Raw genomic sequence first — 114,431 nt, 5'->3', positions numbered from 1 at the left:
AAGGATCAGCCCGCGCTTTTCGGGCGGGAACTTCCGGCGCAACCTGGCCCTCGCCGACGAGGCAGGCACTACGCCGGCTCAGGTAGCCCTGGCCTGGCTGCCGGCCAAGGGCGAGCACATCGTCCCCATCCCGGGCACCAAGCGGGTCGCCCGCGTGGAGGAGAACGCCGCTGCTGACACCGTCGAACTGGCCCCCCGAGCAGCTGGCCCAGCTCGACAGCCTGCCTCCGACCGCCGGTCGGGACCAAAACGACGAGCAGGTGCGGATGATCGAACGCTGACACGACCGGCCACCCGCAGGACCATCCTTCGATACGGACAACCGTGCCAGACCGTGTTCCCGGCCGGACCAGCGGGCATCGCCTGGGCCGACTACGTCGGCCCAGGCACCGGCTCACAACACCGGCAGCGTCGACTTCGGAGCGTTCGTCCGGCCAGCCCTCGGTCGGCAGGCACAGCGCCTGGCTGAGTTGGCGGGGCGTTGCCGGAAGGCGGCAGAGTTCAGCCGAGTCTCGATGCCGGAAGCTGCCGTTCACGTTGGCCAACTAGGTGAGTACGGTTGGTCGGGCGGCTCTCCGTGAGCGAAGCAGAGTCCGCCGATCGTGATCAGGGTCTGAGGCCATTGCGGGGGACGATGAGTTACATGGTGGCTGCGCTGGCGGCCGTTGCGTCAATTCTGGCCGCCTCCATGACCGTGCTCGTACGCCGGGAGCGACGGCGGATGCCGCTCAATCCCGAAGCACATCGGATCGAAGCGGCGCACACCCGGGGGCTTCGCGTTGCGCGCCGCCACGCTCATGCCCGTAGACATTTCGCCGATCTCAACGGCGTCAGCGCCCTGCGGGACCGTGACTCCCGGCCATAGCGGTCCAGTCAACCGTTGCGAGCTTTCGGCGAGCGTCTTCCACTGGGCTCGGGCCCGGCGGTGCACCTTGTTCTCCGCTTCCTGCTGACGGCTCAGATGTGCTGGCCACGCCGTTTGCGGTGGGGGACCCGTGCCCACGACAAGCCCGGTCCATGCCTGATTCGCTGAACGCCTGACAGTCGTTACGGCTGCCAGGCAGCGATGCCGATCGCCACTACGAGCCGACTGTTCGCGTCGATGACGACGTGCGCGTTCGTTGACGGCGGCAGTACTTGCGGGACGCGGCGGCGATGCCGTCGCCTCGGGTGGGTACCAAAGTGCCGTCAACGATGTAGACGGTGTCCTTGCGCGGCCGGAGCAATTGTCAAGGCCTGTGGATCGGGTCGAAAAGCCCGCACCCAGGCTGACTGGGTCTCCTGAAGGACGGACTTGAGTCTCCCGTAAGGGGAGACACGAGGGTGGGGGCATGGACGGCGACACGCTTTACACGATCGGGGCGTTGGCCCGGCGGACCGGGCTGACGGTGAAGGCCATACGGTTCTACTCCGACACCGGAATCGTGCCGTCGACTGACCGCAGCCCGGCTGGCTACCGGCTCTACGACCTCGATGCGCTCGCGCGACTGGATCTGGTGCGGACATTGCGTGATCTGGGACTCGATCTTGCCGTCATCCGGCAGGTGCTGGACCGGGAGATCTCGGTGCCCGAGGTCGCGGCCGCGCATGCTGACGCTCTGGACGCGCAGATCCGCACCCTGCGCCTGCGGCGCGCGGTGCTACGAGCGGTGGCCAAGCGGGGCTCCAGCCGGAGGAAATTGGTCCGGTGTGGCCTACCGACATTCGGAGACCTGAGGCGAGGCACTGGGCAGCCCTGCCGCCCGAGTCACTGGGACGGCCGTGCCGCGCAGTGCGCCACGGCAAGCCGGGACGGCACCGGCCGTGACACCCTCCCCGAGTGATCCACTGGGTACCCCTCCGCAAAGGCAACGGCGTGAATCGCTCGCCGCACCCGCAGCGGGGCCGCCACCCGCCGTCCACGGCCGGGCGGCAGTACGTGTACGGGGCCGACCTACCAGACCGGCCCCGCATTGCTTTCACTCAGCCATTTCACTGGCGGCTGTGCGCCAGATCTGGACCAGGCAGTATTGATCTGCGCCATTCAGTTTCTCTTCGTGCCCAGGCGGCATGGGCAAGGGTTCCCGGAGTCCCCCCAACGGAGAGGTGAAAGGCCCGCCCTCACGATTGAATATCCACTGCCAGCGCATCCCGTACAAGCCGGACGAGGGCAGGATCAAGGGGACTTCTTTCCGTCCCCCGTCGATGGTTTCCAGCGCGAGGTCGCCGCCGGGAAGCTCCACCTCCACGTTCTCGGCACCGGACCACTGAGCATCGCCTGCCGGAGGCACGGTTGACCAACTTTCCAACCGCACAGACGCCCGGATTACTTGTGGCGGCACCTGTAGATAGACCATGCCGGGGGCGGAAAGCAGCCAATTCGTGCGATCGGCAGGTGGTGAATACGTATCGACACTGGTGTCAACCAGCCCAAAGATGCGATAACTTGGAGAAATCACGGTTTCGAAAACATCCAGCATCCTGCTCAAGGGCACCTCGCACGTCATCGGTTGAGTCGCGGGCAGCGTAGGCGGCCGACGCGGTGGTCGGACGCGTCGGACCGCTGGTTCCGTGCCGAAGATAAGGTCGTCGAAACGGCAGAATCCCTCCTCCACCTTGCACTGCGTTGCCGACATCCTGACCCGCTGCTGGAATGTCGAGGTGTTGGGCAGCACTTAGCGACGCACGGGACTGGCCGATTGCGCGCCGGACAGGTAGGGAAAGCCCCACCACGAAGCCTCGGGTGCCCCGTATCGACCCGATTGATCACTTCGACCTAGCGTTCAGGTATGGGAAAACTGTCGCAGATGCGTGACCCCTTGTCGGTAAACACCCGTATGCATGGCACGGCCCGAACGCGCGGCCGGATGGCGTGGCGTCGTACCGCGACGGCCGCCGCCGCACTGGCTGCTGTCCTTGCCGCAGCCACCTCCCAGAGCGTGTCGGCCGAGCCCGACTGGAAGAGTGACGGCCAGGCTCGGTTACAGCGCGATGCCGACGCAATCCGCGCTCTGGGAGTCGTCGGCGTCCAGGCTCGTGCGGTCACCGCCGACGGCCGGCACCTGGTCGCCACCAGCGGTGTCGCCGATCTTCGGACCCAACGGCCCCTCGTACCCGATAGCTACTTCCGCATGGCGAGTACGTCCAAAGCCTTCGTGGCCACCGTGATCCTGCAACTGGAGGAGGAAGGCAGGCTGTCCCTGGACGACACCGTGGAACGCCGGCTGCCCGGTGTGGTGCAGGGCAACGGCAATGACGGCTCCAAGATCACCATCCGGCAGTTGCTCCAGCACACCAGCGGCATCCACGACGACTACCCGGACTTCTCCTCGCCCCGGGACTACTACAAACACCGCTACGACGTGTACCAGCCCCAGCAACTGGTGGCGCGCGCGATGCGGCACCGGCCGGACTTCCAACCCGGCCAGGGGTGGGCGTACTCCAACACCGGCTATCTCCTGCTCGACATGATCATCGAGCGGATCACCGGGAACCCGGTCCACCAGGAGATCACCAACCGTGTCATCCGTCCGCTCGGCCTCACGCACACCCGGTGGACTGGAACATCGCCCACGTTGCCGCGCCCGCACGCAGACGCCTACCAACTCTTCAGCAAGGGCGCTCTCGTGAACGTCACCGAGCAGGTCCTGAATGACTCCGGGACCTCCTTCGTCTCCACCACCGCGGACATCAACCGCTTCTTTCGTTCGCTGCTCGGAGGCCGACTGCTGCGCCCCGGGCAACTGGAGCAGATGAAACAGACCGTTGCTGTCAGCAAGGACGCGGAGAGGTTGTGGCCGGGTGGGCGGTACGGACTCGGGCTGGTCCAGCGTCCGCTGTCGTGCGGCGGAAGTTACTGGAGCCACGAGGGCGGTGATGGAGGGTACGTGGCCTTGAACGGTGTCACCGACGACGGTACGCGCAGCGCCGTGGTCTCCATGTCCACGGCACGCTCAGACCGCGAGGAGAACATACTTGAGCAGGAAAACGCCGCCAGCGCGCTGATCGACCATGCGTTGTGCCCGGCACAGTAGACCGGCACCCGCGGACATCGGCGTCCCGTCCTGACCATGCTCTCGGTAAAGCCCCTGCGTGCGCCTGGAGGTAGAGAGCTACAGCGGACCGCAGCCCCCGTTCGGTGGGCCCAGAGAAGGTGGCGGTGGACCCGATCGCGGCCCGCGCCGCGGTCGGCGCAGGCGTCCGGCCTGCTCAGTGCCCATCTGCATCTCGAACGCGGCGACTTGGAGGGTACGGGCGGGGACCCTGCCCTCCGAGTAAATGCAGGTAATGCGCTGCCGCATCCCGCCTTACGTTCTCCGGTCACGAGATCGACCGCTGATCGCGTGCGTCGTCAACAACCACAGGGAGCAGCTTGCTGCCTTTCGTCTACCGGATCACCAAGTAACGACCCCGCCGATCGCGACGAGCACGGTCACTACATCGGTGTTGAGGAGTCGACCAGCGACCACGAGCCAGCAGAGACGGCCTACTTGCGGGCTCATCTGCTACCGGCGTCTGAGCTGGTGAGCTGGTGAGCCGGTTCAAGGCGACTGCGAGGAAGCCCGGGGTCGGTGCCATCGAGCTCACGGCACGAGTCGTGTCGGCAACGGCTCAAGCCCAGGAGTTCCACCATGAGCACCGTACGGAGGCTGATCGTCAAGAGATCCTGGCGGGGCTCGGGCTGACCACAACTGCGGGAAGAGTGACAGTCCCTGTCGGCCGTTCAGGCTGTGGGGCCTTGTCAGTGGCCGGTGACAAGATTGCCAGTATGGTCTTCGCACGTACTACTCCGCCGCGGCCTGTCGACGTCACCGCGGTCTTTCCCGAGCTGGCTCCGTTGGCCCGTGCGGCGATTCGGCTGCATCCACGTGCCGGGTCGCCCTCGGTACGGGACAGCTCTGTGGGTGGCTCGTTGCTGTGGCCCGCTGAGGAGCCTTGGCCACACTGCGAAGCCGTGCACCGCGGCACCGGACGGAGTAAGTCGCCGGCAGACATACGCCTTGAGAGGCGCCGACGAGCCCGACTCCACCGTGATCCCCATGGTCCTCACTCCACGCCGGAGGAGACGGCGATCCAGCACCGCAACGACGCAACGTTCATGGAGCGACTCGAAGCCGGCCCTCCCTGGCCCGCGGAGAGTCCAGTCCCCATGCTGCCTGTCGCCCAGCTGTACGTGCGCGATGTCCCTCTCCTGCGGCCGCCCGGGAAAGCCGACGTGCTCCAAGTTCTGTGGTGTCCCTACGACCACGAACCGTATGCCAAGCCCGCCACTGCGCTGTTCTGGCGATCCGCGGCCGATGTCGACGATGTCCTGGCTCTGCCGCCGGACCCGTACGAGGCGGACTGGGACGGCTACGTGCCGGAGCCCTGTCGACTGGCGCCAGAAGCGATCACCGAGTATCCCCACAGCCTCGATCTCAGCCCGGAGGTGCGGCTGATGGTGGGGGACTGGAGCAGATGGCAGGCCGCCGGCGCCGGCGTGGACAGCTCGTACGCGAGCTGTCCGGCGGAGTTCTACGACGGCAATCTGGCAATCGCTCCCGGCTGGAAGGTCGGCGGCTGGCCCCCGTGGGGCCGCACTGATCCCAGTCCCCGATACTGCAGTGTCTGCGAGGTGCAGATGGTCCCGCTGCTGGCCATTGCCTCCTTCGAATGGGACTACGGCAAGCGCGGCTGGGCGCCATACGAGGACGAAGCTGCCGCCTACGCCGCCAGTCATCGCGCCGGCCAGAACCCTGCGCAGCCGACCAAGGTGGAAGTCGGCAGCACCGACAATATGCAGCTCTACGTCTGCCCGACTTCCCCCGAGCATCCGCACACCGACCTGATCCAATGAACTGCCACTGACCCTCGCGGAGCCGGTGACAGAGCCTCGCTGGTGCCGGCCAGGCCGCTTCGTTCGATCTCATTCACCACGTCATCCGGCGAAACGGCGGTGTGCAGGCCGTCGCCGCGTTCGAGAAGAGTTACGGCGCGAAGTTCCCCAAGGCCGTCAAGAAGATCACCGACGACACGGACGAACTGCCGGCGTTTTACGACTTCCCCGCCGAGCACTGGATCCACTTGCGCACCACGAATCCGATTGAGTCGACCTTCGCCACCGTCCGCTTGCGGACCAAGGTCACCAGGGCTCTGGCAGCGCGGCCGCCGCCCTGGCCATGGTCTTCAAGCTCGTCGAGTCCGCCCAGTCCCGCTGGCGGGCCGTGAACGGACCCCCACCTCGTTGCCCTCGTCCGCGCCGGAGCCCGCTTCGAACGCGGCCAGCTCGTTGAACGTCCCGAGGCCATCGCCGCTTGACCTACCTCAACTCATCCCGTACGGACTTTTCGAGGAGCGTGAACGACTTGGGCGTACCGCCCGGCTGCGGCTTACCCTCCTTGCGTCCCACAATCCGATAGCCGGCGTTGAGGTAGTACGCACTCAGGCGTGCGTTGGTGGCCAAGCAGTCCAGACGAACCAACGGCCGGCCCGCCTCGGTCACGCGTCGCTCCGCGACTCGCAGAAGCTGCCTCCCTGTCCCGGGCGGGACACTTCTGCGGTCCACCATCAGCCGGTGCACATAGCCAGCCGTCGGCGGCTGCGGCCCCCAGGCGTCCTCGTCCTCCCACCAGAGCTCCCAAGCCCCGACCACACGATCGGCAACCTCCGCGAGCCATACCTCCCCGCTCTCCATGATCCGGCGGAAGTGGTCCCCGCCCAGCTCACCAGGCTGCCACTGACCAGTAACGCCTTGAGCAAGCATCCAGCGGGCCGCGTCGTCGCGCAGACGCACGACGGCGGCAAGGTCGGCGTCGGCAGCGAGACGGAAGCGTAGATCGTTCACGCCGCGATCTTCGCACAGGCGTCCGCCCCCGCATCGACCGGCCGAAAGCGGGGCTTCCCTGGAAGATGGACAGGCCATTATCGCCGCCTGAGCGAACTCAACTGATCCACACGTATTGACAACTACTCCGCCGAAGGCCGTGCGCCCGTTCCTGGAGAAGCGTTGGCTGTGGGCGTCCAGGAGTGAGGTGCCCGTTTCACAGGCGTCCGCCGGATCGGTGAAGAACTCCACCCGGCGCTGGCGACACTGCCGGAGGTGCGAAACGTGTCGCTCTGGCAGACAACCTGCCGGGGGCGCTGCCGCGCCCGCCCCCCCCAGCCAAGCATCCGCCCACCTACGCCCGGCTCCGGGACGAAGTCGTGGTGGAGGCGGTCGCCGAGGACCTCACCGTGCGGGCCACGGGCCCGGTCACCCTAAGGCGTTGTCTCACGTGGCAAGTTCCTCGGCTTCTTGTGGCAGCTCAGGGCACTGGCCATGGCCAGACTGGCTTTGTTCACGGGTTGTGAAGCCCGTTGTTCACGGGTTTGGGAGGCGCCCAGATCCACGGTCGGGTGATGTTCACGAGTTTTGAAGTCGCCGGGGTGCTTGCCACGGGAGCATCGGGATGCTTCTGGTGAAAGGGCCTGGTCATGCCGCAGATGTCGAAGGTCGAGCTGTACGCGGCGATCCGTCGCGACCACCGCGGCGGTATGAAGATTCGAGAGATCGAGCGCAAGTACAACGTGTCGTGGCGGACGGTCCGCAAGGCCGTCGACTCGGTCTGGCCGGAGCCGAGGAAGCAGTTGCCACCGCGGCCGACTGCCCTGGATCCGTACAAGTCGTTGATCGACGGGATGCTCCTGGCGGATCTGGACGCGCCGCGCAAGCAGCGGCACACGATCACGCGGATCTTCCACCGCTTGGTCGAGGAACATGCTGCGGACGTCTCCTACCAGATGGTCCGGCGCTACGTCGCTGACCGGAAGCCGCAGATCCTCGTCGAGTCGGGGAAGGCGCCGGTCGAGGCGTTCGTGCCGCAGACCCACCAGCCTGGCATGGAGGCCGAGGTTGATTTCGGCGACGTGACCGTCCGGCTCGCTGGCGAGCTTGTGACCTGCTATTTGTTCTCTTTCCGTCTGTCCTACTCGGGTAAGGCCGTCCACCGGGTCTTCGCGTCCTGCGGCCAGGAGGCGTTCTTCGAAGGGCACGTGCACGCGCTTCGAACGCTGGGCGGAGTCCCGCGGAGCAAGGTCCGCTACGACAACCTGAAGGCCGCCGTCGCCCAGGTGCTGGGGCTGAGCCGGGCGAGGGTCGAGGCCGACCGGTGGATCGCGTTCAGGTCGCACTTCGGGATCGAGAGCTTCTACTGCCGGCCCGGCATCGAGGGCGCCCACGAGAAAGGCGGAGTCGAAGGGCAGATCGGCTACTTCCGCCGCAACCACTTCACGCCGGTGCCCGAGGTCGACTCGCTGGCCGAGCTGAACGAGCTCGTCGATCAGTGGGACCTGCGGGACGGACGGCGCCGGATCGGTTCGCGGCCGCGGACGATCGACGAGTACTTCCAGGTCGAGCGGCCGCTGCTGATGCCGCTGCCCGAGGAGCCGTTCGAGACAGGCCGGCTCTTCACTCCGAGGGTCGACCGCTACAGCCAGATCGCGGTCCGCACAAACCGTTACTCGGTGCCGGTCCGGCTGATCGGCAAGCGGGTCCGGGTCGTGCTGCACGCGTCTCACCTGGTGGTTTACGACCGGAACGTGGAAGTGGCCCGGCACGAGCGTCTGATCGCGAAGGGCGGCTGCCGCCTGGATCTGGACCACTACCTGGAGGCCCTGATCCGCAAGCCGGGAGCCTTCCCCGGCGCGACGGCGCTCGAACAGGCCCGCTCGGCGGGCAAGTTCACCCCGGTCCACGACGCCTGGTGGGCCGCAGCGGTCAAGGCTCACGGAGACACCGCTGGCACCAGGGCCTTGATCGAGGTGTTGCTGCTGGCCCGCCACGTCTCGCACGAGCACTTGGTCGCCGGCCTCGCGATGGCTCTGCGGGCCGGGGCCCTGACTGCGGACGCGGTCGCGCTGGAGGCCCGCAAGGTCGCCCAGGCCGAGGACGAGCCCGCCAGGCATCCTTCGCCGGCGGACGCCGGCGGCGCGGCCACCGTGACGTTTCTGCACGAGTGGCGGCTCGCGCATCTCCCCCCGGACACCAGGCCGCTGCCCTCGGTGACCCACTACGACCAACTGCTCCGCCGCCGCCGCGCCAGCGGCGGTGAACACCGCGAGGGAGAAGCACAGTGACCCTGCCCCGCCAGCGAGGATTGACCGAGCAGGCCGCCAACACGGCCATCGACACCGCCTGCCGCCTGCTGCGGCTCCCCTCGATCAGAAACGAGTTCTCCGACATCGCCGACCGGGCGTTGAAGGACCAGATGACCTACCGCGGCTTCCTGGCCGAGCTGCTGATGGCCGAGTGCGACGACCGGTCCCGGCGCCGTTCGGAACGGCGGATCAAGGCGGCCGGGTTCCCCCGGGACAAGTCGTTGCGGACCTTCGACTTCGACGCGAACCCGAACATCGACGCGGCCACCATCCACACACTCGCCAGCTGCGAATGGATCAAGAAGAGCCAGCCGCTCTGCCTGATCGGCGACTCCGGGACCGGCAAGTCCCACATGCTGATCGCGCTCGGCACCGAGGCCGCGATGGCCGGCTACCGGGTCAAGTACGTGCTGGCCACGAAGCTGGTCAACGAGCTCGTCGAGGCCGCCGACGAGAAGCAGCTCTCCAAGACGATCGCCCGCTACGGCCGCGTCGACCTGCTCTGCATCGACGAACTCGGTTACATGGAACTGGACCGCCGCGGCGCCGAACTCCTCTTTCAGGTGCTGACTGAACGCGAAGAGAAGAACAGCGTCGCCATCGCCTCCAACGAGTCCTTCGGCGGCTGGACCAAGACGTTCACCGACCCCCGCCTCTGCGCGGCCATCGTCGACCGCCTCACCTTCAACGGCACCATCATCGAGACCGGCACCGACTCCTACCGCCTCGCCAGCACCCGAGCCCGCGCCGAGGAGTCGGCCAAGGCCGGCTGATCCCTGCCGCTACCTACCTCGACGGCCCGCCGCCCTCCGGGCGCCGGGCCTTCCTCGCCGAACCCAGTCGTTCCGCCCGGCAGGTTCACTCAATCCGCCGTCCGTGAAGCGGCCGCTTCGATGCCTGATGCCCGCAGCTTCCGCGCCAGGAGCTCCATCTCGGGCAGGGTCCCGGAGTACTGCCCGGTCAAGACCTGCTCCAGCACAGCCCGGACGCCGTCGAGGCCGATGCCGAATTCCGCCCGCAGCACCCGCATGATGGCGGCGTTCTTCGTCGGCGGGGCTACCCGCAACCTTGCCCGCCCGTGCTCGGAGAGCAGTCGGCCACGCAGTTCCTCCGACAGGTCATCGCCACACACAGCCAGGGCAAACCCGCAGGCCGGACACGTCGACTCAACATCCCACCTCAGCACCTCGCCCACCAGCGCCTGAACACCGCACGACTCTGCCTCGGCGCCGCACTCCTGGCACACAGCGGAGTACCTGATCGACTCAACCAAGATCGACTTTTCCATAATCCCACCCCCAAGAGGAGAGGTTAGGCGGCAGGCGGCGAACGTCTCTCCGGGGCTCCAACATCTCCCCCTGCCACCCGAGCCAGCGGTCCAGGCCACGCTGGTCCATGCGCTGACGCTATCTCTCGTGAACATTCCGAGGCGCAGTGATCACCAACTGACGCCCAAACCGGCAGACAATCGCTGCTGCTGAACATGAACAAAGCCAGCCAGACTGCGGCTCTGCCGGTTGTTGCAGTCCACGCACGGGATCTTGAGGCCGCGACTACCCCATGGCAGGCTCATGCTGCGTGATCGATGAATTCGCGAAGGACAACCTGCACGGGAGACTGCGGCGGGACCGCGAGGCGCTGCTCTGGAAGCTCGACGGTTTGTCCGAATACGACGCCCGCCGACCGTTGACAGTGACCGGGAGCAACCTCCTCGGCCTGGTCAAACACGTGGCCAGCGTCGAGGCCAGGTACTTTGGCGAGGTCTTCGACCGCCCTTTCCCGGAACCGCTGCCCCGGTGGCAGGACTACGACGGCAGCGATCTGTGGGCGACTGAGGGCGAGACCCGCGATCAGATCATCGAGTTCTACCGGCGGACGTGGGAACACTCGGACGCGACGATCAACGAGTTTCCCCTCGATGCCCCCGGCCACGTGCCCTGGTGGCCGGATCCCCATTCCAACACGAACCTGTTCGCCGTCATGGTCCACGTCCTCGGCGAGACCAACCGGCATGCCGGGCACGCCGACATCCTGCGCGAAGGCGTCGACGGCCGAACCGGGATGCGCCCCGAACATGAGATGCAGATCGATGAGGAAGCCCGCGCCGCCTACTACGCGAAGATCGAGCAGGCCGCCAGATCGGCCGCATCGGCCAGAGCATAGAGGTCTGTGCCACGTGACTTGAGGTTCGAGCGGCATGATGGCGGCCGTGAGGGCTGATCTGTCGAAGCGTCTGGTTCCTGATGAGCTCTGGGAGCTGGTCGCCCCGCTACTGCCGTCGTTCGCGGCTCGACCACAAGGTGGCGGGACCGCTCCGCGTGACGAGCGGGCGGTGTTCACGGCTGTGGCGTACATACTGACGAGTGGGTGTGCGTGGCGGTATCTGCCCGAGTCGTTCGGTGTATCGCCGACCACCGCGCACTGTCGGTTCAGCGTGTGGACCGAGGCCGGGCTGTGGCGCAGACTGCACCGGGCGGTGCTGGACGAACTCGGCGCCAGGGGTGAGTTGGACTGGTCGTCCGTGATCGTCGATGCCGCGTCGGTGCGGGCAAAAAAGGGGGGCTCGCTGACCGGGCCGAATCCGGTCGATCGCGGTAAGAAGGGCAGCAAATTACACGTGCTGTCCGAGGGGCAGGGCCTGCCGCTGGTCGTGGCGGTGTCGGGTGCGAACCTGCACGACAGCCAGGCGTTCACGCCGCTCATCCTGGGGATACCGGCCGTCCGCTCCCGGCGCGGACCCAGCCGCAGCCGACCGGTGAAGGTCCGCGCGGATAAGGCGTACTACTCCGCGAAACACCTGCGCTGGCTCCGCGATCGCCGCCTCGTTCCTCGGATCGCCCGGCCCGGCATCGAGTCCGGTGAGCGACTTGGCCGGCACCGCTGGAAGATCGAGCGGTCGATCGCCTGGCTCCTTGGCTACCGCCGCCTCACTGTCCGGTACGAGCGAAAAGGCAGCCACTTCCTCGCTTTCCTCGGCCTCGCCGCAGCCCTCACCTGCTACAAGAGACTCGCCAAACTCACCACGTGAGACATCCTCTAAGAACTCCTAACGGAATGCTCCACGCGGACTTGAGGGCTACGCCGGGGGTCGTGAACGAGCGCGGTTGCTACTGTCCGGACGTGGCCTTGACCGACCTCAACAACGGCTTTCGTGATGATGAGCAGCGGCGGCGCGTCCAGAGGGTCATTCATGATCGCCTCGCAGACGACCGTGACCCGCAGGAATGCCGCTGCCTCATGCGGTTCTGGTGGCAGCTGGTCATGTCGTACCAGGAGGTGTCGATGGACGAGCTCAGCCTGAACGTCGGCAAGCCGAAGCTGGACGTGATCGAGGCGCTGATCAGCGCCATCAGGTCGTCCCATGCCGACATCGATGCCTGGATCACCACCACACAGCAAGTCTTCCCGGTGATCCAAGATCGCGGCTTCAGGGCCGCCAAGGACAACGACAGTTAAGTCGGCTGGAGCTTCTTCAGCCGTCGCCAGCAGATGATGCTGCAAGCGAGGCTGAGGAAGGCTTCGTGGATGTCATCGCGTATCTCCCAGCGGATGCGCAGGCGGCGGAACCAGTGCAGGTGGGCGAACGCTCGCTCGACGACCCAGCGTTGGGTGCCCAGGCCGGAGCCGTGCTCGGTGCCGCGGCCGGCGATCTGCGGCTTCACGCCGAGGTCCCAGACCAGGCGGCGGTACTTGTCGTGGTCGTAGCCGCGGTCGGCCAGCACCACATCCGGGCGGCGCCGGGGGCCGGCCGCGCTTGCCCCGCACGGGCGGTACGGCCTGCAGGAGCGGGATCAGCTGGGTGACATCGTTGCGGTTGCCGCCGGTCAGGGGCGCGGCGAGCGGAATGCCCGTGGCGTCGGTGATCAGGTGGTGCTTGCTGCCCGTCCTGCCCCGGTCGACAGGGCTTCGTCCGGTCTTGGCTCCCCTTTAACGCCCGGATGTGGGAGCCGTCGACCGCCGCCCGGGAGAGGTCCAGGGCGTTCGCGGCGCGGAGGTCGGCGAGGAGGACCTCGTGCAGTCGGGGCCACACGCCGTCCTCGGTCCACTCGGCCAGGCGGCGCCAGCAGGTCATGCCCGAGCCGAAGCCGAGTTCCTGCGGCAGGTGTTCCCAGGTGATTCCGGTGTGCAGCACGAACAGGATGCCCTGGAACACCAGCCGGTCCGGATGCCGCTTGCGACCCGGATGCCGTATCCGGCGCTCAACCTTCGGCAACAGCGGCTCGATCACCGCCCACAGCTCGTCGTCGACTTCCCACGGCTTCGGCCGAGCCACCCGCACCCCCAGATCACCAGTCTCGGAGTGATCCAACCACCTCGAAGATCATTTCGTTAGGAGTTCTAAGCCTGGACCTGCGTTGACCCAGCTCTTCGAGGAGTCGCTGGGCACGTTTCTCACAACGGAGGTCTGCGCGCGATACCGAGCCGCGACCGACGGGATCAGATTTGTGGAAGTGAGCTGTACTGAGATTTGTGGAGTCCCTGATGCCAGGGTTACGGTCCTGGCGAAGGAGATCCACCAGCACCATGGCAGCACCCCGTAAATATCCGGACGAACTGCGCGAGCGCGCGATTCGCGAGGTCCGCACCACCGGCCGCCCGATCGCGCACGTCGCGAAGGACCTCGGCATCCACAAGGAAGCCCTGCGAGGCTGGGTCCGCCAGGCCGAGGCCGACCGCGGCGAGCGGGACGACCGGCTCACCACCGCCGAGCTGGACGAGTTGAAGCAACTCCGGAAAGAGGTAGCGGAGTTGCGGCGGGCGAACGAGATCTTGAAAGCCGCCTCGGTGTTTTTTGCCCAGGAGATCGACCGTCCCCGGACGAGGCCGAGCAGGTGATCGACCACCTGCGCGAGAGGGGCCTTGGGGTCGATCCCGTCTGCCGGGTGCTGGAGCTGTCGCCGTCGACGTACTTCGCCCGCAAGAAGCGGCCGAAGTCGGCCCGCCGGCTCCGGGACGAGCAGCTCATGCCGCTGATCGAGGAGGTCCACGCGGAGTCGGGCGGCACCTATGGCGCCCGCCGGATCACCCGCGCGCTTCGGCGCAAGGGCCACGGGGTGGCCCGCTGCACCGTCGAGAGGCTGATGGCCGAGCTGGGCCTGGAGGGCGTCATCCGTGGCCGGCGGCGTCGGACCACGATTCCGGAACCGTCGGCGCCGCGTCCGCCGGACCTGGTCGACCGCGACTTCACCGCCTCCCGGCCCGATCAGCTGTGGGTCGCGGACATGACGTATGTCCGCACCTGGTCGGGATGGGCGTATGTGGCGTTCGTCCTGGATGTGTACTCGCGGATGATCGTCGGCTGGCAGGTCGCGAACCACATGCGGACCGAACTCCCTCTGGACGCCCTGGAGATGGCGCTCTGGCGGCGTCGGATCAAGAAGGACTCCGGACTGATACACCACAGCGATCGCGGGTCGCAATACGTATCAATTCGGTATACCGACCGGCTCGCCGACATCGGCGCCTCAGCCTCCGTCGGCTCCGTCGCGGACTCGTATGACAACGCGATGGCCGAGGCGCTGAACGGCACCTTCAAGGCCGAGCTGATCGAGATGCAGGGACCCTGGAAGGACGTCGACCAGGTCGAGCGGGCGATCTTCCAGTGGATCACCTGGTACAACGAAGAGCGTCTTCACTCCGCGCTCGACTACGTGCCGCCGGCCGAGTACGAGGAAGCCTTCTGGCGCAGCCAGGAGCAAACCCCGCAGTCCGCCTGAACCAATCAAGATCGGACTCTACGAAACTCGGGGCAGCTCAAAGGCCTCGGGCAGGGCGACTATTTCGAGGCGGTGGCGCCTACCTGGCAGGGCTGCTGGAACTCATGCCCAAGTACGCGGAGGACTCAGGACGAGGGAAACGACGTGACCCGGTCACCGTCTACAACAGGCTTGGACGAGCCGGATCGTGTGGAACTGGAGCGCGTGACTGAGGAACTGCACGAGGAAGCCACCTCGGGCAATCCCGAGGAGAGTGAGCTGCGTCGGCTAGCTGGTCGGATCAAGGACCGGTTGCTGGAAGCGCGGCGACCATGGCTGCGACGGTCGGTATCCAGATGGCCGAGCAGGCGATCGGAACACTGACGCAGTAGCCCACACCCACCAGTTCCGCGTTCGCGCCATGATCTGCCGTCTGCGGTCGCCGATATCCGGATGAGCCGTTCGACGGGTTCGCAAGGGGATCGGTGCTGCAGTCGCTTTGGTCGCTGTCGGTGGGGTCCGCGGCATCTCCGGCGCAACCGCGCGCCGCGGGTGCGGCGCCGCTGGTCCGGTACGTCGGCCATGCTCGGGGCTAGTGTGGAGGTTCGTCATGCCACCACACGATCTGGTCCGGCGCCATCTCGTTTGGCCTGGTCACTTCTCTGAACCGGCGCCTCGTCGAGCTCTGTTGGCTCTGAGGACTGGTCTGCGACATGTGCTTCGTCTGTGGCTGGACCACCCGCCCGCCGGACCGTCATCGGCCCCAAGGGCCCCGAACATCCCGTCACCTACGCCGAAACCCTCACCCTGAATACCGCCAACCCCGCCCGCCTGTGCTGCGAGGAGAACCTGCGTGCCACCTTCACCCCGGCGGCGACGCGTGGCGCGAGGTCGTGCAGGCGTGAGTGTGCGGTGGCCACTGCCGACGACTTGTCCTGGACCACCACGGGTCTACGACCCATCCTCAGCTCAGGGCCCGGCCAATCAATCCACTTTGTTGTGGCTGGCCCTGTCCTGGCCGCGCGGGCGCCCGTTGTGATGGACCTGCTTCCGCCGACGGGTGGGACGTACAGATTCCGTTGCAGCCGCTTGAAAGGCGCCCCTGATGACCATGCCGCGTACCCGCTCGTTCGTGCAGGTCGACGTGTTTTCCACGAGCCCCTATTCCGGCAACCCGGTCGCGGTCGTTCTGGACGGGACGGACCTGACCGATGAGGAGATGCAGCGCCTGGCGCGTTGGACGAATCTGTCCGAGACGACGTTTGTGCTGCCCCCCACCGCCCCTGAGGCGGACTACCGGTTGCGGATCTTCACTCCCCAGGGTGAACTCCCGTTCGCCGGGCACCCCACCCTCGGCTCCGCGCGCGCCTGGCTGGACGGTGGTGGCGTACCGCAGCATGCCGACCGCATCGTGCAGGAGTGCGCCGCCGGCCTGGTCACCGTGCGCCGCGGCGAGGACACTCTGTCCTTCGCCGCCCCGCCTCGCGTTCGTGAGGGCGCGCTTGACGACGACTATCTGCACCGGATCGTGGCCGCATTCGGCATCACGCGTGACCGAGTCGTGGCCCACCAGTGGGTCGACAACGGTCCCGGCTGGGCCGTGATCCACCTACCCACTGCCGAGGAGGTCCTCGCCCTCGAACCCGACCTGGCCCTCATCCCGACAGCCATGGTCGGCGCGATCGGGGCCTATCCCGACGGATCCCCGCACCAGTTCGAGATGCGCACCTTCGCCCCTGGCGCCGGCGTGCCCGAGGACCCCGCGTGCGGCAGCATGAACGCCGCCGTCGGTCAGTGGCTCACCTCCACCGGCGCCGCACCCTCCACCTACCGGGTCTCCCAGGGCACGAGACTGGGACGGGCCGCGAGTATCGAGATCACCGCCGATACGGACGGCACCATCTGGGTCAGCGGCACCGCAACCATCTGCATCCGCGGCACCATCACTCTCTGACCGCTCCACCGCTCCACCGCTCCACCGCTCCACCGCTCCACCGACTCACCCGTCCCGCCGCCCGCGCTTCCGCAGCAGTCGCCGGAGCGCGGGCGGCTACGCGGCGATCCATGCGCGGGACCACCGGCATCGCGACGGGACGTCACGTGGCGTCGGGGGAGAGCGTCTTCATGCTGACGTAGCTGGTCACCGTGGCCACGCCGGGCAGGGTGGCCAACTGGTTGGCGTGGAAGTCCTCGTAGGCGGGCAGGTCGGCGACCTCGACCTGGAGCAGGTAGTCGAAGTTGCCGGTGATGTGGTGGCAGGCGACCACCTCGGGCAGCCGGGTGACCTCACGCTCGAACGCGACCACGTCCGGGCGGGTGTGCCGCATCAGCCGGACACCCGCGAACACGCGCAGACCGCGGCCGACCGCGGCGGGATCGATCAGTGCCCGGTAACCGCGGATGACCCCGGCCTCCTCCAGCTGACGCACGCGCCGCAGGCAGGGTGACGGCGACAGGCCGACCCGGGCGGCGAGCTCGCTGTTGCTGATACGGCCGTGCTGTTCGAGCACGGCCAGAATCGACCGGTCCACCTCATCCATGAGGCAGATTATTGCGCCGGTAGCCCGCCTATCACAATCGTGCGCCTGCTCTGAGCGCAATTTGCTGCCAAAGTTGCCGAGATCCGGTCACATCAGAGTGCCGATCGACCACGCTTCAAGGAGTCACATTTACGGTCCACGGAAGGGCAGCCATGCCGGGCAAGAGCACCATCACCGTTCACGCCGATCGCGACGTCCATCCCAGCCGTGCCGTGGCACCGCCCATCTACCAGACGGCGACGTTCTCGGCCGAGGATGCGGAGACGTTCGCGCAGGTCGCCGTCGACCCGCGGGGCAAGGACTTCTACACCCGCTTCGGCAACCCGAACCACGCACAGGTCGCCGCCGTCGTCGCCGAACTGGAGAACACCGAGGCGGCCATGGTCACCGCGTCCGGGATGGCCGCGGTCACCACCGCCGTGCTGGCCCTGGTGTCCGCGGGAGACCACGTCATCGGGCAGAAGTCCACCTACGGGGGCACGGCGTCGGTGCTGCTCAACCTGCTGCCGCGCCTCGGCGTGTCGACCACCCTGGTGGACCAGACCGACCCGGAGGCGTTCGCGAAGGCACTGACCCCGCAGACCCGCCTGATCCTGGTGGAATCCCCGAGCAATCCGCTGCTGCAGATCACCGACCTGCGCGCCGTAGCGGATCTGGCCCGCGCGCACAACGTGCTGACCATGGCGGACAACACCTTCGCCACTCCGCTGAACCAGCGACCGGCGGACTTCGGCATCGATCTGGTCTGGCACAGTGCGACGAAGTACCTCAACGGCCATTCGGACGTCTCCGCCGGAGTGCTGGCCGGGTCGGCGGAGATCCTGGACCGCGTCTGGGACGTCGGCCTGCTCACCGGTGCCACGCTCGGCCCGATCGACGCGTGGCTGCTGCTGCGCGGCATGCGCACCCTGCCGCTGCGGGTGCCGCGGCACAACGCCAACGGCCTGGCGCTCGCGGAGGCGCTGAACGAGCATCCAGCAGTGGCGAAGGTGCACTATCCCGGTCTGGCGACCCACCCGCAGCACACGCTGGCCGCCGACCAGATGAGCGGCTTCGGCGGGGTGCTCGGCATCGAGTTCGCCGGTGGTTTTGGGATGGCCGACGCCTTCCTCGGTCGGCTCCGCTACCCCCGCCGGTCGGCCAGCCTCGGCGGCGTGGAATCGCTGGCCGTGCATCCGGCGTCCATGTGGCGCGGGATGCTCAGCGAGGAACAGCTCGCGGAGTCGGTTCCGCTGGGCCTGGTCCGGCTGGCCGCGGGCACGGAGGACACGGCCGACCTGGTCGCCGACGCGCTCGCCGCGGCCGACGCGGTGCTCGCCGAGGCCGCGGCCACCTGAGCGATGGTTCGCGCCGAGGCCGCGGCCACCTGAGTGACGGTTTGCGCCGAGGCCGCGACCACCTGAGTGACGGTTTACGCCGAGGCCGCGGCCACCTGAGCCACGGTTTGCGCCGAGGCCGCGGCCACCTGAGTGACGGTTTGCGCCGAGGCCGCGACCACCGAGCCACGGTTTGCGCCGAAGCCGCGACCACCTGAGCGACCGTTCGCGCCGCAGCGGCGACGCCGTTGCACGCCTGCCGAGACGTCTTCGTCTGGCTGCTCAACATGGTCGGTTCGGCCGTGCTCGAGGTGGGGGCTCCATCGCCGCCGCCCGGCTGCGGATGCGCCGGCGGCTGGAGCGGGGGCGCCCGAGAAGCTGGTCGTGAAGATGTCGGCTTTCCCGGCCCCGACCTGGATTGCGCCGGCCGGACTGGATTCCGCCGGCCGCAGTCCTGGCGATCCTGGCCTCATGGCGCGCCGGCCCGGCACCCGCGTGCAGCTGTACTTCACCGGCGGCCTGGCGATGGCGCTCTCCCTCATCGGCCGCCTGCGGCAGAAGGCCCTGAGCGCCCGCGGCTGGTCTGCGCGGCCGCGAGAAGAACCGCGTCGTTCGCCAGCAGAGCCGCGGCGGCCACCACAACATGATCTCGAACAATCCGAAAGCGCATGTGAAGGAGTTCATCCCATGAAGACGCTGCTCACTGGCGGCACCGTGGTCACCATGGACCCGGCTGTCGGCGATCTCCCCCGCGGTGACGTGCTGATCGAGGACGGCGTGATCGTCGAGGTGGCCGAGCGCATCGACGCGCCGGACGCCGAGGTGATCGACGCGACCGACCGGATCGTCATGCCCGGCTTCGTCGACAACCACCGCCACACCTGGCAGACCGCGTTCCGAGGCGTCGGCGCGGACTGGACGTTCCCCGAGTGGGCGGTGGCCATGCACGGCACCGTCAAACCCCACTACCAGCCCGAGGACGTCTACGCGGGCACCCTGCTCGGCCGCCTGGAGGCCCTGCACACTGGCGTGACCACGATGCTGGACTGGTACCACGTCGCGCAGGGCCCCGAGCACGAGGACGCAGCCATCGCCGCGCTGCGGGACGCGCCGGGACGGTCGATCTTCTGCCTCGGCGCCGGGTGGGGCACCCCCGACCCCGTCGACGCCGACATCCGCCGTGTCCGCTCCGAGCTGGCCGGGGACGGCCTGGTCACCATGGCGTTCGGCCTGCGCGGAGCCGACGACACCGGCATGGACACCGTCGCCCGGGAGCTGAAGCTGGCGGCCGAACTCGGCCTGCGCACCAGCCTGCACATCGCCTCCGACGGGACGCAGCGCCCGGTCGCCGATCTGCGCGAGCACGGTCTGCTGCGGGTCACCACCACGTTCGTGCACGCCAACGGGATCAGCGACGAAGAGCTGCGGATGCTCGCCGACGCGGGCAGTTCGGTGTCGATCAGCCCGGACGTCGAGTTGAAGATGGGGTTCGGATCGCCGATGACCGGCCGGGTGTTGGCCGCCGGCCTGCGCCCGACGCTGTCCATCGACGACGTCCCGTCGGTCGGCGGCGACATGTTCTCCACGATGCGTACGGCCTTCGCCGCGCAGCGCGGCCTGGACGGCGGCCTGCGCTCCCGGGACCTGCTGGAGTTCGCCACCGTCGATGCCGCCCAGTCGTGCGGACTCGACGCCCGAACGGGCAGCATCACGCCCGGTAAGGACGCCGACGTCATCCTCCTGCGCACCGACGACCTGACCGTGTTCCCGGTCACCGACCCGGCCGGCACCATCGTCAGCGCCGGCCATCCCGGCCTGGTGGACACCGTCCTCGTCGCCGGCCGCGTCGTCAAACGCGACGGCGCACTGGTGGACGTGGACTTGCCGGCGCTGCGGACCCGCCTGCTCGAGTCCCGCAACCGGATCGCTGCGGCCGCCGGCGTTCCGCTCGACGGCACGTGGCGCCCGCGACCGGAATCGGAGTAGGAGCACCTGGCTGCGCACGTCAGAACGGCGACCGGAGAGGCTTGACGCCCGTGCCGGACGGATGCGGCTCGGAGACGGCTCGGCCCCAGGCGCGGTGCTGTTCGTCCTCGGCGCGGACGCCGATTCTTCGGGCCTGGCGGCATGCCGTCGAGTGCGGGATCAACCGCCCCAAGTGCCACCGGGCCGTGTCACGAGATCTGACAAGCTCGCCGTCCGCTACGAGGCGACCGTGCTGGTCGCAGTCCTCAACGACTGGATATGAGTGGATGCATCGCGTCCACCGTCGCTAGCCTCGCGGACCATGAAACACCGACGGCAAAAGAAGCTCTCCCGTCATCTCTTCGAGGCAATTCTGGCAGCCGACCCCGCACGCGTGAAGGCGCTTCTGCGGGTGGGAGCGAACCCAGAGCGAGGGAACAGCGACGGCACCACCCCTCTATATCTGGCGTGTGTGCAGGGAGAAGCCGAGGTTGCACGCTTGCTCATGAAGGCGGGTGCCTCTCCCGATACTGAGAGCAAGGGAGTCGGCTCGGAAGGCACCCCGTTGTGCGCAGCCGCTTGCTGGGGACACACCGAGACAGTGCGGGAACTGTTGACGCACGGAGCCGACCCGAACCTTCGTGAAGATTACGGAACGGGCTGGTCACCGTTGGACTGGGCGAACAACGGCCCCCACCCTGAGACCGCGGAACTCCTCATCACAGCAGGAGCAAAAGCCACCCGGGGGCCCAGTTCGACGTCGTAGCAATGGAAGGCCAACGCGTGGAGGAGCGGAGTTGGTGCCGCATACCCTCGACTGCATGGCTGACGAGTGCTTCGGGCATCCACGGCTCGCCGCGATCTATGACCCGCTCGATCCTGATCGCAGCGATCTCGATGCGTACGTGCGCATGGCGGAAGAGTTCGGAGCACGTCGAGTGCTGGACATCGGCTGTGGGACAGGGGTGTTCGCCCTTCTCTTGGCTGATCGCGGGATCGAGGTTGTCGGGGTCGACCCCGCCGAGGCGTCGATTGAAGTAGCCGAGGGCAAGCCGGGCAGTGAACGGGTGCGGTGGATCTGCGGTGACGTGTCGGCACTCCCGCCGCTGCGGGTCGATCTGGCGACCATGACGGCGAACGTCGCTCAGGCCATCGTGGATCCGAAAATCTGGCAGGAGACTCTGCGGAGGGCGTACGAATCACTCCGACCAGGCGGGCGCCTTGTGTTCGAGACGCGGGATCCGGCCAGGCGAGCCTGGGAGGAGTGGAACCGGAAGGATTCGTACCGCGTGAAGGAGATCCCGGGTGTTGGCGCCGTCGAGAGCTGGGTCGAGGTGACCGACGTAAGTTGGCCGCTGGTGACGTTCCGTTGGACCTATGTCTTCGCTGCGGACGGGCAAGTGCTGACGTCGGATTCGACGTTGCGCTTCCGTGAGCGCAACGAGGTCGAGTCGCAGCTGCTCGCGCAGGGGTATGTGGTCGACGGTGTGCGTGACGCTCCTGACCGGCCGGGCCGGGAGTTCGTTTTTGTCGCACAGCGCCCGGAAGCGGGCTGAGCCTGGTGCTGACGCTGAGCCTTCGCCAGGTCTGAGGGGGAGCCCGCCCTCCGGCGTCACCTGGTCGGGCCCGCGCCCGCCCGCCGATGGGCGAGGCAGGGCGCGGGAATCGACCTGCCTGCAACGGTGCCCGTCCGCGCGGCGGCAGGCGACCTCGCCACCCGAGATCACCATCAGGTAGTCGCGATGGTGGACTTCCGCCTGAGGCCACGCCTTCGCGCGCACGGCGGGTCAGTGGTTGCGGTGGCTGGCGAAGCTCAGGAGGGCGGCGAGATCGGCTGCGGGCTGTGGAGCGCCAGGAACCAACCAGCCCGTAACGAGTCGGGGAGGCGTCGGCCTCCCCGCGCGGCCGATCTTCAGTACATGCTCGCCGGTTCCCTGGCCGACCGGGACGCCGCCGCGGGCTTCGCCGCCTACGAACACAGCACCCGTGAGTTTGTGACCATGAACCAGCGGCAGATCGGCGAGGGCGGCGCCACCCTCTTCCCCACCACGGCTCGGGCCCTGCGGCGGCGCAACGACATGCTGCGCAATCTCAGCACGATGCCCTCCACGGAGGGACGACCGGCCCATTCGGCCCTCACCCTGCTCGACTTCGCGCCCATGGGGTGACTCCAGGTACCCGGACGGGTTGACCTGAAGTGCGATTGAGCTTCTAGCGTCTCCTTGAGTTGATCATCTGACGGCAGGAGAACGCGCTCGTGATCCTTGTGACCGGAGCCACCGGAAACATAGGAAGTGCACTGCTGAGAGAGGTGCACGCGGGTGTTGCGGGGCCGTTGAGAGCGCTCACCCGTGACGCCACACGGGCCACGTTCCCCGAGGGGGTCGAGGTCGTTGAGGGTGACTTCGCCGAGCCGGAGTCATTGAAGCCCGCTCTGGAGGGGGTGCGCTCACTGTTCCTCGTGTCGCGGCTGGGGCCCGATGCCGACATCCTCGAAGCCGCCCGGTCGGCGGGTGTGGAGCACGTTGTGCTGGTGTCGTCCATTACCGTCCAGACCCACCCGCACCTGGGCCCCGCCGGCGAGAACCTGGCTGTCGAGCGGCTGCTCAAGGAAAGCGGCATGGCCTGGACGATCCTGCGGCCGACGCAGTTCGCCTCGAACACTGTGATGTGGGCGGCGTCGATCCGCGCCCGTGAGGCGGTCCGTGCGCCGTATGCGGACACCGGGCTGCCCACGATCCACCCTGCGGACATCGCGTCGGTGGCGCGGGTGGCGCTGACCGAGCCCGGCCACCAGGGGCGGACGTATGCCCTGACCGGTCCAGAGCCGATGACGGCCCGACAGCAGGTCGAGGCCATCGCGGCAGCACTCGGGCGGGATGTGCCCTTCGTCGAGATCAGCCGGCAGGAGGCCCACGCTCAGATGGCCGCGGTCTTCGGGGACGAGGCCGCGGACGCGGTGCTCGACGTCACGGGCGGAGACGTCAATGACGAGCTGCTGGCGGTGCGCGAGACGGTTTCACGGGTCACCGGCTCCCCGGCCAGACCGTTCCGGCAGTGGGCTGCGGAGAATGCCGACGTCTTCCGTTGAGGCACCGGCCCGTCAGAGTGGGTCGCCCGACGGCGCTCGATCGCGGGGCGGGGTGTGGCGGCCTGCTCGGCGGCGGGCTTTGGTCCGGCGCAGCGTCCGTAGCGGCTCCGGGAGGCCGGGATCCGCCGCCACACCTCCGGGCAGTCCCGTCGGCACCGCTCCCGGCAGCACCGCATCGGCAACGTGACGCGAGCGCCCAGTCCCGGATGCGGCACTCCAACGCGCGGCTGTGGTGGACGCGCCGCACCACGACGGTGGCGCCGGTTCGCCGCGGTCCGGTGGTGACCGGGCCGCGGCGAGGGTCGGTCGACGGCTGGGGATCAGGATCCGGTGAGGGAGATGGCCAGGTCCGTGATGTTCAGCGGGAACTGGCCGATGGAGGTCGCCTGGCCGGTGAAGACGTTGATGCTGTACAGCGAGGGGGTGCCGGCGCCGTACGGGGTGAGGGTCGCGAAGGCGGCGTTGTCGACCGTCTTTCCGCCGGACAGGGTGCTGTAGATGTCCATGCCGGCGTTGATCCCGGCGTCGATGCCGAGGCTGCCGGTCGGGGCGAGCGTGCCGTTGTTCGCCGGGGACTGGAGAACGACCTGATCGGTGGTCGTGTTGATGTCGACCAGCGTGGTCGCGGTGGCCGCGTTGAGGTCGTTGTTCGTGTAGGCGGCGGCCGAGACACCCTTCGTCGTGCCCTCGATCGGCGGAGTGGAGAGGTTCAGGTCCTGGATGGTGCTGTGGTCGTTGAGGTTGTGCCGCAGGTTCTGGCCGTTGTCGCTGATCACGCGCAAGCGGTCGGCCGCCGGGTTGAAGTCGACGCCGAAGTTCGTGCCGTGCAGCGCGTACTGGAGCTGGGACACCTTGGTGACCACGACGTCCGTGGTGGCCGGCGGGGTCTTGATCGTGTAGATGCCGCCCTTGTTGCCGACGCCGTACATCAGGCCGTCCTGCGGTCGGAAGTCGATGCCGACCAGGCCCGCGTCGCCGCTGAGGCCGGCGATGACCCTGACCCAGCCGAGGACCTGCGGCTGGTCGGTCCAGAAGGTGGCCATCAGGGTGCCGTCGCCGCTGATCCCGAACGCGCGCAGGCTGGGCGTGGCGGCAGGGGCGGCCGAGCCGGTGCCCGGCGTGCCGATCATGAGCGCCGTCGACGTGACCACGACCGCGACCGCCGCCATGATTCTCTTTCTCGTGCCTGCTTTCATCTGAGTTTCCCTCCCGTTTGAGCGAGCGCCATTCGAGGCGCGTGGCTGAGAATTCCGCTGTTCCCGCCCGCACTGATTACCGCAGTCATGCCGGAGTCGCGCCGGAATGTTTCCGGCGATGTTCCCCCTGCGGGCGCGTGTGCGGTTCTCATTAAGGCCGTTTCACAGCTCCTTCACAAGCAGAAGGGTTGACGAGAACGCCCCGATCCGGGAATTTTGCGCACTGTGACAAAAGCCCTGTCGATATACTTGCCGCCGTTTTGTGCGGAGTGATGAACGCCGTCCGGATCTCCTCTGTCGGCCGTTCGTCCTGAATGCCATGCTCGCGTTCATGGGGAGCCTCTTCGCCGAGCTGGCCCGGCAGGCGTCGACCAACGCCCGCCGTGAGGTCGAGACATACGCACGTGAGATCCCGGAGTTCGGGTTCCTGGACAAGGACGCCCGGGCGCGGGCCGAGACGCTGGAATACTCGATGTGGTTCCGGCGTCGTACCGTCGAACTGTCCCCGGACAACAGCGAGTTGAGCGGAGACGATCTCGGCTACATCGCGTCGATGGGGGAGCTGCGGGCTGGTGCCGGGATGTCGCTCGACGCGCGGCAGCGGGTGCTGCGCGTGCACACCGCGCTCATGCTGCGTGAGATCAACGAGGCGACCGAGGTCCAGCGCGGGGGCGGTGTCGACGAACTCATGCGCATGATGACCTGGTTCGCACCGCAGGGCGAACGCGGCATCGGCGCCTACCGCCAGGGATTCGTGCGCGTACTGCGCCGCCGAATTCCGTATACCGAGCAGGTCGCACTGCTGGCCCGGTCATTACTGAGCGGAGATCCGATTTCGGTGGAACTCGCCGCGGCCGTCGACATGGAACTGCCGGATCACTGCGCGGTGACGGTGTTCCGGCTCCCGGACCGGCCCACCGTCGATCGTTTCCTGGAAAACGAGATCGCGGCGCTGGTGAAGAGCCACCAGGTGCCGGTCATGTGGGGACCGGAGGGCGGCGACGGAAGCGGTGAGCTGATCGCCCTGATTCCCCCGTTCTCCGACGCCGCGGCGGCGGATAGTGCACCGCCGCACGCTGTTCCCGACCTCATCCCCGACCACCTGCCGGATCTCGTACGAGATTTCGCGCGCGCCCTCGACCGCCCCTGCGCCGTCGGCACGGCCACCGCACCGCTGCCGGAGCTGGCCGACGCTCTCGACCGCGCCCGGCGGATCAGTCGGGCAGCCCCGCTGCGCCGGCCGTCCGCCCGGCTGCGGCCGCACACCCTGGCAGACGTGTTCGTCGAACTCGCCGTGGCGGACGTGCCGTTCGTCGACGACTGGCTCCGCACGGTGGCCCGGCGCCTGGAGGCCGGCCCCGACCTCCTCGCCACCCTCGACGCGTACTACCGCCACGACATGCACCGCGGCGCCACGGCGACCGCGCTCAACGTCCACACCCGCACCCTGGACTACCGCCTGCGCCGGGTCCGCGAGCTCACGGGTATCGACCCTGGCTCGACACGGGGCGTGCGCACGCTCAGTGCCGTCGTCACCCGGCGCCTGTCGGGAACGTGGCGCTGAACGCGCCGGACCGGTGACCGCCGTTCCCTCACCGCCGGCGATGCGGAACCCGTCAAGGTGCACCGCGCACCAAAATCACCTGAATCCGGTGACGACCTTTCACCTGCCCGGCCGCGACCCTGAACCCGGTCGGGCAGCCCGCGTATCCCGGCCCTGCGCGGCTGGGTCCTGGCCGGCACCTCCGGAGTCAACAAGTGTGGGCCCGCCTCGGCACCGCCCCGCAGTTCCTCCATCGAGACAACGGAGTGGGCCATGAGATGCTCGAACACCGTACGTGCGGTACCGGTTCCGTTGGGTGATGTCCGATGAGCGATCTGAAATTCACCGACCGCATCGATCTTCGTCTTCGCATCAATGACATCGACACGCACCTGGAGGCGATTGACGCGCGGACCTCGCTGCTCGATCTGCTGCGCGAGCACGTCGGGCTGACCGGCGCGAAGAAGGGCTGCAACCACGGCGAGTGCGGCGCGTGCACGGTGCTGCTCGACGGCCGCCGCGTGAACGGGTGCCTCGTGCTTGCGGCGGCCGTGGATGGGCGCGAGGTCGTGACGGTAGAGGGTCTTTCCGACGGTGAGCAGTTGCACCCGGTCCAGCGCGCGTTCATCGACTGCGACGCGTTCCAGTGCGGGTTCTGCACACCCGGCCAGGTGATCTCCGCTGTCGCCTGCATCGCGGAGGGCCACACGACCGACGAGCACGAGATCCGCGAGTGGATGAGCGGGAACATCTGCCGGTGCAGCTCGTACCCGCAGATCGTGGAAGCGGTCCAGGCCGCCGCGGCGTCCGAGAACGAGAGGATTCCGAGCTGATGATCCCGCTCACCTACGCCCGCGCCACGACCCTCGACGAGGCCCTGGACGCGGCGCACGACCCGGGGACCGCCGTACTCGCCGGCGGGACCGAGCTGCTCAACTGGTTGCGCCTCGGCATCACCGACGCTGACCGCGTGGTCGACATCTCCCGCGTTCCCGGCCTCGACCGGATCGAGCCGCTGCCCGGCGGCGGACTGCGCATCGGTACCCTCGTCCGCCTCAACGACGTCGCGGCCCACCCGAGCGTCGCCCGGGACTGGCCGGTGCTCAGGATGGCGATCCACAAGTCGGCCTCGGCCCAGCTGCGCAACCTCGCGACGATCGGCGCCAACCTGCTCCAGAAGACGAGGTGCGCGTACTTCCGCTCGGAAGAGCCGGTGCCGTGCAACCGGCGCGTACCGGGCTCGGGATGTGCGGCCCGGGAGGGCCACGACGACCGTCACGCGCTGTTCGGCTGGACGGACGACTGCATCGCCACTCAGCCCTCCGACCCGGCTGTGGCACTCGCCGCGCTGGACGCACACGTGGTGACGCGCACCGCCACCGGCGGGCGGCGCATCGCGGTGACGGAGTTCCACGTGCTGCCGGCCGACGGTGTCGACCGCGACACGGTGCTCGAACCTGGTGAGCTGGTCGAGGCGATCGAGCTGGACGCTCCCGCACCGTGTTCGGCCTACGTCAAGGTGCGCGAGCGCGAGTCGTACGAGTACGCGATCGTGTCGGCGGCGGTGGCGTTGCGGCTCCGCGACGACGGCGTGATCGACAGCGCGAGGATCGCGTTGGGGTCGGTCGCGATGCGCCCCTGGCGCCTGGCTGAGGCCGAGCGCCGGGTCGTGGGCCTCGCGCCCGATGACGACGCTGTGACCAGCGCGATCGAAGCGGCGCTCGCTCAGGCCCGACCTGTCGCGGGCAGCGCCTACAAACTGGCGATCGCCCGCGGCGCCGCGCGGCGTGCGCTGATGACGGCGGCGGGAGTGCGGCCATGAACAGCGTGGGATCAGGGGCCGGGCTGCTGCGGCAGGACGGTTTCGCCAAGGTGACCGGTGCTGCGCTGTATGCGGCGGACCACGTGGCCGAAGGCATGCTCTACGGCGTTCTGGTCGGCGCGCCGGTCCCGGCGGGACGGGTACGCGGGATCGACGCCGATGACGCGCTGGCGGTGCCCGGCGTGACGTACGTACTCACGCATGCCGAGATGCCGAAGCTCGGCGTTCCTCCGGTGCCGCCGGCGTCCTCGGCACGCGTGCCGATGCTCGATGACGAGATCCACTACGAGGGTGAGCCGATCGCGGTCGTGCTGGCGCAGTCGCTCGAAGCCGCCGAGTACGCTGCGTCACTGGTGCGCCCGGACATCGAGTCGGCGCCGTTCGCGGCCCACCCGAGCGGGGAACGCGCCGGCGCCGTGATACCGCGCGAGAGCGGATACCTGTTCGACGCGCCGGATGCCGAGCGCGGCGATGTCGAGGGGGCGGTCGCCGGAGCGCAGGCGCGTCACACGGGGACCTACGTATCGCCTTCGCGTCACCACAACCCGATGGAGACCTCGGCAACGCTCGCCGAATGGCGCGACGACACGCTGACCCTGGTCGACGCGACCCAGTGGTCCTACGGCGTACGCGTGGTGATGTGCGCGCTGTTCGACCTCGCGCCGGAGCAGGTGCGTGTGCGCTCGCCGCACACCGGAGGCGCCTTCGGTTGCAAGGGGACTGTCTGGCCCCACCAGATCATCGCCGCGGTGGCGGCACGGGTCAGCGGTCGCCCCGTGCGGATCGCCCTGTCGCGGGCGCAGATGTACAGCATCATCCCCTACCAGCCGCAGATGGTGCAGACCGTGACTCTGGCAGCCGCGGACAGCGGGCGCCTTGCGGCGATCGAGCACGAGTCGGTCAACGTGACATCGGTGGACGACGACTTCGTCGAGTACGCCACCCAGGCGTCCCGGACGACGTATGCGGCACCGGCGATCCGGGTGAGCCAGCGCGTCCAGCGCGCCAACATCAACCTGGGTACGGCGATGCGGGCACCGGTCGAAGGGGCCGGGCTGTGGGCGCTGGGAAGCGCCATGAACGAGCTCGCGGCGCAGTTGCGGATCGACCCGATCGACCTGCGCCTGGCCAACTACGCCGACGTGCATCCGTTCACCGGGCAGCCGTGGTCGTCGAAGAAGCTGCGCGAGTGTTACGAGCAGGGCGCACGCGCGTTCGGCTGGCGCCGACGTCCGAACGAGCCCGAGCGCGACGGACCGTGGGTTGTGGGCCAGGGCATGGCCGACTGCGCCATGGGCACGTATCGGTTCGCCTCCAGCGCGCACGTGCGCCTGCTGGCGGACGGCCGGGCGGTGGTCCAGTCCGGCACGCAGGACATCGGCACCGGCATCGTGACGATCATGACTCAGGTCGCGTGTGACGTGCTGGGGCTCAAGCCCGACCAGGTGCGGTGCGAGATCGGCGACACCGAGCTTCCGGAAGCCGGCCCGACCTTCGGGTCGTCGTCGACCATGGGTGTCGGCGCCGCCGTGATGAACGCCGCCAAGGACGTTCTGGCAAAACTGCGCGAGCGCTCCGGGCAGGAACTGCGAGAGGCGCCGGGAGCCGATGCCCTGGCGGTGGCGATGCGAGCAGTCGGCGCTCAGGAGCTGGTAGGTGCCGGCTCGTTCACGCCGCAGGACAGCGAGTACGCGCTGCACACCTTCGGCGCGATCTTCGTGGAGGTCGGGTTCGACCCCGACCTGGGGATCCTGCGGCTGCGCCGCGCCGTCGGCCGCTACAGCGTCGGACGGATCGTCAACCCGCGCACTGCGCGCGCGCAGATCGTCGGCGGCATCGTGTGGGGCTGGGGCAAGGCGACGATGGAAGCCAGTCGCCACGAAGAGCGTCTGGGCCGCTGGCTGTCCAAGAACCTCGCCGGGGTCGCGCTGCCCGTCAACGCCGACATCCCGTCCGACATCGACGTCGGGTTCATCGACGAGGTCGACGAGCACGCCGGCCCGATCGGCGGCAAGGGCATCGGCGAGATCGCCGCCACCGGCGTAGACGCGGCTGTCGCCGATGCCGTCTTCCACGCGACCGGCAGACGAATCCGCGAACTCCCGATCACCCCCGACAAACTCGTCTAGGGCCTGTTGCGAAAGTGGCCTCGTCGCCCGGAGGGCGGCCGCGCGGCGTCCGGTGCGTGCTCTCGGCGTGCCGCCCGGAAGCCCTCGTACTGGGGTACTCGGGCTTTCGGGCGGTGCGCCGAGAGTGCGTGCCGGGCGTCGCGCGGCAGAGGCCACTTTCGCAACAGGCCCTAGGGCCCGCGACAGCCCGGTGCGGCCATGGCCGTCGCCCAGGACGGCGAGGCGGTGGGCAGTGTGTCGGGCGGCTGCGTCGAGGGCGCGGTGTACGAGTTGTGCCACGAGGTCATGGAGACCGGCGTGGCGGTGCGCGAGAGCTTCGGCTACTGCGGCGACACCGCATTCGCCGTGGGCCTGACCTGCGGCGGCACCATCGAGGTGTTCGTGCAGCCCGCACCCTCACCGCAGGTCGTCGAGGCGGCCTTCGACGCGTCTCCGGTAGCCGTGGCACGTCTTCTCGACGGCGCGGGCGCGACCCTCGCCGTCTGGCCCGAGCGCGTCCACGGCACCACTGGCCTGGCCGATCTCGACGCCGAGGTGGTCGGACACGCGAGAGCCATGCCGGACCTCGGCACGACCGGCATCCGGTCGGCCCGCTGCCGTCCCGGCAAGCACGTCTTCATCCAGTCGTGCGCGACCAAGCCGAGGCTCCTCATCTGCGGCGCGATCGACTACGTGGCCGCGGTGGCGACGCTCGGCAAGCTCCTGGGCTTCCAGGTGACGATCTGCGACGCACGCCCGCTGTTCGCCACCCGTGCCCGGTTCCCCGACGCCGACGAGATCGTCGTCGACTGGCCGCCCCGCTACCTTTCGCCAAGTCGGCCTGACCGAAAGGGAACTGGCGCGCCTGCGCTCGCCCATCGGTCTCGACCTCGGTGCCCACACCCCGAGGAGACGGCCGTGGCCATCGCAGCGGAACTCGTCGCCGAACACCGCGGAGGCACCGCCCTACCCCTCACGCAGACCAACGGACCGATCCACCACGGCCACACCGCGTCGGTTGCTGTGGCCTGATTCGTAGGGCGGCTGGTGTCCGAGACGAATCCGGTCGGTGGATAGCCCTCAGCCACCAAGCAAGGCCGGCCGGGTCACGTCCGAGCATCCGTGACGAGGGCGGTCAGGTGAATCACCGGAATCCGGTGACGACCAATCACCTGTCCGGCGGCCAGTGTGAACACGGGCACGGCTCGCGATGTTGCATGGGCTGTCCGGGCCCGCACGTCAAGTGGTGTTTGAACGCCGTTGTGTGCCGATGGCACTGCGGCCTGAAGAGAGAGTGCCGCCATGAGTATCCACGCGCCCATCACCGGAGCGGAGGCCGCCGACCGCCTCGCCATCCGCGAGCTGATCGACGCTTACGCGCGCTGCGCCGACCAGCGCGACGCCAAGGGTCAGATGGCCCTGTTCACCGAGGACACCCACTTCGTGGTGTACATGGACGCCCGGGACCGCGAGCCCACTCAGGAACTGCATGACCGTGAGGCGCTGGCACCCGTCTTCGACGCACTCAACGCCTACGCCGCGACCATGCACTTCAACGGCCAGAGCACGATCGAGCTGGAAGGCGACCGCGCGACCGGGGAGACCTACTGCCTCGCCCACCACCTCACGGAGGCCGAGGACGGGTCACGAACGATGATGATCGCCTCGATCCGCTACCTCGACACCATGGTCAAGCAGGACGGGGAGTGGCTGTTCGCCGAGCGCCGCCTGATGGTCAACTGGACCGACACCCGGCCGACCCAACCCTGAACCGTGCCCTCGCCCGCCGGGCCCGATTCCCAGGGCCCTGGACGCGGCTGAGCCGGCGGCTGTGGCAGCCGCCGCGCCCGCACGGTGAGCAGCCGCTCGAACGCACCGTCAGCCCCTTGAGCTGTTCTACGACCTGGTCGTGGTCGTGCTGGTGCAACAGGCCGCCCATCACCTGTCCGAACACGTGACATGGCGTGGACTCGTGGAGTTCGGCGCCGTTTTCACGCTGATCTGGATCGCCTGGCTCAACGGCAGCCTGTACCACGATCTGCACGGCCGCGAGGACGCCCGCGGCCGGACGGTCCTGCTCGTGCAGATTCTCGCTCTGGTCCCGTTGGGCGCGTTCATCCCCGAAGCCGGTGGTTCGGACGGCTTCGCCTTCTCGGTCAGCGCCGCCGTGCTCTTCGCGGTCCTTGCCCTGGTCTGGCGTCTCGCCGGGCGGGGCACCGCAGCGGAGTATCGCCGCTCCAGCCTCGTGTTCGTGTTCCAGTAAGGACACCACCGCCGGTGACGTGCCTCACCCTGCATGGCATCAAAAATAGGCAGCCAGCCTGCTAATCTTTTCGTCAGGTAGCCTGCTTAAATATCTGGTTGGCCCGAGGAGGCCGCGCAGACCCGGCAGGGCGCCACGAGCCGGTTGATCCGGGCAGGCTGCCCGCGTGACTCAGCTGCGTCCGCGAGCCGATCACGCTCGGTCGGGGGCATCGGATTCCGTACGAAATGCACACCGCCGACTTCCAACGATCTGACTCCGAAAGGTTGTGGCATGTCTCTGACCGCCCTCGACGCGCGGACCGCGCTCCTGGTTGTCGACCTTCAGGAAGGCACTGTGGGGCTGCCGACCGTGCACCCCGCCCATGAAATCGTCGACCGCGCGGCTGAGCTGGTCGCCGCCTTCCGCTCGCAGGGACTGCCGGTCGTACTGATCAACGTCGCAGGCGGCGCCCCGGGACGCAATGAGCTTCCCCCGTCCTCGCGGGCGCTGGCGCCCAACTGGACCGAACTGGTTCCGCAGATGAAGGCCGAGGCCGGCGATCACGTCGTCACCAAGACGACATGGGATGCCTTCCCCGGCACCGACCTGTACAGCTACTTGCAGTCGCGGAAGGTGACTCAGGTCGTTCTGGCCGGAATCGCGACGAGCATCGGAGTCGAGTCCACCGCACGCTCCGCATACGCGCTTGGCTACAACGTGGCCCTGGCCACCGACGCCATGACCGACCTCAACGCCGAGGCGCACCACAACGCTGTCGAGCGGATCTTCCCGATGCTGGGCGAGACGGGCACCACCGAGGAGATCATCAAGCTCGTGCGGGGCTCGCGCTGATTCTGCGCGCCTGCGGTTTCCCCACAACACCCTTCGTCCAGGGCTCCGGCGTGTACTGCAACACACGCCGGAGCCCTGGAGGTTCTTCCGGCCCGCCGACGAGGACACTCAGCAGCGAGAATGGCAGGCAGCCTGCCCACCAGCTACTCTTGCCGCGTGGGCAGTACACCGACACCGGAAGCAGAGATCGCCGTCGAGTTGATGAAGGCGATGGTTCGCCTGCGTGCCCGGTTGCGTACCGAATCGGCACCCGAGGACATGCGGTGGACCTGGTCACAGATCAGTACCTTGGCGCGTGTGGTCGACGAAGGTCCGACGACGACAAGTGCACTCGCGGCCGCAGAACATGTACGTCGCCAGTCAATGGCGGAGACACTCGCGGTCCTACGCGCGGGCGGACTGGTAACGGCCGGCGAGGATCCCAGCGACCGACGTAAGACGCTCATCGACGCCACTGCCAAGGGGCGGGCGTTGGTTGCCACAATGCCTGCGGCCCGGGAAGCGTGGCTTGAGGAAACGCTGCGGACGCGGCTTCGGGCAGATGAACGCAAGACGCTGCTCAAGGCCGCCGCTCTCATGAACCGGATCGCTGACAGCCCCTCATGAGGGCCTGATGCCGCCGGCCCGATGGCCGGCCGTCCGCTCCGTTCGGTGAGGTTGTCTCGTACGAGTAGGTCTCTGTCCAACACGCTGCGGCTCAGGCGACTTCGTCGGTGGCACCTTGGGAAGCATCGGCAGACGCCGTCGGCCGTCGCCGGCGACCAGCGGATCCTTTACCTGCGGCGTCGGCCAGGTGACGGTCGATCACCGTCATCAGAAGGGCGAGGGAACCAATGACGACGAGGGCCCACGAGATGTGGTGCAAGCCTGCGTCGTCGACACGGTCGCGGAATGCGATGCCGGTGACGGCTGCCGAGGCGATGGAGCCGACGTATCCGAAGGTACGGAGTAGCCCTGACGCGGTCCCGATGGTCGAGGCCGGCGCCTTTCGGTACAGGACGGTCTGGTTTGCGACGGTGCTCGCACCCGAGGTGAGGCCGAACAGGGCCGTGACGGCGACCAAGGCGACAATCGGACTTCCGGTGGTCAGTGGCAAGGTGGCAACGGCTCCCACCAGCAACAAAGCAGCGGAAGCGATGAGCCAGCCTCTGACTGCGCTACTGCGGGAGGCAATCCGTGCCGTGACGGCGGACAGGGCTCCCATCGGAATGAGGATCAGACCCGCCTGAAAGCTCGTCAGGCCACGTGCGGCCTGGAGCCACTGGGTCAGCCCGTAGAGGATCACGTATGTGCCCAGCAGGGTCAGGCCGTTGCGCAGGTAGGTTCTGGTCAACGCGGGGTTCGAGGCCAGTAGGCGAACGTCGAGGAACGGATTGACCGCCTTGAGCTCCCAGCCGACAAGCACGCCCGCCAGGACAACGGTCACGCCCAGGAGGATCCAGTTCGGCTGCGGCAAGCCATCAAGAAAGATCAGCAGCGTGGTCAAGGCGCCGGCGAAGGTGACCATGCCCGGCAGGTCGAGACGCTGGGCAGTGGTACGCAGGGAGCGCCCTTGTGTGCGGTCCGGGTCCTTGGCGATCCACCTCAGAGCCATGGCCAGAGCGATGAGTGCGGCGGGAACGTTGATCAGGAACGCGGTTCTCCAGCCGAGCCAGCCAATGAGGAGGCCACCCACTGCTGGACCGACCGCCACGGTCGCGGCACCGGCGACCGCCAGGCCGCCGAGAACGCTGCTGGGTGGCTCCTTCATCCCGGCTGCCGCCGCGTGCTGCCGGATCAGCAGCATCGCGGAGGGGTAGCAGGCGGAAGTGCCGGCGCCAATCAGTACACGGGCGATGATCAAAGGGGTCATGCCCCATGCGAAGCCGCCAAGAATTCCCGCTACGAGCACGACGGTGGTGCCGGCCACGAACACCCGCCGGGCGCCGAACTCCTCAGCGAGGCGTCCTGCGGCAGGCTGCGCTATCGCGCTGGTCAAGTACAGGCTCGAGATCAAAACCGCCGTCTGGCCCACGCCTGTGCCCATCGCGGCCGCGATGGGCACCAGCGCTGTGGCGATCATGGAACTGTTCACCGGGTTGAGTGCGGCACCCGCATACAGCGGCGTGACGAAGCGAGGGTCGAACGGTCTCCGGCCCGTGCCGACTGACCCGCGGTTCCGTGCCGGCCCCGTACTGCCTATGTCATCCATGCGACTCCCCGTCAACTTGCGGAAGACTCGGCCCCGCGTGGCGAAAATTTAAGCAGGCTGCCTGACGTAAATATTAGCAGGCTGCCTGCCTATCGTGGTCGGGCAGTCGCGTGGGCGGGACACGGGTGCGGTGATGCCGGAGCCGGGGCGCCCGGCTCGGGGCTCAGACCCTGCCGGCCGACAGGAGGCGCAGGGCACGGCCGCGCTGCACGGCGGCGGAGCGGTCGGTGACACCGAGCTTGGTGTAGATCTTGCGCATGTGGGTGCTGACGGTGTTCAGCGAGACCGACAGTTCGTCGGCGATCTCCTGCCGTGTGAGGTTGGTCGGCAGGTAGCGCAGCACGCGCAGTTCACTCGGGCTGAGCGGCGCGGCCTGGGCCTGGACCGTGTCGACGGAGACGGCGGCGCCGTGGACGGCTTCGAGGATGCGGGTGATCAGCGCCTGGTGCGCGCTCCCTCCCAGCGGCAGCGTTTCCAGCAGCTCCCACGCACCGGTCATGGCGAAGGGGAGGACCAGTGCGTCCGGCTCGGCGAGTTCGAGTGCCCGCTCGACGGACGCTCCTGCCGCGCGTTCCCCGCCCAACTCACGGTGGGCGAGGGCGTCCAGGAGGTGAGCTTCGATCAGTGTGAGATGAGGGTTTACAGGCGCGGTTCCATCCAGCACGGGTGCGAGCGCGCTCCGGGCACCGGCGGGATCATGCTCAGCCAGACGGAGCGTCGCGAGCGCGTTGCGGATCTCGCCCCTGGCCCGCTGCCGGTCGGTGAGCGCCGCGAGCCCCGCCAGGGCCCGGTCGGACCTCCCGAGTCGGGCCTGCGTCGCGATGGTCCAGGACGCCACCCGGGCCGACAGCGCGTGCTCCCCGACCATCCGGGCGTTGACCTGCGTGGCCGCTTCGAACTCCGCCAACGCCCGGTCGAGGTGACCGCGCGCCGCGTGCATCACGCCGGTGACCAGATGCACCACCAGTCGGATACCTGGTTCGACGCCCGACCGGCCTGCCTGCGTGGCGCGGTCCAACCAGTGTTCGCCGTCGTCGAACTCACCCATCCAGATCTTGGCCCCGGCGAGTGTCGCCAGCGCGGGCGCGATGACGAGCTGGTCGTCCCAGCCATGCCGCGCGGCCACTGCGATCGCCTCCTCGCAGCGTTGCCGGGCCAGGGAGAAGGAGTGGATCGTGGCCGCGAAACCGAGATGGGCAAGGCAGGCGACCTCCAGATAGGGCCGCTCGATGGCACGGGCGAGAGCGGCGCCCTCCTCAAGATGACGCTCGCTGTCGGACAACCGCAGCAACCACGCTTCGGTGACGCCGCGATTGAGCAGCGCGATGGCACGCAGATCGCTCCCGAGGGCGATGTCGGCGTTGGTCCAGCCCGTCGCGGGCGTCGGTAGCGCCTCCAGCTGCTCGAACACGCCGTCGAAATGACCGCGCAGTCGGGCCAGCAGCAACTCAAGGGAGGCGATCGCCACGGTCAGGCGGCCGCAGCGCTCCGGCGGCATGGTCTTGGCATAGTTCCGCGCGATCTCCAGATGGGCGGACGCCTCCTCCAGACGGAGCCGGTCGAGATCGGCGATCGCCTGCGCCAGTGCCAGCTCGCTCTCGTTCGTCCTGGTGGGGAAGGAACGCAGCAGCGCCTGGATGGTGTCCGCCTGGCCGTCGAGTGTCAGGCTCAGGGCATGGTCGGTGAGCAGCTGGGCGGCCTCGGACCAGTCACCCGCGGCCTGCAGATGCCGGACGGCATCGGTGATGCGGGCTCGCTCCGCCAACCAATGAGCGGCGAGTCTGTGCAGGTCAGGTACTTCCTCGGGTTGCGACCGGCGCAGTTCCAGCCTCAGGAGCCCGCCGAACAGGTGGTGGTAGCGGAACCAGCTCCGTTGCGGGTCGAGGGACATGACGAAGGCGTTCGCGTCCTCCAGTTCCAGCAGGATCCGCTCCGAGCCGGTGGAGTCGGTCAACAGATCCGCGAGGTCGCCGTTGACGCGGTCCAGCACTGAAGTGCGCAGCAGCATTCGCTGGACGTCCTTGGGCTGCCGCTCCAGCATTTCGGCCATGAGGTACTCGGCGACCGTGCGCTCGCTGCCCGAGAATTCGGCGACGAAGCGCTCAGGATCCGGGTGGCCGGCAAGGGAGAGTGCCGCGAGCCGCAGGCCGGCGGCCCAGCCCTCGGTCCGTTCATGCAGTGTCGCGGTGAGGTGGTCGGGGAGGTCCAAGCCGGACGCCACGAGCAACGCACGAGTCTCGGCCTCGGTGAAGCGCAGTCGTGGGCCGCGGATCTCGACGAGCTCTCCCGTGAGACGTAGCCGGTGCAGCCCGAGGGGAAGATCGCGGCGGGTGGCGAGGATCGCGTGAGCACGGCGGGGCAGGTGGGTCAGGAGCGACCCAAGTTGTTCCAGGGTGTCCGGCGAACTGAGCCAATGAAGATCGTCGATGATCAGCGTTACGGGATCGTCGGTCGCGGCGAGCTCTGAGAGCACCCGGTCCACCATGGCAGTGCCGTCGAAGTCCGGCGACGCAGCCGGCGGCTCCGCCCCCTCGTCCAGAGCACCACGGATCGCGCCGATCAGATCGAGCCAGAACAACTGCGCGTCGTTCTGGCCGCCCCGGACCGAGACGAACGCGATGCGGCGCTGCTGACCCGACTGAGCGGCCCAGGCACGCAACACAGACGTTTTCCCGCTGCCCGCGGGCGCCGAGATGATCGTCACTCGCTGCCGTGCGGCGAGATCCAGGGTCGCGACCAAGTCGTGCCGATCGATCAGCCCGACTCCACCCGGCACATCGGCCATGGCGCTCTCTCCTCCAGGCGAGCACTACCGTAATTCACGGAGATCACTCGAATCCAGCGACGACACCTCACCCGCGAGGCCAGACCCGGCAGGCCCGACGGCGGCCGCCAGGCCCTGCCCGCCGGCAGAACCAAGGACGCGTCAGCCGCGCAGGTGCTCGGCACCTTCGGCGCCGTTGGCAGAGACCTCGGTCCAGATCGTCTTGCCTGGTGGCGAGTAGCGAGTCCCCCAGCGCTGGGTCAGCTGCGCGACCAGGAACAGGCCCCGGCCTCCCTCGTCTTCGGCCGCTGCCTGCCGTAGGTGGGGGGAGGTGAGGCCGCCGTCCGAGACCTCGATGATGAGGCTGTGCATGCGGATGAGTCGAAGTCGGACCGGGGCACCGCCATACCGGATGGCATTGGTGACCAGTTCGCTGACGACGAGCTCGGCGACGAAGCGGGCGGCCTCGTCGATACCCCACTCGAGCAATTGGTCGCCGGCCAGTGATCGGGCCCGGGCGACTTCCCCGGCTTCTGTGTCAAGGTCCCATGTCGCCACCAGGTCTTCGGCAAGAGCATCGGCGCGGATCAGCATGAGGGCCGCGTCGTCCTCGGGCGCCTGGGGCAGCAGTGTGCGGACGACGGCGTCGCAGGTCTCGTCCAGCGGGCCGTCCACGGGCCGCGAAAGCGCGCCGCAGAGGGCGTGTATCCCGGCGTCGATATCCTCTGTGCGGTTCTCGACGAGTCCGTCGGTGAACAAGGCGAGCACGCTCCTCTCGGGCAATTCGATGTCGGTGCTTTCGAAGGGCAGACCACCCACGCCCAGCGGTGGTCCCGCGGGAAGATCGACCAGTTCGGCGTTTCCGTCGGCAGTGGCCAGCACCGGAGGCACGTGGCCTGCGCGAGCCATGACGCAGTGCCGGGAGATCGGATCGTAGATCGCGTACAGACAGGTCACGCCCAGTGCCTGGTCTTCGTCCTCGAAGTCCGTCGGCTGTGGGTTACCGACGCGGGTGACCACGTTGTCCAGGCGGGCGAGCAGTTCGTCCGGCGCGAGGTCGAGGGCTGCGAGCGCGGCGACCGTTGTGCGGAGGCGCCCCATGGTTGCGGCCGCCCGCATACCGTGCCCCACGACATCTCCCACTACCAGTCCTACGCGTGTTCCCGAGAGCGGGATCAGGTCGTACCAGTCCCCTCCGACGCCGACGGGGCCCGCTGCGGGCAGGTACCGGTACCCGACTTCAATACCGTGCGGCGGGAGGAGAGCGCGGGGAAGAAGATCATGTTGCAACGTCAGGGCAGTCGCGCGCTCGAGGACGTAACGGCGGACGTTGTCCACGCAGATCGCAGTACGGGAGACAAGTTCATCGGCGAGAGCGATCTCCTCACGGTCGAAAGGGGTGCGGGATTCGTCCCGCACAAAGGTGGCCACGCCCAGGACAACCCCGCGGGCCTGCAAGGGAACGATGAGTGTGCCGGCGGCCGGATCGGCGACCGCTGCCGCGTCCCTCAGGCAGCTCAGGCGCTCGGCGGCAAGGCCATCGGCTTCCACGTTGCCCAGGGCCGTCGGGTCGGAAGGAGGCGCTACCCGGCGCAGTACGGGGGGCACGTTACGGCCGGGAACCGGCTCGGGCTCATGTCCGTTCAGTACCGGTTCCAGCAGGTCCACGGTAGCGACGTCCGCGAATTCGGGGACCACGAGCTCTACCAAGTAACCCGCGGTGTGCCGGATGTCGAGGCTCCTGACGATGCTTCCGCTCGCGCGGCTCAGTAGCGCCAGGCGCTGCTGAGCCAGATGTCTGTCGGTGACGTTGACGCTGGTCTCGCACACCCCGACCGGCTCTCCGCTGTCGTCTTGCAGCCTGAAGAACGAGCAGGACCACGCCTCCTGACGAGACGGGACGAGGCGCGTACGAGCCTCATAGCGGAGATCGACTGCGGGTTCTCCGGTCCGTACGACCTGTTGAACGATCTCTTCCACGGCCATCGGGAGCAGGCCGTCTTCGTTGAACAGTCGGCCCTCAGGAACGAGGTCGCTTGCGTATCTTCCGCAGCACTCCGCGAGCGTCATCCCGAACTGCTTCTCCGTGGCGCTGTTGAACCAGCGGACCCTGCCGGAGGTGTCGTAGAGGATCAGTAGAAGGGGTGACTGGCTTTTGATCCCGGTGAGCATGGCGTGCTCGACGGATTGTCGGTGCAACAGCTCCGCGTCCGTCACCGTGACACACCATGCTGCCCCGTCCTTGCTGTGGGACAGCGGGCTGGCGGACAGGGCCACGGACACCTGATCGCCGCTACGGTGGCGCACCGAGCACACCACGGGCTTCTGCGGCAGGCTGTCGCCGGTGATGCGGGGACGGGTGCCGGTCGGGGCTCCCAAGATCAGGCCGGCAGGTTGACCCAGAACCTCGGCTGGGCGGTAGCCCAGCATTTTCTCGGCCTCCGGGCTCCATCCGATGAACCGCATGTCGGTGTCCAGCACCATGGTCGCGTTACCGGCCGGTGGCGGCGGCTGGAGGAACGCCCTGGCCTGAGCCTGTGATCCCGGGTCTTGGGAGCTGAAGCGACTCATGGTCGTTCCGGTGTAATGGTCGTTCCGGTGGAGGTGAGATACGCACTTTCGCCCGCTGGCCGGGAGGACCGCGGTGTCGTGGCCGGCGACGAGGACGCCGGGACGCCGGACCGGCTGACCGCCGCAGCCCACAGCCATCACGCGCTACAGCGCCAATATACACCTGTCAATTAGATTCGGGTCGCGTGACTGTCCACCCCGTTGCGTGGAGCTCCGGACCTGCCCACGAGCGGTGCCCATGGGAGTGTGACGCCAGCCCGTGCCGGCCGTGACCGCCCAAGGCCGTCGCCCGGGTCAGGCTGACTTTGTCGCGGAGGCCCCGCTCTCACCGCCCAGGCGGTTGATGTCCCGGCTGTACAGGATCCGCTGCTCGACCACTCCGGGTCGGGTGACGGCGAGCATGGCACGGCCGATGTGCTCGGTGGTCGTCGTGTGCCCGGGGGAGAGACGGTGCAGCAGTGGGTAGAGCCATGAGGTGAGGGTGTAGAGGACGCGGTACGACGGTGTCCTGGAAACCGCTCCGTTGCGGGGGTGGATGTAGCCGGGACGGAACATGTACGCGTTCATCGGCATGGCCAGCAGGGCGTTCTCGGTGCGGCCCTTGACGCGGGCCCACATGACCCGGCCCTGTTCGCTGCTGTCGGTGCCCTCTCCCGAGACGTACGTGAAGGTCACTGCCGGGTTGGACGCGGCGACGGCACGTGCGGCGGCGAGCGTGTAGTCGTAGGTGATGCGGGTGTACTCGGCCTCGCCGCGGCCGGCGGAGGAGACGCCGAGACAGTAGAAGCAGGCGTCCTGACCGGCCAGTTGCCCGGTGATGGGGGACAGGTCAGTGAAGTCCTGGTGGATGACTTCCTGCAGCTTGGGATGGCTGATGCCGAGCGGGCTGCGGGCGACCACCTGGACCCGCGTGACAGCTGGGTCGAGGAGACAGGCGCGCAGTACGCCGTGTCCGATCATGCCGGACGCGCCGAAGACAGTGACGTTCACAGACGGGCTCCAGGTAGAGGTAGTGGGAGGGTGCTGGGTTCTGTAGCTGAGCAGGCGGTCATGCCGCGGCCGATTCCGCCTGAGTGAGACGGTGTGCTATGGCGAACATCCATGGGATTCCGAGAAGAAGGACGAGCGCGAGCCCCAATATCAGAGGCGCCGGACGCGCGGCGCCGAGAGCCAGGGCCACGAGGGACGAGGCGACGCTGAGGTAGGCAAGCGGCCGGTAGAGCCCGCGGTCGCGTTCCCAGACTTTCAGGCTTGTCGCCAGGAGCATCGTCGTGCACAGCACCACGCCGACGCCCACGCAGAGGACCCAGGCCGTCGCGGGGGGCGTCCGGTCGTCGTGCGCGTGCTCGACGAGCGTGACCATCGCGGCCCCCATCGCGGTCACGGCTGCCGTGAGGGGCAGATGCAGGATCATCCACTGCACGGTGGCCACGCGAGTTCGCCTGGGCTGACGGTGACCGGCGAAGTCGAAGTACGTCCACCATGCGCCGAAACCGACCACGACGGCGACAAGCCCGACCGCGATCCCCATGACGCTGGTCGGCACCTCGGCCAGTCCGTCGACCACGCCCAGGACGGTTTCGCCCAGCACGATGATGAGGAGCAGCCCGAATCGCTCGGTCAGGGCGTCCGTGACGGTGAGGGCAGCCGCCTGGGCCGGAGGAACTTTGGCTATGACGGCCGCGAACCCGAGAAGGTAGGCGACGGCCAGCAGCGCCCACGCCAGCACACGATCTTCCGCAGGGAGGAAGGCGCTCCCCGCGAGGACGACCGCGCAGGCGGCCGTCGCGGTTACGTACATCCGGCTGGACGTGCGAAATTCGACCGGGCCTCCGCGTCCGGCAAGGAACCAGACCAATGCCAGTACGGCGAAAAGAACTCCCGCACTGACGGCGAAGGCGCCTCCTCGTTCGCCGCCGGCCTCGGGGATGAACGCTCCGAGAGGGACGAGAACAAGGATCTGCAGCAGGAACATGATCCGGCCCCGGGCGTCGTCGTAACCATGCAGGTCATGGTGCAGCGTGCCGTTGAGCCAGGCGATCCACACCAGGGCGAACACCGTGGCGAACTCGCCCAGCCCGTGCCAGGTGAGGTGTCCGGCGAAGTGGTGAGCGGCCTGGCCGACCAGCACGACCACGATCAGGTCGTAGAACAACTCCAAGGGCCCGACCACCCGGTGCTGCGGCTGTTGTCCGTGGGCGCGTGGAGGCTGCCACAGCTGTCGGCGCAGCCGGGCCCAGGCTTCATGCTGTGAGGACATGCCGGCGGCTACCGGACGAGGGCGTCGGACACGGCCCACAGCCGGGCCGCGTTGTCCGGGTCGAGTGCGTAGCGTGCGACTCCGCTGACAGCGCCGGCGCGTTGGGCGACCGGCGCGGCCTGCGCGCAGTCCTCGAAGTAGCGGCCGGTTACGCCGTCCACTGTCGGTGAGGCCGCCAGCAGCACCGAGGTGGCTGCTCCCTGCTGGACGGTCTTCTGCGGTGGCAGTGCCAGCCCGGTGGTGTCGGCGAAAGCGGAGAGCTGTTCGCCGGTCATGTGCCGGGCCAGGGAAGTACCTGCCACGTTGCCCGGCATCAGCGCGTTGGCGGTGATGCCGTCGTCGGCCCATCGCTGGGCGGCCTCGACGGCGAACAGGACGTTGGCGGTCTTCGACTGCCCGTAGGAGGTCCATGGGTCGTAGGGGCGGAACCGGTAGGCGAGGTCGTCGAAGACGACCGGTGAGAAGAGGTGTCCGATGGAACTCACCGACACCAGCCGGGCGCCCTCTGCGGCCGCGAGTGTCGCGTGCAGCCCTACGGCGAGGGCGAAATGGCCGAGGTGGTTGACGGCGAACTGGGTTTCCTGGCCGTCCGGGGTGCGGGTGAGGTCCGGAAGGGCCATCACCCCGGCATTGCAGACCAGGATGTGCAGCGGGCCCGTCCAGTCGGCCACGAACGCCGAGACTGTCGACCGGTCGGCCAGGTCGAGCTGCGCCACCGTGAACTTTCCCGAGGTCGGCGGCAGTTCTGCCTCAAGGCGCGCGGCCGCGCGTGCGCCCGCTGTAGTGTCCCGCACGGCCAGGGTGACGTCGGCGCCCGCCGATGCCAGCGCCCGGGCCGTCTCCACTCCGATTCCGGAACTGGCTCCGGTCACCACGGCCCGGCGGCCGTGCAGGTCGACACCGTCGACGACTTCGGCGGCGGTTGTGTTTGCCCCGAACATACGAGGCGTCTGCGGCACGGACATGACGTGGGGACTCCTGACTTGGTCACGCCGGGGCTTCGACCCGCGCTCGTGTGCTGATCGCGGTCGGCGCCGCCGGCTCTGAAGAATGGGGGCGGCCCTGGGCCGAGTTACCGCGAGGGCGGCACGTCGCCGACAGGCGTCCACACGTGCGCGTCGCCCACCGACGTGACACGCCCGAACACACCGCCGGTGAAGTGCCCGGCTGCGATGACGGTGTCCGGCCGCTTGAGCACACGGTCGCGTACCGCTCGGGCCTGGTCCGGAGCGACATCGGAGGAGAACACCAGGGCAGGGTCGGGGATCTGCGCCGGAGAGTGAAGGATGTCTCCCGCGATGTAGACCGATTCGCTGCTGACGCCCGACGGGTCCGAGACGACGATCGCCAGGTGCCCGGGGGTGTGCCCCGGCGTGGCCTCGACGGTGACGCCGGGCGCGATCGCGTCGCCGCTCTTGACGAACTCCACGACGCCGTCGAGTGGTTTGAGCACAGCCTCGGCATCCGGGCCGCCCATTTCACCGGTCCGCGTCGACCAGTACTGCCACTCGTCCTCCGACATGAGATGGCGGGCACGGCCGAAGGTGAGGCCGGTGGGCGACTTTGCCGCGGGCGCGTTCGGGAGCGGCGCGACGTCGCTGGTCCAGCCGACGTGATCGAGGTGCAGGTGGGTGTAGACCACCGTATCGATGTCGCCGGCTGACAGCCCTTCCGCGGCGAGGCTCCGCAGAAGGGCACCGCTCTTGAGCTGAGCGACGCCGGGCACGTCCACGTCGATCTTGCCCGCGGCGAGATCCACAAGGATCTTCCGGTCTCCCGCGCGTATCAGGAAGGACCCGAACGACAGGACGAGGCGGCCGTCTTCGAGGTGGCCGGGCCGCGTCGTCCAGTCCACTCCCGGGAACAGGACGTCGGGATTGTGGGCGCCGTATCCATCGGGAACATAGGTGATCGTCGTTGCGCCGACAGTGATTCGGGATCGGTTGGCCAGGTGGGGCATGGCCCGTCCTTTCGTACGACAGCCTGAGCCGCGATATTTCGAGAGCTTTGGGCCCGCGGTGAACGTGGGGCCGAGGTGCGGGCCGGTTCTCAGCCGTTGAGCGTGCCCATGAACTCGGGCGCGTAGCGGTCACCGGAGACCACGCCATGCGGCGCGACCGCCTCGATCGCGGCGATGTCCTCGGCGGTGAGGGTCACCGCGGTCGCGGCGACGTTCTCCTCCAGATAGGGGCGGCGCTTGGTGCCAGGAATCCCGACGGCGCCTTGCTGCTGAACCCAGGCGAGCGCCAGCTGAGAGGGAGTGATGTCCTTGGCGGACGCGAGACGGCGGACTTCGCGGACGACGTCCAGGTTGCGGCCGAAGTTCTCGCCCTGGAACCGGGGGTCGGTCCGGCGCCAGTCGTCTGCGGCGAAGTCGTCCGGGCTGGTGATCGCGCCCGACAGGAATCCGCGGCCCAGCGGGGAGTAGGCAACCAGGCCGATCCCCAACTCCTTCAGGGTGGAAAGGACTTGGTCCTGCTCGATGCCGCGCTCGAAGAGCGAGTACTCGGTCTGCACCGCGGTCAGAGGGTGCACGGCATGCGCACGCCGGATCGTGCTCGCGGACGCCTCGCACACACCGATGTGGCGCACCTTGCCCTCGGTGACCAACTCGGCCAGCGCGCCGACGGTCTCCTCGACGGGCACCTTCGGATCGATCCGGTGCAGGTAGTACAGGTCGACATACTCCATGCCCAGATGCCGCAGCGAACGCTCCAGCGCCCGGCGCACATACTCCGGCCGGCCGTTGAGATCGCCCATCTGACCGTCGTCGCTGATCTCGACGCCCGTCTTGGTGGCCACGACTGCGGCCTCCCGGCGGCCTGCCAGCGCCTTGCCGAGCAGTTGCTCGTTGACGAAGGGGCCGTAACTCTCAGCTGTGTCCAGCAGGGTGACACCCAGCTCCAGCGCACGGTCGATGGTGGCGAGCGACTCGGCCTCGTCCGCGGTGCCGTAGAAGACGCTCATTCCCATGCAGCCAAGACCCTGCACGCCGACGGTCAGGCCCTGGCTGCCCAGTGCTCGTTGTTCCATGACTGCTCCTGCTAATGGCTAAACCATCTATTTGACATCTGTATATTAGCATTGCATTGGCGTGGTGACCGTTCGGTCGGTGGGTGTTCGTTCAGGTCCTGAAACATCCATTTCCGGATGTCGCGCGGGGGGAGTCGGGACGCCGCTTCGCGCCCATCCGCCATGAGCCCCAGAATCCGATTGCGCCTTGCGCGAAGGGTGGCGTGCGTCCTGTTTGGTCGCCGACCGTGATGTCGCCCAGGCGCGAGCTGCCGAGCCCCCTGGTCGCGCGGTAGGTGAGCGGACGGTGGGTCACCTATGGCTTGCCGCGCGACGGCCGAGGCAGTATACACCTGTCAAATAGTTGTCGCTCGAAGACGAGGGACATGAGGAGGCATGCGCGTGCCGGAACCAGGCCACGGCGATCCAGCCACCGATCGGCTGCGGTCAGTGGAGACTCTCCCCGACGCCGATCTTGTCGAGCGCATGCGTGGACGGGTTGCGGTCGCGATGCCGGCGGCCCAGGAGTTCCGCCGCCGTCACTTTCCCGCCGTACTGGCCTACGCCCGACTGTGCAGTCGGAGTTCCGGCGCGGCCGCCGAACTGGCCGCCCGGGCCTTCACGTTGGCAATCCGCGGGATACGCCGCGGTATCAACGCACCGGGAGCCTGGCGCCACCGACTGCTTGTCCTGGTCCAGCAGAGCGCCGTGAGCTGGTCCTCGGACAGCAGACGCGGCCAGCTCGCTCCCGGCCTCGTCGCCTGCATCGAGGCAGCCGGCAGCCCGCTCCGCATCCGACCGCTGCGGCGGCCCATCGGCACGCGACCGCAGGACGCTGCCATGCTCGAGGCCTTCCACAGCCTGCCCGAGCGGACCCGGGGCGTTTTGTGGCATGCCCTGATCGAGGACGAGTCCGACGCCGAGGTCGCTGTCCTGCTGGGTGTGGAGGCGAGCGCGGTGGACATGCTGCGGGCATCGGCTCACAAGGCGATTCGCAGGGCCTACCTGAACGCCCACCTGAAACGGAACGGCAGCCAGACGTGCGGGCGCTTCCAACGTCTCATCGAAGCCGCCACAGAACCAGGTGACCTGCGCCGCAGTCTGGATCTGGAACAGCACATGAGTGTCTGTTCCTGCTGCACCCTGGCAGTGGCCCAGTTGTTTCGGGTGAATCAGGATCCGCGCGGCGCCCTGGCCGACGCCCTTCTCGGGTGGGGCAGCGCGGCCTACCTCGCCACCGCTCCCACCCACGTACGGCCCGAGTGTCAGACGCCTCGTTCCGATGCCGTGACAGCGCCTGCGGCGATGACCGCCGCTCTTCCCGCTGCCGCACACTCGCCGAGACTTGAGCGTCGGACAGCGGCCCCGGTACGGCGTGGCCGGCGGGTGGTGAGCGCCGTCGCGGTCGTTGCGGCTGTCGTCGCAGCCGGGGTCGCCGTGCTGCCGGACGACAACCGCCAACCCGATCAGATCGCCCAGCCCGTTCAGCCGCCCCGCATGACGGTGGCGATCACGTCGTTGCCGACCACGCGCGCCACCAGTACCCCCTCCTCCCACCCCAGTACCACCGCATCCAGCACACCCATACCCACACCCACATCCACACCGACGTCGCAGCACCCGTCCCCGTCCTTCAGCCCGCGCCCTCGGAGCGACGTGAACCTGGCGATCCACAAGACGGCGACGGGCAGCAGCCACACGCAGACCTACGTCCCTTCCAACGCGGTGGACGGAGACGTGAGGACCTACTGGGAGAGCGCCAACCACTCATTTCCACAGTGGTTCGAGATAGACCTCGGCTCTGCCGCCGACGTCCGCCGACTGGTGATGGCTCTGCCGCCGCTGGCGGACTGGAACGCACGCCGGCAGACCGTCGCCGTTGAAGGGAGCGCGAACGGTCACGAGTGGCGGACTGTCGCCCCGGCGACCCCGCACTTCTTCGACGCTGCGCAGGGGAACACGGTGACCGTTCCCTTGGCTCCACAGACCCGCCTGCGCTACCTGAGGCTGACCTTCACGGCCAATACTGGCTGGCCGGCGGCGCAGCTTTCCGAACTGCAACTCTTCACTTCCTGACATGCCCACCCCTCGGGTCAACCGTCCGAGGCCGTGGGCAGCGGCCGAGACTGTGATCAGGGCGTTTGTTCTGTATGGCTACGGCCCACAGGGCGGTGGGCGGAGGCGTTTTCCCGTAGCGGGCCGAGCGGTTCGTCCGGCCGCCGAGGGTGGAGCTGAGCTCCTTGCCCACTGCCGTCCGGGCCGGAAGGCCGGGGGATCAGGTGGCCGTCCTCGTAGCTGACGCCGCACCCTGAGCCACGCCACCGACCGTCCGCCGTGACGAGACAGGCGTTGCAGAGCTCGGCCGCGCTCATGGGGTGAAACCATCCGGCCGCGATGAACCACCCGCGTACCGCGTAGGTGCCGCTACCGCTGGGGCCGTAGGTGCTGGCGATGACTTCCCCTGGCACGCCCCAGATGGCCTCGGCCAGCACATCGCCGAACTCGCCTGACGGCACAGCGGGCGTGACCCCGGCCGGGACTTCGACCACGGCCCTCGCGCTGAGTGCGTTCGGGCTGTCGTCCGGCTGGGCCGTGATGACGATGTGGTGGATTCCGGGGCCAAGGGCGGCGGTGAGTGCGCGGTAGGCGCCGGTGACTTGCCAGCGTCTGCTGGGCATGAGGGGGTCCCTTGGTACCGCGTCCGGTGCAGCTATGGCACACAGCGCGCGCCTGTCGAGCAGCTCACGCTACTATTTGACAGGTGTATAAAATCATTGGTCTCCGTCTGGCGCAACAATGGATGTGGTGTACAACAACGAGATGCTTCTCGAGCTGGGGCACAGTGCCCGCCGTACTCGACAGGAGGGCAGCACCCTGAACGACCGGATCGACCCCCGCATCACCCGGACGACCCAGGCCCTGGAACGGGCCATCGTGGAACTTGCTTCTGAGCGGCCGGTTTCCCAAATCACCGTCGCGGAACTGGCCGACCGCGCCGGCATCACCCGAGCGACCTTCTACAACCGATACAGCACCCCGCTGGACCTCCTGGTCAGCGTTCTCTACGCCGACCTGGACCGCGGTCACCGCCTGGAGGCCGAGAGGGCACAGGAAGGGCGCTCGGCTGTGGAACTGCTGCGCTTGACCACTGCGGAGGTGGGCGACCACGTCGAGCGGTTCGGGCCGGTCTACCGGCGCTCCCTCGGCGATCCGTCCGACAGCGGCGTCTACGAGGCGCTCGTACGCCACTTCCGCAACTACGCCCTGACGTTCATGACGCACAGCAACCTCCCGGAGCTTCCCGACGCCAGCCGCAACGTCATCGCTCAGTTCATGGCTCACGGCTTCGCCGGAGTCATCAAGGCATGGCTCAACGACACGTCGTTCACGAAGGACGACATGGTCGATGCGGCCGTAGCATGCGCTCCTGCGTGGTGGGCGCCCGGCTACCTGCCCGGCACACCATGATTTCCCCGGATCAGGGGAGGGCGCGGGGTGCGGTTCGAGGTTCGGGTCGGGTCGAAGCAGTTACCGGCCGTCTCGAACATTCTGCAGGCCCTCGCCGAGCTCCTGCGCGGCCCGCTGTCTTTGCAGTTGCGGGCCCGGCATGTGACCCTCGTCGAGGATGAGGGCGTCGGGGCGGACGCATTCGCGGATCCGTTTCTCCCGGGTGCGATCCGCGTGGCCGCCGACGAGGTCAGCGAGGACGCGGCTGGCTTGGCGAAGCGTACGCGGCCGCCCTGGCGGACGGGAGGTGGCCGAGGGTTTGGGCGATGTGGTGTGGATCTTGCCGACACCGACGGGGCCGAAGAGGATGACCGACTCGCCGACGGTGAAGTCGAACTCCTCCAGGGTGACCTGCTTCTCGAACTTCGCCCGCTGCAACGCGCCGTAATGGGTGGCTGGTTCGGCGCAGGCTTTGTTGATGTTCGGGTCGTAGAGGTCGGGATTGTCGACGCCGGTCCTGAGGTTGTCCGGGACGAGCGGGCGCGGGACGCCGCCGAAGTAGCGGAAGGCCGCGATGTGAGCTTCCGTCCACGCGGGTGGTCCAGGTGAAGCACCGGGCGGACGGACATGTGCCGCGAGCACGGCAAGCCCATTACGAAAGCCCAGACCCGATGGCGTTCCCGGTTCGAGGGTCGATCCACCGCCGAGGAAGCCGTAGTCGATCTGGGCCGTGACCTGCGACCTTGCAATTTCGTCTGGAAGCGTCGCGTGTACCCAGCGGCGAGACGAGGAGATCGGCAAACCTTCGGAAAAGCTTGAATCCGCCTAGAACCACAGGTCCGTGGCGCCCAGAGTGTGGCGTAGAGATGACCAGGTGACGCAGGGGGTGTGATGGCCACGCGCTTCGGGCTCCTCGGGACGATCGAGGTACGGCGGAACGGTGTCCCGATCGACGTGGGACACGCGATGCAGCGGCGAGTGCTGGCCGCGTTGCTCGTCGACGTGGACCGGGCGGTGTCCCCCGACGCGCTGGTGGACCGGGTATGGGGGGAGGCCGAGCCGACGTACGGCCGCCGGACACTGTACGGATACGTCTCCCGGCTGCGGGGCGCACTGGCGGCCTGCGGCGCGGCCATCACACGGGAGCGGGGCGGCAGCTATCGGCTGACGGTCGAGCCCTCGATGGTGGACGTACACCGCTTCCGCGATCTGTCGGCCCGGGCCCGGAAGGCGGGCAGTGACGGGCAGGCGGAGGCACTGTGGCGAGAGGCCTTGGCGCTGTGGCGGGGCAGCGCCTTCGCCGGGATGGACACCCCGTGGTTCAACGCGCAGCGCCATCTCCTCGACGGCGAGCGACTGGCCGCCCAGCTGGAGCTGGTCGATGTGCGGCTGCGCCTGGCGCAGCACGATGGGATGGTGAGCGAACTGGCCGCCCGGGCCGAGGCGTATCCGCTCGACGAACGGGTGATCGGGCAGCTGGTCCTGGCCCTGTACCGGTGCGGAAGGCAAGCCGAAGCGCTGGAGGTGTACGAGCGCGCTCGGCGGCGACTCGCCGACGAGCTGGGTGTCGACCCCGGCGCGGCGTTACGACGGCTGTACGAACGGATCCTCGCCGGCCATCCGGAGCTGGCCGCGCCCCTCTCCGCTGCACCGCCCGCCACCACGAAACCGGCCGGCAAGAGCGGCACGGTGGCGAACCCGCCAATGGCACGCCAGCTCGTACCCCGGCTCCTCCCGGCGGACCCGTCACTCTTCGTCGGCCGCAAGGACGAGGTGGACGAGGCTCTCCGGCTGCTCGGCGAAGAACGGCCCGGGCCGGTGACTCTGCTGATCACCGGCCCCGCCGGAGTGGGCAAAACCGCCTTTGCCGTACGTACGGGGCACCTGCTCGCCTCCCGCTTCCCGGACGGCCAGCTCCATGCGGACCTACGAGGCTTCGGCGACGAGCCGGCCGAGCCGTTCACGGTCCTCGGCACCTTCCTCCGCGCACTCGGCATCCCCGGCGGTACCGTGCCCACAGAGCTGACCGGCCGCATCCATCTCTACCGCACCCTGCTGGCAGGGCGGCAGATGCTCGTCGTCCTGGACAACGCCGCCGGCGCCCAGCAGGTGAGCGACCTCCTGCCCAGCGGCGTGCGCTGTGCCACCATCATCACCAGCCGGACGACCATGGCGGAACTGAGCGGCCGCCGGCTCCCTCTGGGCGTACTGGACCCTGCGACGGGGCTCGCCCTGCTGCGCGAGATGCTGGGCCGGGATCGGACCGACGCGGAGTGCGGGTCGGCCCGCTCCATCGTGGACACCTGCGGTGGCCTTCCTCTGGCGGTATGGGTCGCCGGTGCACGGCTGGCCGCTCGACCGCGCTGGCCCCTGGCCAAGGTGGCGCGCGCCCTCGCCGACGAGCAGCGCAAGCTCGACGAGTTGGCCGTCGGCCACATCGCCGTGCGGGCCAGCCTCGAACTGACATACCACCAGATGACCGCGGCGACGCAGCACGCTCTGCGGATGATCGCCCTGCTGCCTGGACCGAGCTTCGCCGCCTGGGCACTGGCCGCGCTGCTGGACGTGGGCGCCTCCGAGGCGGAGGCCCTCCTCGACGACCTGGTCGAGGTACACCTCGTGCAGATCGGGTCGGCGAACGCCACCGGAATCCGCTATCAACTGCACGACCTGGTACGACTGTTCGCCGGGGAGCGCGTGGAGCAAGACGTCCCCGAACGGGATCGCACGGCCGCGCTCACCCGATTACTCGGGGCGAGCCTGCACCTCGCCGACCTCGCCGCGGACGCCCTCAGCGTTGACTTCCAGGGCATCCCACAGCTGGACCTGGCCTCCTGGCGGCTGGCCGCCCCCGAGGCCGATCAACTACTCGCCGATCCGCTGACCTGGTTCAACGACGAACGTCAGTTCCTCATAGCCGTGGCCGAGCAGGCGCTGGACGGAACGGAGGGCGTCGCGCCCGCCGCCGGACTGGCCACCGCCCTCACGACCCTCTTCCAGGTCGGCAGCCACTTCGACGACTGGGAGAGGCTCCAGAACCGGGCGCTCAAAGCGGCCCTGAGCAGCGGCGACCGGCACAGCGCCGCGAAGGTCCACCGTTGCCTCGGCGAACTCACCACCATCCTCGACCGCTATCCGGAAGCACTGGACCACTTCCAGCAGGCCCTGCAACTCGCCGAGGGCCAGGGGCCCACGTACCGGGCAAGTGCCACAGCCGGGCTGGCTTATGTGCACCGGCTCCTCGGCCAGTACTCCTCCGCCATGCTCCACTTCGAAGAGGCCGCTCAGCTCGCCGAATCGGCAGGCAACGTCAACTGTCTCGTCTACGCGACCAACGGCCTCGGCGTCATCGACCTCGAGCAGGGCCGCGTCGAGGCCGCCGTCGCGCGGTTCACGAAGTGCCTGCGGGTCAGCCAGGTCGCAGGCTACCGGCCGGGGGAAGCGCAAGCCCTGCGATGCCTGGGCCAGAGCCATCGCGCACTCGGCGCCTACCCGGCCGCCGCCGACGCCTATCGGCAAGCCATCGCGATCAGTGAGGAGCTCGGCGACCGCCTCAGCGTCACACATGCCACCTGCTGGCTCGGGGACGTCCTGGTCCGGCAGGGCGAGCATCGGGAAGGACGCCGCCTGCTGGCCAGGAGCCTGTGGACCTACCGGGAGTTCGGCAACCTCTGGGGCGAGGCGGCGACTCTGTACGCGCTCGCCGAGGCACACCTCGCGGTGGGCCGTTCGGCACCCGCCCGCACGCGCGCCCAGGCTGCCGTCAGGCTCTGGAGGCAGATCGGCTCCAGCAGGTGGCTGGCCGTCGGCCTCGACACCCTGGCCGAGGCACACGCCCTGGCCGGCGATCACACGGCCGCGGATCGTGCCCGCGACGAGGCCGAACAAGTACGGACGGCTTGAGCCGGTGGCCCGCGGCTTTGCGTGGCTGCCGGGGCTTCTGTCAGACCTGGCTGTCAGACCTGCCTGGGATGCTCTGAGCATGGAGATGACAGTGCAGCTGACGATCGACTGTTCCGATCCGCAGAGAATGGTGACCTTCTGGGCCGAGGCCCTGGGCTACGCGCCTGAGCCTCCGCCGGGCGGGCACGCCACCTGGCGTGCCTACTGGGTGGCCATGGGGGTGCCCGAGGCAGAGTTGCCCGCCGGTGCCGGGGACATTGCGGAGTCGATCATCGATCCTGCGGGACGTGGACCGAGGGTGTGGTTCCAGCAGGTTCCGGAGCCGAAGGCCGCCAAGAACCGGTGGCACTTCGACCTGAAGGTCGGTGGGGGCCGTGACGTCCCCCTGGACGTCCGCGCACAGCGGGTCAAGGCTACGGTGGAACGGCTGGTCAAAGCTGGTGCCACCGTGCTGCGGATCAAGGATGAGCCGGACATGGGGCTCTACGCCGCCGCCATGCACGACCCCGAGGGCAACGAATTCGACGTCGTCTGAGGGCCGTTGCGACGGTGCTCGTCACAGCCACTCGTTACGGCTGCGACCAGCACAGTCGCCTCATAGCGGACGGAGAGCCTGTCGTACCGCGTGGCCACTGCCCGGTGCCTTTCAAATCGGTTGATCCCGCACTCGACCGCATGGCGCTCGGGGTAATCCACCGCGTCGAAACGCGGTGGTTGGCCGCCACGGGAGCCGAGCTTCCTGCCCGACTCCCAGACCTTCTCTGCCTGACACCCGCTCGACGGCCGGCGTCCCGCACCCGCGGGGCGCCGGCCATCGTGTTGCCATGTGGGTAGGAGCCCGGCCGCGGATATGTGATGACTCGGTGTGGTCGGGCGATACGCGTGCAGTCGGCGTTGTGTCGTGTGGTGGGCGATATCCTCGCGATTGTGGCGACTTCCGAGAGTCGGAGGCCTCCTGGGCAGCCCGCGGACTGCGGCTCTGGCGGCCTCGTGGGGCGCGCGGACGAACTGGCGCTGATCGACTCGCTGCTTGCCGACCAGGACCGCAGCGGGTACGGCCCCATGGGCCGCGGCTTGCTGTTGCGCGGTGATCCCGGGGTGGGGAAGACCGCCCTGCTCGACATCGCCGTGGCCCGGGGAAGTGCCGCCGGCTGGCGTGTGCTGCGCGCCTGCGGCGTGGAGTTCGAGGCCGGAATCAGCTTCGCGACGATCCACCAGATGCTGTACCCGCTGCGCGCGGACGTCGATCGGCTGCCCGGCCTGCAGCGCGACGTCCTCCATCGGCTCTTCGAGCTGACGCCGGAAGCGCTGCCGGATCCGCTGACCGCCGGGACTGCGGTACTCGCCCTGCTCGACGCGGCCGCCGCCGAATCCCCGCTGTTGCTGGTGGCCGACGACGCACCGTGGATCGACCCGGCCAGCGCCACGGTGCTGGCCTTCGCCGTGCGTCGGCTGGCTCACGCCCCCGTCGTGCTGCTGGCCGCCGGCCGTACCGGGCTGGAGGGACTCCTCCACCACGTCGGGCTGCCGGAAAGGATGGTGCGACCCCTGGACGATCAGTCGGCGTCGGAGCTTCTGGAGGTCCGATGGCCGGGACTGGCACCGACCGTGCGGCGCCGACTGCTGGCCCAGGCCGCGGGCAGCCCGCTGGCCCTCCAGGAGCTGCCGGCGACTCTGAACGACCGGCAGCGTTTCGGCGCACAGCCGCTGCCCAGCGTGCTGCCCCTCTCCGAGCGGCTGCTGGACATCTTCGCACCCGGGCTCGATCAGCTGCCCGGCACGACCAGGAAGGCACTCCTCCTGGCCGCACTGGCGGCCGACGACGGCCTGGGCACCATCAGGGCCGCGGCCCGGGGCTTCCTGGACCCGGACGACCTGGTCCCGGCACAGCGGGCAGGGATGGTCCGTGCCGACGCCGCCTCCGGCCAGGTCACCTTCAGCCATCCACTGACCCGCTCGGCGGTCGCGTATCTGGCCCTGCCGGGCGAGCGCCGGGCCGCGCACCAGGCCCTCGCCGACGCCTTGGCCTTCGACCCCGAGCGGCAGGCGTGCCATCTGGCCGAGGCGAGCACCGGACCCGACGAGGCCGTCGCCCGGGCGCTGGACAAGGCGGCCCTGCTCGCGCGGCGGCGCGGCCGCGCGTCGACCGCGGTGGCCACCCTCGTACGCGCGGGGGAACTCAGCCCGCACCCCGGAGACCGGTCCCGGCGCCTGGTCGAGGCCGCCCACCTCGCCACCATGGCCGGTCGGCTCGACCAGGTCACCTGGCTGCTGGCGGACGCCGGACAGACCCCGGAGACCCCTGACGCACTGGTCTTCACCGCCACCGCCCACCTGCTCACGAACAACGAGGGCGACGTCACCGCCGCGTACCGGCTGCTGACCCGGGCGCTGGACTCCAGCGAGGACGCCGGACCGGACTCCTGGGACAGGTACGGCATCCTCTATGCGCTGCTGCTGGTCAGCCTCTACACCCTGCGGCCGCAGCCGTGGGAGCTGCTCAGGAAGACCATGGCCCGCTTCGAGCCCGAGCAGGTCGTCTCCTTCCGGTTGTGCTACGACGCGTACGTCGATCCCACCCGCACCAGCGACTCCATAAGGCAGGGCCTGGCCCGCGCCTTCGCGGCGCTCCCTCCGGCCGCCGCCCCCTGGGAGGTCATTCCGCTGGCCTTCGCAGCGCTTGCGATGGACATCCTGTCCGAATACCGGTACGTGGTCCGCGGCATGATCGAGCGGGAGCGGGACGGTGGCGCGATCGCCATGGTGGTTCCCGGACTGATGCTGCTCTGCCAGGACTCCTACGTGCACGGGCAGTGGGACGAGGCCGAGGAGCTCGCGCTGCAGGGGCTGGAGCTGGCGACCCGCTACGGCTACTCGTTCTGGGAGCGTCAGATCAGGGCCGTGTTGTCATCGGGCGCCGCACTGCGCGGCGACGTGGACCTGGCCCGGTCCCGCAGCAAGGAGACCACCACCTGGGCGGCGCCTCGCGGCATGAGCGCCACCATGGCGTACGCCCTCTCGGCCCGTCATCTCGCGGCCATGGGCCAGGGAGACTTCGAGGAGGCCCACACCCAGGTGGCGCAGATCGATCTGCCCACTGCCCCCAGTGCCGGCATCCCGAACCGGTGGGTCGTGCTGGACCTGGTCGAGGCGGCGATGCGCACAGGCCGTCGCGAGGAGGCCCGAGCCCACGTCGTCGCAGCCCAGCGGGCCGGCCTCCACCGCATCGGCACGCGCATGGCGCTGATCACAGCTGCCGCGGCAGCCGTGGCCGCTGACGACGACGAGGCCGCCGCCCTGTTCGAGGCGGCCCTGGCCCTGCCCGAAGTCGCCCGCTATCCCTGGGAGCAGGCCCGCATCCAGTTCGCCTACGGGCAGTGGCTGCGCCGCACCCGCGACACCGCCCACGCCCGCATCCAGCTGCGTGCCGCCATGGAGACGTTCGACCGGATCGGCGCGCGAGCGATGGTGCAGCGGGCCCGCAACGAACTGCGCGCCACCGGCGTGGCCGCCGCCGGGCGGTCGGACACGGCAGCGCCGGAACTGACAGCCCAGGAGAGGCAGATCGCCGATCTGGCCGCCACCGGACTCACCAACAAGGAGATCGGCGCCCGCCTGTTTCTGTCCCCCCGCACGGTCGGCTCCCACCTGCACCGGCTCTTCCCGAAACTCGGCATCACCACCCGCGCCGCGCTCCGTGCCGCACTGGAAGCCCGCTATCCCGAAGCGCATTCCGGCGGTGAATTCCAGTCGTAGACGCGGCGCACGGCCTGCGCCCTCGTTACGACGGCTTCGTCGGCCAGTACCCAAGCCAGTCCGTGTCATTCGACGGATCCACGTCGTCGTCCAGGACGTAGACCACGGGGGACAGACGCCCGATCCGGTTGCCCCCAGCACCTCGCCGACGCGGTGCACGAACCGTGCCGTGTCCATCCGGGCAGCGCGCCAGTTTCTGCGGCAGGGTCAGTGCTGGTTGCCTTCAGAGTGGGGAATGGGGCATGCCGTTCCCGCGCTGTGCCGACGGCACACGAATGTCCAACTGGTCCAGAACGCGGACGACGACATGGCTGACCGGGTCCCCGATCGTCTCGGGCTGGTTGTAGAACGCCGACACCGGCGGGACGATCCTCGCCCCCATGCGCGAGAGCGCCAGCATGTTCTCCAGGTGGCTCTCGCTGAGCGGGTCCCGTGCCACGAGTACCAGCCGGCGCCCCTCCTTGAGCATCGCGTCGGCCGCTCGGTGAATGAGCCCCTCGGCACAGCCGGCGCATATTCCAGCCAGCGTCTTCAAGCTGCACGGTGCGATGACCATGGCGTCCACCCGCAACGACCCCGACGAGATAGGCGCACGTCGGTCGTTCCACGCGTACGTCGCATCCGCGAGATCGGTGACCTCGTGCGCCGACAATCCGGTCTCCAGCCGTACGGTCGTCCTGGCCGACGGGGACAACACCAGATGGGTCTCCACCTCCGGCTGCTGCCGCAATCTGCGCAGCAATTCGATACCGAACACGGCCCCGGTCACCCCTGTCATACCCACGATCATTCTCCGTGGCATGGGTATCCACCGCCTTCGCATTCGATGACTTCGAGCGGATGTCCTGGGTGCGAACGAGCCGCTCGAGACGGGCTGCGACCGATTCTTACGCCGCAGCAGGGCGGTTTCGCATGCGTCAGATGACTGAAAAAGACCGGGAGCGGTCGTGCCAGGAAGGCGACCGGCAAGCGGGCCTTTGGGTGAAGCCCCTGGTAGATGGGTTTTCGGCCAGCTGTCGGCCCGGCTGCGGGACCATCGCTGGCAACGCGGTAAGCGCTGCGGCGGCCGACCGCCGGTCGGCAGGCCCTGCCGGCGCCGGCCCACCCGGGCTGCGGGCACACCTACGCCCAGTGATCCTGGACGGCGCCCTGATGAGCGTACCCACGTCGCTGGGAGACACTCTCCGAGCCGTCCTCACCCCTGCACCTGACCTCGGCGAACTGAGGTTGGAAAGGCTCAGCTGCTCTCCTGCTGCCGAGCCGATCCACACGACGATGTCGGGGCACCACGATGCACGGCCGACGGCTCAGCGCGGCTGCTGCCCGCTGACGAGTGCAGTGGGCAGTGACGCGTCGAGGATCAGGTCACGCGGCAGCGCCAGTTCGAAGCGCTGCTCCAGCACGGCGAGAGAGGCACGGTGCGCCGTGTCCCTCTCCCTCTCCTCCGGGATTCCGGCGGCGATGATGTCAGCGCGGATGAGGTCGGCGCCGGGGCCGGTGATCTCCTGCGACCAGGTGCACATGTACATGTCGAAGCCGCACACATAGTCGTCGTCGTGGAAGTAGGCGAATGCGGGTGGCGGGACCTTCGGGTTCTGCTTCTCGTAGTAAAGCTCGAAGATGTGGACCCCTTCCCGGGATGTCCCGTCGTGGTGCGCGGGCCCGAGGACGGACGGCCAGTGGCCGTACGCTACGGCGAAGCCCAGGCCGGCGTGATCGCCGTAGCGGACGGCGATGCTGTCGGTGTCGCCGCGCTCGGCGTCGAGCCCGTCGATGAGCGCTTCGGCCTGCGGCCCGGTGGTGGCCTGGACCGGTACGGGGCCGCCGGTGGCGGCGAGGCGGGCGGCGAGCTGTTCGCCGGTCAGGCCCCTGGCCAGCTTGATGTAGTAGCCGAGCCAGGAGATGTCCTCGTCGGCTATCCATGTGATCCCGCCGGAACTCACTGCGTGTCTCCGTTCTCCGGTGTGCGCGGCCCGGGGTCGGCCATGTGACCGGCCCCGGGCCGCACTTGGCGTGTGCGTCAGTATCGTGCTCCCGGATGTCGCACTTGATCGTCGGCTTCGAGGCGTCGCACTCGTCGAAGCCCGGCGTCCGTTCAACTCGCCGCGAAGGTGAACTCGTCACAGGACGGCTTGTCGCCGGCGGAGATGCCAGTCACCGGTGGGTACTTGGGTGGCAGGATTTGGCGGCCCAGCCGTTCGGGCAGACGACCTTGCTGTTGGCGTCGGGGTCGCGGCCGTACTTGTTGCGCTCACCGTGCCCGCCGGTATCGCCCCCGCGGTCGGGGGGTAGCTCAGCGGCGCACCCTCGCGGATCTTCGCCCGGATCAGCCAGGTGTGCGCGGCAGCCGCCGGGGTCTTGGCGGTGCTGAACACATGGCAGGGCATGTAGTCCCGGAACACGCAGCCCGCCGGGGACCGGCCACCGCCGAGCCGCAGGTGCTGCGCCACCGACTGCCGGACGTCGGCGCCCGCCTCACCCACCGCGGTCGGCGTCTGCGCTTGCGGATGTCGGCGACCCGGCCCTGGAGACGCGAACTGGCCACGGCTTCCCACCGCCTTGCCGCACTGCGCCGTCCTACCGGCTGACAGGCGGACTTTTGACCGCTCACGCCCCGAAAGACCTTGGAGGACCCGACCCGGCGCCGGGTCTCCGCCGTGCCCGGACAACGAAATCACCCTGCCCGCCCGACAGCGGACGAATAGCGGCGTCTCATCACCCCAACCGAATCAGCTGCATCAACTGGGTATTTCCACAAGGTTAGTTGGCGTGGGTGATGGATGCGCGAGACTGCTCGCAGGGTACGGGGCATGGATGGGAGTGATGCATGGCCGGGTGGAGACCAGCCTTGGTCGTGGCGGCGGGGGCGCTGCTGGTGGGGTGTACGGGCGGGTCGGGTGGTGGGGGAGAGGCGGAGAAGGGGCCGAGTTCGAGCCCCCGTCCCAGCCCCAGTCCCAGCCCCACCAGTGCTTCGCCGTCGGAAGCGTCTGCCAACGACCCCTACACGCTCGCGGAGGAGCGGGCGCCCAGGACTCGGGGTGAAGCGGTCGAGTTCGTTCGGGGGCTCGATGTGCGGCCCGACTACTTCGGCACCGGGTACCGCAAGCGCGACCCCTTCGAGAGCGATCCGGCCGAGTGGGCCGTGCTCGACGAGGACTGTCTGTGGCGGCGCGAGGCGTTGCCGGACTCCGCGCTGGCCAGCCTCACGCGGGCGTTCGAGCTGCCGGAGAAGGGTGGTAAGGGGCCGGTGTACGTGTCGTTGACCGTCACCGTGCACGAGAACACCGTGGCCGCGCGGCGTGACATGGCCGGGGCGCTGGAGTCGGCGCTGCGGTGTCCCGAGCAGCGGCTGAACGCCACGGACGTGGTGCGCGGCCTCTATTCCCGGGTCGACGCCTCCAGCGACGGGCGGAACGCGGTCACCGATGACGACCTGACGGAGTCCGGGGAGTGGATCGCCGACGGCGGGAGCCGGGCGTACCCCTTCGACTGGTACAAGTTCCGGCTGGGGCCGGTCACCGTGGCCGCGACGGCGCGGCACGGCGCGGGCCGGAGCGAGGAGGAGGACACCGCCGTCACCGGCGAGATCTTCCGGGGAGTGAGCCTGGTCGCCACCGACATCGACCGCTGGGGCGAGGCGCGAGGCACGCAAGAGCCGGTCGCCACGAAGGGGGCGGAACAGTGAGCGAATCGTTGCGGTCCTCCGACCCGTCCCGCATCGCCGGGTTCCGGCTGCTGCGGCGGCTCGGCGCGGGTGGCATGGGCGTCGTCTACCTCGGGCGCACCGACGCCGGCGCCCTCGCCGCGGTCAAGGTGATCCGGGGGGAGAGCGCCGGTGACGTCGACTTCCGGGCGCGGTTCGCGCGGGAGGTGGAGCTGGCGCGGCGGGTGGACAACCCCTGGGTGGTGCCCGTCCTGGACGCGGACGCGGAGGCACGCGAGCAGTGGCTGGCCACCGCGTTCGTCCCCGGACCCGCCCTGTCCGAGGCGGTCGTGGCGCACGGCCCGCTGCCGACGCGTGCCGTCGGCGTCCTCGGCGGGCTGCTGGCCGAGGCGCTGGCCGCGGTGCACACCGCCGGCCTGGTCCACCGGGACGTCAAGCCGGGCAACGTCCTGCTCGTGCCGGACGGTCCTCGCCTGATCGACTTCGGCATCGCGCGCGCGGCGGGCGACACGGCGCTCACCGCGTCCGGGCTCGTGGTCGGTACGCCCGGATTCCTCGCCCCGGAGCAGGCCGAGGGGCGGCCCGCGTCGCCCGCGAGCGATGTCTTCGCGCTGGGCTGTGTCCTGGCGTACGCCGCGACCGGGACCCCGCCGTTCGGCACCGGGACGCCGGACGCACTGCTGTACCGCACCGTCCACGACGAGCCCGAACTCGGCGATGTGGAGGGCGAGTTGCGGACTCTGATGGAGCGCTGCCTGGCCAAGGACCCCGACGCCCGGCCCACGGCCGACGAAATGCGGCGGCTGCTCGCCCAGGACGCTCCGGACGGCTCCGGCGACTGGCTTCCCGATCCCGTCGCCCGGATGGTCGCCGCGCGGGCGGCCGAGGGCCTCGCTCTGCCCGACATCGAGCCCACGATCGTGGACGAGACGGACGCCCAGGACCCCGCGGACGCTCCCGTCCGGCACCCCGGCCGGCGCCGCCTGCTGCTCGCCGGTGGTGCGCTGTTGCTCGCGGGCGGCGGGACGGGAGCGGCGGTGTGGGCGACCGGGGACGACGGCAAGGAGCCGTCCTCCGGGAGCGGTGGGCGTCCCGTGTACGTCCTGGGCGTCCACACGGCGGCCGGCTCGGCCGACACCGCCGTCAGCCGGGCCTGCGAACGCGCCGCGCGCCTGGCCGTCGCCGAGCACAACGCCTCGCCGAAGCGGCTCTACGACCTGAAGGCGCAGGTCCGCGCCGACCGGGGCGACGCGGACTCCGCCCGGCAGGTGGCCCTCGCGTTCACCGCCGACCGCGATGTCGTCGCCGTGCTGGGACCGGTCGCCGAGATCCCCATGCAGGCGGCCGCGTCCGTCTACGCCGAGGCGGGGCTGACCCATGTGTCCAGCACCACGGGCTTGCAGGACTACTTCGCGACGTCGCCGAAGACGTCGTTCCAGAGCGGCGCCTCGCATCTCGCGCTCGGCACCTGGATCGCGTTCCACGCCCTGGCGAGCGGCCAGGTGGCGCCGGCCGGTGTCGTCATCGACCGGGCCGGCGGCTCGATCGTGCAGGACCAGGGCCCCCCACTGGTCACGGGCTGGCGCGACACCCTCGGCACGGAAATCCTTCCCCGCGTCGTGGCGGAGGGGACGAACGACAGCCCGCGGGCGATCCGTGACCTGCTCGACGCCGGTGTCGGCGACTTCGTGTACCTGGGCCCTCTGGACGCCACCGTGCGCGCGGCCGAGGAACTGGCCGCGGCCGGATTCACCGGGCCGCGCTGGATGCAGCACCGGCTGTACGGCTCGGACTTCCCGCGCCTCGCGGCCGCCGCGGGCGAGGGCTGGTACGTGGTCACCTCGGCCGTGGACCCCTCCGTACTGACGACGCGGCAGGCCAAGGACTTCACCACGGCCTGGCGGGGGCGCTATGGCGGCGCTCCGGAGCCGTATGCCACCGAGGCGTACGACAGTGTGCGGATGCTGCTCGCCGAGTTCGCCCGCACGGTCCCGGCCGGAGCCCGTCGCAGGCCGGTCCGGGCCGAGTTGGCCGAGCGGCTGGCGAAGGCGAAGTACAAGGGCATCGCCCGGACGTACACCTTCGGCGAGTATCACCACTACGACAACACCGGGGAGGGCTGGGCGGCCCAGACCTTCGTCCACCAGGTCCGCGACGGGCGCTTCCAGCAGCTGGGTTCGCTCGCCGACCTCAACGGCGCGGCCACGGCGCAGAGCTGACGAGGGCCGACGGCTGTTGAAGGCCGGGAACGGGCCGCCCGTTGTCGGCGGCGGCCCGGAGCCCCGAGTGACGATGTCGGCCGGAGCCCAGAGGCGGGGACGGTCAGGGAACGGAGGCGGCTGAACATGGAACGGCTTCTGCCGTCCGATCCCTCGGTGATCGGCGGGCACCGGCTCGCGGGGCGGCTCGGCGCGGGCGGCATGGGCGTCGTCTACCTGGCGCGCTTGCCGCACGGCGCCTGGTGCGCGCTGAAGGTGATCCGCGCCGAGTACGCCGACGACCCCGGCTTACGCGCCCGGTTCCGCCGTGAGGCCGAACTCGCCACGGGTCTTACGGCGCGGTGGACGGTGCCGGTCGTCGGGGCGGACGCCGAGGCGCGTGAGCCGTGGCTTGCCACGGCCTACGTGCCCGGCCCGTCCCTGGCCGAGGCCGTCGCCCTGCACGGGCCATGGCCCGAGGCGCAGCTGCGCGGCCTGGGCAGCGCGCTGGCCGAGGCGCTGGACGGGGTGCACACGGCCGGGCTGGTCCACCGGGACGTCAAGCCCGCGAACGTGCTCCTGGCCGCGGACGGGCCGCGCCTGATCGACTTCGGGATCGCGCGGGCCGTCGGCGCGACCGCGCTCACCGCGGACGGCTCCGTCGTCGGCTCACCCGGCTATCTCTCGCCCGAGCAGGCCCGCGGGCGCACCGTGGGCCCGCCCAGCGACGTCTTCTCGCTCGGCTGTGTCCTCGCCCATACGGCCACCGGCCGGCCCCCGTTCGGCACCGGTGGCGCTGCGGGCGTGCTGTACCGGACCGTGCACGAGGAACCCGACGTGGACGGCGTACCGGAGGGCCTCGACCGGCTCATCCGGCGGTGTCTGGCCAAGCAACCGGAACTGCGCCCCAGCGCGCGTGAACTCCTCGACGAGTTCGGCGAGTTCGGCGACTTCGCCGCGGACAGTTGGCTCCCCGAAGGGCTGCCCGCCCTGGTCGCCGTCCGGGCCGCACGCGTCCTCGACCTGCCCGTGCCCGAACCGACCGTGCTCTCCGGGCCCGCCCCCGTCGAGCCGGCCGAAGCCGCTGAGGCCCCGCCCTCACCCACCCGGCGACGGCTGCTCGTCGCGGGAGCCGCGCTCGGCGTCACCGCGGCGGGAGGACTCGGAGCGTGGTGGCGGTGGGGCCCCGGCAACGCGACCGCGAACACCGGCTCCGCCCGGCGGACCCGCCACGTGGTCGCGCTGCTCGGCAGCCCGGACGACGCCCTCCACCAGCACCAGGCGCGCGGCGCCCGCCTCGCCGTCGAGCAGCACAACAAGGACGCCCGGCGCACCGTCGACCTCGTGCTGGGCACCGCCGACGACCAGGGCACCGCGGCGGGCTCGGCCGCGGCGGCCGCCCGGCTGGCCGCCGACCCGGCGGTGTCCGTGGTGATCGCCACGGGCGGGAACGTGACCGCGCCGGTGGCCCTGCGCCCGTGCACGGACGCCGGGCTGACCGTTCTGTTCACCCGCGCGGACACCGAGGATCTCAACAACGTGCTGACGACCACCGGGCTCGTGCTGCGCCCCACCCAGACCCTCGGCCCGCCCGCGGTACTGCGCTATCTGAACCGGGTCGTCAAACCGGCCCGCACGGTGATCGTGCACGACCTGGCCACCGAGAAGGAGAGCCTCACCGTGATCCGTATCGCCACCGTCCACGGCAAGCTCGACGGCGAGACCGTGGTGGAGGACGTCGCCGCGGACGCGGACTTCACCGCCGCCGCCCGCCGTATCGCCGCCCGGCCCCAGGACGCCGTCCTCTTCGGCGGGGTACGGCCCGATCGCGCCGCGGCCTGTGCCCGCGCGCTGCGGGACGCGGGCCACCGGGGCGCCCGGGTCGCGGGGGAGCACGTCCTCGGTGCGCCCTTTCTCGCAGTCGGCGAGGACTGGCGGATCGGCGCGGGCTACACCGACGCGAGTGCCGACCCCCGTACCAAGGCGTTCGCCGCCGCGTTCCGTGCCCGGCACGGACAGGCGCCCGGCCCCTGGGCGGCCGAGGCGTACGACGCCGTCCGGTTCGCCGCCCAAGGGCTCGCCTCCCTCGGTGACGACGACCGGCGCGCCCTGCGCGCGGTACTGCTGCGCCGCCCCTGGCAGGGCATCACCCGACGCATCGCCTTCGATGCCGTGTGGCAGTACTTCAAGGCCGAGGAGGACGCCGGCGCGTTCCTGTACCGCGTGACCGGAGGAGCCGCCCGCCTCGTGGCACGCTCCGACGACATCGGTAAGGAGACGTGAACCGGTGCCGGCGGCAGAACACGGTCGGCGGTTGGAGCGGGCGTGCAGGTACCGCTTCGTCCGTCCGGTGCACAGGCAGCTGAGCTGTCGCGCACGTTCGGGTGCGTGCGGAAGGTTCTGCAACCTGGCCTTGGCGACACGCACCGAGGCGTGGACGCTGCGCGCCGAGCGGGTCCACTACAACGCCACCTTGTTGTGGCGAGACTCCGCGCCACTACCTGCATCGGCGGTGGGTGGAGTGCTCGGTCTTTCCGCAGCAGGCCCGGCAAACTGCACGGAGACACGGGCTACGACTGCCAGCACCTGCGGCGCCGGCCGGCATCCCGAGGCATCCGGCACCGCCTCGCCCGTGAGGGCACCGAGTCATCCCAACGACTGGGCCGGCACCGCTGGGTCGTGGAACGGACCATGTCCTGGCTGTCGGGCTGCCGACGCCTCCACCGCCGCTACGAGCGCAAGCCGGAACACTTCCTGGCCTTCACCACCATCGCCGCGACCCTCACATGCCACCGCCGGCTCACCGACGACCGATATGACGGCTTACAGTTGGTCCCCCGTGCCGGCTGGTTCCGGAGGATGCGGCCCGCCACCGTCCTTGATGTCCTGCTCGCAGGTTCGTCTGTCGTAGGACTGGTCATTGGGGATCAATAGCACTCCGGCAACCTGCTCAGGGTGCTCGACGGCGAGCCAGTCGTCGCCCGTGAGATCACCGCCAGGCCCGAACGCCTCGGACGAGTAGACCGTCTGACATCCCAACGCCACGCGTTCCTTATCGACCGCGCAGGCGTCCACTGCAGGGCCGGATATCTCGTCGGCGCCGTCGAAGCGGTAGTGGAAGTGGACCTGGTCACCTTCGGAAGGCACCTGCGGATGGGGCTCAAGGCGCCAGTCAACGACCTCGGCGGTAACGCCGATAGGCCGCCCGGACGTGTCCTCGACCTGCACCCTGACACCGGCCTCACCGCGCTCCGCCGTCGTGTCGGTGCAGCCTCAGTGGGAGGAGCAGCCGGACAGGGCGAGAATCACCAGAGCCAACGGAGCACCGGCAAGTACCCGTGCGGGGAACACTCAGACCTCCAGTCAGGGCGGAGCGGAGCAGTGTATCCCGGGGCATGGCAGCTGCGGATGACAGCGACGAGCGCCTGCGGCGGTGAAGCCTTGCGGAGTTCTTTGGTGAGAGAGCTGCCTGCCCGGTGTTCACCGGGCTGCAGCAGGGCTGGCGAATGGCAGCGAGCTGGCGCTACTTGGTGGTCCGGATCTCCACGAGCATGTGGTCGCGCCCGTACTCGTCCGCGGTCTCCCCGACTGGGGTCCAGGCGTTCATGACGACGTCGAAGACCTTCTCCTCGCTGCCGACCGTCATGTCGACCTGTGTCGTGTAGTCGTTGCCCTTGACGCCGTAGACCGCGGGGATCGCCATCGTCAGGAAGCCGCTGTCGCCGCTGACGCGGAAGCAGACCTTCGCCTTGTCGCGCGGCCACACCTCAATGAGGCCGGTGCCGCTGGCGCAGTCTGCGAGGACAATGTGGCCGTCGCCGCGCTTGAGGGTGATGCCCTGCTCGGCGAGGATCTTGTCGGCCTGCGGGTAATCGAAGTCCTCGACGGCGTAACCGGGCATCTCGCCCGCGACGGCCTAGACCGCACCGCCCTGAGGGGGCGCGGCATCCGAGACGCCTGCCATCGCGATCCAGGCCACAGCACCTGCGGCAGCGGCGCCACCCAGAGTGCGCACAATCGCGCTACGTACCTTCATCACGGTCCTAGTCGTAGATTCCATTTCGGGGCGTTGGGGATCGCGCCGCCGGCATTTCAGTAGGCGAAATCTGCGGGGCGGCGTGAATTCGCTCGTGATTCCGGGCTGGATTCCGCCCGCTCGCCGAGGGAGTAATTCATCGTCCAGCCGCGACAACTTCACCCGGTGTACACGAATGGAATCCACCATTCCGGCCTCTGTCCACCGGGTAAACCGGGCAAAGACGGGTCATATCCAAAGCCGGGGTTGCGATCCACGTCACAGTTGTAAATGGTTGTGCGGCTTTGCGTCATGAATCGGCACCCAAACGATCAAGAAATGACGATGGGTGCACCCTGTGTTTATTCACCGTCGAGTGCTGTGTGATTCTGCTCCGGCAAATAGGCCGCCAAGGCGGCCTTCTCGTTCCTGCTGGAGTAGTAGTAATGAAACTGACCAGCCGCCGGAAAAGGCGGCAGGGCGGCCGCATATCTGCCCTTTCTTTGATGCTTTGCACGGCCGTCGTCGGCACGGCATGGGGTGAGTCCGCGTCAGCCGCCGAGGTGGGTCTGCCGGAGAACGCCCGCCCCCAAGTCCTCGACGCCTGGCAGCTCGGTGGCCGCGCGGTCCGCACCGAGGCCGAGGCCGCGCTCGCCGGGACCAATGACGACCTCAAGGCCTTCCTCGACTCCGGCCTTCAGCGCGCCCGCACGGAGGACGAGCGCACCGCCGTGGTGGCGGTCCTCAACACCGCCGAGCGGCCTGCCCCGCACATTGCCCAGGTCATGGCCGGACACCAGGACATCAACGTCACCTTCGGCTACAAGGCGGTCTATCCAGACGAGGCCGTCCAAGCCCACCTGGCCCTCCTGGCCCGTCGACGAGCCATGCGGCCAACCGATGAATACCGCGTCCCGACCGACGAGGAGTGGACCGAAGCCCTCGGCCACTTCGAGCGGAGCAAGGCCTCCATCGGCACCTGCGGCAGCTCGTTCAGCACCCCCCCATCCACGAACACGCCTGCGTCCGCTGCCCGATGCTCTGACCCGACCCGCCCAACGCGACCATCTGGTGCAGCTCCGCGACAACCTTCACGCCCGCATCGCGGAGGCCGAGCGCGAAGGCTGGCTCGGCGAGGTTGAACGACTGCGTGTCAGCCTCGCCGGCGCAGAAGGCAAACTGACTCAAATCGACAGGCGTCGCGACCTCGGGCCGTTGTTCATCTCGGCATCCCCACCCCGCAACCAGCCTCCACAGCCCTGCCGCCCCGACCATAACTGCCCACCATAATCAGGAGGAGCAGGGAAGACGTGGGCTGCAACAATCAGCATATGACCAGCCAGGAGATCCTCTTCGACTGCCGGTGCCACGCTGATCGTGGCGTGCTCGAAGTCGTCCCGTGCATCGACGGAACACCCCTTACCGACTTGGTCGACCAGTTCGAGATGAACGCTGGAATGCAACCAGCCGGAGACGCCTACGGAGGTCTTGTCCCGCAGTTCTTCCGATTCGGCCCGATGGAAGACCATTTCCATGGACGATCCACCGGAGCGATGGGGCCGAAGACACCCGTGCTCGGCTGTGAATGCGGTGAGTGGGGATGCTGGCCGCTGATGGCCGGCATCACAGTGACTCCTGACCACGTGACCTGGGATTCCTTCGAGCAGCCCCACCGCAAGACGCGTGACTACTCGGGGTTCGGCCCGTTTCGGTTCGACCGCCTTCAATACGCTGACGCCGTGAAGGTCCTGACTGCAGCACTGGGCTCTGACGAGACGTGAGCACATCTCATTGACTCATCACGGGAGGAGGAAGTCGTGTTCGACCACGTCATCGGGCTAAGTCCCGAGGACGCCGCACGCTGGACCGATCTGGTCGAGCAGTCCCGACCAGTCCTTGAGAGCGACGGAATGGAGGCTGTCCAAACCCTCCTGGCCGAGCGCGGTATGAGCATCATCCAGGCGATCGCAATCACCCGGGCGCTACTTGGGAACGCCGAGACACCGCTTCGAGTCGCCATCGACATCGTGGCCGCAAGCAAGGCCCGACAATAGGTTCAGAGAATGGGTCATCGAGCCGTTCTACTGCCGGCCCGGCATCGAGGGCGCCCACGAGAAGGGTGGGGTCGAGGGGCGGATCGGCTACTTCCGCCGCAACCACTTACTCCCGTCCCCGAGGTCGCCTCGCTCACCGAGCTGAACGAGAGGATCGACCTGTGGGACCAGGACGACGAATAACGCAGGCTGCGGGGCCGCACCCGCACCGTCGGCGCCTACTTCGCACAGGAACGACACTTGCTGTGGCCGTTGGGACGCTGGTTCGCCCCGAGGGTCAACCGGTTCAGCCAGATCAGCGTCCGCGGCAACGCCTCCTCGATTCCGGTCCGTTTCATTCGGCGCCAGCTGGGGGTGCTCCTGCACGCCAACGACCTCGTTGTCTACGGCGGTCGCACCGTGATCACACGGCACGAGTGTCTGGGCGGTTGGCACAAACCGAGCACGCAACCGGCGAAGGCAAGCTGTACCTGTGTGCCGTCAAGGACGTGTATTCCGGCCGCACCGTGGGCTATTCCATCGACGCCCGGACGCAATCCCGCCTCGCGGTGAGAGCCCTGGAGTCCGCCGTCGCCCGCCGCGGCCTGGTGACCGGATGCGTGGTGCATTCGGACCGCGGCTCGCAGTTCCGGTCACGGAAGGTTGCCGCCGTACTGACTCGGCATGGCCTGGTCGGCTCGATGGGCCGGGTCGGGGCCGCCGGCGACAACGCCGCGATGGAGAGCTTCTTCGCACTGCTGCAGAAGAACGTCCTCGACCGCCGCGTCTGGGCCACTCGACAGGAGTTGCGGATCGCGATCGTCACCTGGATCGAGCGGACCTACCACCAGTGCCGGCGGCAACGACGCCTGGGCCGATTCACCCCCGCCGAGTACGAGACCATCATGACCCCACCCGCAGCTCTGGTCGCATAAACCCCGCTGTCACCCGATCATGCAGCACTCCCGCCCTCGCCGTACTGGCCGGGGGAGGCTCGGTTGCTGGAGCAGCGTTCTTTTTCGACTGGATCATCAAGCAACAGTAATGAGACCGGGCTGAAGCCGCGTGGGGACTCGTCACGAGTCCTCACTACCGGCAAGCCAAGGAACGGCTCCGGGCTCGGCTTGGAACGGCGGGCGGAGCCGCGCGACATCGGCGTCTCCACCCACTGCCAGGTTCTCGGTGACCACCCGTGGGCGGCGGCTTCTACTCAGAGCTGATCGCTTCGGAGACGAGCCGATGTTCCCGCCCGTTCCGGCCCCTGCAGGGTGAAGCCGGCCACCCCCAAATAATCAACTGGGCGACCAATCCATACCGTGAAAGGATCCCGGCTCAGAGCAAGGGGAGGCGAAGCGGTATGGGGCTGGACTACAGCTACGAGATCTTCATGCCCCCTCGGAACGTTGCGAGGGCACTGACCCGGCTGGCCGAGCTCGCCCCGCAAGGCCGCCACACACCGCCACTTCCGATCACGCTGCCGAGCAGCGCGCAGTTGATCGTGCCGTTCACCTCCAGGTTCAAGAGCGAACCGGTCGCCTGTTCGGCAGGCGGCACGCTCAAACTGGACACCTCAGTCATGATTGGCGTCGACGAAGCGGTGCGCGAGTTCCACCTCCGGGATTCCGACAGGGTCGACGAGCAGGGACGAGTGTTGGTCGGGTACATCTACCTGACTGTCACGTTCTCGCCCACACAGCACCCGAATTTCGCGTCGCTGCAGTTCATGGCGGCCACCTCGCGCATGAGCCGGATGTTCATGCAGTGCGCGACCGTCAGGCAGGTGCTCACCGACCTCACCGCCGCCACCGGTGGTGTGTGCTGCCTACTCGACACCGAGACCTACGTCTTCGACATCTGCTGGCTCAACGGCGAGACGGTCAGTGACGAGACTGTTCCGGGTCCCCGTTTCCCGCGCTTCCACGATCTCGTCGCCGCCTGGCGCGAGCCAGTAGAGTAGGACGCCGTCCAGGACCTGGACCATGCCGGACCCAGACCTCGGCAGTCAACCACCAGGGTGGGAATCCCGTACAGAATCAGAAGATCATCCAGCGAGCAGGTGTGCCACCGGCAGAGTGGTGTGGTCAGTGAGCTGTGGGCACGCGTCCTCACGAGGGCGGATGTGGATCCGCGCCGGCGCCGCGGCCGATCTCCTGGGGGCAATGATGAACGAACGGGACGTCCGGCTCAATGAACTCGCGCAGGGGCTGCGCCCCATGTCCGAGGGCATCGAGTGGTTCGACGACCTCGGCCCGGAAGACCAGTCCGAGGTGCTGCTGTTCCTACGTCATCACTGTGTCCAGGCGCGCGCTGTCGCCGAGGACGCGCCAGAGAGCATCCGCCGTGCTGGGCTGCGCCCGACGCATACGCCCGCAGTACTGATCTCACGCGGCCGGATCGACGAGCAACTGGGAAAGATCGCCAGTCTCACGCCTCTCGACGAACGCCGAAAGGCGTTCCGGCTGCTGATCGCAGTCCTCGCGGTTGCCGACGAGCGGCGCCGCGAGCGCTTCTGCTCCGGCGGCTGCGGTCACTGGTGGCACAGACTGTCCGCCGCCGGCTGATCGCTTCGGCCTGGCACAGCGGTGCCGGGCCGGAGCAGGTAGTCACGCGGACTCGGCTCGGTAGATGTCGAGGAGCCGGAAGAACTCCGAGACGGGAGTCGACCCCTCGGGGGTAATGCGCTCAATGTCCTGAGAGCTGCTCAACAACTGTCACGACTGGAGGGGATGGGGGTCAGGCGAGCACCGCCCGTGCCGGCTTCAAGTTCTTCTCTCAGCTTCTGGTTCTCCAGGGTGATTCGCTGGATGTGGCAGGCCTCGCATCGAACTCCGCGATCGTGTCCGCAGCTTCCTGCCGCACGTGAGTGTGCTCGCTCAACCACTGACGGCGCAGCGCCAGCAGCAGAGCGGCGGCACCGCCGGTGCCAGCACCGATGGTGAGCGCCGGGGTGGACCAGGGTGACGGCGATCAGGTCGGGGCCGTGGTCGTCACCGGGGCGGGGCTGAGCACGCTCGAGGAACGGGCCGACGCGTACGGCAACATCCTGGTTGCAGCCCGGTGTCCAGGGCTGCGGGTTGTTGCAGGCGGCGAGCAATGCGCGGAACGCGTCGACGACGGCTTGGTCCTCGGGGGTGAGGGCGCCGGGGGCGTCGCCGCAGCGGCGGAACATGCGACGGATCATCGGGGGGTCTCCCGCTCGGTGGCGGCGGTGTGGGTGCGGTCGGCCGCGGTGAGCACGCGCGGCCGATGGATGTGGAGGTGTTCGATGCCGACCTGGCGGCCGCAGTGACGGAGTTCGCGGGCCAGGAGTTCGGTGAGTCCGGCCGCCCTGTGCTTGCCGCCTGTTCCCTCGCCTACTCCGAGCTGTTGCCCGCTCACTGCGCTTAGTGTCCAACTGGTACATACGGACGCGCCCAGACAGTCGAGGCAGGGCTGGACCCACGTCGGGAGAGGTGAGGCTGAGGCCAACCGACGGGGCTCCTGTCTTGCGCTCCCGATCGGGGATCATGGGCGGCATGGAACACTCTGCGCCGGTGAGCGTCCTTGCTCTGCGTCCTGTCCTTCCGCATCCGCAGGCGATCACGAAGGGGGCGGGAATACGTCCTTTGATCGATGGCCGGGACGTGCTGGAGGAGATACATCCGGACGGCGATTCAAGCTGCTACCAGCAGAAGTGGTTCGGTTCATCGGAGACGTGGCCGCTGTGGGCCGCCAGCGAACCTCGCCGTGTCGAACTGTCGAACAACGACTGCGACACCGGTTGCTGTGGAGGAGTCTTCGTCACCATCCAGCGTCGTGGCGATCACGTCGAGTGGGTCAGCTGGGAGAACACCAACGACATCCGGGTCCCCGTCCCTCCCGAGGTCCGATTCGACGCCGCGCAGTACGACGCCGAACTGGCTCGGGTCGTAGCTGACCACACCTGGGAGGAGCCTGTGGACACGGCTGCCCGTCTGCTGGCCCACCGGATCGCCGCAACCGACTGGTACAAACGGTGGGACTGCCAGCCGTTCATACACGGCATCCGTGTGCAAGAGCGGGGGGAGTCAGCCGAAGTAGTCATGCACTTCGTCACTGGCCAATTCGATGAACGCGGTACGCACCGCTGGCATGTGATGTCCGTGTCCGCGCAGGAGCCCGTCGAGGAACAGGTACGGCGCTTCGTTGAGCAGATCACAGCCACCGACCCCCGCGAGAGTGCAAAGGGGCCCTGACAGCGCCCCAGGAGCCTCGAGCATCAGGTGGTACTGGTGGGCAGAGTCCAGACGGGGCTGCGCTGGGTGCTGGTGTCGGTACGCCGGTCCAGCTCGATGCGGAGTTCATGGATGACCTGGGCATAGACGGCGACGCGCTCGCGAAGCCGGTCGTTGTCCTCCCGCAGGGCACGGGCGACGGCTTCGGCGTCTAGTGCCGCATCAGACAACGTTCGCCCTGTGGCGCCGCTGGAAACTCGTCGAAAAAGCCTGCCGGGCGTGGCCGGGGGTGGGCCTTTCCTGGCCCCGTAGGGGTGCTTGGGTGGACGCGGGGTCGGGGCCTGGAGTGGGTTGCCTCCGGTCTCCTCCGGGGCCAGCAGCGGCCCACTCCAAGCGTCGTGAAACATCGCCTGAGCTGGCCTTTTATTCTCGTCGCTCCTACGATCGCACTCGGTCGAAAGGGGGCCGGGTGGACCGGACTGTACGCACCATCGAGGACGTTCTCGCGCTCTTGGACGGACTGTTCGCATCTGAATCCGAGGCTGGCCGCCTCGCGACCGGTGACGGCAAGGACTTCTGGGATCGCTTCTATGCCGACCGGTCAAGGCCGGTCCCGTTCTTCGTGGCGAAGCCCGACGAGAACCTGGCCGCCTATCTCGACCAGGGCCTGATCGCTCCCGGTCGGGCCCTGGATCTGGGCTGCGGGGCGGGCCGCAATGCTCTGTTCCTCGCCTCGCGCGGCTTCGAGGTGGACGCGGTCGACCTCTCGCCGGTGGCCGTCGCGTGGGGCGAGGACCGGGCTCGCGAGTTTGGCGTCGATGTCCGCTTCCTCTGCGGTGACGCTTTCGCGCTCCCTGCAACCGAGTTGAGCGGCCCGTACGACCTGGTCGTCGACTCAGGATGCTTCCACCACTTGCCGCCGCACCGCAGGGTCAGTTACCTGAGTCTCCTCGACCGCGTCCTCGCCCCCGGCGGCCATCTCGCCCTCACCAGCTTCGCTGCCGGCGAGGGAGGAATGGGTTCGGAACTCGCCGACGCGGACCTCTACCGTGAGCGCGAGTTGCAGGGCGGCCTCGCTTACACGCCCGAATCGCTGCGCTGGATCTTCTCTGACCTGGTGGAGGTCGAACTGCGCCGCATGCGGAAGGAGCCGCCCGAGTCAGCACTCTTCGGCGCGACGTTCCTGTGGACCGCGTTGTTCCGTCGGGGTGCAGCCTCTGCCGCATCAGGCGACGTTCGCCCTGTTCACGACCTCACGTAAACGCTCGTCCTGGGCATGCTTGTTCCGCCAGATGATGTAGCGGCGGATCATGCTGCCCTGCTCCTTGTGGCTGAGGTGGTCGGTACCGTCCAGGGTGAAGTAGCGCAGGGCGGTGAACTGGGCCTCGATCCGGTTGAGCCATGAGGAGTTGGTCGGGGTGTAGGCGATCTCGACGTTGTTGGCCTCGGCCCAGTCCGCGACCCGGCGGCACCGCTTGGTGGTCAGGTGCGGCGAGTAGTTGTCGCACACGATCGCGATGCGCTTCTCGGCCGGGTGCAAGGAGCGCAGGTAGCGGCAGAACTCCAGGAACTTGGAGCGGTTCTTGGACTTCTTGATGTGGCCGTAGAGCTGGTCCTTGCCCAGGTCGTAGGCGGCGAACAGGTGACGGACCCCGTGCGGTCGCGTGTAGCCAGGGTGGGGCTGAAGGTTGAGCGGCCCGAACTCGTCTATGGAGAAGATGACTTCGGGTTCGCCGGGATCGGGCAGGACCTCGCCGTCGGCGATGGCGTAGAGGTGCTCGACTCGGGCCTTCTTGGCGGCGTAGTCGGGGTCGTTGGAGGCTTTCCAGGTCTTCACGCGTTGAAAGGTGACGCTTTCCTCGCGGAGCAGGATGCGCAGGCCCTCGTGGCTGATTTCGTCGACCACCCCCTCTGCGACCAGGAAGTCGGCCAGCTTGACCAGGCTCCAGGTCGAAAACGGCAGGCCGTGCTCGGCCGGCTTGGACTTGGAGATCTTCTTGATCTCGCGGCGCTCGGGCAGTGTGAAGGTCCTGGGCCGACCGCCCTTGTATTGGGGGTAGAGCGAGTTAAAGCCGTCTGCGTTGAAGTTGTGGATCATATCGCGGACCCGGTCCGGGCTGGTGAACGTCACCGCTGCGATCTTGTCGACGGGCATACCTTGTGCGGACAGCAACACCATCTGGGCCCGCCGCCAGGTCACCACCGAGCCGGTGCCTCGGCGGATGATCTGGAGCAACCGCTGCCCCTCGTCGTCGTCGATCTCCCGCACCCGCACGCGTTCAGCCACGCGATCATTGTTGCCGTCCGGCCCCGGTGAACACGGCACCGGACGACGCGTCACAACAGGGTGAACCTTGTTTGATGCGGCACTACTAGGTGGTGTCCGTCATGGAGGACTCTCTGTTCCGGGTGGGGGGTGGGTTGGCTGCGGCGTGGCCGGAGTCTGTGTCGACGGCCGCCCCGCAGGCGTGAGGGCGTCCCGGCCGGGCCGGGGCACGGGGTCAGCGCGTGGCGAGGGCGGGGCGGTGCTCCTGACAGTGCTCGGTGGCCGCGGGCTCGGCGAGGACCTTGACGTGGTGGGGCTGGCCGACGTCGCCCACTGGTGCAGAGGCGGTATGCGGAGCGTGCGCAATTCCGTGTTGAGCCGCCGCAGTTGGCCGCCGCCCCACCGTGACGGCGCTCAGTGAGGCGGCGACGGGTCGGGGGCGCGACGGGCCTGCTACCTGACGACAATCGGCGCTGACCTCGTCGGCACAGATCCAGACTCTGTCGCCGTGAAAACTCTGAAGCCATTATTGTGAAGTTTCTGCTTCACATCTACGGTTAGCGCATGCGACCGAAGCACGAGCCTGAACAGATCACCGACCTGTCCCGGTTGAGGGCGTTCATGAACCCGCTGCGGATGCAGCTCTACCGAATGCTGTACGCCGCGGGCACCGCGACCGCCTCTCAGCTCGCCGAACATGTCGACGAGACGCCGTCGCTGGTCAGTTACCACCTGCGCAAACTGGCCGAGCACGGCTTCGTGGCCCAGGCGAGCGGCCAGGGCACCGACGGCCGCGAGCGGTGGTGGAGGGTGGCATCTGAGGAGGGCTGGGGCTTTCGCGACTCGGACTTCGCGGACACACCCGAGGGCGCCGCTGCAGTCGGCGCGGTGACCCGTGGCATCTTCGACACCCGCGTTGCCCAGTACCGCACGTATCTCGACCAGAAGTCCGCCTGGGGCAAAGCGTGGACCGACGCGTCCGTCAGCTCCGAGTGGCTACTCGACCTCACCCCCGCCGAACTCGCCGAGATGAGCGACGAACTTGAGGAGCTGGCCCGGCGCTGGCGGGAGCGCGGAAAGGCCGCCAAGGCGGCAGGCGACACCGAGGGCCGCGAGCACGTGTCCGTGCACCTCTACGGCTTTCCCTTCCGGCCCTGACCCGGCCGTACCTACTGGAGCCCTCCATGGCCACCACAGAGACAGCCCTGCCCGAATACGCCACCACACCAGCCCACCGCGACGGAAACGTACTGCGCTGGCTCACCGCGTACACCGCCTCCCTCGTCGGCGACAGCGTGTACTTCGTGGCCCTGGGCTGGTCCGCCCAGAAGGCCGCCAGCCCCGCCGAAGTCGGCCTCGTCATGGCCGCAGGGGCGCTACCGCGGGCGTTACTCATGCTCGGCGGGGGCGTGGTGGCCGACCGGTTCGACCCCCGTCGGGTGATTCTCGGCAGCGACACGCTGCGCTGTCTCCTCATCCTGGCGGCGGCCGCCGGTATCGCACTGACTGCGCCAGCCTTGTGGGTCCTGGTCGCAGTGGCGCTCGTCTTCGGCGCCGTGGACGCGCTGTTCGTACCTGCTGTCGGGGCCCTCCCGCCGCGCATCACCAGCCCTGACCAGCTGGCCCGGGTCACCGGCTTGCGCTCGCTGTCGATGCGCCTCGGCCAGATCGCGGGCCCGCCGATCGGTGGCCTGGCCATGGGACTGGGCGGGCCTGCGGCCGCCTTCGCTGTCGCCGGCGCGCTCTTCGCCCTGTCCCTGCCGCTCCTGCTAACAGTACGGATACGGTCCCTGGGGTCGCACGATGCGGAGCGGCCGGGACCCGGCACCGCGCGGCAGGACCTGCTCGACGGGCTGCGCTACATCCGCCGCCACCGACTCATCGGCCCGCTTGTCGCCGCCGGCGCTGTCTGCGAGCTCGGGCTCATCGGCACCCTCAACGTCGGCATGGTGCTCCTCAATGCCGAGCGCGGCTGGGGCCCCTCCGGCTACGGCTGGATCGTCAGCAGCTTCAGTGCAGGAGCAGCGGCCAGCGCCACGTTGCTCGCGATCGCCGGTTGGCTGCCCCGCGCCGGCTTGATGATGGCTGGCACACTGCTCGTGGGCTGCGCGGGCGCCGCCGCCATCGCATTGGTGCCTACCCTCTGGCTCGCCGTGGTGCTGGCCGCGGTCATCGGGCTGTGTGCGGGCATCTTCGGCAGCCTGGACAACGCCCTCATACAGACGGCAGCGGACCCGGCCTATCTCGGCCGGGTCACCTCCGTCGTCATGCTCACCATGGTCGGTCTCGCGCCCCTCAGCTATCCGCTGGTCGGCGCTGCCATCGGAGCCTGGGGTGCCGCCCCGGTGTTCATCGGCTGCGGCGCCTTCGCCAGCCTGGGCGTGGCCATCGCTCTGGCATCCAGCGCGGTACGGCGCGCCGAACTGCCCCGGCGCAGTTGAACGAGTAGCGCGCTATTCGGCCTGGCGGGCTGAGAGGTAGCCTGCCCAGCTCTCACCTGCGAGGTGGCCCCAACGGTGGGCAGTGGTCGCGGCAACGCCGAACAAGTCGCTCACGACGACCGGCGGCAGGTCTCCAACAGCCTCGATCATGGCCGTGTTCCAGGCACTGAGGATGGGCAAGCCGTTGGCGCGCATCAGGGACAGAACTGACGCCGCAGGGCGCGGTCTGCTCGGAGGGCGTCCAGGGAAGAGGAACTTGCGATCGGATGCTGGCGCCAGAATGTCGTTCAGCCGTGGCGCGGTGACCTGATGCTCCACCAAAGTCGCCAAGGTCGGGGGGCAGCAGTACGGGATTGTGAGCGAAGGTGAAGTACGCGCGGTCGTCCTGTGTGGTGTAACGGTCGGTGGTGAACTCCACGATGCGGCTGACCTGCTGGGCATACAGCCGGACGAAGGCGCCGATGATGCGGGCCTCCAGGGGCAGAGTGGTGTCGTTCAGGCAGCGGCGTAGTTGGTCGAGCTGTTCTTGCTCGATCAGGAAGCGCGAGGGCCGCGCCGACGGCTTCTTCGGTGAGAAGCCGTTGTCCTTTCGATCAGAACCGTCCTCATGATCGAAAGGACAACGGCTTCTAAACCATATTGAGCCGAAGCACGGTAGGTGTCATACAGGCAGGCTTGTTGTCATCGTTCCTGCTCTGGGAAAGATCCGTTGAAGACGGACCCTGGTACGCGAGCTGTCCGATGCCCCAGCAACGCGCAGCACGGTCCCTGCGGTGCAGGCGGATTCGTCCGAGGCGAGACAGACCGCCCCCTTCGCCGGTTCGGCCGCGGTTCCCAGGCGATGAAAGCGCAGGCCCGCCTTGGCCGTGCCGTCGATCGTCGCGGACTACCGGGCCTCGGCGGACATCGACGTCACACACGACCAGGCGGACCAAGGCGCCGGTTCCCGGCCGGCCATGTCCGTGACGGTCGTCCAGCAGGACTGGGGCGCGCGACTGGGCTACGACGCCGCTGCGGTCTGGCACGCGGCGTCGGACCTGGACCACCGGCTGACCGGCGCGGGGCACTTCATGGCCGAGGAGGCGCCCGACGAGATCACGGAGGCGATCTGCGACCTGCTGCTCTCCTGAGCCCTCCACCCGGACCACGGGAGGCGGCGGGCGAGCCCCGCATTCCCTGCGCCGGATCGACCCCGCGAGCCGGCGACCGCTGATCAGCCCGCGTCCCTACGGCTTCTGCCGCGGAACCGAGCGACCCTCAGCAGGGACCACCGTGTGGGCGTGGCGGGCAGGGCGGCTGAGGAGCACCGGAAGGCACCGGGGCGCCGACCGTCCCCGCCCCGCGCTGTCAGGCCATTTCAACGTAGCGGTGGACCCGGTCGAAGCGCCGGGCCGCCACGTCCCGGCGGCGGATCACCCAGTGGACCACGCCGGAGTCCAGTTCCGTGACGTCGTCGCCACACCTCCAGGTGGCCAGGAGAGCCCAGTCGTCGGCGCCCTCTCCGTGGGCCGCACCGCCCTGCTCGGAGGGGCCCGCTTCCTTGGAATCACGGGCGTAGTGGACGGGGTCGTTCTGGGGCGAGACCGGATGGCCGCCGATCTGCATGATCCAGGATGGGCGGTAGCCGCCTACGTCCGCCCAGGCGTCGGCGAGTTCGTCGGCGAGTTCGAACTGCTCGTCCTCGGGGAAGTCGCCCCATCTGTCGAGGGCGAAGCTCTCCGGCATCTGCGCGCTCGGCTGGTGCCAGACCGTGCGGAGCTCACGCGGCCGGTACGGCTCGCGCCAGCTGTGTTCGAGCGGGCTCAGGGTTGTCGGGGTCCCGGCGGGGACGTACAGCACCGCGTCGGACACCGGTCCACCGCCGTGCACATCGGTGCCGGAGAAGAGGAGCAGGTGGCCGTCGGCGGGGAGCGGGAGGCCGGTGACGCCCGGCGGGAGAGCCGCGAGATCGACGGAGGCCACGAAGGGATCGGACGGCCTCGGCGCGCCGTGCGGCAGCAGAGGGTCGCCGCCGACCCGGGCCAGGAAGGGACCGTTAACGCCCTCCGCCAAGTACACCGCCTGGCGGGCGACACGTATCCATTCCTCCACCTCCTCCGACGGCAGACCCCGGGATGCCGCCTCGGCCCGGAAGCGAATCACTCTGTCCATGCTCGCGTCGGTCACCGGGCCACCGTAATGGGCTCATGGGCGGGCATTGGCAAGACCGAACTCACTGGAAGGCCAGACAATGTGGCGAGCCAGTCGGTCAGCAGGCCGTTGACCTCGTCGGGGCGCTCCTGCTGGATCCAGTGGCCGCAGCCGTCGAGGAGGTGGGAGGCCGACAGGCCGGGGAGGGTGGTGGGGTAGGCGTCGATGGCGTCGGACATCCAGGTGGTGGAGGCGTCAAGGGCGCCGCCGACGAACAAGGACGGCTGTTTGATCGGGGCTCCGTGGTGCGGGGCAAGGTCTTCCCAGTCCCGGTCCATGGTGCGGTAGCGGTTGAGGGCGCCGGTCAGGCCGGTGCGCTCGAACTCCCCGGCATAGACGTCGAGGTCCTCCTCGCTCAGCCAGGCCGGGAGCGGGCCGACGGGGAAGCGGTCGCGCAGCCGGCCGCCGCGGGCGACGAAGTGCGGGTCGGGCTCGCCCTGGGCGGGCATGGTGTCGGCGGACAGGGCCGCGTAGAAGCCCGCGAGCCAGCCACGGACGTCGGGCTCGATCTCCGCCTCGGCGCGGCCGGACTCCTGGAAGTAGGAGACGTAGAACTCCTGCTCGGGGCCGCCGATCTGACGGAAGATGTCGGTGGGGCGGGGCCCGCCGGGCGGCGCGTAGGGGACGCTCAGCAGGCCGACGGCGCGGAAGACCTCGGGGTGCAACAGGGCGGAGGCGGCGGCGATGTTGGAGCCCCAGTCGTGGCCGACGACCACCGCGCTTTCCTCGCCGAGGGCGCGCACGACGGCGACGTTGTCCTCCACCAGTTCGAGCATGCGGTAGGCGTCGGTCGCCTCCGGCTTGGAGGAGCGGCCGTAACCGCGCACGTCGATCGCCACCGCCCGGTAGCCGGCCGTGGCGAGGGCCGGGAGCTGGCGGCGCCAGGAGTACCAGGACTCGGGGAAACCGTGCACGAGCAGGACCAGCGGGCCGGTGCCCTGCTCGACCACGTGCAGGCGCCCGGCTGGGGCCTCGATGGTGCGGTGGCGGAGCTCGGCGGTCGGCTCGGGCTGCATGGGCTTCTCCTCGGTTCGCGGCGACGCGGCTACCCATCGATCATGTGGCTCAGCACCCGTCCGACGCGATCAGCCTTGCCATTCTGGCAACCTTGCAGGACAGAGCGGTGGAGCGGCATGGCGAGAAGGAGCGTGAAAGGTGGCAGTCGACGACGTGGAGGGCACGCTGGCCGCGATGGGGCCCCGGTTGCGGGCCGCGCGCGAGCACCACGGCGCGACGCTCGCCGGTGTCAGCCGCGCGACCGGTATCTCGCCCAGCACGCTGTCCCGGATCGAGACCGGCCGGCGCAAGCCCACCCTGGAGGTGCTGCTGCAGCTGGCGAAGGAGTACGGCGTTGCCCTGGACGAGCTGGCCGGCACGGCACCCGCTCCCGCGGCCAAGCCGCGCGCCAGGGCGCCGCTGAGCTTCGGCGATGACAAGGCGGTGCTGCCATTGACCCGGTATGTCGGCGGCCTGCACGCCCACAAGCACGTCCTGCCCGCCCTCGAGGATCCGCCCGCGCGGCCCCGGCAGGTCTCCCACGACGGCTACGAGTGGCTGTGCGTCCTGTACGGACGACTGTGGCTCGCGCTCGGCGACCAAGACCTCGTCCTGACCCCCGGGGACGTCGCCGAGTTCGACACCCGCACCCCGCACGGGGTGGCGAACTCCAGCCCCAGCGGTCCGGTCGAGTACCTGATCATGTTCGGACCGCAGGGTGAGCGTCAACGGCTGCGCACTCCTCCAGCCGCTGCTCGTCGGGACTGGCGACAGAAAGACTGCTGAGTGAGCAGCTGTGACAAGCTGCGTGCCTCGTTGGTGACCACCACGCTGCTTCGCCCCGTCTCATTCGCGACGTCATCCGGCTCTACCGGTGACAACCACCGGGCTTCGGCTCACATACTCGCGGGCCGCCGCTCAGCGTTCTGGCGGCTGCCCGCTCCCGAATCCGCACCTGAACGCGAGGACTTGATGACCACGCCCTGGTCGCCCCGGCGCGATGTCCGCCGCCCGCTCGCCTCACGCGTCGCCGCGCCGCGCGAGCCGGTCGACCACGCCCGCATCGGCCGACGGGTGGTGCGCCGCCGTGCGAAGGGCATGGACGTCGCCGCCGTCGCACGAGCCCTCGAGGACGCCCGGTTCGACGCACGGCAGGACTCGCGGCACGAGCACTTGGCCGACGACACCCGCGGCCGCGCGGAGCTCGCGGAGTGGGAGCGCATCGACCAACTGCTCGCCGCCATGACCCCGAGCGCCGTGTACGACTCGGACACCGACGAGGTCGTCCAGGCCGAGCTCGCCGCCGAAACCGCGGCCGCCGCCGCACGGGAAGCCGAGCAGCGCGAAGCCGCCCGGGTCGCGGCCCGCGCCGATGAGCTCCAGGCGCTGCGCGAGCTGGGCACGCTGGAGCAGACCGAGCCCCGCGAAGGCGACGAAGCCGCCCGGGACGAACTCACCCGCCGCGCCGGCGGGTACGTCCAGGCCGACATCGACACCTGGCTCGCCCACGCCCTGGCCGCACACCTCGGGCACTACCGCGACCCGGCCGCCCGCGAGGCCGCCGCCAGTCTCCTGCCGCCACCACTGCTCGCCCACGCCGCGCTGCTCACCGAACTCGCCCGCCTGGTCCCGGACGTCGGCGTCGACCAGCTGGCGTTCGCGGCCCGGCTCGCCACCGCTGCCCCCGAGGCAGCTGCCGACTTCGCCGCGTTCCTCATCCGCGCCCGGGAGGGGCAGAGCTGCTCTGGGGCGTTGTCAGTGGGATCTGCAATCGTGCCGGTGTGAACACTGCCTCTCAACCAGCCGTCCTGTGGCTGACGCCGGTCATGTTTTTAGCCTCGGCAACGAGGGGGTGGGTGCTGGCGACAAGGCGGCATGGACGGCGGCCGGTTCCCTCCGTTCAGTGCCAGCGCGTCTGCTGCTCCCCGGCTCGCGTTGACGGACTCGACCACCGGGAGTAGACCCTGCAGGCCGGCGGTGGATTCAGAAGCCGTTGTCCTTTCGATCATGAGGACGGTTCTGATCGAACGGGGTTCCTGGTCGGGTGATCTTGGCCAGGTCGGCGAATGAAGGCAGGACCTCCGGTGCAGCACGAGGGTTGCGAAGCCAACTCGAGTGCAGGGAGGTCCTGTTGTCCCAGTCTTGCGTGCCGGGCCCGGTCCCGTCCAACTCGCGTGTGTCGGTGTGCGATTGCCTCGCTCACCGGTTCGGGAGCGCGGCCGACCGCCCCGAGCGGGTGCGGCGGTATCCCTCCGACATGACGGACGCGGAGTGGCAGGTGGTGCGCGACGCGATGCCGGTCCCGGCCTGGCTGGAGGGCCGGGGCGGACAGCCGGAGGGCTACTGCCACCGTCAGATGCTGGATGCCGTGCGGTACGTCACCGACAACGGAGTGAAATGGCGCGCGCTTCCCGCGGATTTCCCTGCATGGGACCGGGTCTACGCGTTCTTCCGCAGGTGGCGCACGAAGGGCCTGGCCCAGGAGTTCCACGGCCGGCTGCGCGAGAAGGCCCGCCGGGCCGAAGGGCGCCAGGCGCAGCCGACGGCGGCGGTCATCGATTCACAGTCCATCAAGGCGGCGGCATCGGTGCCCGCGGTCTCACGGGGCTACGACGGCGGCAAGGAGATCAACGGCAGGCGCCGGCACGTCATCACGGACTGCCTGGGCCTGCTGCTGATGGTGCTGGTGACGGCCGGGAACGTCACCGACCGCCAGGCCGCCCACATGATGCTGCCCCGCCTGCGCGAGCGGTTCGCCGCGATCACGCTGGTGTGGGCCGACAACGGCTACCGCGGTCGGCTCGCCGCTTGGGCGAAGGAGAAACTGCAGCTCACCCTGCAGATCGTGAAACGCTCGGACGACATGTCAGGGTTCGTGGTGCTGCCAAGACGGTGGGTGGTGGAGAGGAGCCTGGGATGGCTGATGTCCTCGCGCCGCCTGGTGCGGGACTTCGAGACACCGCCCGCCTCCAGCGAGGCGTTCATCTACTTCTCGCAGTCCATGCTCCTCAGCCGCCGTCTCGCCCGACGCGCTTCTGGGCTCCGGGCCGAGCAGGACCGGTGGGCTGCCGCCGCGTGAACCGGCCCGACGGCGACGCCGTCAGCCAGCCCCGCTCGGCCAGCCGCCTCGCCTTGGACCGCACCCCCTCGATCTTCGCGGGCACCAGCTCCAGCCCAAGCCCGGCGGCAAGCTGCTTCGCTGAGATCCCCTCGCTTCCACCCGCACTGGATTCCACCAGCTCGACGATCCGCCGGTAGTCCACCGCGAGCGCGTCCACCGTCGCCGCCTCATGCCAGCGCGGCACGACGGACCCCACAACCGGAGCCGGGGCCTTCCCACTCACGGCCGGCGCCTCCTGCGCACCGGCAGCGGACGCCTGCGTCTCTTCGCCCCCAGCAGCCAGGGCCTCGGCGAGCTCCGTCCTCGCGATCACCCGCCGTTCCAACGCCGCCTCCGCGTCGGCGAGTTCAGCCGTGATCCGCTCCATCTCCGCGCGAAGCTCCTCCGCCCGCACCCGGGCAGCCGCCTCCCGCTCCTCCAGCAACCCCATCACCGATGGCATCGATCATCTCCGCATTACCGAGAACGAACTGATCGCCCGAACTCTCCCGCGGCGACACCGAAGCCATGCCTGACCAGCAGAAACTCATTGCCCACATCCAGAAAGACAACGGCTTCTTAACCCAACCCACCGGCGCACCGGCTGCACCGGTGATTGGGCTCTGGCCCGTAGTCGGTGGTGACGCTGGGTGTCCGTCAGGGCAGGAGGATGCGGTGGCGGAGGAGGTCGAATCAGGCGCGCCGTGCATCTGTCTCATGATCCTCTTGGTGCGGGTGTTGACGTCTTCGGTGCAGCCGTTGTGGTAGGGCAAGGTGAGGCCGGCGTTCACGGCGGGCCGGTCGATTTCGAGGCCGTTGGTGAAGCTGCTCAGGTGGGGTAGGTCTACGGCGCGGGCGGCCGTGATCCACTTGGTGAGTTTCACGTCGTTACCCTCGACCGGTTTCAGCAGGGCGGCGAAGCCGTCTACGAGATCGGCGAGTGCGGTCATCTCCGGGCAGGCCGCGGCGATCTTCTCCAGCAGGGTCATTTCCTTCGGGCGCAGGTTTTCGGGGTCGGTGAGCAGGAGACGGCCGGCGTGACGGGGCGGTCGCCTTCAGCACGGCCCTGATTGAGGTAGCGGACCAGGAGGTTCGCGCTGCCGATGTAGCCCAACTACCGGAGCTGCTCAAGTAGTTGGGTGACAGGAACTGCCGGTTCGGCCGCTCGGCGGGCGCGCAGGTGGTCGCGGTAGGGGTCGACGAGGGTGGGCCGGTAGGTGGGGGCGATGCGCAGGGCCTGGGGTTCGGGCAGCATGCGGGCGTAGCGTTTGACGGTGTTCAGGGCCAGGTCCAGGCGGCGGGAGCAGTCGAGCAGGCCGACGCCCTGGCCGAGGAGGTCGTGGATCTTGTTCCAGCGTTCGCGGGTGGTCTGCTCGCGTACTCCACCGGGGCGGGGCGGGTTGATGGTGGCCCAGCAGCCGGTGTGCGCGCGGACCTCGAGCTGGACTTTGTCGCAGATGTTTCTCCAGAGGTGCCATCGGTCGCTGACCTGTACCGCGTGGGGCATGGCGCGGCGGATGGCCTCGGCGTAGGTGGCCGAGCCGTCGCGGCACACGACCTGGACACTAGGATGTTCGCGCAGCCAGGACTCCAGGGTGGCCCTCTCGCGGTCGGGCAGGACCGCGACGCGTCGGCCGGTCTCGGCATCCGTGATGATCGTGGCGTAGCGGTGGCGGCGGCGCAGGGCGAAATCGTCCACGCCAATGACTCGTGGGACCGCCTGCTGCGGCAGCGGCAGGCGTCGCAGATGGCGCAGTGCGGTACTGCGGGAAACGGGCACGGCCAGCAGCCCGGCGAGGCGTGCGGCCGCCCGGCCGCACAACTCCCGCGCCATCTGGGATATCTGCCAGGCAAGCCGCACCGTGCGGCGCTGATGGCGCTCCAGCAGTCCGGGAATCTGCTCGCAAAAGGTCTGCCGTCGGCAGCCCAGGACCGGACAGACCAGCCTCCGTACGCGCAGGTGGACGACGACCGGACGGCCGTCGACCGGTACGTCCGTCACCGTCCGGCGGTGATACCCGTGCACCTTCGCCGACGACGTCCCGCACACCGGACACGGCACTGCGTCCTTCGGGGTGCGGGCCGTGACCACCACCGCGTCACCGCCGTCCGTCACGTCCACGACGACGAGCACCGACAGCCCCGAAAACACCGTGCCGACAAGGGAGTTGACATCCGTCACAAGATCATGATCAGGGACGGCTACCCGGCGTCACCAACGACTACGGGCCAGAGCCGAACGTCTTACAGTCCGTGAGCGTCACAATGATCCCGACGACCAGCTCGGTGGGCGCGGGGATCGTTTTCACGTGGTTGAGGAGGTCCTCGAGTTCGGAAACTGCTCTCTGGGTGTCTCCTGCCTTGTGTCGTGAGTAGGCGAGAGAGTGTCGAGCAGTAAGGGTGTTCGGGTGGTCATGCCCGAACACCCGTTGCACGTCATGGAGTAGTTCTTCGTAGTCGCTGACGGGACTCGGTGCAGCGTGGAGCTCTGATCGGAGTTTGATGAGCTTGTGGCGGGTGACGAGTGTGCGTGGGTGCGCGGAGCCCAGGGCGTTCCTTTGGTGATCGAGGAGTTCTTTGAGCTTGGTGCTGGCGGTTTGGGTGTCCCCGAGGTGGAGGGCGAGATCGCTCTGTGTGGCGAGAACGTTGGGGTGGTCGGGGCCGAGTATGCGCAGTTGATCCGAGAGCAGAGCCTCAAGCGCAGCGAGTGTTGCCTCGCCGTCGTAGGCCGCGCGTGCACAGTGAGCGATGTTCTCGCGTGTGGTCAGGACCTTCGGGTCATCGGGACCGAAAATGCGGATCTCGTCGGCGAGGAGTTGCTCGTGCAGGTAGAGCGCCTGGCCCGGGTCCTCCTCCCAGGTGGCGAGGTAGTTGCGGGTGACAAGCACCTGAGGGTGGTCGGGGCCAAGGACGCTCAGCTGAAGCGGAAGCAGGTCCTCGAGCAAACGGACAGCCTCCCCCACGTTCCCTGCCTCACCCACATAGCGGGCATGGTTCTGCCGGGTCGCGAGGGCGTTCGGGTCGTCTGGACCGAGGACACGGACCCGGTCCTCAAGAAGCCCGGCGAGGGCTTGTGCCGCACCGGCAGCGTCTCCGGCCTCGCCACGCCAAGAGGCCTGATGGTGCCGGGCGCGCAAGGTGAAGTGGTCATCCCGGCCGAAGTGGCGGGCTGCGGTCGCCTGAAGGCCCGTGAAGAAGTCTGCGGCAGCCGTGTACTGGCCGGCATCACCGAGGCTTGTTCCAGCCTTGAGCAGGACGTTCGGCTCGTAGTCGGGGTCCCAGAGGGCGTCTCCTGCCGCGTCGTTCAGCCGGAAAGTACTGGCCCTCAGCATGCTGGCGACCGCGCTCTGCTCAGGCTCAGGCCATGCTTCGAGGAGAGCGGCGCCGGCTGCACGCGCCAAAGAGCCACGGAAGGCCGGAGGAACGGTGTCATACGCGGCATGCTGAGTTAGAGCGTGAACGCGGACAACCGCACTCATGGTCGGCGTCCCCGGTGAGTAACTCACGAGACTGAAGCGATGCAGGTGCCGGAGGGCGTTGAGGACCTCGGTGCCAGCGACCGTGCTGACCGGACCGCTGATGCTGCCAATGTAGCCGTCAGGCGCGGACTCGTCGGTCCGGGCCGCCGTCGACTGAGAGGCACGGCTGACAGTGAGGTAGATGATCGCGCGGCTGGTCGTGAAAACACTGGCGGGGATTCCGGGTGGATCCAGGAGGCTGGTCAGTTGCAGCAGCGGCGTGGCCAGGCCTGCGGTGTGCTGATCGGCACGGTTGAGAGAGAGGCGGAGGACGACGGCGAGGGTTGTCTCCTGGTCGTCGGGCAGCGCGGCGGGGTCCGGTGCGAGTTCGGCCAGGGGCCGGCGGTCCCTGAACAATACGCGGTATTGGCTGACGGTCAGCCCGGTGTCGGCGAGGTCGATCAGGTAGGAGGCGGCCTGAGCCAAGGCGAGAGGAAGATGGCCGAGGTCCGCGGCCAGGCCGACCAGTTCATCCTCAGCCTCGGAGAGCCCGTGCACCGCGAGGCGTTCGACCAGGTACGCCAAGGACTCCTTGGCGCTGAACAGTCCGACTTCGATCAGTTGGCGTGCGGAGGTGCGCAGGACGGGGTCGCGGCGCCGGGTGTCGCTGAGGCGGGGGGTAGTTGGGGTGTGGGGTGGTGTGTGAGCTGGTGTGTTGGTGATGGGTTGATAACTGGTCTGGCGGGCTGTGGCTGCTGTGACCTGGTGCTGTGTGGGCTTCAGTGGGAATGGCCGGGGCGTTGTGGGTAGCTTCTGCGTCTAAAGGCTCGGCTGACGTTTTGCCTGTTCAGGGATGTTTTGCCTGGTCAGTGGGGGTGTTGCCCTGTAGCGGTTTTCTTGATCGGCTGTGCATGGTCGTCGGGTTGGGGTGCACGGGGTCAGGGGAGGGCGACGGTGCGGTTAGAGGTACGGGTCGGGTCGGCTGCGGTGGAGCTGCGGTCGTTGCAGGGCTGGTTGCGTGCGGATCCTGAGGTGCGCCGGTCGGCCGCGGTTGAGGTTCGGGGTGGTGTGCCTGGGCCGGGGGAGATGGGCACGGGGCTTGATGTGCTGCAGCTGGTGACGGGGAACGGGTGGAGTGCGGCGTCGTTCGTGCTGGCGGTGGTGGCGTGGCGGCAGTCCAGGCCGCAGCGGCCGCGGGTGGAGATCCGCCGGGGGGAGACGGTCGTCGTCCTCACGGACTGTTCGCAGGAGGAGATCGAGCGGGCGGTCCGGGCGTTGGGCGCCGCCGACTCTGATGAGGGAGGCGGTCGGTGAGTGTGCTGCCTGACCCGGGGGCCTCGCGGGCGGTCCTGGTGGGCACGGGCCGCTATGAACATCTCGAGCAGTTGCCGGCCGTCTCGAACAATCTGCAAGCTCTTGCCGACCTCCTGCGTGGCCCGTTGTCTGTACAGTTGCCTGCCCGGCATGTGACCGTTGTCGAGGATCCGGTGGCCGCGCACGCCGTGGTGGGTGCGGTAAGAGCAGCGGCGGCTGAGGCCACTGACACGCTGGTGGTCTACTTCGCCGGGCACGGTCTGGTGGATGCGCAGGATCAGCTCACTCTGGCCCTGCCGCACACCGAGTTCGGTCGTGTGGAGACCGGTCTGCCTTATGACTGGCTGCGTCAGGTTCTGCTTCTGGACTCCCGGGCGGAGCGTCATGTCGTGATCCTGGACTGCTGCTACAGCGGCCTGGCCCTGGGGAGGATGAGCGCCGGGGCGCCGCTTGCCGACCAGGCCGCGGTGGAGGGCAGCTTCCTGCTTGCGGCTGCGGCTGAGACCCGTACTGCCCTGGCGCCGGTGGGGCAGACGTATACGGCCTTCACCGGAGCGCTGCTCGACACGCTGCGCCGAGGGATACCGGGCGGTCCCGTGCTGCTGGATCTCGCGGCTGTCTACCGGCACGTGCGTCTGACGCTGGAAGCGCGCGGGCACCCTGTTCCGCAGGCGCGGGACCGTAACAGCGGCGCTCAGGTCGCGCTCGGGCGCAATCACGCGGCGCTGCCCGCCGTATCGGTTCCCGCTGCGCCTGGTGGGGGTGCTGGGGAGCGGTCGTGGCCGGATCCGCGTGCGATCCGTACGGTCACGGGGTTCTTCACGGCTCTGGCGGATGTACGTGTGGTGAGCGGTCTGACCCAGCGTGCGGTCAGTGAGCGCTCGGGTGGGCGTATATCGGCCGGTACCGTCAGCAGTCTGCTCAACCGCGGCACGCTTCCCGCCACGTGGAGTACAACGGCCGCTTACCTCTCGGCCTGCGGCGTTCCCGACGATCAGATCACGCAGTGGCAGGCCGTATGGCAGCAGCTGCGCGCGCAGATTGCGTCAGCCCGGCCGGCGAGCCCGGCAGCTTCCGAGGGTGGCGCGCCCGAGAAGAGAAGAGCATGGCCGGGGCGTTTGTCGGTGTTCCGCAGGGAGCGGGGTCACTGACCGGAGACGGCAGGAGCCGAGGAGGTTGACGGCTGGGGGCGGGGGGCAGTGTCCGGGTCGTCGGAGTCGTTGCCGAACAGGGTGTTCCAACCGGCGATGGCCACGACAGCGGCCGCCAGGACAAGGCCGGTGGACGGCTTCTTCCACCGGCTGGATGCCGACGACGGCTGCACGTAGTGACCTGCCCGGTAGTGCCCTTTACGGTTCTTCGCCTTTGCCACAGCTACACGTCCCCGTTCGGTGCGACTGTTTTGTCGGGCAGAGTTTCGCAGTGATCGGTCCGTGTCGGTTCCTGAACGGCTGAGTACGGCTGATTTCGCACGCTGCGGGAGTGACCCGGGCGTCTTCGTGGTCAGCCTTGTCAGCGTCTTTGTGTGGGGCGGGCTTGTTGTTCGGCGAGGTGGTCGAGTTGTACCGCGTCGAGGGCGGTTTTGGTGATTTTTTCGGTGCCGTCGGTGATGGCGGTGATGGCTGCTTGGCGGATGAGTCTGGTGAGGCTTCCGATGCGGCCGGCGGTGCGCTGGTGGAGGTAGGTGGCGTGCCGGGGGAGGGTGCCGGGGCGGTGTGAGGTGAGGTCGAGGGCGTTTTCGAGGTCGGTGATGACGTCGGTGAAGGGGCGGGTCTGGCCGTGGCGGGCGGGGAGGGGGCCGCAGGTGATGAGGGTGGCGCGTCCGGCGAGTTGGGCGCTGTGAGTGGGCGCATTGGTGGCAGTGGGTGGGTGTCAGCGGGGGCGGGATGCTGGGTGCCTGCTCATGGGGATAGCTGCGGGCAGGTCCGCTGTTATGAGGTGACCAAGCGGCTGCTGTTTTTCGACCAGTGTGGGGTAGGTCGGCTGTCGTGGAGGTGGCTGTTCCTATCGTTTGAAGGACAACCGCGGCGACGCCCGTGAGACTCGGACGCGGCAGTGGACTGGCGAAGGAGCTCCGGTGAGGACACCTGACGGGCTGGATGAGTTTCGCTGGCGGTGGATGCTTCTTCGCCGTCCGAGGACCGAGTGGTTCTTCCTGCTGCACGCCGCGACGCGGCCTGCAGGTTTCCAGGACATTCGCGTCTACGGGCGTGACGGGATATCCGATGCGCGGCTCGTGTGGAAGGTCTGTCACGAGTGCGAGCGGGGCGTCATCTCGAAAATCTCGCTCTCTCCAGAGGTGCAGCGGCAAGGTCTTGGCACACGCCTCGTCGACAGGGCACTCCTGGACGGTCCCGGCTATCGCTGGACTACCAGCAGCCAGTCCCCGGATGGTCGGGCGTTCTTCCGGGCGATGACGGCACGCACCGGCACCGAGTTCGCGGCAGGAGCCCGAACATGCGAGCACATCCTGGAGAGTCGACCCGGACGCCACAAGCCAATACTGGACCGACGCCTCCACCGGGTACGTCGCTGACTGCCGGCGCCCCACCCCGACGGGGGAAGAGTCGCTGGGACGTCTTCTTGTCGCAGGCGCTGTTTGAGGGGGCGAACGTCACCCCCGGCGACGAACCGGACGCGACGTAATCTCGCCACCGGTCGCGCCTGGCCTCTCCCGTACAGGCAGCTACCACCGAGTTGGCAGCTCGTAGAGACTTGCTGAGCTGCGATGGCAGTTGCCACCACTGCTGGCGTGCAGGTGCTTCCGTAGGTGGGCCAGGTCAGTACAGGGCGATGTCAGCGGGGTGGGGTGCTGACACCAGTCCATGGGGCCGGGGCGTGGAACTGGTTGCTGTCATGGGGTGACCAGGTGGCTGTCACGGTGTGGCTAGCAGATTGCGGTTCAGCCGTGTTGGGTTTGCCGGTTTTTGTGTGGATGGGTGGCCGGGGCGGGTGGGGTTGACTGTGTGACGGGTTCGGGAACCCCGGTGGGGGAGACGGTGCCGGGTCCGGCTGCTTCGGCGGATGCCGGGCGGGTGGAGCGGGCTGTGGTGGTGCGGCGGCTCCTGGCGGTGGACCGGGAGGGCGGGTTGTCGGCTCTGCACGTGCGGATCACGGCCGGTTTGGCGGGTGTGTCGGAGCGGACGGTGTGGCGGTGGCTGGAGCAGGGGCGCCGCGGCCGGGTTGAGGCGCGTCCGCGGCAGGGCGGGTTCGTGGTGGGTGACGCCTTGTGGGAGGTGCTCACGCAGGCCGGTGGGAACGTCGCCGAGTTGCGTCGCAGGATGCTCCGGGCGCAGGACGAGGGCGTGCTTCAGCGGTGGGGTGTGGAGGTGGTGCCGTCCTTGGCGACGCTGCACCGCGCGATCAAGGACGAGCTGCGTGCGGGTCGGGTGCTTCCAGTCGCGCGTGCGGCGTCGGGCCGGGTCGAGCCGAGCCGGTACGACCGGGCTCTGGCCGAGCTTGGTTTCGCGGACGGGAAGGACGGTCCGCCTGTCGTGGACGGCCCGGCTGCCGGGTCGTCCGGCACGAGCGGTGAGGGTCGGACCGACGCGGCTGGGGTCGGCGTCCGTTCTGGTGGGGTGCGGTTGTACGCGCCGGGAGCCCGCCTGGTGTCCACACGGCAGGCGGCCGGGGTGGTGGAGGCGGTGGGGCATACGGTCGCGGCCCGGGGGATCGGCTGTGTGTACGGGGATACGGGACTGGGGAAGACGGTCGCGGTCGAGCAGGCTCTGCATCTGCTGCCCGGCCGGGTGCCGGTGTGGCGGGCTGTCGTCGGGGTCAGGCCCGGTCTGCCGCAGGTGCGGGCCGCGTTGTGCGAGGCGCTGGGGCTGCCGTCGGGGGCGCTGACGCACCGGGCCGGGCCGGCGGACCAGGCTTTGGCGGGTGCGCTGGCCGAGCCGGGAGTGCTGTTCCTCGACGACGCGCAGCGTCTGACGACGCCGGTGCTGGACTACCTGCGGCAACTGTGGGATTCGCCGGGCTGCGCGGCCGCCCTGGTGCTGTGCGGGGCGGGTAGTGAGCGGGCGCTGGCCCGGGCGGCGGCCATGCGTTCCCGGGTTCTGACCTGGCATCAGGTCACCCGGCTCGATGCGAGCCAAGTGCCGCAGACGCTGAGCCTGTTCCACCCGGTGTGGGAGGACGCGGATCCGGCCGATCTGGTGCGAGCGGACGAGCAGACCGCCCGCGGCAACTTCCGCACCTGGGCGAAGATCACCTCGCATGTCTGCGCCGCCCGGGGCCATGACCCCGGCACGCGGGTGGGACGGGACGCGATCGACCAGGCCTGCGCCCGGCTCGGTCCGTACCCGTGACTGACCCGTCTCGCGGGCTTGGGCACACCAGGGCCGAAGACAATCCCTCACCTCGCTCGAACAAAGAGAAGGCACGATGACGGACAGCAGAACGGAGAACACCGGCGCCAGTCGCGGCCTTGACGGTCCGGGCGGGCAGGCGCTGCCACCGCCGGGGGACCCGGCAGGTGTACTCGGGGAACAGCCGCTGGTCGCGCTGCGGGCACCTGCGGTACGCCGCCTGCTGGCGCTACGGGCCCAGGGAGGCCTTTCGCGGCAGCACGTGCGGCTGGCGGGGGAGTGCCTGGGGGCATCGGAGCGCACCGTGTGGCGGTGGCTGGCCGAGGCATCCCAGAGTCCGGCAGCGGCCGCGCACCCTGGAGCCCGCCACACCGGCCGCTTCGAGATCACCTCGGAGATCCGGGTGTTGCTGGCGTACTGGCACGGCAACGCCTCCGCAGTCCACCGCCAGCTCCTGGCGCGCGCCCAGGCCGAGGCGGGAGGCGTACGCCCGCCGGTGTCCGGCGCTGCCGCGTCTGTGCCGCCGGACCCGGTGGCTGTTCCGGGCGGGGCGGACCTGCCGCAGGTGCCATTGCTGGATCCGGTCCCGTCGTTGTCGACGTTCCTGCGTGCGCTGCGCCGTGATCTGACGGCGGGGGAGCGCGCCGGCCTTGCCGTGGGACTGGAGGCAGCGCGGGCCCATGACGTGTTCGGCAAGCGGCCGGCGTCCTGGCGCAACTACGCCTGGGAGACCGACCACGTCCAGGCCCCGCTGCTGGTCGACGCCGACGGCGACCTGGTGCGCCCGTGGATCACCTGGTTCATCGACACCTCCACCAAAGTCATCACCGGTACCGCGGTCACCCCGGGCCATCCCTCCCGCGCGTCGGTACTGGCCGGCTTGCGCGCCGCAGTGGTGCGGGACGAGCCCTACGGCCCGGCCGGGGGAGTGCCGGAGCAGGTGAGGATGGACCGGGGCAAGGACTTCCTGTCGGCCGCCGTCATCACCGCGCTCGGCGCGATGGGCGTGACGGTCAAGGACCTGCCCGCCTACAGTCCGCACCTGAAAGGAACGGTGGAAAACCTCAACCGCGCCGCGGACCGGATGCTGTTCGCCGCCCTGCCCGGCTACACCGCCGGTCCCACCGGGCCCCGCTCGGGCCGCCGCGGACGCGCCGCCGGTTTCCAAAAGGCGGCATCCCCTCTGTCGTTCCAGGACTTCACCGCGGAGGTCCTGGAGTGGACAAACTGGTGGAACACCGCGCACCGCCCGAAATCTCTGTCAGGCCGTACACCGCTGGAGGCGTGGCAGGCCGATCCGACGCCTGTGACCGACATCCCCGCCGCCGACCTGTGGGCCTTCACCCTCGAGGACGACGGTCGACCTCGGAAACTGACCAGCCACGGCGTGAGCTGGCGTGGCCGCACCTACATCGCCGCGTGGATGACCGGCCAGGCCGGCCGCCAGGTCCGCGTGCGCTACATGCCGCACCACGACCACGAGATTGAGGTCTGCGACGCCAAGGGCCGCCACCTCGGTCCGGCGCACCTCGCGGACGCGGCCACCCCCGAGCAACTGCAGGCGCTGCGCGAAGCACGGGCGGAGCGCGCCCGGCGCCTGCGAGCCGATACGAAGGCCGCCGAACGCCTGCGCCGCCAGCGACTCGCCCCCACCACCAGCGCGAAGCCCGCCCAGCGGCTGGGAGCCGTCACGGCCGGCCAGGCCGACCGTGAACTCGCCGCCGATGACTACACCGACGTGGCACGGCTCGCACTGCCGGATCTGATCCCGCCCGCCCCACCCCCGGCGCACTGGCGCACCCCGCCCGCCCTGGCGGCCGGCACAAAGCCACCCCCGCCTGCTCCCGCTCCCGTCGACCCGCCGGTGGACGCTCCGCTGGCATCTGGCACCGACCCCGCAGGAGACACCTGGTGACCGCGGCCGCCTACCAGTACGTTGACCTGCCCGACGCGGCCGTCGTCACCACCCGGGCCCTGCTGGCCGCGCGGGAGAACATCACGGACACCGTCGCCGCGCGCGCGATGATGTGCATCCACGGCGGCGCCGGCTTCGGCAAGACCCTCGCGGTCAACACCTGCCTGCACGAACTCGAACCCGGCGAGGACGTCCGCCGGGTCACTTTCCGCGCCCGCCCCACCGCCCGCGCCGTGCGCTACGAACTGTTCACCGCCCTCGACCTGCCCGGCGAACCACCGCGCCATCCCAGCGAGTTCGACCGCCTGCTGAAGAACGCCCTGGCCGAACACCCCCGCACCTTCCTCGTCGACGAGGCCCAGTGGCTCAACGGCGAGGCCTTCGAATACTTCCGCTACCTCTGGGACGAACCCACCACCCGCTTCGCGGTCGTCTTCGTCGGCGGCGAGGGCTGCCACACCGTGCTGCGCCGCGAACCGATGCTCTCCTCCCGCGTCTTCATCTGGCAGCACTTCACCCGCCTCACCCCCGACGAAGTCCAGCAGGTCATCCCCCTGTTCCACCCGGTCTGGGCCGACGCCGACCCCGACGACATCGCTTTCGCCGACAGCCACGCCGCACACGGCAACTTCCGCGCCTGGGCCCAGCTGACCGCCCACACCCGCACCGCGCTCGCCCGCACTGGCCGGCCCCGGGCGGACCGGGAACTGCTGCGCTGGGCCTTCAGCCGCCTGGCATGACCACCACCCGCCGCACCCCGCCGCCCGTCACCGTCGTCATCGACCGCAACGATGACGCACTCCACACCCACACCGCCCTGGCAGCCCACGATCCCGCCGCCGGCCGGATCACCCTGCACCCCGGGCCGGGCACCACCAGCGACACCGCTCTCGCCCACGACCTCCTCGCAGCCCTGGGCAAACCGCCGTTACTGCCAGGCCGCTTCCCCGCAGGCCGACAGCCAGCATGGGAGGCCGCCATCGCTTGGATCGCGGCCCTGCCCATCACCCGGCTGACCGTCCTGCGCGCCCACCGGCTCACCTCTCGCCGCGCCGAACGTCTCCTGCACTTGCGCGCCTTCACCGGCATCGGCCTGACTCTGGTCTGCCACCGCCCCCACCTGCCCGCGGCCCTGCATCAGGCCCTGCAGAGGGTCGACCACACCGTCACCACCGACTTCCAGGCCGCCCGCCGCCACTGCTACGGCACCCCGGCCGCCGTACCCCCGCCCGCGGACGAACCCGGCCAGTTGGCAGATCGGTGGCTTACCCTGCCCGCGCTGGACCGCCTCGTCTCCTACGACAGCCCCGTCTCCTGCACTGCCCCGTGCACACCGCCACCGATCACCTTCCGGCACCGCCCGCCACCCACACCCCTCACCCAGCAGACAGCCCGGGGAGCCGTCCGACGTCTGGCCGCCGCGACCGCCCACCCCCGCCTGGCCGCAGCCCTTGCCGCCACGCTATTCACCGGCGCCTCCTTCCAGCAGCTCGCCACCGCCCGCCCCGGCGACTACGACGACGCCGCGGCTACCCTGGCCCTGCATGACCGCGCCCGCTACACCGACGGCTGCGCCACCCACCCCGTGCCCCCGTGGGCACGCTTCTTCCTGAAGGCCGCCGTGCGCTTCGCCCGGCTCGCGCCCGGCCAGGACCAGCATCTGCTGGCCGCCCCCCATGACCGCACTCACCTGCTGCGCGTGGCGGAGACAGCCAGGCTGCGCCCGCCGCAGCCGCCCGTCGGCCAGCGCATCGGCCCTGCCGGCCGCATCCAGTGGGACTGGCGCGAGTGTAAGGAAGCACAGCGCTACGACGCGATGCTGACACGGCGCCGGGCCTCGTCCCCGCCTTGAGGCCGGACCATGGCCCCGATCCCTCACGGGGGAAGGGAGTGGTGCTGCGCGCTACGGCGGGCCGGGGGAGCGATCAGCAGATGGTGAACTCGGCGAACTCCACGTCGGTGAAGGCGATCCCCAGGCCGTGGCCACGCCGGCCTCCGTCCCGGAAGTAGGCGTGCCCCAGCGCGCGGGCGAGGATCACCATCTGCTGTTGCTCGCCCGCGCCGGCATCGCGGGCGGCGAACAGTTCGCGGGCCACCTCTCCCGACAGGTACTGGGTGATCAGCCTTACCCGCGGGTCGTCCGACGAGCCTGCCGGAGCGGCGAATCCGAACCGCGCCCTGGTGTAGAGGACAAAGCCGTCGGTCTGGGCCCGGACCCGCTGGCGGGCCCGCACCCGAGGCTGCCAGCGTGCCCTGACGGCCTCATCGATCATCCCCGCGTGCACTGGACTGGGTTGGCGGCGCATTCCCGATCTGGTGGTGGTCCACCGCTGCACCGTGCGCTGGGAGATCCCCAGAAGGACGGCCACCTTCTTCGTGGAGCCCTTTTCCGTCCTGAGCAGGAAACGGACAGCGGCGTCGCCAGTAGGCACGGGACGGCTCAGCAACGCTCGCTCAAGCCCCTTGACGATCTCACCCATGCCTGCCTCCCGAGCGTTCTACCACCGCGATGGCTGCCGCACACCGGCCGTCTGTACTCCCAGATTTCTCACGCCAAGCCGCTCCCTCCGGCCAGTTCGGGCATCGCCAGGACACCACTGCGGATCCTCGGATAAAGGATCTGCAGCAACCCGAGCTCCAGGACCTCCTTCCGGCGGTCACCGTGCACTCCAACCGATGTTTACGCTATCCGTACGCATTTGGTACGCGAAACGTGCGCCTATAGTTAGGGTTGCGGAGCAGGAGGTGCTCCATGCCTGAGCTGTTCGACGCGGTCGATGCGCTGGTCGCGTCCCGCTCTGCACTGCCGCCACCGGCGGAGCGCAAGCGGCTGCGCGCCGCGCATGGCCTGACCCTGGATGAGGTGGCCGAAGCACTGCAGGTGCGGCGCGCAACGGTCAGCGGCTGGGAGGCCGGTAAGACCGAGCCCAGGCCGCCGGAGCGTGACGCGTACGCGCGCCTGCTCGCCAAGCTCGCGGAGCTCTACCCCGCCGACTCCAACTCTGCGGCGGCCGCTGAGGACACGGCTGTTCCGAAGACCTTCGCGCATGTTCCCGCCCCGGTTCCGGAAGCGCGGCTCGTATCCACAGCTCCGGCCTCCGAGGCTGCGGACATGACCGCCGAACACAACACCCAGACCCGCTTCACCACCAACGCTGCTGCTCCGGAGGGCGCGTCGCGTCCGGTGGCCATGCCCAGGCCATCGTCGACGTCGCGCCGCCCGGCCGGGCGGAAGGCCGCCCCGGCGAACACTCCGGCCGGCAGCGCGGACCCGCGCTTCGTCAACGGTCCGCTCGCGGTCGTCGACGTGGATGACGACGGCCAGGTCCTCGCGCACTGCGTCGGCGGCTTGGTCCTGGACGTGCCCGCCAAGTCCCTTCCGTCTCTGGTCGACTGGACCTTGAAAGAGGCCCGGCTCGGGCAGCCGAAACTGTCCGGCCCGGGCAAGGACGCCGACCCGCTGCTCGTCCTCACCCAAGCCGCGGTGGAGCGCTATGGCTTGCCGGTCGCCCTCACCGAAGAAGAGCGGCTCGCCGGGCGGATCCCGGAGGGCCACAAGGCCGTCAAGCAGCTGGCCCGCGCGGAGTGGAAGCTGACCAAGAGGGGTTTCGGGCCGTGGGCGCGGATCTACCGCCCGGCCAAGGGCTCGGAGCGGGCCTGCGTGCAGCTGTGCATTCCGTCGTGGCACGCGCTGGACTCCCGTCACTGGGGCGGGGCCGGGCAGCTGGCCCCGGCGGAACTGGCCCGGATCCTGGGCGTGTTCGCGTCCCGGGTGATGACGCCGCGCGGCTCCACCGCCGTCACGGGCCTGGAGCTGATGACCGCGCTGCACCCGCCGACCCACGCCGTGCGTGACGAGGCCACCGGCGGCTTCAGGAAGTCGGAGACTAAGACGCCGGGCTCGCTGGGCGAAGATCCGGTCGACTGCGCGCCGTGCGAGGCCCCCGACGGGCACCCGCTGCTCAAGGACTTGCCCCGCTTCCACGTCCGCGGCCCGGGCGAGAAGCTGTTCGAGGAGGCCTTCGACTGGGCGCGCCCGCTCACCGACGCCGAATGCATGCGCCGCAACCTGGTCGGCCTGGACGTCAACATGGCGTTCGCGGCCGGGGCCAACGGCCTGGTCGTCGGCCTGGGCGAGCCAACCCGTGTGAAGGCGCCGGTGTTCGATGCGAAGCTCCCGGGGAGCTGGCTGGTCGACCTGTCCCACGTCGACCTGTCGAGGGTGAAGGTCGCCAAGGACAAGTGGGCGGAGCTGGACGCGAGTCTGCTGCCCAGCCCGTTCACGCCGAAGGGCGAGCGCCCTGAGGGGTCGGCCTGGTACGCGACGCCGACGGTGGCGTACGCGGTGGAGCTGGGCTACGAGGTGCGCCCGATGGAGGCGTGGGTGCGCTACGAGAACGGCCGTTACCTGGACGGCTGGTACAACCGGCTGCGGGACGCGTTCCTCGCCACGATGGCCGACCTCGGCGTGCACGCCGACATGGCGCCGGCCGACTTCCTGGCGGCGATGGACGGCTGGCGCGGGCGGGACCCGCAGCTGGCGATCGTCGTGGACGCGGTCAAGGCGACGGTCAAGGGCGGCCTGGGCAAGCTGCGCGAGCGCCCGCGCGGGGAGGGCTGGAAGCCCGGCGAGCCGTGGCGGGCCCTGTCCCGCCCGACCTGGCGGCCGGACATCCGCGCGGCGGTCATCTCCCGCACGCGGACCAATCTCCACCGCAAGATCGTCAAGCATGCGGCATTCACCGGCCAGTACCCAGTAGCGATCCTGTCCGACTGCGTTGTGTACGCGGCCGACGGCGAGAGCCCGCTGGACTTCCTGCCCTACCGGGACGGCAAGCCGCTGCCCGGCGGCTTCAAGCTCGGTATCAACCCGGGCCTGGTCAAGCACGAGGGCACCCAGACTGTCCTGTGGGGCGAAGAGGTCCGCGAGCGCTTCAACGCTCCGGAGCTCAACCTCGCCCGGTACATCAAGGACGGCACCGTCACCGACCAGGACACCGGAGAGTAGGCAGACCGCGATGAGCCTGTTCGGCAACGGCCTGGACGCCGCGGTGCAGAAGGCGTTCACCCGCCCGGCGCCCAAGAGCGCGGGCGCACAGATGCGCTACCTGGTCAAGCAGCTCAAGGGCACCAAGGCCGTCGCCCAGATACTGCGCATCTCCCAGCGCACCGTCGAGCGGTACGTGAAGGACCAGTTCAAGAAGCCGCGCCCTGACCTCGCCGCCCGCCTGGAGACCGAGGTGAAGAAGCGGTGGCAGCCACAGATCCGCGCCAAAGCCCGGCTGCAGGCGGCCACCACCGGCGGCATCGTCATCGACACCCGCGCCCGCATCGGCTACACCGCGCCGATCGGGTCGACGGACGAGGACCGGCTCCGGCACCTGACCGTCGCCCTGCCGCCGCAGTACGCCGCCCGCCTCTTCGACGCCCAGGAGCAGGGCGCCACCGACCAGCAGCTCCAGCAGATCGCCGCCGAAGCACTCAAGGAGGTGTACTTCCAGGACCACGGCCGCCGCGCCGGCCAGCTGGAGGATGTCCGCTTCACCGACATCGCGCACTTGGAGTTCGACCTTTGACCCACCGTCGCCTGGAAATCCGGGGCAGGTTGCTGTGGTCGGGACCACGGCGTACGGGCTTCGGCGGGGCTTCCGTGCCGTGCTGCCATCAGTGCGGCGGCGTCAGGCGAGGGACGTCGGCGAGGGAGAGGTCGGGTCGGGGGCGATGCCAGCGTGCAGGGTGGCGCCACCGGCCGGAGGCACCACCCGGTCCTCATCGACGGAGGCCAGGGCCCTGAACCCGTCCCATTTGGGTTATGCGCTGTTGAGCTGTCCACGGCTATCGGCCAGCGTCATGTCGATCACAGGGTGGCGGGTGCACTTCACCCGGCGAGACCTCGCGTGGCCGAGGGAAGTGAGCCCATTCATACGGGAGTTCAATGCGCTGTTCGACGGTCTGGATCAGCGGCTGGATGACCTGGGCGTGCCCGAAGGTCAGCCGTTCCTGATCAGTCCGGCGGCCGAGTACGACCTCGCCTTGCGGCCCGGCCGGCGTGGTCGCGGGCCGGGCCGCTGTGAAGGGACGGGAGACCGGGTGGTCAGAAGGAATAGGGCCCGAACCGGCCCCACATGATGACCGCGGCGACGATGAGCAGGATCGCGTTGAACCCGATGGCCTGCGGCTCCTTGCGGCGGGCGTGGAGGCCCATGGCCAGGACCATGATCACAGCCAGGCCGGTGGCGGCCAGCGGGGTGAGCACGGTGGCGATGTCGAAAGCGCCCGGCAGGATCAGCCCGAGGGCGCCGGCGAGTTCGGCGACGCCGATCAGACGCACCACGGGTGTCGAGACGTCACTGACCCACGGCAGCTGGGACATGAGCTTTTCGCGGGGCTGGGTGGACTTGGTGACGCCGGCCGCGACGAACAACGCGGCGAGGACGCCCTGCAGGATCCACACGAACACGTTCATCGGAGCGGAGACCTTCTTCTTCGGATCCGCCGCGGCGGATGAGGAGTGATCGGGTCAGGCTTCCACGGGGGAGAGCTGGGAGGCGTCAGCCGGTGAAGACGCGCTCGGCTTCGTCGCGCTGGGTGTGCAGGTCCCAGTAGAGAGGGGCGATGTCCTCGGCCTCGGCGGTCGGGATTTCGGGAGGGCCGCCCGCGCCGATCCACACGCCGATGGCGACGTGCGCGGCCTGGATACCGGTGCCGGCCAGCTCCTTGTGCAGGTTGAGCGCCCAGTTGCGCAGCGCCGCCTGGGCGGGGTTGACGTTGCCGAGCATCGGGATGGGGTCGACCGAGCCGGCGCCGTTGGTGAAGAGCAGGGTGCCCGCGCCGGCCTCACGCATCGCGGGCAGGACGGCCTGGGTGGCGGTGATGGCGCTGTTGAGCAGGAAGTCGATCCATCCCTGTACATCGGAGGGGCTGGTCTGGGACGGGGAGGTGAGGTTCACGGAGGCGATGCTGGGAGCGGGGGAGTGCTCCAGGACGTCGATGCCGCCGAAGCGGGTGGCGGCGTCCTTGAGGGCCTGGGTCAGCGCGTCGTGGTCGCGCACGTCCGCCGGGAACGCGGCGGCGGTGATGCCCTCGGCGGTGAGTCGGCCGACGAGGTCGTCGAGCTTGGCGCGGTTGCGGGCGATGAGAGCGACGTCGTAGCCGCGCGAGCCGAAGGTGCGGGCGATGGCGAGGCCCATGCCGGGGCCGGCTCCGACGATGGCGATGCTGGGCATGGTGAAGTCCTTTCAAGTAAGTGGGCCAGGCGTCCCACTTTTGCTGTCGCCCACCGTACAGCAGAAACGGGCCGCCCGTTCCACTTGGGTAGAGTGGGGGGTATGACCTCGCCACCTTCGGACCAGACGCCAGGCCAGCAGCCCGGCCCGGGACTGCGCGCCGACGCCGAACGCAACCGCTGCCGCATCCTGGCCGCTGCCCGCCGCCTCTACGCCACCGAAGGACTCGGCGTCTCCATGGCCTCGGTCGCCCGCGAGGCAGGCGTCGGCAAAGCCACGCTCGGCCGGCGCTTCGCCACCCGGGAGGAACTCGTCAACGCGGTCTTCGCCGATCGCATGGATGCCTACGCCGACGCCGTCGCCGAGGCACTGGCCGACTCCGATCCCTGGCAAGGCTTCATCAGCTACCTCCACGCCGTCTGCGCCATGCAGGCCGCCGACCGCGGCTTCGCCGACGTCCTGACCATGACCTTCCCCGCCGCCAAGGCGCTGGAAGCCCGCCGCGCCGAGGCGTACGAGCGGCTGCTTGAGCTCATCACCCGTGCCAAGGACACCGGGCACCTGCGCGAGGACTTCACTCACCAGGACGTCGTCATCCTGCTCATCGCCAACGCCGGAGTCGTCACCGCCACCGGCGACGCCGCCCCCGACACCTGGCGCCGCCTCGTCGGCCACATGCTCCGCTCCTACGCCGCGCCCGGCGCGCCGATCCCCCCGCTGCCCGACGCCCCGAGGCCCACCGCCCTCTACCGCGCCATGGTCCGCCTCTCACAAACCGGCCCGGGCACCGCCTAGTTCTACTCGGTGGAGGACCGACTGACGGAACTCCTCGGCCTCTCGCCGTACTGCCGAGCAACACTCCAGCAAGGCCTTCAGTCCATGCGGATGATTCCTCGGCCAAGTGCGGCGGTGACGGCGGCGGTCCGGTCGCGGACGTCGAGCTTGGTGTAGATGTGCAGCAGATGGGTCTTGACGGTGGCCTCGGACAGGCGCAGGGCGCGGGCGATCTGTTTGTTGCTCTGCCCCCGGGCCACGGCGGACAGGACTTCGAGCTCCCTGCCGGACAAGCCGGCTCCCCGGTCGCCGCGCATATGGGCGAGGACCTTGGCGGCCACGGTGGGCGACAGTGGCGCGCCTCCCCGAGCCGCGGTCCGAACGGCCTCGCAGAGCTCGTGTCGTCCGGTGTCCTTGAGGAGGTAGCCGACTGCGCCGGCGTCGACGGCGGCGGTGATGTCGGCGTCCGTGTCGTAGGTGGTCAGGACGAGTACCCGCACCTCGGGGTGGGCGGCACGGATGGCGGCGGTCGCGGTCGTGCCGTCCATTTCGGGCATCTGCAGGTCCATCAGCACGACGTCGGGTGCGAGTGAGGCGGTCTGGCGCAGTGCCTCGGCGCCGGTGGCGGCTTCGCCGACGACCGTGAGATCGGGCTGGGTGGAGAGCATGGCGGCAAGCCCGTCACGGACCACGGGGTGGTCGTCGGCGAGGAGGACTCGGATCGTGGGACCGGCCGATGTCCTCATGACGCCGGGGCCATCCGCTCGGTGCCCGACACGGCTGAGGGGGCGGAGGCGGAAGGCTCGACCGGGAGGGGCACCGTGACGGCGACGGTCGTACCCTCGCCCGGGGAGCTTTCGACCGCGAACGTGCCGTGCACAGCGGCAATGCGCTCCCGCATGGTGATCAGGCCGACGCCCGTATGCCGGGCAGCGGGTGCGAACCCGGTGCCGTCGTCCTGGACGTCGATCGCCAGGACGTCGCCGAGGTACGACAGCGTGACCGAGACACTCATCGCGCGGGAGTGCCGCCGGGCGTTGGTCAGTGCCTCCTGCACGACCCGCAGCAACTCGCCCTCGGTGCTGGGAGGCAGGGCGGCCGGGCGGCCGGTCACCACCGTGTAGGCCTCGGTGCCGGTCTCCTCCGCGAGCCGGGCGGTGAGTTCACGGACCGCCTCTGCCAGGTGCGTGCGGTCCAGTGGCGCCGGGCGAAGAGCGTGCACGAGGCGGCGGCTCTCCGCGAGGTTGTCCCGGGCCGTGCGCATGGCCTGCTCGACGCGGCGGGCCGCAGGGGAGCCGGGTGGCAGGTCGTCGCGTGCGGCGTCCAGCAGCATGGCGATGGAGGCGAACCCCTGGGTGAGCGTGTCGTGGACCTCGCGGGCCAGGCGCTGGCGTTCGGCCAGGGTGCCCGCCTGGCGTTCCGCTGCCGCGCGTTCGGCCTGGGTGGCGGTGAGCTCGTCGAGGAGTAGCTGCCGCTTGTGACTCTCATGGTCGAGGGTCGCGACGTAGCAGGTGATCGTGACCGCCACGGCGGTACCGAGTACGCATCCCGTGAGCGCCCGCACGTCGACGGGGCCGTCCGTGGTCAGGCTCTGCCACGACCAGGCGGCGCCCAGCACCAGCACCCCGCCGGCCGACCACCAGGCCCACCGCAGCAGGTACGGGCTCAGCACCGCCATGGCGACCGGGAGGAACGCGGGGTCCACCACGGCCATGACCGCCCACCCGGACAGGGCCCCGACGAGGTAGGGCAGCGGCGGGCGGTCGGTGCCACCGCGCAGCGCGATCCAGTACGCATACCAAAGGGCGAGCCCCACTGCCGGGCCGATCCGCGACAGCGCGGCGCCGGTCGTCATATCCGCCCCGGCCAGCGCACCCGGCATGGACAAGGCGAGCACGGTGACGAAGAAGGCGTGCTGCCCCATGGCCTTCCACCGCTGCCGGTCCCACGCCTGTTGCAGTGCCATGGCCTACAGAGTAGGTGCAGCCGCGTAGCGGCAGAATCAGCCGACCAGCGGGGGCGGGTTCACCGATCGGTGGATGCAGGGCGCGTCGATCGGTCGATGTGCGGGAGGGGCGCGGGCGGCGACGATCGGCCCCGGAGCCGACGGCCTGCTCTTCCACCGCCCCTTGTGAGGAACCACCAGTGCTCCTGGCCTTCATTCCCAGCCCGTCCATCGGCGAGGTCCACCTGGGCCCGCTCCCACTGCGCGGCTACTCACTGATGCTGATCCTCGGCATCGCCGCCGCGGTGTGGCTGGGTGGCCGTCGATGGGCCGCTCGCGGCGGAGAGAAGACCGTCGTGGCGGACATCGCCCTGTGGGCGGTTCCATTCGGTGTCGTCGGTGCCCGCCTCTACCACGTGATCACGTCCGGCGAGCTGTACTTCGGCAAGGGCGGCGATCCGGTCAAGGCCCTTTTCATCTGGGACGGAGGCATCGGTATCTGGGGCGCCATCGCCGGTGGGGCCGTCGGAGCCTGGATCGGCTGCCGCCGCAAGGGCGTTGCCCTGTCCGCGTTCGCCGACGCCGTCGCTCCCGGCATCGCGCTGGGCCAGGCCATCGGCCGCTGGGGCAACTGGTTCAACCAGGAGCTCTACGGGCGGGCCACCACTCTCCCCTGGGCCCTGGAGATCGACCCCGCGCACCGGCCTGAGGCCACCCCGAACCTGGCCACGTATCACCCGGCGTTCCTGTACGAGTCGTTGTGGTGTCTCGGCGTTGTTGCCCTGGTCCTGTGGGCGGATCGCCGTTTCCGTCTCGACCGGGGGCGGGCGTTCGCGCTGTACGCCGCTGCGTACGCCGCAGGTCGCTTCTGGATCGAGTACCTGCGGGTGGACGAGGCCCACCACATCCTCGGCCTGCGCCTGAACGACTGGACTGCGCTGCTGGTTTTCGCCGTTGCCGTCGCCTACCTCGTGGCTACGACACGGCGCGCGGCCGACAGGCGTGACGGCGTCGACGTCGGCCGTCTCCTTCAGCAAGTGGATGCCACCAGTAGCCCCAAGAACTGACCAATGTCCCTCACATCCGTTTGGAGTTGCCATGTCCCGTGTCTCTGAGACGCTCCCCACCCGTCGGGGTCCGATCATGGTGGCGGGAGGTGTGTTCGTCGCCTTCCTGCTGTCCTCGCTGGTGAACGCGTTGATCGCCGTACTGGCGCACGCGCTCGGTGCACCGGACGACTTCCGCCCGTTGGAGCCCTCGTCGTACGTCTTTCTGACCGCGCTGGGAGTGCTGGGAGGGTCCGTCGGGTGGGCCCTCGTCCGCAGGTTCTCCTCCGATCCCGAACGGCTGCTCCGCCGACTCGTCCCGTCGGTCGTCGTGTTGTCCTTCGTGCCGGACTTTTTCCTGTTCGGCGAGGGCGAGGTGACCGGTGTGGTGGCGCTGCTCCTGATGCACGTCGCGGTCGCGGTGATCGCAGCGCCGACGTACCGCAGAGTCATGCCACTGAGCTCGGCGCGCTGACCCACGCGCCGGCCGGGCCATAGAGCGTTGAGGAGGCACGATCCGCCCGGCCCCCCAAAGAACCCCCCGAAGACCGACCGGGACGGATAGTGATCAGTCCGCCCACCCGATATCACGGACCTCGATCGCTCCGGCGTACGGCATGTACTGGATCCAGCACCGCCGCCCGAAGGCCTCCCGGATCTCCTCAACCGAGCCCGGATCACGCACATCGGGCCAGGCCCGCGGATCCCTCCGCGCTACCTCCACGAGCGCCATCACCTCCTGCCGCGCCGGGTCGTCCGGCAGCTGCGCCATGACTTCCACCGCCAGTTCCTCCACCACCACGCCGTACCGCCTGGTCGTCGACGTCGCGGCCGCTGACGAAGCCACCGCGCTCGCCTTCCAGCAGCTGCTTGCCGGACGGGAGAAATGGCGAAAGCGGAGTGCGGACGACGCTGGATGCGAGGTCGGCCGCGCCAAGGACTGCGGGCAGCTGCGCGAGGACTTCACCAGCCGCGATCTCGTGCTGCTGATGGCCAACGCCGGAGTCCTCGGCGCCACGGCCGATGCCCCCCGGACGCCTGGCGCCGACTGATCGCCTGAATGATCCAGTCCTTCCAGCCCCCCCCCGAGCCCGGAAAGCGGCGCTTAACCAGCGACCGGTGAGATAGGGCGACCGCGGTGAGGCCGCCGTCGATTTCAGGACTATCAAGCAGGACCTGAGTCTGGACACCGGACAGGCTGAAACCCTGTCCATAACTTGATTTCGTACGCCCACGACGGGCCTGTCGGCAGCTGCGTCACAGGCCGCGCGAGGGCGACGTCCACGGGCCACTCCACCCCCTCAGCCTGCGCCTTCGGGACACCGGCCGCCTGCTGGCGCACTTCCGCACGGCCAGCAGGCGGCCCGGGCGGCACAGCTGCTGCGGTACAGCCGCGCCGCATGGCGCGAGCCCGGCCGCGCTACGCGACCGGGCCCTGAAGTGGTCTTGGGTGTTCTCGACTTTCTGCTGAGCGTCTCGCCGAACCGCCCGGCTGTCATCACTCACACGGGTGGCTGTGACTGAGCTGCCCCGAGTTTCGTAGAGTCCGATCTTGATTGGTTCAGGCGGACTGCGGGGTTTGCTCCTGGCTGCGCCAGAAGGCTTCCTCGTACTCGGCCGGCGGCACGTAGTCGAGCGCGGAGTGAAGACGCTCTTCGTTGTACCAGGTGATCCACTGGAAGATCGCCCGCTCGACCTGGTCGACGTCCTTCCAGGGTCCCTGCATCTCGATCAGCTCGGCCTTGAAGGTGCCGTTCAGCGCCTCGGCCATCGCGTTGTCATACGAGTCCGCGACGGAGCCGACGGAGGCTGAGGCGCCGATGTCGGCGAGCCGGTCGGTATACCGAATTGATACGTATTGCGACCCGCGATCGCTGTGGTGTATCAGTCCGGAGTCCTTCTTGATCCGACGCCGCCAGAGCGCCATCTCCAGGGCGTCCAGAGGGAGTTCGGTCCGCATGTGGTTCGCGACCTGCCAGCCGACGATCATCCGCGAGTACACATCCAGGACGAACGCCACATACGCCCATCCCGACCAGGTGCGGACATACGTCATGTCCGCGACCCACAGCTGATCGGGCCGGGAGGCGGTGAAGTCGCGGTCGACCAGGTCCGGCGGACGCGGCGCCGACGGTTCCGGAATCGTGGTCCGACGCCGCCGGCCACGGATGACGCCCTCCAGGCCCAGCTCGGCCATCAGCCTCTCGACGGTGCAGCGGGCCACCCCGTGGCCCTTGCGCCGAAGCGCGCGGGTGATCCGGCGGGCGCCATAGGTGCCGCCCGACTCCGCGTGGACCTCCTCGATCAGCGGCATGAGCTGCTCGTCCCGGAGCCGGCGGGCCGACTTCGGCCGCTTCTTGCGGGCGAAGTACGTCGACGGCGACAGCTCCAGCACCCGGCAGACGGGATCGACCCCAAGGCCCCTCTCGCGCAGGTGGTCGATCACCTGCTCGGCCTCGTCCGGGGACGGTCGATCTCCTGGGCAAAAAACACCGAGGCGGCTTTCAAGATCTCGTTCGCCCGCCGCAACTCCGCTACCTCTTTCCGGAGTTGCTTCAACTCGTCCAGCTCGGCGGTGGTGAGCCGGTCGTCCCGCTCGCCGCGGTCGGCCTCGGCCTGGCGGACCCAGCCTCGCAGGGCTTCCTTGTGGATGCCGAGGTCCTTCGCGACGTGCGCGATCGGGCGGCCGGTGGTGCGGACCTCGCGAATCGCGCGCTCGCGCAGTTCGTCCGGATATTTACGGGGTGCTGCCATGGTGCTGGTGGATCTCCTTCGCCAGGACCGTAACCCTGGCATCAGGGACTCCACAAATCTCAGTACAGCTCAGACTGAGCACTTCAGATGGCCAGTGAGCGCGATGGACGGCCACTTGCGCACGCCAGATCGACGACGGACGACTGATAGCTCAGGACGGCTCTGGTGCCGACCGGAGGACCACCTTTGACCAGTGCCAGCACGAAAGCGCGATAGCGGCCGTGAACCACACCACTCCCAGCCACGGGTACGCTGCGGCGCCAGCACAGTCGTCCAAACTGGCTTCGCCTTCCCGGCACCGCCGCGGCGTCCCGATCGCCGCCTGCACCGGCCAGGCCAGGACCATCGCGGTAACCAGCCCGCTGACCGCTCCGAAACTCCCCGCTGCGGTACAGCGGTCCCACTGCCTGTCAGGTTCGTGAGGTGCGGGACGGTAGAAGGCGGAGATTTGCAGTGCGAGGGACGTCCCCAAGGCAAAACTCAGCCAGTCGTAACGACCATCACCGAGCGACAGGGTGATCACTGCGGCAAGGGCGGCCGACCACAGCGCAGCCTGGTCGATGGCACCCCTGTTCAGCTGAGACATCCAGCCCTCCCCGTGGCCTGTCGCTGCGTTGGAAGACTAGGCATCGAGGACGCGTACGAACCTTGAAAGGTCAGAAAGTCCCCCATGTGGGTACGCCCGCAGTCAGCTGTGACGCTCATCTGGCCAACTGAAGTGCTCAGTCACAGTGGCGCCTGCTCACACCGCGGCGGCCTCCTGCTCCTGCTGCTTGGCCTTCACCAGGGCGGCGAGCGGGGACCGCTGGCCCTTCCCGACGCTGCGCAGCTGCTCCCAGTCGACCTCGGGATGAGCCTCGGGCAGGGCGTCGACGGACGCCGTGGTGAACAGCGGGACCATCACCGCCCCGGCCCGCGACGTGCCAAAACGCACCTCACGTCGTTCCGCCGGCCGTACCCACAACAAGTCACGCATGTAGTCGAAGTCGACCCTCCTCACGCCCAGCCGGGCAGCGGCCTGGTCCGGCCCGAGCGGCGCTTCGTCGGCGAGCCGCTGCGCGAGGCCTTCGATGCCGCAGACCGCCGTCACCTGGGCGGGGTTGATCAGCACGGCCTCCGGGTTCGCCGTCAGGTCGGTCAGCAGCCCGCAGGCGATGAGCCGGCGCACCGCGAAGGCGCTCACGACCGGCGGCTCATCGGGCACGTTCGGTGTGCCCAGGGCCCGGGCGATCCGGTCCGCGGCCGCCGCGGCGGCGATCGGCTCGTGGGGGAGCGAGGCCCGGACCGCGTCCGCGTCCATCGCCTCCACAGCGGCCCGCGACCACTGGTAGGAGGAGGCATCCGGGGCTGGGACGAGGCCAGTGTGCCGCGCCCAGCGGAAGGCGGCGATCGGCACCCGGAGACGTCCGGCGGCCTGGCTCTCGTCGTACTCGGTGCGTCGTGCCATGGGGATCTTCCTCTCTCGCGGTCCGCCCGGAGCGGGCGACAAGACCGTGACAGAACATCTGAAGCACTGTCAAGAGCCTCCAAAAATAGGCAAGTTGGACTCATTCGCTTAGATCCGCGCCCGCGTACGCGAGAGAAAAAATCACTCAGCGGCGTCAACTCGACAGCGGGTAGCGTCCCGAGTACATCGATGTGGACGCCGATGAGGCGTGGGAGCGGCTGCGGGCCAGCCGCTGGAAGCCCCCGGGCGGGGCCGCCGGAACGGCCTCCCGCCGCAAGACCTACGCGGCGGCCCTGGAGCAGACCGAGCAGATGTTCCGCGCCGCCGCCGTCGTGGGTCCCGCCACGCGCCCCCTCCAGGTTTCCTACGGCCTGAGCCAGGCCGGCCGCGCCATCGCGGCCGCCGCGGTGACTCTCAAGGGCGAGGACTGGCGGCTCGTCACCCACGGGATCAAGGCCTCCGGGTTCGACCGGCCCTTCCCCGACATCGAGATCCGCACCGACCCGCCCGGCACCCACGGCAGCTTCGTCCGGGTCAGCGAAGTCCTCGACTCCCCGGTGTGGCAGAAGGACGCGGTGCGCCTGGAAGACGTGTGGGACCTGCTGCCCCTGAACCTCGGCTACCCGCTCACCGGGCGCGAGCGGCCCACCCCGCTTTTCGCCGCCGCGAGCGCCATCCACCAGCAGGACCACCCTCTGCTGAGCATCCCCGTGTGCGACATCCCGGACCGGGTCATCGACGACGGCAGTCGCCAGGCGCTGGCCGACTTCCTCACCGCGTACCCGGCTGTTGCCCGGCACGAGAGCTACGTGACCACTCGCGCCTTCAACCTTGGCGCTGCGGCGACACCCGAGTACACCCGCTACGACCACGGTGGCGGCGAACTGGTGATCAACTGGGAGATGCCCCAGGGATCGGCAACTCCGGCCGAGCGCCTGGAGCACCTGCTGGCCATGACCCGCCCCTACGCGGGCCAGCGGTACTTCCTTCCCGTCCTCGCCCCGATGTCCCGCGAACTGCACCCACTGATGGCCTGGTGGGCGGTCCTGTACGCCCTGTCGATGCTCGCCCGCTACGAACCCGCGAGCTGGGTGACCAACATCAGCGTCGACAACAGCCAGCACGCCGTCTCGATCGAACGGCTCCTGGAACGCGCCCTCAACCACCTGCCCGTCCTGATCGCGGACACCATCACCGAAGTGAGCACCTGATCCAGGGGCCATGCGGTGGGGCCGGCAGACAGACCAGCCCGGCCCCACCGCCGGTCAGCCGATCAGCTTGTGCAGCACGGGAACGCTGCCTCCAGCGGCCACCAACCCCGTCGCGACGGCCACGGGCACAGACTTCTCGTGGAAGAACATGAGCCCGCCCATGATGAGGCCGATGATGACGGCCGCCAGGAACACCACGGCGGCGTGCACCGACAGCAGCGGGGCCTCCGACGGCAGTCCTGCGCTGGGTGTGCTGGGCGGTTCGGATCGGGCAGGTACGGGGGAGTGCGGATCCCGAGACATCGGGAGTCTCCTACGAGGCGGAGGAACAGAGACGGCGGACACCTGCGTGGTGTCGTCCGCGTGGGGGTGGTGAGCGCCTCGCGGTCGGCGGTCCTGCTGCTCTCTGCCTGAGAGCGTCCCTGCGGGGCTTCGGCCCGAGCCCAGGGTGGCGTTGTTCAGCGTAGCGGCGATCGGCACGGGTATTGCCCTGGGCGTCTGGCAGGTGGTCATCGGTACTGCCTCCGGCAAGAGTTCGGACGAGGAAGCGGGACAGTGGCAGGTCTCAAGTGCTTGCGTCTCGTCCTCCCAGGCGCGGCTTCCTCACCCCGTAGAGCTGGAAGTCAGGCCCCGGACAGCAGCGGCCGGGAAGAAAGATTCCGCGGCACGACGAAGGCCCGGACGCGGGTCCGGGCCTTCGTCGTGCCCGAAAACCGTCTAGCGGGTCGAATGCCAGTAAGGGAGTCGGCGACCCAGCTACGGCCCGCTGCTCGCGCCGGTCCTCCGACAGCGTCGCCGCAATTCGAAAAATCTTGATGCGGAGGGGCAGCGCTTTTGGCCCCTCGTTCGACTCCATGACGTGAACACTCTTCTGGGGCGCTGGACAGGCGGGCTGTGGATGGTCCTATCGCAGCCCAGGGTCTGGTTGGGGATCTGTCTCGTTGCCGTCCTTGTGGGCATGTCAGCTCTGGTGGCGGAATGGCAGCGAAGAGCAACCCTGATCGCCCTGGTGCGCAACGCGCCCGCCGGGACGGTGGTGGTGCAGGAACGAGGGCGAGGGGGGCCTGCTATGCGGGTGCAGGTAGGAGAAGTCACAGACCATGAAGGGGGACCGGTGTGAGTCAAGGAGGGATGCGACTCCCCCCGGAGACGAGGCGGCAGATCGCAGCGTTATGGGAGCTGGAAGCCGAGTGGCTGGTGCGCTACGCCATGGTCCGGACCGGAGAGGACCAGTCCGCAGCCGAAGACCTCGTGCAGACGGCCTTCCTCGCCGCCGCGGTTCAGTGGAGCTCACTTGTCGACCGCACCGATGACGAGCGCCGCAACTGGCTGCGCAGCGTGGTTCACCACAAGTGGGTCGACGGCATCCGCCGCTCCCGCAAACTGGAGCGTCTCGACACGGAGGAGCGAGAGAGGTACGCCGGTCGGGGACCCGATCTCGTGGACGTGGTCCTAGCCCGTGCTGACCTCGAGTGCTGCTTGGAGGTGATCCGCAACCTTCCAGAACGACGCCGCCAGATCGCCGTGTTGTTCTTCATCGAGCAGTACTCCGCGGCCCGGATCGCCTACCTACTGGACCTGCAGCCATCCGGAGTCCGCAAGCACATAGCCAAGGCTCGTGCCGCGCTGCGTGAGGCTGTTAAGCCAGTAGGCACTGGAGAAGCCGAGGAACTCCCGCCACGCGAACAAAAGGAGGAGCAGGCATGACGGACAACGAGCGGAGCCGCTCCATCGACACCGACACCCTGATCGGCCACCTCATGGACCAGACGGCGGGAGTCGCAGAAGTCGACCGGGAGAGCCTGGCACGACGCAAGGAGCAACTCCTCCAGATGCTGGGCGAGCCTGCCGATGACGCCCCGGCCCCATGGGAGGACATCCCGACGCCTCCGGCACCGAGCAGGCCGGCCAGGCAGCGCCCCTTGAACGAGGTGGTGTTCCTGACCGTCGCGGAAGTCGCTTCCGTCATGCGCGTCTCCAAGATGACGGTCTACCGCCTGGTCCACAGCGGTCATCTCCCTGCCATCCGTGTCGGCCGAGCTTTCCGGGTCCCTGAGCAGGCGGTCCATGAGTACCTGCGCGAGAGCTACCTGGGAGCGGAAATCGGCGGCGAGCGGTCGGGCGACGGACCGTAGACATCCCAAGTCGCACGAGTGCCAGAGGGGCCGGACAGGAACTCCTGCCCGGCCCCTCGCTGGTCGTCCGGCTACGCCCAACGCATCCCGATGGCGGACAGCTGCTCCACCCGCTCCGGCGACAGCGTCGCGGCCCTGCTCCGCTGATTCCCGACCCATGCCCCGAGACGGAGCTCCCGCTCCTCCTGGTCCTCGCCGCTGTCGCCGTCTCCGGCGCCGCCGATGACGATCCGCTCGACATGCTGCCTCGGCACCCGAAGGTGCCCCTCGCGCTCGTAGAACTGCTTGGCGGCCGCGAAGTTCATCGCCCACTTGTCGGCCTGCGTACGGCGCGGGCGCGGCTTCTCGTCATCGGTCGCGCGCTCGATCCCGAGGATGTGTTCGCACATCCACTGCTGGACGCCGGTGAGCTTGTCCCAGCCGAAGCGC

At 69.0% G+C, this 114,431-nt stretch carries 100 protein-coding genes and 12 pseudogenes (1 of these 112 running past the window's edge); 69 read left to right on the top strand and 43 right to left on the bottom strand.

Annotated elements, in window-relative coordinates:
- Positions 1 to 469: the end of an aldo/keto reductase gene (locus tag I2W78_RS41550; protein ID WP_374222625.1), read on the top strand. It extends 551 nt beyond the left edge of the window; only the last 469 of its 1,020 coding nucleotides appear in the window; its start codon lies beyond the left edge, outside the window; the stop codon is at positions 467 to 469.
- 438 nt (positions 470 to 907) lie between these two features.
- On the opposite strand, the pseudogene I2W78_RS00550 reads toward I2W78_RS41550, so the two are convergent.
- Positions 908 to 1,220 (bottom strand): annotated as a pseudogene (locus tag I2W78_RS00550) (transposase); the annotation flags it as partial.
- A gap of 111 nt (positions 1,221 to 1,331) precedes the next feature.
- Here I2W78_RS00550 and I2W78_RS00545 point away from each other — a divergent pair.
- Positions 1,332 to 1,670, top strand: a pseudogene (locus I2W78_RS00545) (MerR family transcriptional regulator); the annotation flags it as partial.
- Positions 1,671 to 1,958: 288 nt separating this feature from the next.
- On the opposite strand, the gene I2W78_RS00540 reads toward I2W78_RS00545, so the two are convergent.
- Positions 1,959 to 2,459 (bottom strand): hypothetical protein, encoded by a 501-nt coding sequence (locus I2W78_RS00540; protein ID WP_230885278.1) that lies wholly within the window; start codon positions 2,457 to 2,459, stop codon positions 1,959 to 1,961.
- Positions 2,460 to 3,041: 582 nt separating this feature from the next.
- Between I2W78_RS00540 and I2W78_RS00535 the strand changes: the two genes are divergently transcribed.
- The 3 genes and pseudogenes from I2W78_RS00535 to I2W78_RS00525 all read left to right on the top strand — a co-directional run.
- Positions 3,042 to 4,013, top strand: coding sequence for a serine hydrolase domain-containing protein (locus I2W78_RS00535; protein ID WP_230885719.1), 972 nt, complete (start codon positions 3,042 to 3,044; stop codon positions 4,011 to 4,013).
- Between the two features lie 734 nt (positions 4,014 to 4,747).
- Complete coding sequence (locus I2W78_RS00530; protein WP_196455956.1) at positions 4,748 to 5,815, top strand: hypothetical protein; 1,068 nt, start codon at positions 4,748 to 4,750, stop codon at positions 5,813 to 5,815.
- Between the two features lie 95 nt (positions 5,816 to 5,910).
- A pseudogene (locus I2W78_RS00525) lies at positions 5,911 to 6,276 on the top strand (transposase); the annotation flags it as partial.
- Position 6,277: 1 nt separating this feature from the next.
- On the opposite strand, the gene I2W78_RS00520 reads toward I2W78_RS00525, so the two are convergent.
- Positions 6,278 to 6,802, bottom strand: a complete 525-nt coding sequence (locus tag I2W78_RS00520) for a GNAT family N-acetyltransferase (protein WP_196455954.1) — start codon at positions 6,800 to 6,802, stop codon at positions 6,278 to 6,280.
- Between the two features lie 638 nt (positions 6,803 to 7,440).
- On the opposite strand from I2W78_RS00520, the gene istA reads away from it, so the two are divergent.
- Both istA and istB read left to right on the top strand, forming a co-directional pair.
- Positions 7,441 to 9,072: an IS21 family transposase gene (istA, locus tag I2W78_RS00515; protein WP_196464333.1), complete on the top strand. Its 1,632-nt coding sequence runs from the start codon at positions 7,441 to 7,443 to the stop codon at positions 9,070 to 9,072.
- Positions 9,069 to 9,866: an IS21-like element helper ATPase IstB gene (gene istB, locus I2W78_RS00510; protein WP_196455952.1), complete on the top strand. Its 798-nt coding sequence runs from the start codon at positions 9,069 to 9,071 to the stop codon at positions 9,864 to 9,866. The genes istA and istB overlap by 4 nt, the downstream gene beginning before the upstream one ends.
- Positions 9,867 to 9,955: 89 nt before the next feature.
- Here istB and I2W78_RS00505 read toward each other — a convergent pair whose 3' ends face one another.
- A complete protein-coding gene (locus I2W78_RS00505) occupies positions 9,956 to 10,381 on the bottom strand; it encodes a hypothetical protein (protein ID WP_230885277.1) in 426 nt (141 codons plus the stop codon).
- A 290-nt stretch (positions 10,382 to 10,671) separates the two neighbouring features.
- Here I2W78_RS00505 and I2W78_RS00500 point away from each other — a divergent pair, with 290 nt between their 5' ends.
- The 3 genes from I2W78_RS00500 (at position 10,672) to I2W78_RS00490 (ending at position 12,549) form a co-directional block, all read left to right on the top strand.
- Positions 10,672 to 11,256 carry a DinB family protein gene (locus tag I2W78_RS00500; protein ID WP_196455950.1) on the top strand — a complete coding sequence of 195 codons (585 nt, stop codon included), beginning with the start codon at positions 10,672 to 10,674 and terminating at the stop codon, positions 11,254 to 11,256.
- Positions 11,257 to 11,302: 46 nt separating this feature from the next.
- Positions 11,303 to 12,121, top strand: a complete 819-nt coding sequence (locus I2W78_RS00495) for an IS5 family transposase (RefSeq protein WP_196455948.1) — start codon at positions 11,303 to 11,305, stop codon at positions 12,119 to 12,121.
- A 92-nt stretch (positions 12,122 to 12,213) separates the two neighbouring features.
- Complete coding sequence (locus I2W78_RS00490; RefSeq protein WP_196455946.1) at positions 12,214 to 12,549, top strand: hypothetical protein; 336 nt, start codon at positions 12,214 to 12,216, stop codon at positions 12,547 to 12,549.
- On the opposite strand, the pseudogene I2W78_RS00485 reads toward I2W78_RS00490, so the two are convergent.
- Positions 12,546 to 13,366 (bottom strand): annotated as a pseudogene (locus I2W78_RS00485) (IS5 family transposase). The gene I2W78_RS00490 and the pseudogene I2W78_RS00485 sit on opposite strands and share 4 nt — an antisense overlap.
- A 251-nt stretch (positions 13,367 to 13,617) precedes the next feature.
- Between I2W78_RS00485 and I2W78_RS00480 the strand changes: the two are divergent.
- Together I2W78_RS00480 and I2W78_RS00475 are read left to right on the top strand one after the other, a co-directional pair.
- Positions 13,618 to 14,810 (top strand): IS3 family transposase gene (locus I2W78_RS00480; protein WP_196455809.1). Its coding sequence is split into 2 segments (ribosomal slippage): positions 13,618 to 13,882 and positions 13,882 to 14,810, totalling 1,194 coding nucleotides; the frame shifts between segments, so codons are not numbered across the junction.
- A 1,084-nt stretch (positions 14,811 to 15,894) separates the two neighbouring features.
- Positions 15,895 to 16,743: a PhzF family phenazine biosynthesis protein gene (locus I2W78_RS00475; protein WP_196455945.1), complete on the top strand. Its 849-nt coding sequence runs from the start codon at positions 15,895 to 15,897 to the stop codon at positions 16,741 to 16,743.
- Between the two features lie 142 nt (positions 16,744 to 16,885).
- Here the strand turns inward: I2W78_RS00475 and I2W78_RS00470 are convergent, their stop codons facing one another.
- Positions 16,886 to 17,329: an Lrp/AsnC family transcriptional regulator gene (locus I2W78_RS00470; protein ID WP_196455943.1), complete on the bottom strand. Its 444-nt coding sequence runs from the start codon at positions 17,327 to 17,329 to the stop codon at positions 16,886 to 16,888.
- A gap of 152 nt (positions 17,330 to 17,481) precedes the next feature.
- Here I2W78_RS00470 and I2W78_RS00465 point away from each other — a divergent pair, with 152 nt between their 5' ends.
- The 6 genes and pseudogenes from I2W78_RS00465 to I2W78_RS00440 all read left to right on the top strand — a co-directional run bounded on the left by I2W78_RS00465 (position 17,482) and on the right by I2W78_RS00440 (position 23,701).
- A complete protein-coding gene (locus tag I2W78_RS00465) occupies positions 17,482 to 18,666 on the top strand; it encodes a trans-sulfuration enzyme family protein (RefSeq protein ID WP_196455941.1) in 1,185 nt (394 codons plus the stop codon).
- A 666-nt stretch (positions 18,667 to 19,332) separates the two neighbouring features.
- A complete protein-coding gene (locus I2W78_RS00460; RefSeq protein ID WP_196455939.1) occupies positions 19,333 to 20,631 on the top strand; it encodes an amidohydrolase family protein in 1,299 nt (432 codons plus the stop codon).
- A 301-nt stretch (positions 20,632 to 20,932) separates the two neighbouring features.
- A complete protein-coding gene (locus I2W78_RS00455; RefSeq protein ID WP_196455931.1) occupies positions 20,933 to 21,376 on the top strand; it encodes an ankyrin repeat domain-containing protein in 444 nt (147 codons plus the stop codon).
- 55 nt (positions 21,377 to 21,431) lie between these two features.
- A complete protein-coding gene (locus I2W78_RS00450; protein WP_196455929.1) occupies positions 21,432 to 22,166 on the top strand; it encodes a class I SAM-dependent methyltransferase in 735 nt (244 codons plus the stop codon).
- Positions 22,167 to 22,526: 360 nt separating this feature from the next.
- A pseudogene (locus tag I2W78_RS00445) lies at positions 22,527 to 22,778 on the top strand (FAD-dependent oxidoreductase); the annotation flags it as partial.
- An 89-nt stretch (positions 22,779 to 22,867) separates the two neighbouring features.
- Positions 22,868 to 23,701, top strand: coding sequence for an NAD(P)H-binding protein (locus I2W78_RS00440; RefSeq protein WP_196455927.1), 834 nt, complete (start codon positions 22,868 to 22,870; stop codon positions 23,699 to 23,701).
- A 320-nt stretch (positions 23,702 to 24,021) separates the two neighbouring features.
- Here the strand turns inward: I2W78_RS00440 and I2W78_RS00435 are convergent, their stop codons facing one another.
- Complete coding sequence (locus tag I2W78_RS00435) at positions 24,022 to 24,870, bottom strand: DUF4394 domain-containing protein (protein ID WP_196455925.1); 849 nt, start codon at positions 24,868 to 24,870, stop codon at positions 24,022 to 24,024.
- Between the two features lie 358 nt (positions 24,871 to 25,228).
- Between I2W78_RS00435 and I2W78_RS00430 the strand changes: the two genes are divergently transcribed.
- The 9 genes from I2W78_RS00430 (at position 25,229) to I2W78_RS00390 (ending at position 34,073) form a co-directional block, all read left to right on the top strand.
- Complete coding sequence (locus I2W78_RS00430) at positions 25,229 to 26,461, top strand: PucR family transcriptional regulator (protein ID WP_196455923.1); 1,233 nt, start codon at positions 25,229 to 25,231, stop codon at positions 26,459 to 26,461.
- 305 nt (positions 26,462 to 26,766) lie between these two features.
- A complete protein-coding gene (locus tag I2W78_RS00425) occupies positions 26,767 to 27,273 on the top strand; it encodes a (2Fe-2S)-binding protein (protein WP_196455921.1) in 507 nt (168 codons plus the stop codon).
- Positions 27,273 to 28,262 (top strand): FAD binding domain-containing protein, encoded by a 990-nt coding sequence (locus I2W78_RS00420; RefSeq protein ID WP_196455919.1) that lies wholly within the window; start codon positions 27,273 to 27,275, stop codon positions 28,260 to 28,262. Before I2W78_RS00425 ends, I2W78_RS00420 begins: the two co-directional genes overlap by 1 nt.
- A 50-nt stretch (positions 28,263 to 28,312) precedes the next feature.
- A complete protein-coding gene (locus I2W78_RS00415; protein WP_196455917.1) occupies positions 28,313 to 30,391 on the top strand; it encodes a xanthine dehydrogenase family protein molybdopterin-binding subunit in 2,079 nt (692 codons plus the stop codon).
- Between the two features lie 198 nt (positions 30,392 to 30,589).
- A complete protein-coding gene (locus I2W78_RS41315; RefSeq protein ID WP_196464331.1) occupies positions 30,590 to 31,402 on the top strand; it encodes an XdhC family protein in 813 nt (270 codons plus the stop codon).
- Between the two features lie 270 nt (positions 31,403 to 31,672).
- A complete protein-coding gene (locus I2W78_RS00405; protein ID WP_196455915.1) occupies positions 31,673 to 32,140 on the top strand; it encodes a nuclear transport factor 2 family protein in 468 nt (155 codons plus the stop codon).
- 139 nt (positions 32,141 to 32,279) lie between these two features.
- Entirely contained in the window at positions 32,280 to 32,633 is a 354-nt protein-coding gene (locus tag I2W78_RS00400; RefSeq protein WP_307783564.1) for a low temperature requirement protein A, read from the top strand.
- Between the two features lie 273 nt (positions 32,634 to 32,906).
- A complete protein-coding gene (locus tag I2W78_RS00395; protein ID WP_196455913.1) occupies positions 32,907 to 33,467 on the top strand; it encodes an isochorismatase family cysteine hydrolase in 561 nt (186 codons plus the stop codon).
- Between the two features lie 156 nt (positions 33,468 to 33,623).
- On the top strand, positions 33,624 to 34,073 hold the full coding sequence (locus I2W78_RS00390; protein WP_196455911.1) for a MarR family winged helix-turn-helix transcriptional regulator: 450 nt from the start codon (positions 33,624 to 33,626) through the stop codon (positions 34,071 to 34,073).
- A 91-nt stretch (positions 34,074 to 34,164) separates the two neighbouring features.
- Here the strand turns inward: I2W78_RS00390 and I2W78_RS00385 are convergent, their stop codons facing one another.
- The 8 genes from I2W78_RS00385 to I2W78_RS00350 form a co-directional block, all read right to left on the bottom strand.
- The gene (locus tag I2W78_RS00385) at positions 34,165 to 35,658 is read right to left on the bottom strand and encodes an MFS transporter (RefSeq protein WP_196455909.1); all 1,494 of its coding nucleotides are present in this window, start codon (positions 35,656 to 35,658) and stop codon (positions 34,165 to 34,167) included.
- Between the two features lie 163 nt (positions 35,659 to 35,821).
- Complete coding sequence (locus tag I2W78_RS00380; protein ID WP_196455907.1) at positions 35,822 to 38,443, bottom strand: LuxR C-terminal-related transcriptional regulator; 2,622 nt, start codon at positions 38,441 to 38,443, stop codon at positions 35,822 to 35,824.
- A 141-nt stretch (positions 38,444 to 38,584) separates the two neighbouring features.
- Positions 38,585 to 40,906, bottom strand: coding sequence for a SpoIIE family protein phosphatase (locus I2W78_RS00375; protein WP_196455905.1), 2,322 nt, complete (start codon positions 40,904 to 40,906; stop codon positions 38,585 to 38,587).
- A 381-nt stretch (positions 40,907 to 41,287) separates the two neighbouring features.
- Positions 41,288 to 41,983: an epimerase gene (locus tag I2W78_RS00370; RefSeq protein WP_196455903.1), complete on the bottom strand. Its 696-nt coding sequence runs from the start codon at positions 41,981 to 41,983 to the stop codon at positions 41,288 to 41,290.
- 58 nt (positions 41,984 to 42,041) lie between these two features.
- A complete protein-coding gene (locus I2W78_RS00365; protein ID WP_196455901.1) occupies positions 42,042 to 43,253 on the bottom strand; it encodes a low temperature requirement protein A in 1,212 nt (403 codons plus the stop codon).
- An 8-nt stretch (positions 43,254 to 43,261) separates the two neighbouring features.
- Positions 43,262 to 44,218, bottom strand: coding sequence for an SDR family NAD(P)-dependent oxidoreductase (locus I2W78_RS00360; RefSeq protein ID WP_196455899.1), 957 nt, complete (start codon positions 44,216 to 44,218; stop codon positions 43,262 to 43,264).
- Positions 44,219 to 44,325: 107 nt separating this feature from the next.
- On the bottom strand, positions 44,326 to 45,213 hold the full coding sequence (locus I2W78_RS00355; RefSeq protein ID WP_196455897.1) for an MBL fold metallo-hydrolase: 888 nt from the start codon (positions 45,211 to 45,213) through the stop codon (positions 44,326 to 44,328).
- An 89-nt stretch (positions 45,214 to 45,302) separates the two neighbouring features.
- Positions 45,303 to 46,286, bottom strand: a complete 984-nt coding sequence (locus I2W78_RS00350) for an aldo/keto reductase (protein ID WP_196455895.1) — start codon at positions 46,284 to 46,286, stop codon at positions 45,303 to 45,305.
- A gap of 375 nt (positions 46,287 to 46,661) precedes the next feature.
- Between I2W78_RS00350 and I2W78_RS00345 the strand changes: the two genes are divergently transcribed.
- Positions 46,662 to 48,341 (top strand): discoidin domain-containing protein, encoded by a 1,680-nt coding sequence (locus tag I2W78_RS00345; protein WP_196455893.1) that lies wholly within the window; start codon positions 46,662 to 46,664, stop codon positions 48,339 to 48,341.
- A 56-nt stretch (positions 48,342 to 48,397) separates the two neighbouring features.
- Here the strand turns inward: I2W78_RS00345 and I2W78_RS00340 are convergent, their stop codons facing one another.
- Positions 48,398 to 48,943, bottom strand: a complete 546-nt coding sequence (locus I2W78_RS00340; protein WP_196455891.1) for a hypothetical protein — start codon at positions 48,941 to 48,943, stop codon at positions 48,398 to 48,400.
- A gap of 142 nt (positions 48,944 to 49,085) precedes the next feature.
- Here I2W78_RS00340 and I2W78_RS00335 point away from each other — a divergent pair, with 142 nt between their 5' ends.
- Positions 49,086 to 49,733: a TetR/AcrR family transcriptional regulator gene (locus tag I2W78_RS00335; RefSeq protein ID WP_196455889.1), complete on the top strand. Its 648-nt coding sequence runs from the start codon at positions 49,086 to 49,088 to the stop codon at positions 49,731 to 49,733.
- A 60-nt stretch (positions 49,734 to 49,793) separates the two neighbouring features.
- Here the strand turns inward: I2W78_RS00335 and I2W78_RS40005 are convergent, their stop codons facing one another.
- On the bottom strand, positions 49,794 to 50,513 hold the full coding sequence (locus I2W78_RS40005) for a hypothetical protein (protein WP_230885274.1): 720 nt from the start codon (positions 50,511 to 50,513) through the stop codon (positions 49,794 to 49,796).
- 90 nt (positions 50,514 to 50,603) lie between these two features.
- On the opposite strand from I2W78_RS40005, the gene I2W78_RS00325 reads away from it, so the two are divergent.
- The 3 genes from I2W78_RS00325 to I2W78_RS00310 all read left to right on the top strand — a co-directional run bounded on the left by I2W78_RS00325 (position 50,604) and on the right by I2W78_RS00310 (position 57,371).
- The gene (locus tag I2W78_RS00325; protein ID WP_196455887.1) at positions 50,604 to 53,615 is read left to right on the top strand and encodes an AfsR/SARP family transcriptional regulator; all 3,012 of its coding nucleotides are present in this window, start codon (positions 50,604 to 50,606) and stop codon (positions 53,613 to 53,615) included.
- A 79-nt stretch (positions 53,616 to 53,694) separates the two neighbouring features.
- Positions 53,695 to 54,150, top strand: a complete 456-nt coding sequence (locus tag I2W78_RS00320) for a VOC family protein (protein WP_196455885.1) — start codon at positions 53,695 to 53,697, stop codon at positions 54,148 to 54,150.
- Between the two features lie 455 nt (positions 54,151 to 54,605).
- Complete coding sequence (locus I2W78_RS00310; protein ID WP_196455883.1) at positions 54,606 to 57,371, top strand: helix-turn-helix transcriptional regulator; 2,766 nt, start codon at positions 54,606 to 54,608, stop codon at positions 57,369 to 57,371.
- Positions 57,372 to 57,594: 223 nt separating this feature from the next.
- On the opposite strand, the gene I2W78_RS00305 is transcribed toward I2W78_RS00310, so the two are convergent.
- Together I2W78_RS00305 and I2W78_RS00300 are read right to left on the bottom strand one after the other, a co-directional pair.
- Entirely contained in the window at positions 57,595 to 58,173 is a 579-nt protein-coding gene (locus I2W78_RS00305) for a UbiX family flavin prenyltransferase (protein ID WP_196455881.1), read from the bottom strand.
- Between the two features lie 505 nt (positions 58,174 to 58,678).
- A complete protein-coding gene (locus I2W78_RS00300) occupies positions 58,679 to 59,314 on the bottom strand; it encodes a hypothetical protein (RefSeq protein WP_196455880.1) in 636 nt (211 codons plus the stop codon).
- A gap of 432 nt (positions 59,315 to 59,746) precedes the next feature.
- On the opposite strand from I2W78_RS00300, the gene I2W78_RS00295 reads away from it, so the two are divergent.
- The 6 genes and pseudogenes from I2W78_RS00295 to I2W78_RS00275 form a co-directional block, all read left to right on the top strand.
- Positions 59,747 to 59,959, top strand: a complete 213-nt coding sequence (locus I2W78_RS00295; RefSeq protein ID WP_196455878.1) for a transposase — start codon at positions 59,747 to 59,749, stop codon at positions 59,957 to 59,959.
- Positions 59,960 to 60,441: 482 nt separating this feature from the next.
- Complete coding sequence (locus I2W78_RS00290; protein ID WP_230885271.1) at positions 60,442 to 61,056, top strand: hypothetical protein; 615 nt, start codon at positions 60,442 to 60,444, stop codon at positions 61,054 to 61,056.
- On the top strand, positions 61,053 to 63,254 hold the full coding sequence (locus tag I2W78_RS00285) for a bifunctional serine/threonine-protein kinase/ABC transporter substrate-binding protein (protein WP_196455876.1): 2,202 nt from the start codon (positions 61,053 to 61,055) through the stop codon (positions 63,252 to 63,254). Before I2W78_RS00290 ends, I2W78_RS00285 begins: the two co-directional genes overlap by 4 nt.
- 126 nt (positions 63,255 to 63,380) lie before the next feature.
- A complete protein-coding gene (locus I2W78_RS00280; protein WP_196455874.1) occupies positions 63,381 to 65,516 on the top strand; it encodes a bifunctional serine/threonine-protein kinase/ABC transporter substrate-binding protein in 2,136 nt (711 codons plus the stop codon).
- A gap of 4 nt (positions 65,517 to 65,520) precedes the next feature.
- A pseudogene (locus I2W78_RS40000) lies at positions 65,521 to 65,706 on the top strand (helix-turn-helix domain-containing protein); the annotation flags it as partial.
- A 62-nt stretch (positions 65,707 to 65,768) separates the two neighbouring features.
- Positions 65,769 to 66,041, top strand: a pseudogene (locus I2W78_RS00275) (transposase); the annotation flags it as partial.
- 15 nt (positions 66,042 to 66,056) lie between these two features.
- Here I2W78_RS00275 and I2W78_RS00270 read toward each other — a convergent pair.
- Positions 66,057 to 66,584 (bottom strand): annotated as a pseudogene (locus I2W78_RS00270) (hypothetical protein).
- A 172-nt stretch (positions 66,585 to 66,756) separates the two neighbouring features.
- Complete coding sequence (locus I2W78_RS00265; protein ID WP_307783563.1) at positions 66,757 to 67,134, bottom strand: hypothetical protein; 378 nt, start codon at positions 67,132 to 67,134, stop codon at positions 66,757 to 66,759.
- A gap of 560 nt (positions 67,135 to 67,694) precedes the next feature.
- On the opposite strand from I2W78_RS00265, the gene I2W78_RS00260 reads away from it, so the two are divergent.
- From I2W78_RS00260 to I2W78_RS00235, 7 genes and pseudogenes are all read left to right on the top strand, one after another.
- Positions 67,695 to 68,390 (top strand): ALF repeat-containing protein, encoded by a 696-nt coding sequence (locus tag I2W78_RS00260; protein ID WP_196455872.1) that lies wholly within the window; start codon positions 67,695 to 67,697, stop codon positions 68,388 to 68,390.
- Between the two features lie 189 nt (positions 68,391 to 68,579).
- The gene (locus I2W78_RS00255) at positions 68,580 to 69,029 is read left to right on the top strand and encodes a hypothetical protein (RefSeq protein ID WP_196455870.1); all 450 of its coding nucleotides are present in this window, start codon (positions 68,580 to 68,582) and stop codon (positions 69,027 to 69,029) included.
- A gap of 36 nt (positions 69,030 to 69,065) precedes the next feature.
- Complete coding sequence (locus I2W78_RS00250; RefSeq protein ID WP_196455868.1) at positions 69,066 to 69,302, top strand: hypothetical protein; 237 nt, start codon at positions 69,066 to 69,068, stop codon at positions 69,300 to 69,302.
- A gap of 240 nt (positions 69,303 to 69,542) precedes the next feature.
- Positions 69,543 to 69,854, top strand: coding sequence for a Mu transposase domain-containing protein (locus I2W78_RS41545; RefSeq protein ID WP_374222624.1), 312 nt, complete (start codon positions 69,543 to 69,545; stop codon positions 69,852 to 69,854).
- Positions 69,740 to 70,216: pseudogene (locus I2W78_RS00245) on the top strand (transposase); the annotation flags it as partial. The gene I2W78_RS41545 and the pseudogene I2W78_RS00245, both read left to right, overlap by 115 nt.
- Before the next feature lie 422 nt (positions 70,217 to 70,638).
- Entirely contained in the window at positions 70,639 to 71,238 is a 600-nt protein-coding gene (locus I2W78_RS00240; protein WP_196455866.1) for a hypothetical protein, read from the top strand.
- A 160-nt stretch (positions 71,239 to 71,398) separates the two neighbouring features.
- Positions 71,399 to 71,842, top strand: coding sequence for a DUF5958 family protein (locus I2W78_RS00235; RefSeq protein ID WP_230885270.1), 444 nt, complete (start codon positions 71,399 to 71,401; stop codon positions 71,840 to 71,842).
- Positions 71,843 to 71,982: 140 nt separating this feature from the next.
- Here the strand turns inward: I2W78_RS00235 and I2W78_RS39995 are convergent, their stop codons facing one another.
- Entirely contained in the window at positions 71,983 to 72,462 is a 480-nt protein-coding gene (locus I2W78_RS39995; RefSeq protein WP_230885269.1) for a hypothetical protein, read from the bottom strand.
- Positions 72,459 to 72,659 carry a hypothetical protein gene (locus I2W78_RS00225; protein ID WP_196455864.1) on the bottom strand — a complete coding sequence of 67 codons (201 nt, stop codon included), beginning with the start codon at positions 72,657 to 72,659 and terminating at the stop codon, positions 72,459 to 72,461. The genes I2W78_RS39995 and I2W78_RS00225 overlap by 4 nt, the downstream gene beginning before the upstream one ends.
- Positions 72,660 to 72,796: 137 nt before the next feature.
- Here I2W78_RS00225 and I2W78_RS00220 point away from each other — a divergent pair, with 137 nt between their 5' ends.
- Complete coding sequence (locus I2W78_RS00220) at positions 72,797 to 73,495, top strand: hypothetical protein (protein ID WP_196455862.1); 699 nt, start codon at positions 72,797 to 72,799, stop codon at positions 73,493 to 73,495.
- Positions 73,496 to 73,518: 23 nt separating this feature from the next.
- Here the strand turns inward: I2W78_RS00220 and I2W78_RS00215 are convergent, their stop codons facing one another.
- The gene (locus I2W78_RS00215) at positions 73,519 to 73,704 is read right to left on the bottom strand and encodes a hypothetical protein (RefSeq protein WP_196464835.1); all 186 of its coding nucleotides are present in this window, start codon (positions 73,702 to 73,704) and stop codon (positions 73,519 to 73,521) included.
- Positions 73,705 to 73,943: 239 nt separating this feature from the next.
- Here I2W78_RS00215 and I2W78_RS00210 point away from each other — a divergent pair, with 239 nt between their 5' ends.
- A complete protein-coding gene (locus I2W78_RS00210; RefSeq protein WP_196455860.1) occupies positions 73,944 to 74,735 on the top strand; it encodes a class I SAM-dependent methyltransferase in 792 nt (263 codons plus the stop codon).
- Here the strand turns inward: I2W78_RS00210 and I2W78_RS00205 are convergent.
- Positions 74,700 to 75,761, bottom strand: coding sequence for an IS630 family transposase (locus I2W78_RS00205; protein ID WP_196455858.1), 1,062 nt, complete (start codon positions 75,759 to 75,761; stop codon positions 74,700 to 74,702). The two genes, I2W78_RS00210 and I2W78_RS00205, sit on opposite strands and share 36 nt — an antisense overlap.
- Positions 75,762 to 76,304: 543 nt before the next feature.
- On the opposite strand from I2W78_RS00205, the gene I2W78_RS00200 reads away from it, so the two are divergent.
- From I2W78_RS00200 to I2W78_RS00190, 3 genes and pseudogenes are all read left to right on the top strand, one after another.
- Positions 76,305 to 76,898, top strand: a complete 594-nt coding sequence (locus tag I2W78_RS00200; protein WP_196455856.1) for a winged helix-turn-helix domain-containing protein — start codon at positions 76,305 to 76,307, stop codon at positions 76,896 to 76,898.
- Positions 76,899 to 76,924: 26 nt separating this feature from the next.
- Positions 76,925 to 78,181 (top strand): MFS transporter, encoded by a 1,257-nt coding sequence (locus I2W78_RS00195; RefSeq protein WP_196455854.1) that lies wholly within the window; start codon positions 76,925 to 76,927, stop codon positions 78,179 to 78,181.
- Positions 78,182 to 79,044: 863 nt separating this feature from the next.
- A pseudogene (locus tag I2W78_RS00190) lies at positions 79,045 to 79,311 on the top strand (alpha/beta hydrolase); the annotation flags it as partial.
- 217 nt (positions 79,312 to 79,528) lie between these two features.
- Here the strand turns inward: I2W78_RS00190 and I2W78_RS00185 are convergent.
- Positions 79,529 to 80,332: a DUF1963 domain-containing protein gene (locus I2W78_RS00185; protein ID WP_230885268.1), complete on the bottom strand. Its 804-nt coding sequence runs from the start codon at positions 80,330 to 80,332 to the stop codon at positions 79,529 to 79,531.
- A gap of 11 nt (positions 80,333 to 80,343) precedes the next feature.
- Complete coding sequence (locus I2W78_RS00180) at positions 80,344 to 81,387, bottom strand: alpha/beta fold hydrolase (protein WP_196455851.1); 1,044 nt, start codon at positions 81,385 to 81,387, stop codon at positions 80,344 to 80,346.
- A gap of 139 nt (positions 81,388 to 81,526) precedes the next feature.
- Between I2W78_RS00180 and I2W78_RS00175 the strand changes: the two genes are divergently transcribed.
- The 3 genes from I2W78_RS00175 to I2W78_RS00165 all read left to right on the top strand — a co-directional run bounded on the left by I2W78_RS00175 (position 81,527) and on the right by I2W78_RS00165 (position 84,446).
- Entirely contained in the window at positions 81,527 to 82,153 is a 627-nt protein-coding gene (locus I2W78_RS00175; protein WP_196455850.1) for a helix-turn-helix domain-containing protein, read from the top strand.
- 186 nt (positions 82,154 to 82,339) lie between these two features.
- The gene (locus I2W78_RS00170; RefSeq protein WP_196455848.1) at positions 82,340 to 83,152 is read left to right on the top strand and encodes a hypothetical protein; all 813 of its coding nucleotides are present in this window, start codon (positions 82,340 to 82,342) and stop codon (positions 83,150 to 83,152) included.
- Between the two features lie 472 nt (positions 83,153 to 83,624).
- On the top strand, positions 83,625 to 84,446 hold the full coding sequence (locus I2W78_RS00165) for an IS5 family transposase (RefSeq protein WP_196455845.1): 822 nt from the start codon (positions 83,625 to 83,627) through the stop codon (positions 84,444 to 84,446).
- Here I2W78_RS00165 and I2W78_RS00160 read toward each other — a convergent pair.
- From I2W78_RS00160 to I2W78_RS00150, 3 genes and pseudogenes are all read right to left on the bottom strand, one after another.
- On the bottom strand, positions 84,376 to 84,855 hold the full coding sequence (locus I2W78_RS00160; protein WP_230885705.1) for a hypothetical protein: 480 nt from the start codon (positions 84,853 to 84,855) through the stop codon (positions 84,376 to 84,378). The genes I2W78_RS00165 and I2W78_RS00160 overlap by 71 nt on opposite strands.
- A 269-nt stretch (positions 84,856 to 85,124) precedes the next feature.
- Positions 85,125 to 86,649, bottom strand: a pseudogene (locus I2W78_RS00155) (ISL3 family transposase).
- Between the two features lie 40 nt (positions 86,650 to 86,689).
- Positions 86,690 to 88,510: a tetratricopeptide repeat protein gene (locus I2W78_RS00150; RefSeq protein WP_196455841.1), complete on the bottom strand. Its 1,821-nt coding sequence runs from the start codon at positions 88,508 to 88,510 to the stop codon at positions 86,690 to 86,692.
- A gap of 369 nt (positions 88,511 to 88,879) precedes the next feature.
- Between I2W78_RS00150 and I2W78_RS00145 the strand changes: the two genes are divergently transcribed.
- Positions 88,880 to 89,239 carry an effector-associated constant component EACC1 gene (locus I2W78_RS00145; RefSeq protein WP_196455839.1) on the top strand — a complete coding sequence of 120 codons (360 nt, stop codon included), beginning with the start codon at positions 88,880 to 88,882 and terminating at the stop codon, positions 89,237 to 89,239.
- A complete protein-coding gene (locus I2W78_RS00140) occupies positions 89,236 to 90,390 on the top strand; it encodes a caspase family protein (protein ID WP_196455837.1) in 1,155 nt (384 codons plus the stop codon). The genes I2W78_RS00145 and I2W78_RS00140 overlap by 4 nt, the downstream gene beginning before the upstream one ends.
- Here I2W78_RS00140 and I2W78_RS00135 read toward each other — a convergent pair.
- Entirely contained in the window at positions 90,384 to 90,611 is a 228-nt protein-coding gene (locus I2W78_RS00135) for a hypothetical protein (protein ID WP_196455835.1), read from the bottom strand. The genes I2W78_RS00140 and I2W78_RS00135 overlap by 7 nt on opposite strands.
- Positions 90,612 to 90,751: 140 nt before the next feature.
- Positions 90,752 to 91,075, bottom strand: a pseudogene (locus I2W78_RS39990) (ATP/GTP-binding protein); the annotation flags it as partial.
- A gap of 241 nt (positions 91,076 to 91,316) precedes the next feature.
- Here I2W78_RS39990 and I2W78_RS00125 point away from each other — a divergent pair.
- From I2W78_RS00125 to I2W78_RS41005, 5 genes are all read left to right on the top strand, one after another.
- Positions 91,317 to 91,775: a hypothetical protein gene (locus I2W78_RS00125; protein WP_196455831.1), complete on the top strand. Its 459-nt coding sequence runs from the start codon at positions 91,317 to 91,319 to the stop codon at positions 91,773 to 91,775.
- Positions 91,776 to 92,226: 451 nt separating this feature from the next.
- Positions 92,227 to 93,549: an ATP-binding protein gene (locus I2W78_RS00120; RefSeq protein ID WP_196455829.1), complete on the top strand. Its 1,323-nt coding sequence runs from the start codon at positions 92,227 to 92,229 to the stop codon at positions 93,547 to 93,549.
- A 76-nt stretch (positions 93,550 to 93,625) separates the two neighbouring features.
- A complete protein-coding gene (locus tag I2W78_RS00115; protein WP_196455827.1) occupies positions 93,626 to 95,464 on the top strand; it encodes a Mu transposase C-terminal domain-containing protein in 1,839 nt (612 codons plus the stop codon).
- Entirely contained in the window at positions 95,461 to 96,204 is a 744-nt protein-coding gene (locus tag I2W78_RS00110; protein WP_196455825.1) for an ATP-binding protein, read from the top strand. The genes I2W78_RS00115 and I2W78_RS00110 overlap by 4 nt, the downstream gene beginning before the upstream one ends.
- Positions 96,201 to 97,316 (top strand): hypothetical protein, encoded by a 1,116-nt coding sequence (locus I2W78_RS41005; protein ID WP_196455824.1) that lies wholly within the window; start codon positions 96,201 to 96,203, stop codon positions 97,314 to 97,316. Before I2W78_RS00110 ends, I2W78_RS41005 begins: the two co-directional genes overlap by 4 nt.
- A 73-nt stretch (positions 97,317 to 97,389) precedes the next feature.
- Here the strand turns inward: I2W78_RS41005 and tpg (I2W78_RS00100) are convergent, their stop codons facing one another.
- Positions 97,390 to 97,944, bottom strand: a complete 555-nt coding sequence (gene tpg / locus I2W78_RS00100) for a telomere-protecting terminal protein Tpg (protein WP_196455822.1) — start codon at positions 97,942 to 97,944, stop codon at positions 97,390 to 97,392.
- Positions 97,945 to 98,216: 272 nt separating this feature from the next.
- Between tpg (I2W78_RS00100) and tap the strand changes: the two genes are divergently transcribed.
- Both tap and tpg (I2W78_RS00090) read left to right on the top strand, forming a co-directional pair.
- Complete coding sequence (gene tap / locus I2W78_RS00095; RefSeq protein ID WP_196455820.1) at positions 98,217 to 100,472, top strand: telomere-associated protein Tap; 2,256 nt, start codon at positions 98,217 to 98,219, stop codon at positions 100,470 to 100,472.
- 10 nt (positions 100,473 to 100,482) lie between these two features.
- Entirely contained in the window at positions 100,483 to 101,040 is a 558-nt protein-coding gene (gene tpg, locus I2W78_RS00090) for a telomere-protecting terminal protein Tpg (protein ID WP_196455819.1), read from the top strand.
- Positions 101,041 to 101,558: 518 nt separating this feature from the next.
- Here tpg (I2W78_RS00090) and I2W78_RS00085 read toward each other — a convergent pair.
- Positions 101,559 to 101,930 carry a DoxX family protein gene (locus tag I2W78_RS00085; RefSeq protein WP_196455818.1) on the bottom strand — a complete coding sequence of 124 codons (372 nt, stop codon included), beginning with the start codon at positions 101,928 to 101,930 and terminating at the stop codon, positions 101,559 to 101,561.
- Between the two features lie 85 nt (positions 101,931 to 102,015).
- Positions 102,016 to 102,690, bottom strand: a complete 675-nt coding sequence (locus I2W78_RS00080) for an SDR family NAD(P)-dependent oxidoreductase (protein ID WP_196455817.1) — start codon at positions 102,688 to 102,690, stop codon at positions 102,016 to 102,018.
- Between the two features lie 102 nt (positions 102,691 to 102,792).
- Between I2W78_RS00080 and I2W78_RS00075 the strand changes: the two genes are divergently transcribed.
- Entirely contained in the window at positions 102,793 to 103,485 is a 693-nt protein-coding gene (locus I2W78_RS00075) for a TetR/AcrR family transcriptional regulator (protein WP_196455816.1), read from the top strand.
- 77 nt (positions 103,486 to 103,562) lie between these two features.
- Here I2W78_RS00075 and I2W78_RS00070 read toward each other — a convergent pair whose 3' ends face one another.
- Together I2W78_RS00070 and I2W78_RS00065 are read right to left on the bottom strand one after the other, a co-directional pair.
- Entirely contained in the window at positions 103,563 to 104,210 is a 648-nt protein-coding gene (locus I2W78_RS00070; protein WP_196455815.1) for a response regulator, read from the bottom strand.
- Positions 104,207 to 105,430, bottom strand: a complete 1,224-nt coding sequence (locus I2W78_RS00065) for a sensor histidine kinase (protein ID WP_196455814.1) — start codon at positions 105,428 to 105,430, stop codon at positions 104,207 to 104,209. The genes I2W78_RS00070 and I2W78_RS00065 overlap by 4 nt, the downstream gene beginning before the upstream one ends.
- A 179-nt stretch (positions 105,431 to 105,609) precedes the next feature.
- On the opposite strand from I2W78_RS00065, the gene lgt reads away from it, so the two are divergent.
- Positions 105,610 to 106,476 (top strand): prolipoprotein diacylglyceryl transferase, encoded by an 867-nt coding sequence (gene lgt, locus I2W78_RS00060; protein ID WP_196455812.1) that lies wholly within the window; start codon positions 105,610 to 105,612, stop codon positions 106,474 to 106,476.
- Positions 106,477 to 106,507: 31 nt separating this feature from the next.
- Positions 106,508 to 106,930 (top strand): DUF6069 family protein, encoded by a 423-nt coding sequence (locus tag I2W78_RS00055; RefSeq protein ID WP_196455811.1) that lies wholly within the window; start codon positions 106,508 to 106,510, stop codon positions 106,928 to 106,930.
- 93 nt (positions 106,931 to 107,023) lie between these two features.
- On the opposite strand, the gene I2W78_RS00050 is transcribed toward I2W78_RS00055, so the two are convergent.
- Positions 107,024 to 107,227 (bottom strand): hypothetical protein, encoded by a 204-nt coding sequence (locus I2W78_RS00050; protein WP_196455810.1) that lies wholly within the window; start codon positions 107,225 to 107,227, stop codon positions 107,024 to 107,026.
- Here I2W78_RS00050 and I2W78_RS39975 point away from each other — a divergent pair.
- A complete protein-coding gene (locus I2W78_RS39975; protein WP_230885267.1) occupies positions 107,226 to 107,507 on the top strand; it encodes a DUF6207 family protein in 282 nt (93 codons plus the stop codon). The two genes, I2W78_RS00050 and I2W78_RS39975, sit on opposite strands and share 2 nt — an antisense overlap.
- A gap of 509 nt (positions 107,508 to 108,016) precedes the next feature.
- On the opposite strand, the gene I2W78_RS00040 is transcribed toward I2W78_RS39975, so the two are convergent.
- The 3 genes from I2W78_RS00040 to I2W78_RS00030 form a co-directional block, all read right to left on the bottom strand.
- A protein-coding gene (locus I2W78_RS00040) for an IS3 family transposase (RefSeq protein ID WP_196455809.1) occupies positions 108,017 to 109,209 on the bottom strand; the annotation gives its coding sequence in 2 pieces (ribosomal slippage) (positions 108,017 to 108,945 and positions 108,945 to 109,209; 1,194 coding nt in all).
- 151 nt (positions 109,210 to 109,360) lie between these two features.
- Complete coding sequence (locus I2W78_RS00035) at positions 109,361 to 109,795, bottom strand: hypothetical protein (RefSeq protein WP_196455808.1); 435 nt, start codon at positions 109,793 to 109,795, stop codon at positions 109,361 to 109,363.
- A 156-nt stretch (positions 109,796 to 109,951) separates the two neighbouring features.
- Complete coding sequence (locus I2W78_RS00030; protein ID WP_196455807.1) at positions 109,952 to 110,656, bottom strand: hypothetical protein; 705 nt, start codon at positions 110,654 to 110,656, stop codon at positions 109,952 to 109,954.
- A 191-nt stretch (positions 110,657 to 110,847) separates the two neighbouring features.
- Here I2W78_RS00030 and I2W78_RS00025 point away from each other — a divergent pair, with 191 nt between their 5' ends.
- Positions 110,848 to 111,867: a YaaC family protein gene (locus I2W78_RS00025; protein WP_307783562.1), complete on the top strand. Its 1,020-nt coding sequence runs from the start codon at positions 110,848 to 110,850 to the stop codon at positions 111,865 to 111,867.
- Between the two features lie 54 nt (positions 111,868 to 111,921).
- Here the strand turns inward: I2W78_RS00025 and I2W78_RS00020 are convergent, their stop codons facing one another.
- The gene (locus tag I2W78_RS00020) at positions 111,922 to 112,170 is read right to left on the bottom strand and encodes a hypothetical protein (protein ID WP_230885266.1); all 249 of its coding nucleotides are present in this window, start codon (positions 112,168 to 112,170) and stop codon (positions 111,922 to 111,924) included.
- An 828-nt stretch (positions 112,171 to 112,998) separates the two neighbouring features.
- Here I2W78_RS00020 and I2W78_RS00015 point away from each other — a divergent pair.
- Positions 112,999 to 113,574 (top strand): RNA polymerase sigma factor, encoded by a 576-nt coding sequence (locus tag I2W78_RS00015; RefSeq protein WP_196455806.1) that lies wholly within the window; start codon positions 112,999 to 113,001, stop codon positions 113,572 to 113,574.
- A gap of 170 nt (positions 113,575 to 113,744) precedes the next feature.
- Entirely contained in the window at positions 113,745 to 114,002 is a 258-nt protein-coding gene (locus tag I2W78_RS00010) for a helix-turn-helix domain-containing protein (protein WP_196464325.1), read from the top strand.
- Between the two features lie 71 nt (positions 114,003 to 114,073).
- On the opposite strand, the gene I2W78_RS00005 is transcribed toward I2W78_RS00010, so the two are convergent.
- Positions 114,074 to 114,431, bottom strand: a 358-nt coding sequence (locus tag I2W78_RS00005; protein WP_196455805.1) for a helicase associated domain-containing protein, incomplete at its 5' end; no start/stop codon positions are given.

The sequence above is a fragment of the Streptomyces spinoverrucosus genome (genome assembly GCF_015712165.1).
GTDB classification, from domain to species: domain Bacteria; phylum Actinomycetota; class Actinomycetes; order Streptomycetales; family Streptomycetaceae; genus Streptomyces; species Streptomyces spinoverrucosus_A.
Note: the sequence above shows the minus strand (reverse complement) of the source record. Positions and strands in the feature narration are given on the sequence as shown.

Excerpts from the sequence above, each read along its gene's own strand:
- I2W78_RS00080 (WP_196455817.1), bottom strand. The coding sequence starts at position 102,690 with ATGCCCAGCATCGCCATCGTCGGAGCCGGCCCCGGCATGGGCCTCGCC.
- I2W78_RS00035 (WP_196455808.1), bottom strand. The coding sequence starts at position 109,795 with ATGTCTCAGCTGAACAGGGGTGCCATCGACCAGGCTGCGCTGTGGTCG.
- I2W78_RS00540 (WP_230885278.1), bottom strand. The coding sequence starts at position 2,459 with ATGCTGGATGTTTTCGAAACCGTGATTTCTCCAAGTTATCGCATCTTT.
- I2W78_RS00345 (WP_196455893.1), top strand. The coding sequence starts at position 46,662 with ATGCGCGTGCCGGAACCAGGCCACGGCGATCCAGCCACCGATCGGCTG.
- I2W78_RS00085 (WP_196455818.1), bottom strand. The coding sequence starts at position 101,930 with ATGAACGTGTTCGTGTGGATCCTGCAGGGCGTCCTCGCCGCGTTGTTC.
- tpg (WP_196455822.1), bottom strand. The coding sequence starts at position 97,944 with ATGGGTGAGATCGTCAAGGGGCTTGAGCGAGCGTTGCTGAGCCGTCCC.
- tpg (WP_196455819.1), top strand. The coding sequence starts at position 100,483 with ATGAGCCTGTTCGGCAACGGCCTGGACGCCGCGGTGCAGAAGGCGTTC.
- I2W78_RS00170 (WP_196455848.1), top strand. The coding sequence starts at position 82,340 with ATGACCACGCCCTGGTCGCCCCGGCGCGATGTCCGCCGCCCGCTCGCC.
- I2W78_RS39995 (WP_230885269.1), bottom strand. The coding sequence starts at position 72,462 with ATGATCCGTCGCATGTTCCGCCGCTGCGGCGACGCCCCCGGCGCCCTC.
- I2W78_RS00305 (WP_196455881.1), bottom strand. The coding sequence starts at position 58,173 with ATGCCACGGAGAATGATCGTGGGTATGACAGGGGTGACCGGGGCCGTG.
- I2W78_RS00505 (WP_230885277.1), bottom strand. The coding sequence starts at position 10,381 with ATGGAAAAGTCGATCTTGGTTGAGTCGATCAGGTACTCCGCTGTGTGC.
- I2W78_RS39975 (WP_230885267.1), top strand. The coding sequence starts at position 107,226 with ATGACTTCCACCGCCAGTTCCTCCACCACCACGCCGTACCGCCTGGTC.
- I2W78_RS00380 (WP_196455907.1), bottom strand. The coding sequence starts at position 38,443 with ATGGCCGATGTGCCGGGTGGAGTCGGGCTGATCGATCGGCACGACTTG.
- I2W78_RS00015 (WP_196455806.1), top strand. The coding sequence starts at position 112,999 with ATGCGACTCCCCCCGGAGACGAGGCGGCAGATCGCAGCGTTATGGGAG.
- I2W78_RS00435 (WP_196455925.1), bottom strand. The coding sequence starts at position 24,870 with ATGGCGGCGGTCGCGGTCGTGGTCACGTCGACGGCGCTCATGATCGGC.
- I2W78_RS00335 (WP_196455889.1), top strand. The coding sequence starts at position 49,086 with ATGCTTCTCGAGCTGGGGCACAGTGCCCGCCGTACTCGACAGGAGGGC.
- I2W78_RS00405 (WP_196455915.1), top strand. The coding sequence starts at position 31,673 with ATGAGTATCCACGCGCCCATCACCGGAGCGGAGGCCGCCGACCGCCTC.
- I2W78_RS00195 (WP_196455854.1), top strand. The coding sequence starts at position 76,925 with ATGGCCACCACAGAGACAGCCCTGCCCGAATACGCCACCACACCAGCC.
- I2W78_RS00420 (WP_196455919.1), top strand. The coding sequence starts at position 27,273 with ATGATCCCGCTCACCTACGCCCGCGCCACGACCCTCGACGAGGCCCTG.
- I2W78_RS00115 (WP_196455827.1), top strand. The coding sequence starts at position 93,626 with ATGACGGACAGCAGAACGGAGAACACCGGCGCCAGTCGCGGCCTTGAC.
- I2W78_RS00075 (WP_196455816.1), top strand. The coding sequence starts at position 102,793 with ATGACCTCGCCACCTTCGGACCAGACGCCAGGCCAGCAGCCCGGCCCG.
- I2W78_RS00365 (WP_196455901.1), bottom strand. The coding sequence starts at position 43,253 with ATGTCCTCACAGCATGAAGCCTGGGCCCGGCTGCGCCGACAGCTGTGG.
- I2W78_RS00260 (WP_196455872.1), top strand. The coding sequence starts at position 67,695 with ATGAAACTGACCAGCCGCCGGAAAAGGCGGCAGGGCGGCCGCATATCT.
- I2W78_RS00340 (WP_196455891.1), bottom strand. The coding sequence starts at position 48,943 with ATGCCCAGCAGACGCTGGCAAGTCACCGGCGCCTACCGCGCACTCACC.
- I2W78_RS00325 (WP_196455887.1), top strand. The coding sequence starts at position 50,604 with ATGGCCACGCGCTTCGGGCTCCTCGGGACGATCGAGGTACGGCGGAAC.
- I2W78_RS00240 (WP_196455866.1), top strand. The coding sequence starts at position 70,639 with ATGGGGCTGGACTACAGCTACGAGATCTTCATGCCCCCTCGGAACGTT.
- I2W78_RS00530 (WP_196455956.1), top strand. The coding sequence starts at position 4,748 with ATGGTCTTCGCACGTACTACTCCGCCGCGGCCTGTCGACGTCACCGCG.
- I2W78_RS00470 (WP_196455943.1), bottom strand. The coding sequence starts at position 17,329 with ATGGATGAGGTGGACCGGTCGATTCTGGCCGTGCTCGAACAGCACGGC.
- I2W78_RS00160 (WP_230885705.1), bottom strand. The coding sequence starts at position 84,855 with ATGGAGCGGATCACGGCTGAACTCGCCGACGCGGAGGCGGCGTTGGAA.
- I2W78_RS00355 (WP_196455897.1), bottom strand. The coding sequence starts at position 45,213 with ATGCCCCACCTGGCCAACCGATCCCGAATCACTGTCGGCGCAACGACG.
- I2W78_RS00235 (WP_230885270.1), top strand. The coding sequence starts at position 71,399 with ATGTGGATCCGCGCCGGCGCCGCGGCCGATCTCCTGGGGGCAATGATG.
- I2W78_RS00165 (WP_196455845.1), top strand. The coding sequence starts at position 83,625 with ATGACGGACGCGGAGTGGCAGGTGGTGCGCGACGCGATGCCGGTCCCG.
- I2W78_RS00320 (WP_196455885.1), top strand. The coding sequence starts at position 53,695 with ATGGAGATGACAGTGCAGCTGACGATCGACTGTTCCGATCCGCAGAGA.
- I2W78_RS00070 (WP_196455815.1), bottom strand. The coding sequence starts at position 104,210 with ATGAGGACATCGGCCGGTCCCACGATCCGAGTCCTCCTCGCCGACGAC.
- I2W78_RS00395 (WP_196455913.1), top strand. The coding sequence starts at position 32,907 with ATGTCTCTGACCGCCCTCGACGCGCGGACCGCGCTCCTGGTTGTCGAC.
- I2W78_RS41005 (WP_196455824.1), top strand. The coding sequence starts at position 96,201 with ATGACCACCACCCGCCGCACCCCGCCGCCCGTCACCGTCGTCATCGAC.
- I2W78_RS00180 (WP_196455851.1), bottom strand. The coding sequence starts at position 81,387 with ATGCAGCCCGAGCCGACCGCCGAGCTCCGCCACCGCACCATCGAGGCC.
- I2W78_RS00430 (WP_196455923.1), top strand. The coding sequence starts at position 25,229 with ATGGGGAGCCTCTTCGCCGAGCTGGCCCGGCAGGCGTCGACCAACGCC.
- I2W78_RS41315 (WP_196464331.1), top strand. The coding sequence starts at position 30,590 with ATGGCCGTCGCCCAGGACGGCGAGGCGGTGGGCAGTGTGTCGGGCGGC.
- I2W78_RS00220 (WP_196455862.1), top strand. The coding sequence starts at position 72,797 with ATGGAACACTCTGCGCCGGTGAGCGTCCTTGCTCTGCGTCCTGTCCTT.
- I2W78_RS00185 (WP_230885268.1), bottom strand. The coding sequence starts at position 80,332 with ATGGACAGAGTGATTCGCTTCCGGGCCGAGGCGGCATCCCGGGGTCTG.
- I2W78_RS00200 (WP_196455856.1), top strand. The coding sequence starts at position 76,305 with ATGCGACCGAAGCACGAGCCTGAACAGATCACCGACCTGTCCCGGTTG.
- I2W78_RS00255 (WP_196455870.1), top strand. The coding sequence starts at position 68,580 with ATGACCAGCCAGGAGATCCTCTTCGACTGCCGGTGCCACGCTGATCGT.
- I2W78_RS00475 (WP_196455945.1), top strand. The coding sequence starts at position 15,895 with ATGACCATGCCGCGTACCCGCTCGTTCGTGCAGGTCGACGTGTTTTCC.
- tap (WP_196455820.1), top strand. The coding sequence starts at position 98,217 with ATGCCTGAGCTGTTCGACGCGGTCGATGCGCTGGTCGCGTCCCGCTCT.
- I2W78_RS00385 (WP_196455909.1), bottom strand. The coding sequence starts at position 35,658 with ATGGATGACATAGGCAGTACGGGGCCGGCACGGAACCGCGGGTCAGTC.
- I2W78_RS00350 (WP_196455895.1), bottom strand. The coding sequence starts at position 46,286 with ATGGAACAACGAGCACTGGGCAGCCAGGGCCTGACCGTCGGCGTGCAG.
- I2W78_RS00375 (WP_196455905.1), bottom strand. The coding sequence starts at position 40,906 with ATGGTGCTGGACACCGACATGCGGTTCATCGGATGGAGCCCGGAGGCC.
- I2W78_RS00020 (WP_230885266.1), bottom strand. The coding sequence starts at position 112,170 with ATGTCTCGGGATCCGCACTCCCCCGTACCTGCCCGATCCGAACCGCCC.
- I2W78_RS00360 (WP_196455899.1), bottom strand. The coding sequence starts at position 44,218 with ATGTCCGTGCCGCAGACGCCTCGTATGTTCGGGGCAAACACAACCGCC.
- I2W78_RS00295 (WP_196455878.1), top strand. The coding sequence starts at position 59,747 with ATGGCAGGGCATGTAGTCCCGGAACACGCAGCCCGCCGGGGACCGGCC.
- I2W78_RS00065 (WP_196455814.1), bottom strand. The coding sequence starts at position 105,430 with ATGGCACTGCAACAGGCGTGGGACCGGCAGCGGTGGAAGGCCATGGGG.
- I2W78_RS00450 (WP_196455929.1), top strand. The coding sequence starts at position 21,432 with ATGGCTGACGAGTGCTTCGGGCATCCACGGCTCGCCGCGATCTATGAC.
- I2W78_RS00280 (WP_196455874.1), top strand. The coding sequence starts at position 63,381 with ATGGAACGGCTTCTGCCGTCCGATCCCTCGGTGATCGGCGGGCACCGG.
- I2W78_RS00465 (WP_196455941.1), top strand. The coding sequence starts at position 17,482 with ATGCCGGGCAAGAGCACCATCACCGTTCACGCCGATCGCGACGTCCAT.
- I2W78_RS00030 (WP_196455807.1), bottom strand. The coding sequence starts at position 110,656 with ATGGCACGACGCACCGAGTACGACGAGAGCCAGGCCGCCGGACGTCTC.
- I2W78_RS00460 (WP_196455939.1), top strand. The coding sequence starts at position 19,333 with ATGAAGACGCTGCTCACTGGCGGCACCGTGGTCACCATGGACCCGGCT.
- istA (WP_196464333.1), top strand. The coding sequence starts at position 7,441 with ATGTCGAAGGTCGAGCTGTACGCGGCGATCCGTCGCGACCACCGCGGC.
- I2W78_RS00455 (WP_196455931.1), top strand. The coding sequence starts at position 20,933 with ATGAAACACCGACGGCAAAAGAAGCTCTCCCGTCATCTCTTCGAGGCA.
- I2W78_RS00425 (WP_196455921.1), top strand. The coding sequence starts at position 26,767 with ATGAGCGATCTGAAATTCACCGACCGCATCGATCTTCGTCTTCGCATC.
- I2W78_RS00055 (WP_196455811.1), top strand. The coding sequence starts at position 106,508 with ATGTCCCGTGTCTCTGAGACGCTCCCCACCCGTCGGGGTCCGATCATG.
- I2W78_RS00050 (WP_196455810.1), bottom strand. The coding sequence starts at position 107,227 with ATGGCGCAGCTGCCGGACGACCCGGCGCGGCAGGAGGTGATGGCGCTC.
- I2W78_RS00265 (WP_307783563.1), bottom strand. The coding sequence starts at position 67,134 with ATGCCCGGTTACGCCGTCGAGGACTTCGATTACCCGCAGGCCGACAAG.